Source organism: Sphingomonas floccifaciens (genome assembly GCF_042681125.1).
GTDB lineage: Bacteria > Pseudomonadota > Alphaproteobacteria > Sphingomonadales > Sphingomonadaceae > Sphingomonas > Sphingomonas floccifaciens.
Window position 1 is genome coordinate 111,857 of record NZ_JBHUFC010000002.1, and the last position, 112,116, is coordinate 223,972.

A 112,116-nucleotide genomic window follows, 5' to 3' on the forward strand; every position below is an offset into this window, starting at 1 on the left:
CGATGATCGGCCGTGCGCTCAGCCGGTCGGCGGCGTCGACCGGGGCATAGACCGCGCGATCGAAGCGGGTCGCCAGATCGGCGCACAAATGCCCGCCCGCGGAAAAGCCCATCGCCCCGACCCGTGCCGGATCGACGCCGAACCGCGCCGCCTGAGCCCGGATCAGCCGCACGCTGCGCTGGGCATCGGCGAGCGGCGTGTTCGCCGGATCGCGCCACCCTTCGGCCGGCAGGCGATAGGTCAGCACGAACGCGGTCACGCCGCGCGCGCGCAGCCATTCGGCCAGCTCGCGGCCTTCCTTGTCGACGGCAAGGCGCGTGTAGCCGCCGCCCGGCATCACCAGCATCGCCGCGCCGTTGGGGGTCGCGGGCCGATACGCCTCGATCCGCGGCTGGCGCACGCCCGAGACGGCACGGTCGCGCTTGGCCGGGTCGGTGCTGCGATCCTCGACCACCTCCGCCAACGTGGCGTTGGTCAGCCCCGGCCCGTCGCGGCCCGGCCACAGGTAGATCAGCTCCGGCGCAAGTAGAGCGGCGGCGGTCTGCGCGACCGCCCCCGCAGGTACGGCGGCAAGGGAGGCGGCGAGCAAAGTGCGGCGGTCGATCGTCATCGCGCGCCAGCCTGCCACGGATCAGGCGCCCGCGCGAGCCTCCACCGGTGTCGCCAGCCGCCGTGCGAGCAGCGCCCGGCCTTCGCTCGGCGAATGTGCCAGCCCGATGTCGTCGATCAGCTCGGCAAGCAACGCCTGTCCCTCCGCCCAATCGCCGATCCCGCTCGCGGCATTGATGTGCCCCGCACTGCCGGCATCGACCAGATGGCTGCCCCAGCCGCTCGCCAGCGCCTGCGCGCGTTCGAAGCGGATCCAGGGATCGTCGCGGCTGGCGACGACGATCGAGGGGAAGGGCAGCGGCGTCGTCGGCGCCGGAGCGAAACCCGCAAGCTCCGGCGGCCCGTCGTGCCGATCGACATCGGCCGGCGCCACCAGCAGCGCCCCCGCGACCGGCCAGCCATAGGGCTGCGGCGACAGCGTCGCCCACCACGCGATCGCGAGGCAGCCGAGCGAATGCCCGACCAGCACCACCGGCGCCTGCGCGGTGCGGATCGCCTGGTCCAGCTTCGTCACCCAGCTGTTGCGATGCGGCTTGTCCCACAGGCCCAGGTCGGCGCGCACGGTGTCGTCGCGGGCCGCTTCCCACAGGCTCTGCCAATGCGTCGGGCCGGAGCCGCCGAGGCCCGGCACGGTCAGGATCGTCGGAGATTGGTCGCGAAACTGTGCCATGATGTCTTCTCCTCATCGGGCGGGACGATCGCACGGCGCCGGGAGCTATTGGCGCCGCACGACCGACTCCCCCCGAACGCGAAGATATTCCTATCGATCCAGTGGACAATAGCTTCTGCGCCGGAATGAGGGGCGCGTGAGGCGATCGGAGGTCGTTATGCTTCCGTCCCGTCATTCTCGCGAAAGCCGGAATCCATGGTTTCTCTGCCTAAGCCCTTGCCTAGCTTGACCCTGGATCCTGACTTTCGTCAGGGTGACGACTACCGGAGAGCGAGAGGCAATCGGGCCAACGTCTTGCCATCTCGGAAGCATGGAAGGGCATCGAACCACCTTTCCCCCCGCGCCAAGCCGTGGCAAAGGGCGGAACATATGCTGACCGCGCTCTCCATCCGCGACGTCGTGCTGATCGAGGCGCTCGACCTCGATTTCGCGCCCGGTCTGGGCGTGCTGACCGGTGAGACGGGGGCGGGCAAGTCGATTCTGCTCGATTCGCTGGGGCTGGCGCTGGGCGCGCGGGCGGACAGCGGGCTCGTCCGCCACGGTGCGACGCAGGCGAGCGTCGCGGCCAGCTTCGACCTCCCGGCCGACCATCACCTGACCTCCGTCCTCGCGCAAAACGGCCTCGACATGGAGCCCGGCGAGCCGCTGGTCATCCGCCGCGTCGTGAAGGCGGACGGCGGTAGCCGCGCGTTCGTCGGCGGCCAGCCGGTGTCGGCCGCGCTGCTGCGCGAACTCGGCGCGTATCTCGTCGAGATCCACGGCCAGCACGACGACCGTGGCCTGCTCGCGCCCGCCGGCCACCGCACATTGCTCGACGCGTTCGGTCGGATCGATGCCGGCGCCTGCGCCGTCGCCCATCGTGCGTGGAGGGAAGCCGAAGCCGTGCTCGCCGCCGCCCGCGCCGAGATCGAAACCGCGGCGCGCGACCGCGAATGGCTCGAACACACGGTCGCCGAACTCGAAGCGCTCGCCCCCGAACCCGGCGAGGAGGAGATGTTGGCCGATCGCCGCCGTGGCATGCAGCGCGCGGAAAAGATCGCCGACGACCTTCGCGCGGTCGAGGGCTATCTGACCGACGGCGACGGCGGCCTTTCCCAGTTGCGCCAGGCGGCGCGCATCCTCGAACGCATCGCGCCCGATCATCCCGCGCTCGCCGAAGCACTGGCGGCGGTCGACCGCGCGGTGATCGAGGGATCGGTCGCGGAGGACAAGCTGATCGAGGCCGCCCGCGAACTGTCGTTCGACCCGCGTGCGCAGGAGGAGGACGAGGCCCGCCTGTTCGACCTGCGCGGCATGGCCCGAAAGCACCGCGTCCAGCCCGATGACCTTGCCGCGCTTGCGGCCGACCTGCGTGGCCGGCTCGACCGGCTCGACAGCGGGGAGGCGGGGCTCGGCGCGCTGGAGGCTGACGTCGCCGCGAAGGAGGCTGCCTACACCGCCGCGGCGCAAGCGCTGTCGACCGCCCGCGCCGCCGCCGCCGCCCGCCTCGACGCCGCGGTCGCGACCGAATTCGCGCCGCTGAAACTCGACGCCGCGCGCTTCCGCACTCTGGTCGAACCGCTGCCGCGTGAGAATTGGGGCGCGCATGGCCGCGACCGCGTCGAATTCCTGGTCGCGACCAATCCCGGCGCACCGTTCGGGGCGCTGATGAAGATCGCCAGCGGCGGCGAACTGTCGCGCTTCATCCTCGCGCTGAAGGTCGCGCTGGCCGAGGAAGGCGGCGCGGAGACGCTGATCTTCGACGAGATCGATCGCGGTGTCGGCGGTGCAGTCGCCAGCGCGATCGGCGATCGCCTGTCGCGCCTCGCCCGCGGCGCGCAGCTGCTGGTCGTCACCCACAGCCCCCAGGTCGCGGCGCGCGGCGACCAGCATCTGCTGATCGCCAAGAGCCACGACGGCACCGTCACCCGCACCGGCGTCCGCGTCCTCAACACCGACGACCGCCGCGAGGAAATCGCGCGAATGCTCTCCGGCGCGGAGATCACGGCGGAGGCGCGAGCTCAGGCCGAGCGGCTGATCGCGGCGTAGAATGCATGCCCCCGTCATCCCCGCGAAGGCGGGGATAAATAGTCGCTGAATACAGTGAGGCTCACGACGCTCAGCCGGAACCGATTCCCGCCTCCGCGGGAATGACGGTGGGGGGCGGCTCCCGCAACCAACTGTCACCTTGAGGTAAAAGGGGCGCCCCTCGCCAAACCTGTCATGCCGGACTTGATCCGGCATCCAGAGTAACAGGCGACCCATCCCGCGGCCCTGGATGCCGGATCAAGTCCGGCATGACGATGGAAAGTGGGGCGTACGCGCGCGAGCCGAGCGGCTGATCGTGGCGTCGTGCATCCAGACACAACCGTCATCCCCGCGGAGGCGGGGATCAATAGTCGCTGAATTCGGTGAGGCTCACGACGCTCGGCCGGAATCAACTCCCGCTTCCGCGGGAATGACTGTGGGAGGGGGGCAACTTCCGCCACTAACGGTCGCCCGCAGGTAAAAGGGGCGCCGTCACCAAACCCGTCATGCCGGACTTGATCCGGCACCCAGAGTCACAAACGACCCGGTCCGCGGCCCTGGATGCCGGATCAGCTCCGGCGTGCCGGGTGCGAGTGGACGCCCGCCCCGCATCCCCCCAATATCTTGCCAAGCTCCATCACCCATGCTCCACCCCACGCCATGACCGACAGCTACCGCTTCGACGCTTGGCACCTCGACGCGACCGATCGGCGGCTGACGCGCGAGGGCACGGTAGTGGAGGTCAACGCGCGTTACCTCGACGCGCTGGTCCTGCTGGTGCGGGAGAACGGCCGGCTGGTGACCAAGGACCGGTTCCACGACGAGGTCTGGCGCGGCGTGCCGGTGACCGATGAGGCGCTGACGCAGTGCATCAGGACGCTGCGCCGGACGCTGGGCGACGATGCCAGCCGTCCGCGCTTTATCGAAACGGTGCCCAAGCACGGCTATCGCTTCGTCGCCGCGACCGCTGCGGCGGATGCCCCCGCGCCCGAGGCGGCCGCCGTCGCCGCGCCCGTCACTGTCGCCGCGATCGGCGAGCGCCATCGCGACACGCTGTTGCTCGGTGGCGCAGGGACGGTGGGGGCGGGGACGGCCGGGCTGATCGGCGGCCTGCTCTATGGCTTTGCCGGTGCCGCGCAGCCGGTCGGGGCGGGGCCGGGCGCGGCCTCGGTCCTGATCGTCATGCTGTGCCTGACCATCCTGGTCGCGGTGCTGGGCGGGGTGGGCGTCGCGTTCGGTATCGCACTGGCGAGCCGAGCCGGCGATCCGAGCTGGCGCATCCTGGGCGGCGCGCTCGGCGGGATGGTTGTCGGCGCAATCGTCAAGCTGCTGGGGATCGACGCCATCACCCTGTTGTTCGGCCGCCCGCCGGGCAACGTCACCGGCGCGCTGGAAGGTCTCGCCCTGGGCGCCGCGGTCGGCCTCGCGGCATGGCTCGCGACCCGCATGCCACTGCGCCGCGCGATCGTCGCTGCCGGCGTCATCGGCGGTGTGGCGGGTGCCGTCATCGTGCTGGCGGGCGGACGGATGTTCGCCGGCAGCCTGCTGCTGTTGTCCGACGCCTTTCCCGCCTCGCGGATGCGTTTCGACGCACTGCTGGCGCTGACCGGCGATCGCCTGGGGCTCGCGTTGACCGGCGCGTTGGAAGGCGGGCTGTTCGCCGCCTGCCTGGTCGCCGCGGTGACGCTCGCCGAACGCACGCTGGCGGCGACGCGGCGGGAGCGCGGTGCTCGCATCTGAAGCGATCGGCCCTAATCACTCCCGTTCGCCCTGAGCGAAGTCGAAGGGCAGCTCTCCACAAGGTGCTTCGACTTCGCTCAGCACGAACGGTCGATAAAAGCTGATCGACGTACCCCCTAACTATAATGCCGGGCTTGATCCGGCATGACGACCATTGGGGGCAGTCGCCGTATTTAACCGCATTGCAATGTTAGATTTTTCCTGCGCACCTTCGGCCCAGGGCCGTCGCAGCGGCCGAACGATGGGACAGGAACGCGCAACGAATGACTCGCAGCGGCTCGGCTCGGCAAAAACCCGCTCTTGGTGTGAACTTCGTGAACTTCGCCGCGCTCGCGCTGGCGGTCGCGACCCCCGCTGCTGCGGCACCGGCGGATGATCTGAAGGCGTTGCTTGCCGATCATTATGCCTGGACGCTGCGGGAGAGCCCGACCTTCGCCTCCTCGGTCGGCGTGCGCAATTACGACACAGAACTCGGTGATCCGTCGCTCGCGGCAGAGGATCGCCGTGCCGCCCAGGCTACCATCTTCCTCAAGCGGCTCGATGCCATCCCCGATGCGGGTCTGACGACCGCCGATCGCACCAACAAGGCGATCCTGCGCCGGATGCTGGCGGAGACGGTCGAGGGCAATCGCTTCGGTCAGCGGATGATCCTGTTCACCAGCTATTCCTCGCCGTGGCAGGGCATGGCCGGGATGGGCGAGCGGCTTAATTTTCGTGGGAAGCAGGACTATGCCAATTACCTGACCCGCCTCGAAAAGCTGCCAGGGCTCAACGACACGTGGCTCGCCATCACCGAGCGCGCCGTGAAGGAAGGCTATGCCCAGCCTTGCGTGTCGATGGGCGGGGTCGAGGGCGCGATCCGCGGCGTGGTGACGGTGGATGTGACCGCCTCGCGCTTCTACGCGCCCTTCGCCAAGACGAGGCCGCGCGATGCGACCGACACCGAATGGGTCGCGCTCCAGCGCCGGGCGAAGACCGTGATCGGTGATCGCGTGAGCCCTGCCTATACCAAGGCCGCTGACTATATCCGCACCCGCTACATGCCCGCCTGTGCGAAGGTCGCCAGCGTGTCGGCACAGCCCGGCGGCAAGGACTATTACCGTTTCGCCGTTCGCCAGCAGACGACGACCGACCTCGATCCGGACGCGATCCACCAGATCGGCCTCAAGGAAGTCGCGCGCATCCGCGACGAGATGGAGCGGGTCGCTAGGACCGCCGGCTTTGCCACGCGCGAGGCGTTCGTCGCCGAACTGCGCACCAACCAGAAATACTATGCGAAGACACCTGACGAATTGCTCGCCGCGGCGTCGCATGTCGCCAAGGTCATCGATGGCAAGATGCCGACGCTATTCAACCGCTTGCCGCGCCTGCCCTACGGCGTGCGCGCGATCCCGGCGGAGACGGCGGAGGGGACGACGACCGCCTATTATAGCCAGGGCAGCCCGCAGAACCGGATCGCCGGTACCTATTACGTCAACACGTCGAAGCTCGACCAGCGGCCCTTGTGGGAGTTGCCGTCGCTGACCGCGCACGAGGCGGTGCCGGGGCATCACATGCAGATCGCTTTGCAGCAGGAACTCGACCTGCCGCCGCTGCGCACTGGGCTCGCCCATTTCACGGCGTTCACCGAAGGATGGGCGCTGTATGCCGAAACGCTCGGCAACGAGATGGGGCTCTATGATACGCCCGAGCGGAAGATGGGCCGGCTGAGCTACGACATGTGGCGCGCGTGTCGGCTGGTCGTCGACACCGGCATCCATGCCGAGGGCTGGACGAAGGAGCAGGCGGTCCAATTCATGCTCGACAACACCGCGCTGTCGGCGGCGAATATCGATGCGGAAGTCAACCGATACATCGCCTGGCCGGGTCAGGCGCTGGGGTACAAGCTGGGCGAGCTCAAGATCCTGGAGCTGCGGCGCAAGGCGGAAGCGGCGCTGGGCGCAAAGTTCGATCTCGCCGCCTTCAACGACGCGGTGCTGGAGCAGGGGTCGGTCCCACTCGATGTGCTGGACGCCCATGTGACTGCCTGGATCGCAGGGAAAATGAACGCAAGCTAACTGAATGAAGTCGTCGGGCTGCGACAAAACCGCGACAGTTTTCCGACATTTGCGGCACGCTATTGCGACAGCTGCGTTCCATCTTCCTCTCATCCCCGAACGGGGTTGGTTACAGAGGAGTGCGTATCATGAAGAAGCTCACGCTGATGCTCGCCGGTCTCGGCATCGCCACCGCCACCGTCCCGACGGTCGCGAGCGCACAGGGCTATGGCAACTGGCAGCCGATCAACGGCCGCGTCGCCAATATCGATCGCCGTATCGAGATGGGCTTGCGCAACGGCTCGCTGACCCGTCCGGAGGCGGCCCGCCTGCGCAGCGAGTTCCGCCAGGTCGTCCGCCTCGAACAGCGCTATCGCCAGGGCGGCCTGTCGCAATGGGAACGTCGCGATCTGGACCGTCGCTTCGACGTCTTGTCGCAGCGGGTGCGCTATGAGCGGAACGACCGTCAGGACCGTCGCTACCGCTAAATGATGGGGGGAGGGCCTCGCCGGAGACGGCGGGGCCTTGCCTCAATCGTCGCCGCGCCGGTCGCGGTTGGAATAGAGCATCGCGGCGGCGACCGCGGCCGAACCGATGCCGACCCCCAGGCCGATCGCCTTCAGCGGCCAGTGACCCTTGTCGTCCTTGCGCCGCGCCTTGTTCGTCCGGGCCTTGGCGTCCTGCGCCGCCGCGACAATCTCGTTAGTCGGGTTCTCTTCGCCCACGCTTACTCTCCTATTTTCCCTGGTGGTATGCCGCGCGGAAGCCGTTGGCAAACGTCGTGAGACTGCCACTGGCGATCGCCCCGCGCAGGTCGGCCATCAACGCCTGATAGAAGCAGAGGTTGTGCTCGGTCATCAGCATCGCGCCGAGGATCTCCTGGGCGCGGACGAGGTGGTGGAGGTAGGCGCGGCTCCACGTCCCGCAGACCGGACAGGCGCAGGCCGGATCGAGTGGGCTGGTGTCCTCGGCGAACTTCGCATTGCGGATGTTGATCGGGCCTGTGCGGGTGAAGGCCTGGCCCGTGCGCCCCGAGCGGGTGGGCAGCACGCAGTCGAACATGTCGATCCCGCGTTCGACCGCGCCGACGATGTCGTCGGGCTTGCCGACGCCCATCAGATAGCGGGGCTTGTCGGCGGGCAACTGACCGGGGGCGAAGTCGAGGCAGCCGAACATCGCCTCCTGCCCCTCGCCGACCGCGAGGCCGCCGACCGCATAGCCGTCGAAGCCGATGTCGATCAGCGCGTCGGCCGACGCCTTGCGCAGTCCCTCGTCGAGCGCGCCCTGCTGGATGCCGAAGATGGCGTTGTGCGCGGCGTGCTCTTCCGCGGCGAAGAAGGCATCGCAGCTGCGGCGCGCCCAGCGCATCGACCGCTCCATCGCCGCGGCCTGCACTTCGCGGCTGCTGGTCGTCGGCACCAATTCGTCGAACGCCATGGTGATGTTCGAGCCGAGCAGGCGCTGGATTTCGATCGAGCGCTCGGGCGACAGCATGTGGCGCGTGCCGTCGAGGTGCGACTTGAACGAAACGCCGTCCTCGCTGCGCTTGGTCAGGTCGGCGAGGCTCATCACCTGATAGCCACCGCTGTCGGTCAGGATCGGTCGGTCCCAGCCCATGAAGCCATGCAGCCCGCCCAACCGGTGCACGCGCTCGGCACCGGGGCGCAACATCAGGTGATAGGTGTTGCCGAGGATGATGTCGGCTCCAGCCGCGCGGACGTCGGCCGGCTTGACCGCCTTGACCGTGGCGGCGGTGCCGACCGGCATGAAGGCGGGGGTGCGGATCTCGCCGCGCTCCATCCGGATGGCGCCGGTCCGCGCGCGCCCGTCGGTCGCGGCGATGGTGAAGGTGAAACGGGACATGCGGGCCTCATAAGGACGCGTACCGGATAGGCAAATCCTCCCCTGCAAGGGGAGGTGGCAGGCCGAAGGCCTGACGGAGGGGTGTCCAGCTATCCGGATCAGGGTGACACCCCTCCGACCGGCTTCGCCGGCCACCTCCCCTTACAGGGGAGGATCGGCGATCAGTGCGCATGCACCGCGCAGCCGTCTTGGCCGATTTCGATCTGGATGGTCGCGTGGCCGATGTCGAAGTCGTGATCGAGGCGATGCTGCAGGTCGGTCAGGAACGCGTCGCCGGGATGGCCGCCGGGCATGACGAGGTGGGCGGTCAGCGCGCTTTCCGTCGTCGACATCGGCCAGATATGGAGGTCGTGGACGCGGGAGACGCCGGGGAGGGCGGTCAGGAACGCGGAGACCTTGGCCGGGTCGATCCCCGGGGGCACCGCGAGCAGCGCCATGCCGAGCGAGTCGCGGAACAGGCCCCAGCTGCTCCACAGGATCACCGCGACGATCGCCAGGCTGACGAGCGGGTCGACCCACGCCCAGCCGGTCGCGAGGATGATAAGCCCGGCGACGACGACGCCGGCCGACACCGCCGCATCGGCCGCCATGTGGAGATAGGCGCCGCGGATGTTGATGTCGCCGTGGCGGCCGCGGGCGAAGAGCAGCGCGGTGCCGAGATTGATGACGATCCCGGCCGCGGCGACCCAGACCATCGTCATGCCCTGGACCGGGGGCGGCGAGCCGAGGCGCTGGACCGTCTCCAGCAGGATCGCGCCGACCGCGATCATCAACAGCACGGCGTTGGCGAGTGCCGCCAGGATCGATGAGCTTTTCAGCCCATAGGTATAGCGCTGCGACGCCGGGCGCTTGGCGAATGTAGCTGCGCCCCAGGCGATCAGCAGGCCGAGGACGTCGGACAGATTGTGTCCGGCGTCGGCCAGCAGTGCGACCGAGTCTGCCCAGAGGCCGAACGCCGTTTCGACGACGACGAAGCCGAGGTTGAGCGCGGTGCCGATGGCGAAGGCGCGGCCGAAATCGGCGGGTGCGTGCGAATGGCCGGGGCCGTGGTGATGCCCGTGGCCATGCGCATGGCCGTGATCGTGGTGGTGCCCGCCCATATCCGTCCCGCTTAGCCGTTCGAGCGCAGCGTCTCAACGCTCCTGCGGGCGTCCACCGCCGCGCCGGCCGCGGCGGTCGCCGTCGGGGCGGTTGTAGGGCGTTGTGCGGACGGTCAGCAGTTCGGCGCGGGAGACGGCGCCGTCCTTGTTGGCGTCGAACCGGGCGAACAGCGTATCGAAGCGGTCGGCGAGTTCGTCGAACGTCACCTTCTGGTCGCCGTTGCGGTCGAGGTCGAACGGCGTCGGCACGGCATTGCGGTCACCGAGGTAGCGTTCCGCCCAGTCCGAATAGGCGATGTAGCCGATTCCGGTCGCGAAGCCGGGCGTGCCGCGCGTCACTTCGGTCAGGCCCTCGCGCAGTTCGGCGGCAGTCGTGCGGCCGTCGCGGTCGTGGTCCATGCCGGCGATGAACAGCGCGACGGGTTCGGCGACGATCGTCGCGGGAGCGGGACGATAGGGATCGACCGGCACGCCCGCCTGCGGCGGCACGGCGGCTTGCGCGGCGGTCAGCATCAGAAGGACGGCGATCATCGGACGGGACCTCTCAAACATACACGGCGCCGTAGCGACCCTCCCATCGTCTAGACCGGAAGCGACCCGAGGCAAAGCCGGCGAGCGGTTGCACATCGGCGCCGGCACGTTACCGTCGCGTCCAGGCGTCCCCGGCAGCGGGCCGAAGAGGACGCCATCTGAGGATGTTAGCGATGAAGCCTGCCCTGTTCCTGCTGTCTGCTGCCTGCCTGACGATGCCGCTCGCGGCGCAGGACCATGCGAATCATGCGGCGCCGGCCGCCCCTGCCGCGGCACCCGCAACGGCGGCGAAGTTCTCGCTCGACACGCCGGTCGAGACGCTGATGGCGGATGCCAAGGGCAAGGCGGCGGTCGACGCTGTGCTGCCGGGGATCGAGGCGCATCCGAGCTACGAGATGGCGAAGGCGATGAGCTTCAACCAGCTCGCGGCGATGGCACCGACGCTGCTGACGCCGGAAGTGCTCGGCAAGCTCAAGACCAATCTCGACGCGATCAAGTGACCGACATGCAATCGGGTATCGATCGCCGTGCGCTGCTGGCGGGTGGCGGTGCGGCGGCGGCGGTCGCGCTGGCGCCCAATGTCGCGACGGCGCAGGCCGGGTCAGGGGATGCGGCGTTGCGTGCGCTGCTCGACCGCTTTTTCTACGACCGGTTGGCCGAGCGGCCGGAGCAGGCGACGTCGCTGGGGCTGGATACCCAGGCTCGGGCCGGCTTGCGCTCGCAGCTGGGCGACGAGAGCCGCAGCGGCTCGGCACGGTCGCTGGCGCGCAGCCGCGCCGAGCAGGCGGCGCTCCGACGCATCGACCGTGCCACCCTCTCCGACACCGCGAAGATCGACTATGACGTGGTCGACTATCAGCTGAAGCTGGCGATCCAGCGCGGCGCGTTCGACTATGGATCGGGCAATTCGCCTTATGTGCTGTCGCAGCTGTCGGGACCGTATCGCTCGATTCCCGAATTCCTCGACGGCCAGCACCGGGTCGCGACCGCGGCGGATGCCGATGCCTATCTTGCGCGGCTGTCGGCGTTTGCGCGGGCGATCGACCAGAGCGTCGCCCGCACCCGCGAGGATGCTGCCAAGGGCGTCGCGCCGCCCGATTTCGTCCTCGACCGGATGGCGGTGCTGCTGGCCGAACTGCGCGACAAGCCGGCCGCCGAGACGACGCCCGTCAAGGGCTTCGTTGCCAAGCTGAGCGCCGCGGGTCTGTCTCCGGACCGGGGCGCGAAGGCCGAAGCGATCATGGCCAGCGCCGTCTTCCCGGCGCTCGATCGCCAGCGGGCGCTGGTGACCGAGTTGCGTGCCAAGGCGACGCATGATGCCGGCTGTTGGCGACTGCCGCAGGGGCAGGCGCTCTATGCGCATCTGGCCGAGGCGGCGAGTACGGTGCCGTTGACGGGGGACGAGATCCACCGGCTGGGGCTGGCGCAGGTCGCGGAGATCGGCGCGCGGATCGATGCGATCCTGAAGCGGCAGGGAATGACCAAGGGGACGGTCGGCGAGCGGCTGGTCGCGCTCAACCAGCGGCCCGACCAGCTGTTCCCCAATACCGACGCGGGCAAGGCCGCACTGGTCGCACTGCTCGACACGCAGATCGCGGCGATGGCGAAGCGGCTGCCCGAGCAGTTCAGCTATGTGCCGAAAGCCCAGGTCGTCGCGCGCCGCGTGCCGCCGGCGATCGAGGCGGGCGCGCCGGGCGGCTATTATCAGGCGGCGACCGTCGACGGGTCGCGGCCCGGCGTCTATTTCATCAACCTGAAGGACACGTTCGACCGGCCGAAGTTCGGGCTGGCGACGCTCAGCCATCACGAAGCGGTGCCGGGGCATCATTTGCAGGTGATGACCGCGCTGGAGAGCGACAGCATCCCGCTGATCCGCCGCCGCAGCTATTTCAGCGGCTATGGCGAGGGCTGGGCGCTCTATTCGGAGCAGCTGGCCGACGAGATGGGCATGTTCGACGGCGATCCGCTGGGGCAGGTCGGCTACCTCCAGTCGCTGCTGTTCCGCGCGACGCGGCTGGTGGTCGATTCCGGGCTGCATGCCAAGCGCTGGAGCCGGGAGAAGGCAACCGACTATCTGATGGCGACGACCGGTATTGCGCAGAACCGCAGCCAGAACGAGATCGACCGCTATGTCGTCTGGCCGGGGCAGGCGACCAGCTACAAGATCGGCCACACCAAATGGGTCGAGCTGCGCGATGCGGCCAAGGCCAGTGCGGGCGCACGGTGGGACCCGCGGCAGTTCCATGCGGTGCTGTCGCTGGGCGGCATGCCCTTGGCAGTGCTGGAGCGGGTGGTGAGGGCGCGGATGGGGTGAGTTGAGGGCTGGCGGCGGCGCGGCAAAAGTTGCGATACCGCGGTCAATTCGTCAGCCTTCGTCACTTTTGTCACCTTTGCCACTTTCAGAGCCCAGAGCGATCAGCTTTGTTCACCCTCGTTCGCCCTGAGCGAAGTCGAAGGGCAGCTCTCCGCAATGTGCTTCGACTTCGCTCAGCACGAACGGTTGGAGAAGGCTGATCGGAACCGACCCTAAGTGCGAGCATAGGTTCGACAGGGGCTTCACGGCGTCAAAGAGCAAGGGTCGTTGGACCTGTCAGGAGCCAAGCAAATGGCTTCCAACATTGCAATCGCCGGTCGGGTGGACTGTCTGGTCGGAGGAGGTGCCACCCTTGGTTCCGGGGACGGCGTGCTTCCGCGCAGGCGGAGTCCAGAGTGGGCGAGCGGTTTGTCTGCGGCTCTGGGCTCCCGCCTGCGCGGGAGCACTGGTTTGCCTGGAGCAGCCCTAGACGGTCGAGCCTCCGCGTTTCGTTTGGCGAGGTGGCCGACAGGCGTTTCACCGCGAACGTTGGGCCGGCAAACCTAAATACGGTGCTTCGACTTCGCTCAGCACGAACGGTGTTGAGCGTGCCTGTCCCGCCCCCCAATCCGTTCGCCCTGAGCTTGTCGAAGGGCTGTCCTTCTTCGAGCCTCAGACTTTACGGCACGAAGAAAGGCAGTGCTTCGACAAGCTCAGCACGAACGGAGAGGGGCCGGGGCGGGGGGCGGCGCCCCCCTCAAACGTCCAGATTCGCCACCGTCAGCGCGTTTTCCTGGATGAATTCGCGGCGCGGTTCGACCACGTCGCCCATCAGGCGGGTGAAGATTTCGTCCGCCACGTCAGCCTGGTCGATCTCGACCTGGAGCATCGAGCGGTTGGCAGGGTCGAGCGTGGTTTCCCACAGCTGTTCGGCGTTCATTTCGCCCAGACCCTTGTAGCGCTGGATGCTGAGGCCCTTGCGACCGGTCGACAGTACGGCGTCGAGCAGTTGCGAGGGGCGGGCGATCAGGCGCTCGCCCTTGCCGGCGGCGACGGGCGTGTCGTCCTCGCCCGTGTCTTCGTCGGCCTGAGTCGCCGACTTGAGCGGGACCAGCTTACCGAGCGTGACGTAGTTTTCCGCCGCTTCCGCCGCCAGCGCGTGGAGCTTGCGCCCTTCCGCCGAGCCGAGGAACGCCGCCTCGATGATGTGATGGTCGGTCACGCCGCGCCAGATGCGCTGGAAGTGATAGCCGCCTTCTTCCGACATCTGGGCGCTCCACCGCGCGTCGCTGTCGGTCTGGTCGAGACGCTGGGTGACGGCCGACAGCCGCTCCAGACGGGCTTCGCGCGACGCTTCGGGATCGAGCGCGCCGGCCAGCGCCAGCGCCTCGACGATGTTGGCGTCGTAGCGGCGCGGGACGAAGCGCATCAGCGTGCGCATCCGGCGGGCATGGTCGACCAGAGTGCGCAGGTCGTCGCCCGAGCGTGCGCCGCCTGCCGTCTCCAGCACCATCGTGCCCACGCCCGCATCGACCAGATACTGGTCGAGCGCGGCGTCGTCCTTGAGGTACACCTCGGACCGGCCCTTCGCGGCTTTGTAGAGCGGCGGCTGGGCGATGTAGAGGTGGCCGGCCTGAATGATCTCCGGCATCTGGCGGTAGAAGAAGGTCAGCAGCAGCGTGCGGATGTGCGCGCCGTCGACGTCTGCGTCGGTCATGATGACGACCTTGTGATAGCGCAGCTTCTCCAGGTTGAAGTCGTCGCGGCCGATGCCGGTGCCCATCGCCTGGATCAGCGTGCCGATCTCGCGGCTGGACAGCATCCGGTCGAAGCGCGCGCGCTCGACGTTCAGGATCTTGCCGCGCAGGGGCAGGATCGCCTGATAATGGCGATCACGGCCCTGCTTGGCCGAGCCGCCGGCCGAATCGCCCTCGACCAGGAACAGTTCGGACTTGGCGGGGTCGCGTTCCTGGCAGTCGGCGAGCTTGCCGGGCAGCGAGGCGATGTCCATCACGCCCTTGCGCCGGGTCAGCTCGCGCGCCTTCTTCGCGGCTTCACGCGCGGCGGCGGCGTCGATCACCTTCTGGATGATCGCCTTGGCGGTCGCGGGATTTTCCTCCAGCCATTCGGCCATCTTGTCGGCCATCAGGCTTTCAAGCGGCTGGCGGACTTCGGAGGAGACCAGCTTGTCCTTGGTCTGCGACGAAAATTTCGGATCGGGCAGCTTGACGCTGACGATCGCGGTCAGGCCCTCGCGCATGTCGTCGCCGGTCAGCGTGACCTTTTCCTTCTTCAACAGTCCCGACTTGTCGGCGTAGTTGTTGATCGTCCGCGTCAGCGCGGCGCGGAAGGCGGCGATATGGGTGCCGCCGTCGCGCTGGGGGATGTTGTTGGTGAAGGCGAGGACGTTCTCATAATAGGAGTCGTTCCACTCCAACGCGACGTCGATCGTCACGTCGTCGCGCGTTCCCGCGATCGCCACCGGATCGGGCATCAGCGGGGTCTTGTTGCGGTCCAGCCACTTCACGAACGCGGCGATCCCGCCTTCGTAGAACAGCTCGACCTCCTTCGCCTCTTCATGCCGCGCGTCGCGCAGGAACAGGCGGACGCCCGAATTGAGGAAGGCGAGCTCGCGGTAGCGATGCTCCAGCTTCTCGAAGTCGTATTCCGTGATCTTGAACGTCTGCGGGCTGGCGAGGAAGGTGACCTTCGTGCCCTTCTTGCCCTCCGGCGCCGGCCCCACGACCTTCAGCGGGGCGACGGCGTCGCCATGGGCGAAGCGCATATAATGCTCCTGCCCGTCGCGCCAGATGGTCAGGTCGAGGAACTCGCTGAGCGCGTTGACCACCGACACACCGACGCCGTGCAGACCGCCCGACACCTTGTACGCATTGTCGTCCGACGTATTCTCGAACTTTCCGCCGGCGTGGAGCTGGGTCATGATGACCTCGGCCGCCGACACGCCTTCCTCCGGATGGATGCCGGTCGGGATGCCGCGGCCATTGTCCTCGACGCTGACGGAGCCGTCGGCGTTCAGCTGGATGACGATGCGGTCGCAGTGACCCGCCAGCGCCTCGTCTATGGCGTTGTCGCTGACTTCGAACACCATGTGGTGCAGGCCCGACCCGTCGTCGGTATCACCGATATACATGCCCGGCCGCTTGCGGACGGCGTCGAGGCCTTTCAGCACCTTGATCGAGGAGGCGCCATAATCGTTCGTATTCGGGGTCGTTTCGGGAGTGTCAGCCATGCCGAGCATATAGGCATCGGGCGGTAAGAACGGAAGCGAAATGGGGCATCCCCGTACCGCAATCGATTCGCAACAAGGGCAAGACGCCTTGCATCGCGGTTTCGCCCGCGCCAATGGGTTCGGCGATCCGTATTGCGACGAGTAAGGACCCAGCCTCTTGGCCACCGCATCCAATCCCGCCCGCCCACGGGCCCCGCATCTCCAGGTCTATACCTGGGGTCCGCATATGCTCGTCTCGATCCTGCACCGGGCGACCGGCAGCGGCCTCGCGACGGTGGGGACGATCCTGTTCGTCTGGTGGCTTGCCGCCGCCGCGGCGGGGGAGGAGGCCTATGCGACGTTCCTCGACGTGTTCACTTTGGCCAACGGCCGCCTGAACGTCGTCGGCTGGGTGCTGGGCGTCGGGCTGACCTGGGCGTTCTTCCAGCATATGGCGAACGGCATCCGCCACCTGTTCATGGACCTGGGCGCGAATTTCGAGCTCAGGGCCAACAAGCAGTCGGCACTCGCCACGCTGATCTTCTCGGTCGTCGCGACCGCGGCCTTCTGGGCCTATATCGTGCTGGGGCGCTGAAACATGGGTAACGGAACCTCGATCGGCCGCGTCCGCGGTCTGGGCAGTGCCAAGGAAGGCACGCATCACTGGTGGCACCAGCGGCTGACGGCGGGCACCAACCTGCTGCTGATGCTGTGGTTCTTTATCAGCATCGCCCGCCTGCCGGGTTACGGCCTGGACGACGTCGCCAAGTGGCTGTCGACGCCCTGGACCGCGCTGCCGCTGGTCCTGCTGGTCGTGTCGGTCTTCTATCACTTCCGCCTGGGGTTGCAGGTGGTGATCGAGGATTATCAGCATGACGCCAGCCGTATCGCCGCGCTGATCCTGCTCAACATCTTCACGGTGGGCGCCGCGGCGACCGCCATCTTCTCGATCCTCAAGATCGCCTTCACCGGAAGCCTGAAGTAATGGCCGAGAGCTACAAGATCATCGACCACACCTACGACGCGGTCGTCGTCGGCGCGGGTGGGTCGGGCCTGCGCGCCACCATGGGCGCGGCCGAAGCGGGCCTCAAGACCGCCTGCATCACCAAGGTGTTCCCGACGCGCAGCCACACGGTCGCGGCGCAGGGCGGCATCGCGGCCTCGCTCGGTAACAATTCGCCCGACCATTGGTCGTGGCACATGTACGACACCGTCAAGGGCTCCGACTGGCTCGGCGACCAGGACGCGATCGAATATATGGTGCGCAACGCGCCGCAGGCGGTGTACGAGCTGGAGCACGCCGGCGTGCCGTTCAGCCGTAACGAGGACGGCACCATCTACCAGCGCCCGTTCGGCGGGCACATGCAGAACATGGGCGCCGGCCCGCCCGTGCAGCGCACCTGCGCCGCGGCCGACCGCACCGGCCACGCCATGCTCCACGCGCTCTACCAGCAGAGCCTGAAGTATGACGCCGACTTCTACATCGAATATTTCGCGCTCGACCTGATCATGGAGAACGGCGCCTGCCGCGGTGTCATCGCTCTGTGCATGGAGGATGGCAGCATCCACCGTTTCCGCAGCCATGCCGTGGTGCTGGCGACCGGCGGCGGCGGTCGCGTGTACCAGTCGGCGACGTCGGCGCACACCTGCACCGGCGACGGCAATGCGATGGTGCTGCGCGCCGGCCTGCCGCTGCAGGACATGGAGTTCGTCCAGTTCCACCCGACCGGTATCTACGGTGCCGGCGTGCTCATCACCGAGGGTGCGCGCGGCGAGGGCGGATACCTGACCAACTCCGAGGGCGAGCGCTTCATGGAGCGCTATGCCCCCTCGGCCAAGGACCTCGCCAGCCGCGACGTCGTTTCGCGCTCGATGGCCATGGAGATCCGCGAGGGCCGCGGCGTCGGCAAGGAGAAGGATCATATCTTCCTCCACCTCGACCATATCGACCCCAAGGTCCTGGCCGAGCGCCTGCCCGGCATCACCGAGACCGGCAAGGTCTTCGCCGGCGTCGACCTGACCCGCAAGCCGCTGCCGGTGGTGCCGACCGTCCACTACAACATGGGCGGCATCCCCTGTAACTATCACGGCGAAGTCGTCCGCAACCAGAATGGCGACCCGGACAGCGTCGTGCCCGGCCTGTTCGCGGTCGGCGAGGCGGCCTGCGTTTCGGTCCACGGCGCCAACCGCCTGGGCTCCAATTCGCTGATCGACCTCGTGGTCTTCGGCCGTGCGACCGGTCTGCGCCTCAAGGAGATCATCAAGCCCAACACGGCGCACGACGCCCTGCCCAAGGGGGCGGAGGACATGGCGCTGGCCCGCCTCGACCATTTCCGGCAGGCCAAGGGCGGGACGCCGACCGCGACGATCCGCGCCGACATGCAGAAGACGATGCAGCGCCACGCCGCGGTGTTCCGCGACAGCAAGCTGCTCGCCGAGGGTGTCGCGCACATGGACCAGGTCTATCAGGGTATGGGCGACATCGGCATCACCGACCGCTCGCTGATCTGGAACACCGATCTGATCGAGACGCTGGAGCTCGACAATCTGATCGGCCAGGCCGTCGTGACGATCCGCTGCGCCGAAAACCGCAAGGAAAGCCGCGGCGCACACATGCACGAGGACTATCCGGAGCGCGACGACGCCAACTGGATGAAGCATACGATTGCGACCTTCGACGGCTGGGGCGGCAAGGGCGGATCGGTGGCGATCGATTACCGGCCGGTGCATGATTACACGCTGACCGACGACGTGGCGTATATCGAGCCGAAGAAGCGGGTGTACTAACCGGCACGCTAGTCCGTAGCGAAGCTACGGACGCGCACCACCGTGCCGGCTCCGGCCGGCGGCGCCGCAGCGCCGTCCGACGACGCGGGATTTACTCCCGCGGCGGGGCCGGTGGGACGTGCCGGCCAGGGCGTAGCGTCCGCTGCGCCTGCGCTTGCGGCACGGCCGGCCGGCGGCGCTACAGCGCCGTCCGACGATGCGGGATTTACTCCCGCGTCGGGGCCGGTGGGGCGGTCTGAACCCGCCCCACACCCGTTCGCCCTGACCCCGTCGAAGGGCTGCCTTTCTTCCTTGCCCATCGCTCGCGGCCCGAAGAGCGGTGCTTCGACAAGCTCAGCACGAACGGTGGGGGATGAGGGGTTCGCGCCTACGCCCGCTTCGCCCTGGTCGCCCGAAGAGCAGGGCAATGCTTCGACAGGCTCAGCACAAACGGTTTGGGGCGGGGGCTCAGCGCCTTCGCTCCTGTCGCGCTTTCGGCCTGAAGAGCAGGGCCGTGCTTCGACAGGCTCAGCGCGAACGGTTCGGGGGCGGGGCGCGGCGCCTCCACCTGCGTTGCGCTTGCGGCCCGAAGAACTGGGCAGTGCTCCGACAAGCTCAGCACGAACGGGGTGGGGTGATGACTCCGCGCCTTCGACACGCTCAGCACGAACGGGGAGGGGGACGTCCCCGCCGATCTCCGCCCGTGCCCCGACACCGGCCGAAGCCGCCGCCACCGCAGCCTCCCGCTCGCCAGTACTCCGCCCGTCGCCGGAGCCCGCGTCCACACTCTCCCCCGCCAACTCGGCAAAGAACCGCACCCGCGCCGTTTCCTCGGGCACGCGCTGTGCCTCGATCTCGCGCGCTTCCCAAGCCTCGACCACGGCCAGTTCGTCGTCGCTCAGTGCCCGCTGATAGTGCGCGCCGCCGTACTGCCCCTCTTCCGCGCCGTCGAAACCGGGCGGCGGGGGGAAGGCGGTGCGCCAGTCGTCGTGGAAGTCGGACCACCAGACGCCGCGCGACTCCGCGTCCGAATGTTGAGGAAGTTGAGAGCTGCCCGCACTCTCGGGCGTCGGCGCCGGGGCGGCGAGCGATACCAGCCCGCCGGCCTCCGCGCGCGCCCAGTCATCGGCCGACCATGCATGCCGCCGCGCGGGGTCGAGGTCGTGGACCTGCACCTCGCCGACATGGCTGGCCCCCGTGCGGCGGTAGAGGTCGGCGCGGGCGAGCGCGACGATCGGGGCGATCGCGGCCGACTCGCCCTCGGTCGAACGCAGCGACAGGAACAGCCCGGCCTGCGCCGGCGACGCATCGGCACCGATCAGGTCGAGATAGCGGTCCCAGTCCTGCGCCGCGAGCCGGGCCGCACGCGCGTCGTCGGTGCGGTCCGGCAGCTCGGCCGCGGCGATCTTGTCGAGCCGGGTCAGCAGCGCGAGCGCCAGGCGATTGTCGTGGCGGTGACGCTCCACCGTCTCGCCCTTATGGTTGGTCACGGTATCGGTGTTGCCGCGAAAGGCGCGCGACGTCAGCTCGTCGACGAGCCGGTTGCGCTGGAGCAGCAACGCCGCCTGCCACCCGACCGCAAACGCCGCGCCCGCCGCACGCTGGCGAAAGGCATAGGCGGAGGTCGCCGACAGCCCGACGAGCGTCGCCCCGTCCGATACGGTCAACCCTTGCGCGATATAGTCGAGGAAGGCGCGCTGCCGATCGGGCGTCCAGCCATCCGCCCGCCGCGACCGTGTGAACTGCGGCCCTTCGCGCGCGGCAGCGAGCGCGAAATCCTCCGCCACCTCGTCGAGGTCGATCTCCGGCGAGCCATAGGGCCAGGGGGCGTCGTCATCGTCGTCGCGGGGGTGCGCGGTGCGGGTGGCGGAGAGAGGGCGGGTGCCGACCGTGGCGGCATCGGCGCGCGGACGGCCGGGGAGCGGCGGGGCGGTGATGCCGGGCATCGCGGACATGATCGTCATGCGCGCCCTCCCTCGGCTGGGCGGAGCGCGGGGCCGGTCGGCCGGGGGCGAGATGGGTGTCGCATGGGTCCCTCCTGTTCAAGAGGGGAGACCAGTTATACGAGGATTTCCAACTAGGAAAGTTCCTATTTGTTCGGCGCCGCGAGAGCGCAGCGAAGCTGCGCGCGAACGGGGAGGCGCCGAACCAGCCAGATGCTGAGCGGCTTAGCTGCGATGGTAATTGTACGTCTTCGAGGATTTCTAAGTAACGATTTTAACCTGGCTTCCTTTCTGCCGGTCAACTGTTGCCAATTATCCAGGATGCACGCATCATCCTCGAATGGCAGAGAACACGCATAACCGCTTACGTCAATTGCAGGGGTTAATTAGCATTGATGCTTGGCATGGTGAATCGACCGTCACGGGGCATGTCGATCTCAGAGCTTACGTTAATTTTGACGAAGCTCGATTAGGTGGCCAATCAGACGACGAGGTTGCATTTCGATTGTCCTTAAGAAAGGCCGAATTAATCCTCCGTCAATCGGAACCTAAATCCTTCAAGTTTGACCCAGCGCACCTATGGCGCGGCGACAAAAGCATCTCAGTTGAGCGTAAAACCTTAAAAAATGCAGGTCGTAAAAATATTAGGTCGCGTAGCTCTGACCTGGAAGCTTCTAAAAGTCCGAAGCTTTCGTTTAGTTCAGAAAGATCGAGCGAAGATTCTATATCCGGGTCGGTAGAATCGAAAGCTGAAGAATCAAGTAAAACAATAAATGTATCATTTTCGCGGAATGATCCTACCCGACCAGGATGGATACTAAAACCTCGAGAGGATGCTCCCCGCGTCAAGGACGCGGAGGTACTTTACGGGCAACCGTGGGACGAGGATGAAATATCGCTTGCCAAACTAATAATGAATAAAAATCACGCCTCTGCTGAGATGCTATCGATGCTCAGTATTTACGTGATATGTAGGCAGGAAGATCTAGTGTTTCATGACATCAAAATCAAAGGTCAAAACGGCACTTGGATAACTATGCCAGAAGCATCGCCGAAGAGGTTTGTGATCCAGGAGTATCTTCGAAAATCTCTGATGAGTGAGGGGCTTCCTGGCAGCGATTTGCACAACCCGTTCGCTATTGTGCATCTGGGAGAGGCTATATCCGAGTTTAGAAAATCATGATTACTTCTGCTTCAAAATTTTGGGATGAGCAAAAAATCTGCCGTATCATTAGGGCTGATAGCAATCAGATAAGGGATCTTGCCGCAGTAGCTGGCATACCATTGTCTGATATATTTAAATTCTCTAGTATATCAGGGCTCGACCTGCGTAATCAAGATTTATCAGGGATTGATATATCCAAGATAAACTTTGAGGGGGCAATTCTTGACGGGAGTACAAAGTTTAGTTCTGAGATGAGGCCTATAACAAACCGAACAAAGCTGCGCGCACAGATAGAGGATTCAATTGTCGATGCCAAGCCTGGACTAGATATAAAAGCTGTCACAAAACAATTTCTTGATGCGATTTATGCTTCAGTACGCGTGATAAATATTATAGGAAACTATAATCAATTCAATAATATTATTGAAAGCAGCGACATTGAATTATTCAAAACCAATGTGGTATCGAGCCGGCGTGGTTATCTCAAGCGAGATGCTGCTATCCTAAAGCCATCAGGCGATGATATAATTAGTTCGGCTATAGCGGAAATAATTAACTCGTTTCCTGGAGCCTATGAAAAAGATTTTTCAAGCGATTATACAGTCAATCAAATGGAGTTACCGTTTCGAGATGTCCCGAGAAGGATCCGGGATCGTCAAGAAGTGTCTCGCCAGATGTCCAGGATTCTAACAAATATTAGAAAGTATCATAGAATTGTAAATGTCTATGCGGCAATAGAGTATTATGCTGAATGTCACAATCTAAAATCGATGCGTGATCAGATATCTCAGATATCGCGCATGAAACAGGCGTTGAAGTTTATCATGTTTACAGCAGATAGAGATCTAATAACCAGCGAATGGCGGAAAAGTTACTTCAGTGATGCTGACATAAGAGTCATCGATCTAAAGTTGTTAAGCAAGGACGATGTGCCATCCTTGTTGAAAACCGTCGAGTTGAGTTCCGGAGGAATTGTAAGATTTTCTTCAGCATTTGTTCGAGAAGTGGCAAAGTTTAGAATGCCATGGCACCATGTGAGGCCGGATATTATGCGTTGCGTGATGTACGCTCTCGACCATGCACGCACGACGCCGTTAAAAATCGGAATATCTACTCTGCGCAAAGCGATATAAAGATATGCATATTGTGCGACTGACTCATTATATCCATGATTTTGCGCCACTGTGTCTCGTTCAGTGCTTACCCCACACTTAAACAACTTTGCCAGATACCGTTCTGTAAACTCCCGCGACGTCTGCACCACATTCTCCCGCGCATCGTCTACGCCGCCTTTTACGCGGCGGCTTCGCTCAGGGCAGCCTCAGCCCCGCCCGGCTTCCCCAACAACGGCGCCAGATACCGCCCGGTAAAACTCCGCGGCTCCTTCACCACCACCTCAGGTGTCCCCTCCGCCACAATCTCCCCGCCCTTCACGCCGCCTTCCGGCCCCAAGTCGAGGATCCAGTCCGCGGTCTTGATGACGTCCAGGTTGTGCTCGATCACGACCACCGTGTTGCCCTGTTCGACCAGCGCGTGGAGCACTTCCAGCAGCTTGCGGACGTCCTCGAAGTGCAGGCCGGTGGTCGGCTCGTCGAGGATGTAGAGCGTGTTGCCGGTCGCGCGGCGGGAGAGTTCCTTGGCGAGCTTCACGCGTTGGGCTTCGCCGCCGGACAGGGTCGTCGCCTGCTGGCCGACCTTGACGTAGCCGAGGCCGACTTCGGCGAGCATCGCCATCTTGTCGCGGATGGGGGGTACGGCCTTGAAGAACTCGACCGCGTCCTCGACGGTCATGTCGAGCACTTCGGCGATGCTCTTGCCCTTGTGCTTCACCTCCAGCGTCTCGCGGTTGTAGCGGGCGCCGTGGCAGACGTCGCAGGTGACGTAGACGTCGGGGAGGAAGTGCATCTCGATCTTGAGCACGCCGTCGCCTTGGCACGCTTCGCAGCGGCCGCCCTTGACGTTGAAGCTGAAGCGGCCGGGCTTGTAGCCGCGGGCCTGTGCCTCGGGGAGCCCCGCGAACCAGTCGCGGATCTGGGTGAAGGCGCCGGTGTAGGTCGCCGGGTTCGATCGCGGAGTGCGGCCGATCGGCGACTGGTCGATGTCGATGACCTTGTCGAGGTGCTGGAGCCCGTTGATCTTGTCGTGCTTGCCGCTGAGGATGCGCGCGCCGTTCAGCTCGCGCGCGGCGGCGGCGTAGAGGGTGTCAATGGTGAAGCTCGACTTGCCCGAGCCGCTGACGCCGGTGATGCAGGTGAAGGTGCCGAGCGGGATCGACGCGGTCACGCCCTTCAGATTGTTGGCGGTCGCGTTCTGGACGGTCAGTTTCTTGCCGTTGCCCTTGCGGCGCTTGGCCGGCACGGGGACTTCGCGGGTGCCGTTCAGATAGTCGGCGGTGACGCTGCCCTTCGCCTTCAGGATCTGCTTCAGCGTGCCCTTGGCGACGATCTCACCGCCGTGGACGCCCGCGCCCGGCCCCATGTCGATGACGTAATCGGCCATGCGGATCGCGTCTTCGTCATGTTCGACGACGATGACGGTGTTGCCGAGGTCGCGGAGGCGCCGGAGCGTCGCGAGCAGCATGTCGTTGTCGCGCTGGTGCAGGCCGATCGACGGTTCGTCGAGCACGTAGAGCACGCCCGACAGGCCCGAGCCGATCTGCGACGCCAGGCGGATGCGCTGGCTCTCGCCGCCCGACAGCGTGCCGGACGTGCGGTCGAGGTTGAGGTAGTCGAGCCCGACGTTGTTGAGGAAGCCCAGCCGCTCGAGGATTTCCTTCAGGATGCGCTCGGCGATGGCGCGCTGCTGGGGATTGAGCGTCTCCGGCATCGCGGTGAACCAGGCGAGCGCGTCGACGACCGACATGCGGGTGGCGTGGCTGATGTCCTCGCCGGCGATCTTCACCGCGCGCGCCTCGGGCTTCAGGCGGGCGCCGTGGCAGGTCTCGCACGGGCGGCTCGACTGGTATTTCGCCAGTTCCTCGCGCATCCATGCGCTTTCCGTGGAGAGCATGCGGCGCTGGAGGTTGCCGATGACGCCCTCGAACGGCTTCTTGACGTCATAGGACTTCTTGCCGTCGATGAAGGTCAGCGTGACCGGCTTGCCGCGGGTGCCGTGGAGGATGATGTCCTGCTGCTCGGGCGTAAGGTCGCCCCAGGCGGTGTCGAGGCTGAAGGTGAAGGCCTTCGCCAGGCTGCCCAGCACCTGCATGTAATAGGGGGAGGGCGGGTTGGACTTCGCCCAGGGGACGACGGCGCCCTTCTTGATGCTGAGGCTATGGTTGGGGACGACGAGGTCTTCGTCGAACACCAGCTTCTCGCCCAGGCCGTCGCAGGCCGGGCAGGCGCCCTGCGGCGCGTTGAACGAGAAGAGGCGGGGCTCGATCTCGGGAATGGTGAAGCCGCTGACCGGGCAGGCGAACTTCTCGGAGAAGACGATGCGGTTGGCGGGAACGCCGGCGTTCTTCATCGCGCCGGCATTGGCGGCCTCGTTCTCGCGGCCGGGCACGACGCCGTCGACGAGGTCGGCATAGGCGAGGCCGTCCGCCAGCTTCAGCGCCGTCTCGAAGCTTTCCGCCAGGCGCGTGGCCTGGTCGGGGTTCACGACGATGCGGTCGACGACCACCTCGATGTCGTGCTTGAACTTCTTGTCGAGCGCGGGGGCTTCGTCGATGTTGTGGAGTTCGCCGTCGATGCGGACGCGGCTGAATCCCGCCTTCTGCCACTCGGCGAGTTCCTTGCGATACTCGCCCTTGCGGCCGCGCACGACGGGGGCGAGCAGGTAGAGCCGCGTGCCCTCGGGCAGCGCCATAACGCGGTCGACCATCTGGCTGACCGTCTGCGCGCTGATCGGCAGGCCGGTGGCGGGCGAATAGGGGACGCCGACGCGCGCCCACAGCAGGCGCATATAGTCGTAGATCTCGGTGACCGTCGCGACCGTCGAGCGCGGGTTGCGCGAGGTCGTCTTCTGTTCGATCGAGATGGCGGGCGACAGGCCCTCGATATGGTCGACGTCGGGCTTCTGCATCAGTTCGAGGAACTGGCGGGCATAGGCCGACAGCGATTCGACGTAGCGGCGCTGCCCCTCGGCATAGATGGTGTCGAACGCGAGGCTGGACTTGCCCGACCCCGACAGGCCGGTGATGACGGTCAGCGTATCGCGCGGGATGTCGATGCTGACGTCCTTGAGGTTATGCTCGCGGGCGCCGCGGACGGAAATGTGCGTGAGGCTCATGGACCGTTTCTGTTCCAGATTTGTTCGGATGAGGCAAGCCGGGTCAGCCGGGCCAACGCGTGACATGGGGATCGGTCGCATGTCCGGCAAGTAAAGCGCATTCACCACGAGTCGGGGTTGCGCGCGGTGCAGAACCCGGCTTCAACAGGGGCTTAGGGTCGGACATTCAGTCGATACGGCCAGTGTATCTCCGGGAGCGCGTACCATGCCCACGACCATCAACACCACGGAGGACGCGGGCGGCCGGCCCACCACCGTCACCGGCACCGTCGCACGCGGGGACCGGCTGGTCGGCGTGGCGATCGCCGGACAATCCGCGAGCGGCGTCGGCGCGGCGGTTACCGGCACCTATGGTCGGCTGACGATCAATGCGGACGGCAGTTTCAGCTATCTGCTGGATGGCGCGGACCCCGACACGCGGCTGATCGGGGCGAACGAGACGGCGTTCGACCGCTTCACCTACACCTATGAGTCGGGCGGCGTGCTGCGGACCGAGACGGTGGTGGTGCAGATCGCCGGCCTCGATGTGGCGGGCGTGTCGGTCGACCAGAGCGATGCCGCCTTCGCCTTTTTGACGAGCGCGACGATCGATGCGTCGACGCGCCTGATCCGCACCGGGTCGAGCGCGCCGCCGACAGCGGTGGCGGTGGGGGATATCGTCAATGGATCGACGCCCTCGCTCGTCACCGTGACGAACCGCGGCGAGATTTCGGCGTCGTCGAGTACAGGCGACTATATGGTCGGCGTGACGACCGCGATATTTCGCGCGGGCTTCGTCAACGAAGGGCGGGTCGCGGTGACGTCGGGCTTCGGACCCGGCGGCAGCACCGGCATCGTCGGATCGCCGCTGGGGGGAAATCTGACGCAGCCGGTGATCAATCGCGGCGTGGTTCAGGTCACGTCGAACGGCAGCGGTGCCAACCCGCCGCTTGTCATCGGGATCGAAGGGCGGACGGTCGTCAACGACGGCACGGTCTATGTCGTCGCGCAGCAGGGCCTGGCGTACGGCATCGGATCGCGTCCGGCGCCGGTGACGGTGCTGACCAATTCAGGCACGATCTTCGCATCGAGCGCCAGCACCGCCGAGGCGAACGGCCTGTCGGCGACGGCGGTCTATGGGGCCTCGTTCGACCTGTCGATCGTCAACAGCGGGACGATCGCGGCAGAGGCGACCGCGAACGGCATGCGGTCGGTCGCGTTCCGCATCTTCACCAATTCGAGCAATGTGCTGGCCGGCGGGACGATCACCAACAGCGGGCGGGTCGTCGCCGACTATGCGGTCTGGTCGGTCGACGGCTATTCGGGTTCGATCGGCTTCTGGAACACCGCCTATGTCCAGGGCGATTGGCTGACCGACAAGAATATCATGAGCGTGCTGAATGCCGCGTCGGCGACATGGGTCGGCGGATTCAGCATGGGCAGGGATTCCGATCTGATCCGCAACGACGGCACGATCACCGGGGCGATCGACCTGGGCGCGGGTGTCGACCTGTATGACGGCAGCCGCGGGACGATCGGCACGCGCGTCTCGGGTGGGGCCGGCAACGACGTGCTGCGCGGCGGTGCGGGCATCGATACGCTGAGCGGCGGCGACGGCGACGACGTGCTGTTCGGCGGCAATGGCGACCAACTGACCGGCGGCGCGGGCGCGGATCGCTTTGTCGTGGCTGGCACGGCGACGATCACCGACTTCGAAGCCGGGCGCGACGTGCTGGACCTGTCGGCGCTGGCACCCACGGGCTTTGCGCTGACGGCGAGCGGCAGCGACACGATCGTCACCGCGCGTACCGCGGGCGGTGACGTTGCGATCACCGTGAGAGGCGGCATCGGTTCGGGCGACGTGACGAGCGTGCTGCCCGGCACGACGCAGACCGGGACCGCGAATGCCGATACGCTGATCGCGCTGTCGGCGGCGGCGCACAGCCTGTCGGGCGGCGCGGGTGACGATGTGCTGGTCGGTGGCGATGGCGCGGACACGCTGGACGGCGGCACGGGCGCGGACATCATGTTCGGCGGTGACGGTGATGACATCTACGTCATTGATTCGCTTGGCGACCGGGCGATCGAAACCGCGAACGGCGGGATCGATGAAGTGCGCACGTCCGTCGGCTACCTGCTGCAACCCTATATCGAAAACGGACGCATCACCGGCAGCGATGCGGTCGGCCTGACCGGCAATGCGCTGAACAACAGCCTGTGGGGCAATGCGGCGGACAATGCGCTGAACGGCGGGGCCGGCGACGACATGCTGTACGGCGGTCAGGGTGCCGACCTGCTGACCGGCGGGATAGGGGCGGATCGCTTCGTCTATCTGGCGGCCAATGAATCAGTCGCGGGCGGCTTCGACCGGTTGATCGGGTTCGAGACCGGCATCGACACGATCGACATGACCGCGATCGGCATCCGCAGCGTCGCGTTCGAGGCGGGGCCGATCCCGTCGGGCGGCAGCGAGCCAAGCTACACGACCGCGACGATCACGACGATCGGCGGCGCGACGATGGTGATCCGCGCCGACGGGCGGATGGACCGCAGCGACTTCCAGGGCTTCGTCCAGATCCTGCCGAACGACGTGACCCAGGCGTTTCCCGGCGATTCGACGACCGGCGTGTCGGCCAACGCCAACCTGCGCTTCCTCTACGCCGGTGCGATCACGCGCGGCAGCGGGACAGTGACGCTGGCAAAGACAGACGGGACGGTGGTCGAGACCTTCGCCGCCAACAGCAGCCGCCTGTCGCTCGACGGCCGGGTGCTGTCGGTCGACCCGACGCGGCCGCTCGATCCCGGCACAACCTATACGCTGACGGTCGGTGCCGGCGTCGTCCAGATCGGCGGCACGCCGGCGTCGGCGATCAACGGCTATGCCTTCACCACTCGCCCGATCGATACCGCGACGCAGTTCCAGACGCTGGTCGCGAGCGGCGGCGCGGCGAGCGCATCGGGCACGGGCACCGTGTTCGGGACGCGCGGGTCGTTGCAGGATGTGACGGTGCTCGACGCGCCGGGGCGGATCACCTTCGATCCGTCGTTCAACGACGGCGGCGACCGGGTGCGGCTGAGCGGGGCAGCGTCGAGCTACACCGCCGTGCGCAATGGATCGAGCATCGTGCTGTCGGACGGTGACAGCGAGATCGTCGTGCCCGTCGGTACGGCGGGGATCGACATTCACTTCGCCGACGGGATCCGCAGCCTTGTCTTCGACACGTCCGCGAACGCGATGAAGCTGGGGTCGCAGACGATCGCCCCGGTGACCGCCGCGCAGGTGACCGCACCCGTGACGGCGGCGCTGGTGACGGCGACGGCGGACCCGGCGGCGGGGGCGACGATGGTCGTGGCCGAGCGCGGCACGGCGACGGCGTACGGCGTGCAGACGGTCATCGCCCTGCGTGCGAGCGCGGAGACGATCACGGTCGCGCGTGGCGGCAATGTGACGTTCGACCCGTCGTTCAACGCCGGCGGCGACGTGATCACGCTGACCGGCGACGCGTCGAGCTATACCGCGAGGCGCCTGTCGAGCTCGATCGAGCTGGTGTTGGGCAGCGAGCGGATCGTCATCCCGGTCGGCACGACGGGTGCGACGATCCGGTTCGACGATGCGGAGCGCACCTTGGTCTTCGACATCGCGAGCCAGACGATGAAGCTGGGCGCGCAGGCGGTCGGCTTCACCGGCGCGGCCGTCACGGCGGCGGGCGCGCAGACGGCGGTGGCGATCGGCGGGCAGCAGGTCGCCAGCGGCGGCGATTTCCTGTTCACCCATGGCGGCGACGCGGCGCAGAGCGGCACCATCACGGGCTTCGGGCGTGGCGACACGCTGGCGCTGTCGGGGCAGGCGAGCAGCTACATCTTCTCGGGCCAGAACGGCGACGTGGTGCTGACCTATGTCGGTAGCGACGGCGTCGCGCGGACGACGACCCTGGCCGGCGTGGCCGACCCGGCGGCCTATATCTTCGACCGGGCGAGCGCGGAGGCGGCGGTCGGGTTCGGGTTCGTCGGTCCGTAGCGGCGGACCGGCCGAAAAGACCCAAGCTATTCAATCGGTTCATCTTTTGCTAATTCAAAGCAAGCGATGAACGCGGTTCGCGCGGGGTAAGGTGGGTCGGTATGTCGCAGGTAACTCTTAGTAATTCGGAGATCATCGCGGCGCTGACCCGGACCGGGCGGCGGCTCGGATCGGGGCAGTTCGCCTTCTCCGTCCCGACCGACACCAGCACCTGGCCGACCTACGCCGCAGGAACCGAGCCGTTCAGCACCTACAGCATCGTCACCGCCGAACAGGCGGCGGCGTTCCGCAAGGCGATCGCGACCTGGGACGAGCTGATTGCGCCCAATTTCACCGAGGTCGCCGACAATGCCAGCGGGCGCGGCGAGATCCGCGTCGCCTTCACCAGCTACGACATGGACGCCAACACCGGCGCCTATGCCTATCAGAGCGTGCCGACGACGCCGGGCGGCAAGAGCGGCGACATCTGGATTAACGCCAATTCGCGCACCGAAAGCTTCGCGAGCGGGTTCAACTTCGAGCTGCTAGTCCACGAGATCGGCCATTCGCTGGGCCTAGCGCATAGTTTCGAATCACCGGCAGTTCCCGCGCCCTATGAGAATACGCGCTATACGGTGATGTCGTACACGCCGGGGTCGTCGACCGATGTCGTCACCTTCTATGGATCGGGCAATTCGATCCGGTCGTCGACGAAGACGGCGGCGACGGTGACGCCGATGGTGCTTGATATCGTCGCAGTGCAATCGCTCTACGGTGCCGACCCGACGACGCGGGCGGGGGACAACAGCTACACCTTCGACCAGAGCGATACGTCGCTGCGCACGATCTACGACGCGGGTGGCACCGACACGATCGACCTGTCGAACTTCACGCGGCCGAACACCATCGACCTGCGACCGGGCGCCTATTCGTCGATCGGCATCTTCTCGCGCGAAGATCAGATCGCCTATTGGACCGCGCAATTCCCCAATTTCGCGAGCTTCATCCGCAGCTCGTTGAGCACGGGCACCCTCTACACCGGCGTCGAAAATCTCGGCATCGCCATGTCGACGGTCATCGAGAACGCGACCGGCGGGTCGGCGGGCGACACCATCATCGGCAATGCGGCGGCGAATATATTGCTGGGGCTCGGCGGCGACGACACGCTGCTGGGCGGTGACGGCAACGACCGGCTCGACGGCGGCAGCGGCAACGATACGCTGAGCGGCGAGAATGGCGACGACACGCTGCTGGGCGGGACCGGCAACGATACGCTGAACGGTAACGCCGGCGACGATACGCTGGACGGCGGCGACGGCGACGACACGCTCTATGGGTGGGAGGGCAACGACCGGCTGATCGGCGGCGCCGGTAACGACATGATGACCGGTGGCGCCGGCAGCGACACCTATGTCCTGCGCGACGCCGTGGGCGGGACCGACCGGATAAGCTTCATCGCGGCCGAGGACTGGTTCGACCTGGGCGGCAAGCTGTTCACCAGCGCCGCCACCAACGCCGGGCAGACCACGCTGACCTATGACGGCGGGCAGGTCATTCTGTATGATACGATAACGCTGGAAACGGCGAACGCCCGTGTCCTTGGATTTAGCGGCGTTCGCGCTGTGCCGTTTCCCGGCAACGGCACGACGGGCCTTTCGCCATTCGAAGACATTCGTTTCGTGTTCTCGAATGCCGTCGCGCGGGGCAACGGGACGATCACGCTGACCGGTCCCAATGGCTTCGTCGAGACCTATGGCGCGGGCGATGCGCGGGTGCGGGTGTCTGGCAATGTGCTGACGATCGACCCGGCGGCGGTGCTGCAGGCGGGGCAGACCTATCAGCTGTCGATCGCGGCGGGCGCGGTGACGGTGGGCGGCGCGGCCTATGACGGGCTGAGCGGCTACAGCTTCACGACGCGGGCCATCGACACGGCGACCAGGTTCCAGCTGCTGGTGCCGGACGGCGCCGGGGCGACCGTGTCGGGTACGGGCACGGTATTCGGGTCGCGCGGCGGGATGCAGGACGTCGTCGTGCTCGACACGCCGGGGCAGGTCCTGTTCGATCCTTCGTTCAACGGCGGCGGCGACCGGATCCGGGTCAGCGGAGCGGCGAGCGCCTATAGCGTGACGCGCAGCGGATCGACGCTGTTCCTGAACGACGGCGACAGCGTGATCGGCGTGCCGGTCGGATCGAGCGCGACCGATATCGTTTTCGCCGACGGCATCCGCACGCTGACGTTCAACCTGACGGACCAGACGATGCGGCTGGGCGGGCAGGTCGTGACGATCACGACGAGCGCACTGACCGCGGCGGCGACAAATGCGGGTGTGTTCGGGACCGCGGATTTTGCCCTCGGGTCGCAGATGGTCATGGCGTCGAAGGCGTCGGCGACGGTGAACGGCACGGTGACCGTCTTCGGGCTGCGCGAGCCGACGGGGGACATCTACGCTGGCGCCGCCGTGCCATCGCGGGTCAGTAGCGAGGTCGTGCGCATCGGAAGCGGGGCCAAGGTCACACTCGACCCGTCGTTCAATGCGGGCGGCGACGTGGTGGTGTTCTCGGGCGATGCGGCGACCTACACAGCGGTCCGGACGGGCAGTTCGATCGTCCTGTCGAGCGCGACCGAGCAGGTGACGATCCCGGTCGGTACGGTCGGCGCGACGATCCGCTTCGACGATGCCGAACGGACGTTGGTGTTCGACACCAGCGCCAACGCGATGAAGCTGGGCGCGCAGACGGTCGACTTCTCCGCAGTGACGGTCGCAGCGCCGGGCGCGCAGACGACGGTGGCGCTGACGGGATCGCAATCGGCCGCCGGCGGCGATTTCCGCTTCGTCCATTCCGGTGACGCGACGCCCGTTGTGACGCTTGCCGGCTTCGGGCGCGGCGACACGCTGGTGCTGCAAGGGTCGGCGGACCGCTATGTCTTCGGCGGGACGGACGGCGACGTGACGCTCAGCTATGTCGGGTCGGACGGCATGCTGCGGACGACGACACTGACCGGCATCGCCGACCCCGCGATCGGCATCCACGACCGGGCGAGCGCGGAAGCCGCGGCGGGATTCGCGATCTTCGGCGTCTGATCCTCCCCCTCTTGGCAGGAGGGTTCAGTGTATTATATTGGCGACACACTTTGAGGTGACGCGCATGGCGAAGAAGGACAAGAAGGCAGGGAAGGCCAAGATCCCGAAGTCGATCGGGGGCGTGAAGCTGTCGAAGGGGCTACGCAAGCCGGCCGAGAAGCTGATTGCCAAGGCGCAGTCGCCGGAGGGACGGCGGATGCTGGCCGCCGGTCTGGCGATCGCGGCGAGTGCGCTGGCGACCCGCTCCACGCCCAGGACAGACGATACGCCGCCACCGAAGCCGCCGGTTCCACCCGTGCCGCCCGTCCCCCCGGTCGCGCCCGTCCCGCCGATCCCACCTGAGGCTCCCGAAGCGCCCGTCCCGCCGACGGCGCCGAACGGCATGGGAGCCGGCGCGGTCGATCCCGCGGCGCTGGCCGACGCCTTCGGCAAGGCGACGAGTGCGTTCATCGACGGGTTCCTCAACCGGCGGCGCTGACGGCTTTTGACGCTTTTCACTCGAAATTCCGTCGCTTAACATAGGTGCGGGTTTCGGGGGGATGATGATGCGGTGGATGGCGATCGTCGGGTTGACGGCAGCGGGCGGGGCCGGGGCGCAGGTCAAGGTGCCGCCGCCCGTCTACATCCCGCCGCCCACGCCGCAGCTGTCGCAGGAGAATATCCGGCTGCTGACGATGAACGCTGCGCGGACGGGCGGGGAGACGGCGGTCACGCCGCTCCAGGTCCAGGCGGCCGATCCGGCCTTTGCCGGCAAGCTGTTGCTGACGCGCAACCCGATCAACCCGCCGACCATCGCGGCGCAGGCGCTGCTGCCGCTGGGCGCGGCGCGCGCGATGCTCGACGGCAAGGACCGGGCGATGCCGCTGACGATCATCGGCCGTGTCGCACCGGGCGAGCCGATCCCGACCGATCCCAAGCGCCGCGCCTATTGCAACGCCAAGGAGGAACGCGGCAACGGCATCCGCTGCTATGTGGACAGCGACGGCGACGGGCGGTTCGACCAGACGCGCTGGGGTGAAACCTATTCGGACGACAGCCCGTACACGATCTTCATGGTGTCGAAGGCGGAAGCGCTGGCGACGCCGGTCGCCTATAGTGTGATTCCGCCCATCGAACTGCCGGCGCTGGAACTGATCTACCAGGGCTGTCGCGTCGTCGATCGTATCCAATATTCGACGCGGATCGGGGTGAAGGGCGACGGCGACGTCAAGACCTTCGGCTGTCCTGCGCAGGCGCAGCCGCTGGGCAAGGCGGAACTGACCGGGCCGGGCCGCTACCGCGTCGACCGGGTCACGATCGACGTCGCCTATGCGACTCCGGAGGAAGCGACGACGCGGATCGTCGAGCCGATCGCGGCGGGCACGCTGCTCGACCGGATCGATGTCGGCAAGCCGGTGAAGCTGCTGGGCGAGCGCAAGGGCTGGCCGATCGAGCAGGCGGAGATGGGGCTGCGCTATGCCAGGCCGCCGTACCGCTTCGTCGGCGTGCCGCAGGTGACGGCGAGCGGCGGCGCGGGTGCGACGATCGTCGCCGGGCCGTATCGCTATGGCTATACCGCGAAGATTCTCGCTGACGCGCTGAAGTCGACGATGTTTTCGGGCAAGAAACCGGCCTTTACCGCGGGCGATGCGCTGTACGGCATCCCGATGCGCAATCCGCTGGCGCCGCAATTGTTCGGCGAGCCGATGATGATGTGGTGCGCGCCCAAGGAGCGCAAGCCCGGCGACTGGCGCGCCAACTGCCTGCAACAGGCGGAGGTAACGCGGGGCGTCTATGACGGCGTGTTCGGGGCGCTGTGGATCGAACAGATTCCGGCGATTGCGTCGAACAGCGATCCGATCGAGATCGCGGAAGGGCCGGTCGACCTGCCGCAGCCGACCGTGCGCTACGCCTTTTGGAAATGGACGCCGAACCGGCTGATTTTGCGTGCCTATGTCTCGCTGAACGGCTTCGATATGAGCGGATGGCGGCAGGTCGACGTGCCGCGGCTGAAGGACGGATCGGCGCTGCTCGCGCTCGGCGGCGGGGTGGTTCGGGTGACGCCCGACGCGGCGGCGACCGGGTGGCAGGCGAGCGTGCTCCGCCCGTTCGTGGCGGACGCCAGCGCGCAGACGAAACCGGCTTATCTGGTCCAGATGCTGGAGGACGCGAAGGTCGAGGGGCAGCCGCTGACGACTGACATGATCGCGACCCTGTTGGCGAAGGAGGACAACGCGGGCGGGATGTAGGCGGCGCGACGCAACCGCCGGCCTGTCCGCATCGTTGATGGCGGGACAGGAGAGACGAGCATGACCGACACGCAACCGATGCAGGCCGATGGCGCCGGTACCGAGGCGAACGCGCCCGACGACAATGGCGAGCTCGCCTCGCGGCGCGGCGCGGACCAGAAGGGCGAGTCGCAGGGCGGCGCCTATTCCAACCCGCACAGCGGCAAGAACGGCAGTCCCGATGGACCGGACAAGTTCATGGGCCACGGCGGACAGACCGACATCGACTATCACGGCAGCGGGCAGCTGGGTGAGGAAAAGACCGGCGACAATCCCAATGCGCCGACGCGGGGGGAATGAGCATGGCCAAGGACGATCAGACGCCCGAGCCGCTGCACAAGCCCTTGCCGGATGACATTCCGATGACCGGCGAGGAAGACCCGCTGGTCGAGGTCGAAGACCCCGACTTCGCACCGATCGCGGCGGAGTTCATGCGCAGCGAGCGGGCGAAGAAGGCGGATGGGTAGCGGCTGTCGTCGACGCTGACGGTAGGATAGTCGACCTAAGGGGCGTTCATGTCTTCGGCATCCCGGACTTGATCCGGGATCCAGAGTCACGAGCGACGTGGCTTTTGGCTCTGGATCCCGGATCAGGTCCGGGGTGACGGTTTTGGGCAAATGTCGGACGCCCTGAGAGCGTGCTGACATGGTTTTGACCCGTCGAGATTGCCCTGAGCCAAAATCGGCTCCGTCACGATGCCGCCACGCAGCCTAAACTCGCTCTAAGGGAGTTCATGTCTTCGTCATCCCGGATCAGGTCCGGGATGACGATTTTTCGACAAATGTCGGACGCCCTGAGAGCGTGATGACATGGTTTTGACTGGTCGAGATTGCCCTGAACCGTTCGTCAGCGAGGAGCGACGGGCAGTGCGGGCTGGTCCGGTTTGGCCAGAGCGGCACCGAGAGTATCAAGGCCTGATAGGGCCAACAATCCTCCGTTCGTGCTGAGCGAAGTCGAAGCACCTGAGTCCCATGCCCTTCGACTTCGCTCAGGGCGAACGGAGGATGGTTGAAGGCATGCTACTCTAACCGTGCGCCGGAACGACGGGGGCATCGGCGGGCGGAAGCGCTTTGACCGCCGAAACTCTCGGAAATCGCCCCTTCAGCGAAAGACGCTCAGGATGCTCTCGTACTGCTGGAGCGACGGCGCCCCAGGCACGACATAGCCCTGTCGCAGCAGGAATGCGTGGCGCACGATTTCCGCCTGCTGCTCGATCCCGTAGCGCGAGAGCGTCCAGCCGGGCTTGATCGCATAGCTGTATCGGCAGAACGGGTGCCGGACGAGCGGCAGGTAGAGGCCGCGCTGGGTCTGCCAGACGTGGCAGAGTTCGTGGATGAACAAGCCCGACAACGCCAGGCTTTCGCGGCTGTAATCCTCGCTCCAGTTGGTGCTGTCCGGGTGAAAGTGGATGTGGCCGGTCGGTGCCATCGCCACCTGTTTGGGCTGGAAGAAGGCCCATTTCCGGCGGCGGATCTCGACGCCCGACAGGTCGATGGCGCCGCGGTAGACCGACGTCGCCAGCTTGATCTCGCCCGGCGTCAGGCTGCGGCCCTGTCCCTTGGGGGTGAAAAGGGTGGTGTCGTTCATGTGGCCGCCCAACGTTCGAAAGCCGGTATGTCGTTCCGTCCCGCATTTGTGCAAGCTAGAGCGGTTTCCGACCGATCTGCGCCATCGTGATTGTGTCAGGAAGGTTGCTGGCGAGGAGTGGCGCGAAGCAGGGGCTGGTCTGCCCCTGCAAGCGTCGCGACGACGTCCAGCGGCTTCCTGACACAACCCCTTCGGGGCGGGCCGATTTTGCCCCGTGGCCGCGTCCCTCGTCAGTCACGGGGGCAAAGCCCCGCTCCTTTCTTGCTCCTCGCCACGAACCAAAATCGGCTCCGTCACGATGGTGCAGATCGGTCGGAAACCGCTCTCAGCGACAAAAAGCCGCCGGCCTTTCGACCGGCGGCTTCCCTTGCCCGATCCGGGGTGTGCCGATCAGGCGAAGCGGACGCGCGCGACCTGCTTGCGGCGGCGCATCGAGGCGCCGATGCCGCCGAAGCCGATCAGCATCATCGCCCAGGTGGCGGGTTCGGGAACCGCGCTGGTCACCGCATCGGCCGTCAGCGAAGTGAGCAGCAGCTGCTTGTTCTGGGCTCCCGCATAGGCGAACGAGTCGGCCCAGTCCGCGCCGTTGACGACGACGAAGCCCTTGCCCGACGCGCCGGCGATGATGCTGGCGGAACCGTCGGGACGCGTGCCCCAGACTTCGACACCCGAACCGATGTTCGAGAAGGTGCGGAAGAATTCGCTGGCGCCGCCGGCCGAGTAGGACGAACCGATGCCCGTTCCGAGACCGGCGGCCGTGCCGGCCTGCGTGAAGCTGATCTCGGTATTGGTGGCGAGATATCCGTAATAGCTGTCATCGGCATTCAGCAGATTGCCGGCGCCCAGCGCCCAGGACGCAGCGTCCCATTCCGTGATCAGGCGGCCGCCGTTCTTCACGAACGACGCGGTCGCCGCATCGCCCGAGGTGCGGAGCAGGATGACGGTGTCGAGGCCGGTGTAGTTGGCGCCCGAGACGCTGTACTGGTTCTGCTTCACGGTGTGGCCGTTGGCGGTCAGGAAGGATGCGATATCCGAGTTGCTGTTGCCGCCGTAGATACCGATGACCGCTGCATTCGCTCCGGTCGCTGCAGTGAATGAAAGTGCCAGTGCCGAGGCCGCCAAGATCTTCTTCATGTTCGTTCCCCTTGACGACCTCTCGTCGTCTCGAGGCGTTGCTCTAGATATTGATGAACAACCCATAAATAACTGAAATCAGGTTAATATAGCGCGTCCCTATTTGGTGCGTTAACTGGTTTTTGCACGAGATGCCGGCGCGGACGCGTGCCTTCATCTTTTGGACGGGCGCCATCGTACGCCGCGCCGCGCAGGGTGGCGCGGATGGGGGTGGGCGATATAGGCTGGTCGCATCATGTCCCATGTCTTCCGCCTCGCGTTGCTCGCCCTGATCGCCGTCACCGGAGTGGGCGCCGCGCCGGCGCCGGGGCAGGGGCCGATGGTGCTTGCCGCGGCCAGTCTGCAGGAATCAATGACGGCGGCGGCCGATCGCTGGGTGCGGATGGGGCACCCGCGGCCGGTGATCTCGTTCGCGGCGTCGTCCGCCCTGGCCCGACAGGCGATGGCGGGCGCCCCGGCCGATCTGTTCGTGTCGGCCGATGAGGCGTGGATGGATACACTGGCCGCGCGCCGGCTGGTGCGCGCGGGCACGCGGGCGGATTTCCTCGGCAACCGGCTGGTGCTGGTCGCGCGGGCGCCGGTCGCGGTGCGGCTCGGGCGGGGTGGGAACCTGATGGCGGTGCTTGGGCGCGGACGGCTGGCGATGGCCGATCCGGCGTCGGTGCCGGCAGGGAAGTATGGCCAGGCGGCGCTGACCCGGCTGGGCGACTGGGCGGCGGTCAAGGACCGGATCGCGCGCGCCGAGAATGTCCGCGCCGCGCTGGCGCTGGTCGAGCGGGGGGCGGCGCCGCTGGGCGTCGTCTATGCGACCGACGCGCGCGCAGCGAAGGGCGTGCGGGTGGTCGCGGTGTTCCCGGCCGCGAGCCATCCGCCGATCCGCTATCCGCTGGCGGTCTTGCAACGCTCGCGTCATCCCGATGCGATGGGCTTTCGGGCGTACCTGTTGTCGACGGCGGGGCGCGCGGTGTTTGCGGGTTACGGGTTTTCGGTGCGGTGAGTCCGTCCAAATCCTCCCCAGAATGGGGAGGGGGACCAGCCGCAGGCTGGTGGAGGGGGGGCGCCGCGCGTGCCTCGCTCGCGGATAGCCCCCTCCACCACCGCCGTCGGCGGCGGTCCCCCTCCCCGTGGCGGGGAGGATGTTGATGACCCCCATCATCCTCCTGTCCCTGAAAGTCGCCGTCGTCGCGGTCGGCGTGTCTTTGCCGGTCGCCTTCGCGCTCGCCTGGGTGCTGGCGCGGTCGCGTTTTCCGGGCAAGCTGCTGCTCGACGGGCTGGTCCATCTGCCTTTGGTCGTGCCGCCGGTGGTGACCGGCTGGCTGTTGCTGCTGGCGTTCGCCGCCGACGGGCCGCTGGGGATGCTGAGCGAGCATGTCCTGTTCCGTTGGACGGGCGCGGCGATCGCGAGCGGAGTGATGGCGCTGCCGCTGATGGTGCGGGCGATGCGGCTGTCGATCGAAGGGGTCGACCGGCGGCTGGAGAATGCCGCGCGGACGCTGGGGGCGGGGCGCGTGCGGGTGTTCGCGACCATCACGTTGCCGCTCAGCCTGCCGGGCATTCTCGCCGCCGCGATCCTGGGCTTCGCGCGGGCGCTGGGCGAGTTCGGGGCGACGATCACCTTCGTCTCCAACGTGCCGGGCGAGACCGAGACGCTGCCGCTCGCCATCTATGCCGCCTTGCAGGTGCCAGGCAGCGAGGGGGCGGTGTGGCGGCTGGCCGGCATTTCGGTCGCGCTGTCGCTGGCCGCGCTGATCGCGTCGGAACTGCTGGTGCGACGCAGCGCACGGGGGCAGCATGCGGTTTGACGTCGACGTCGCGGGCCGCGTCGGCGAGACGGAAGTGGCCTGCGCCTTTAGCGCAGACGCCGGGCTGACGGTGCTGTTCGGGGCGAGCGGCGTCGGCAAGACGAGCGTACTGAACATGATCGCCGGGCTGATGCGGCCGGCGCGCGGATCGGTGCGGCTGGGCGAGCGGACGCTGTTCGACGCCGCGGCGGGCATCGACCTGCCGCCCGAGCGGCGCGGGATCGGCTATGTGTTCCAGGACGCCCGGCTGTTTCCGCACCGGCGGGTGCGCGCGAACTTGCTCTACGGGGCGACAGACGAGACGGGGCTGGGCGAGACCTGCGATTTCCTGGGCATCGCACATCTGCTCGATCGCTGGCCGAAGACCCTGTCGGGCGGCGAGGCGCGGCGGGTGGCGATCGGCCGGGCGCTGCTCAGCCGGCCGCAGGCGTTGCTGCTCGACGAGCCCTTATCGTTCCTCGATGCCGCGCGGCGGAGCGAGATCGAGCGCGTGATCCTGGGCCTGCGCGACCGCGGCGAGCTGCCGATCGTGATGGTGACGCATGACGCCGGCGAGGCGGAGCGACTGGCGACGCAGATGGTGCATATGGGCGCGGAGCAGGGGTAGAGCCGGTTTGGATCGGCTTTGCTCGACCGTTCGTGTGGGCAAAGTCGAAGCCCCCGGGTTTCATGCCCCCGTCGATCGCCCGCCTGCGGCAGTCGCTTACGGCAGCAGCAGCGAGGCGTCGCCGTAGGAATAGAAGCGGTAGCCGCCGGCGATGGCGTGCGCATAGGCCGCCTGCATCCGCTCCAGCCCCATCAGTCCCGATACCAGCATGAACAATGTCGATCGGGGCAGGTGGAAGTTGGTGACAAGGCCGTCGATGCCCTTGAAGCGGTAGCCGGGCGTGATGAAGATCGCGGTGTCGCCGTCGAACGGGCGGATGATATTGTCGTCGCCGCACGCGCTTTCGATCAGGCGCAGGCTGGTGGTGCCGACCGCGATCACGCGGCCGCCGGCGGCGCGGACGGTGTTCAGGCGGTCGGCGGTGGCGGCGTCGATGCGGCCCCATTCGGCGTGCATCTTGTGGTCCGCGGTGTCGTCGGCCTTGACCGGCAGGAAGGTGCCTGCGCCGACGTGCAGCGTCAGCGTCGCATCCCCGATGCCGGCGGCGTCGAGCGCGGCCATCAGTGCGGGCGTGAAATGCAGCGCCGCGGTGGGTGCGGCGACGGCGCCGGGTTCCTGCGCGAACATCGTCTGGTAATCGTCGGCGTCCCGCGCGTCGGTCGGGCGCTTGGCGGCGATATAGGGCGGCAGCGGCATGCGGCCGGCGCGCTCCAGCAGCAGCTCGACCGGTTCGTCACCGGCGAAGTCGAGCGCGAAGCTGCCGTCGTCGCCGCGATCGCCCGCGGTCGCGGTGACGCCGTGGCCGAAGTCGATCGTGTCGCCGTCGCGCAGCCGCTTGGCGTTGCGGATGAAGGCACGCCAGCGGCGGGGGCCTTCGCGCTTGTGCAGGGTCGCACCGACCTTCGCCGCGCCGCGGATGCCCTCCAGCTGGGCGGGAATGACGCGGGTGTCGTTGAAGACGAGCAGGTCGCCGGGGCGAAGCGACGCCGGCAGGTCGGTGACGATGCGGTCGTGCATGCCCGCCGCATCCAGCACCAGCATCCGCGCCGAGTCGCGCGGGGACGCCGGGCGCAGCGCGATATTGTCCTGCGGCAGGTCGAAATCGAACAGGTCGACGTTCATGGCTGATCCCGCACCGTCATCCCCGCTGTCGCCGGGATGACGGGCAAAGGCTTACTTGACCGGCGACGGCTTGGCCGGCGGTGCCTTGCGGCCCGGACCCGGCGGCAGCGTTTCGGGCGCGACCATCACCGGCTCGGGTGCGGGCGCGGTATAGGCCGGGGGATTGTCGGCGGCGATATAGGCGTGGACGATCTTCGTCGGGTTCGCCGGCGGCTCGCCGCGTTCGATCGCGTCGACATATTGCATGCCGTCGATCACGCGGCCGAAGACGGTGTATTTCTGGTCGAGCGACAGGCGCGGCTGGAAGACGATGAAGAACTGCGAATTGGCGCTGTTCTCCGCCTTGTCCTTCTGTTCCTGCGTCGCCTGCTCGGGCGCACCTTCGCGCGCCGCCGAGACCGCGCCGCGGACGTGGGGGAGGTAGTTGAACTCCTTCGGCAGGTCCGGCAGGTCCGAGCCGCCGGTGCCGTCGCCCTTCGGGTCGCCGCCCTGCGCCATGAAGCCGTCGATCACGCGGTGGAACAGCGTGTTGTCGTAGAATTTCTTGCGGGTCAGGGTCTTCACCCGCTCTACCATCTTGGGCGCGACATCGGGGCGCAGCCAGATAGTGACGCGGCCGCCGTTCGACAGGTCGAGCAGCCAGAGATTTTCCTTGTCGGTCGTCGCCGGCGGGGCGGCGCGTCCGGGAATCGTGATCAGCTGCGCCGAGGCGGGCGCGGAGAACAGCGTCGCGGCAGCGACGATCAGAGCGGAAAGCACGCGCATGTCTATTCGATGATCCTACAGATATCGCGGCCCCTTAGACGAGCGCGCGGCTGACGGCAAAATGAACGAGCGTCGCGGCGAATTTATGGCCGGGCGTCGCCCTTCAACCCGATCTCGCGAACGCGAGCATCGACCTGCGCCTTGACCGGTGCGGAGACGAAGCGGCCGATGTCGCCGCCGTACATCGCGATCTCCTTGACCAGCCGGCTGGCGATCGGTTGCAGCGAGACGTCGGCCATCAGGAAGACCGTCTCGATCCGCGCGTTGAGCTGCTGGTTCATGCCGGCCATCTGATATTCGTACTCGAAGTCGGCGACGGCGCGCAGCCCGCGCACGATGATGCTGGCGCGCTCCCGTTCGGCGAAGTCCATCAGCAGCGAATCGAAGCTGACGACGGTCACGTCGCCCGCGACGCCGGCGACTTCGCGGCGGACCATCTCCATCCGTTCCTCGACCGAGAACATCGGCGACTTGGACGGATTGGTGGTGACGCCGACGACCAGCCGGTCGACCAGCTTCGCCCCGCGCCGGATGATGTCCATATGCCCGAGCGTGATCGGATCGAAGGTGCCGGGATAGACGCCGATGCGGGTCATCGATCGCGCTCCGTGATGTAGCGGGCGATCTCGCGGAGCAGGTCGGCTTCGGGGCCGTAGCCGCGCAGATGGTCGATCGCCTGGTCGACCAGCATCGCCGTCTGCTCGCGCGCGCGGTCGAGGCCGAGGAGAGTGAGGAAGGTTTCCTTGCCCGCCGCCTCGTCCTTGCGCAGCGCCTTGCCGGCGAGCGCTTCGTCGCCCTCGACGTCGAGGATGTCGTCGGCGATCTGGAAGGCGAGGCCGATGTCGCGGGCATAGCCGCGCAACGGGCGGCGACCCTCCGGCGGTACGCGGCCGAGGATCGCGCCGGCCTCGACGGCGCAGGCGATCAGCGCGCCAGTCTTCATCGCCTGGAGCCGCGTGACGGTCGCGAGGTCGAAGCTGGTCTTCTCCGCCTCCAGGTCCATCATCTGGCCGCCGGCCATGCCGCTAGGGCCGGACGAGGCGGCGAGGCAGCCGATCAGTTCGACGCGGACGAACGGGTCGGGATGCGCCTCCGGCTCCGCCAGCCATTCGAAGGCGAGCGCATGGAGGCAGTCGCCCGCGAGGATCGCGGTCGATTCGCCGTAAACCTTGTGCACCGTCGGCTTACCACGGCGCATGTCGTCGTCGTCCATCGCCGGCAGGTCGTCGTGGATCAGCGAATAGACGTGGATCGCCTCGATCGCGGTGGCGACGCGGGCGGTGACCGTGCGGTCGACACCGAACAGGTCGGCGGTGGCGAAGGTGAGCAGCGGGCGGAGCCGCTTGCCGCCGCCGATCGCGGCGTGACGCATCGCATGATACAAGTCGGCGCGCGGGTCCTGCGGGACGGCGAGCAGCAGGTCGAACTGGCGGTCGACCGCGGCGGCGACCTCGCCCAGTGCGTCCTTGAGCGTCGCGGTCATCAGTTCGCCGCGAACGGCGTAGTGCCGGCGGCGCGGCCATCGGCATCGGTGCGGATCGCCTCGATCCGGGCCTGCGCCGCGTCCAGCCGGGCGGCGCACTGGCGACGCAGCGCATCGCCGCGTTCGTAGAGCGTGATCGCTTCGTCCAGCGACGCATCGCCGCTTTCCAAGCGCCCGACGATGCGTTCGAGCTCCTTCAGCGCGTCCTCGAACGACAGCGCGGCGATTGCGGTATCTTCAGCCATGTCACACGCTATGCGGCAGGGGCGGGCGGTTATGCAACCGTGTGTGCGGGCACGACGTTGGGCAGGCGACGAAAGGCGGCCGAATTCCATGTTCAAGAGCATCAATCCCGCGACCGGTGAAGCATTTGCCGAGCATTCCGAACATTCCGCGCACGAGGTCGAGGCGCGGATCGCCAAGGCCGCGGAGACCTATCGTCACTGGCGGACGACATCCTATGACGAGCGGACCGCGCTGCTCGCGAAGATCGCCGATGCGTTCGAGGGCGACACGCAGCGGCTGGCCGAAATGGCGACGCGCGAGATGGGCAAGACGCTGAAGTCGGCGGTCGCCGAGGTCGAGAAATGCGTCAGCGGATTCCGTTATTACGCCGAGCATGGTCCGGCGCTGCTGGCCGACACCGAGATCGAGATGGCGTCGGGCCGGGCGGTCGCGCGGTGGCTGCCGATGGGCGTGGTGCTGGCGATCATGCCGTGGAATTTCCCCTACTGGCAGGTCGTGCGCTTCCTGGCGCCGGCGATCATGGCGGGGAACGTCGGGCTGCTGAAGCACGCCTCGCTGACGCAAGGCTGCGCGCAGCTGATCGAGGAGATGGTCGCGAAGGCGGGCGCGCCCGAGGGGCTGTTCCAGAACCTTGCCATCCCGTCGTCGAAGGTCGAGCCGGTGCTCGCCGATCCGCGCATCGTCGCGGTGACGCTGACGGGCAGCGAGGGCGCCGGGATCAAGGTCGCGGAGGCCGCCGGGCGCGAATTGAAGAAGGTGGTGCTGGAGCTGGGCGGGTCGGACCCGTTCATCGTGATGCCCTCCGCCGACGTTGCCAAGGCGGCCGAGGTCGCGGTGACCGCACGGACGCAGAATGCCGGTCAGTCGTGCATCTGCGCCAAGCGGATGATCGTCCACGCCGACGTCTATGACGACTTCGTGGCCGGGTTCGAGAAGGGCATGCGCGAACTGGCGATCGGCGACCCCATGGCAGAGGGGACCGCGATGGGGCCGTTGTCGAGCGAAGAGGCGCGCGGCACGGTGCTGGAGCAGGTCGAGGAGGCGACGCGCGAAGGCGCGCGGCTGCTCGTGGGTGCCGAGAAGATCGACCAACCGGGTGCGTGGATGAGCGCGGGCGTGTTGGTCGACGTGCCGCCGGAGGGCAAGTTCGCGAAGGAGGAGATCTTCGGTCCCGTCGCGATGGTGTTCAAGGCCGAGGATATCGATGCGGCGATCCGCCTCGCCAACGACGTGCCGTTCGGGCTGGGGTCGAGCGTGTGGACCAACGACCCACAGGAGCAGGAGCGCTTCGCGAGGGATATAGAGGCCGGCATGACCGCAGTGAACGCGATGCTGGCGTCGGTGCCGGAGGCGCCCTTCGGCGGCGTGAAGCGGTCGGGCCACGGGCGCGAATTGGGGCCGTGGGGCCTGCACGAATTCATGAACTTGAAGGCGGTGATGCTGCCGAAATCGGACAAGAGCGGCCCGGCGGGGGATTAGGCGAGGCGATGGGATCGTGGTAAAGACAGGCATGGCCGACCGTGATCCCGCTATCAATCTCGGGCAATTTACCGAACGTGCGGAAGCGTTTCTGGGGGACGGTTTTCACGAATCGGTCGAGGATGTGCTCGACGATGCGTTGCGCTTGCTCGAGAAGCGGCGCGAGGCATTCGAGATCATGGTTAGAGAAAAGGTCGCCGAAGCGCTGGCCGATCCGCGGCCAGCCGTACCGATCGACGAGGCATTCGCTCGCGTCCGGGCGCACCTGGAGGCTCGCCGCTAGGGATGAGTCATCGTCTCGTCCTGCTTCCGACAGCAGAGGCCGACATTCAGCAGATCGCGGATTGGATCAGTGACCACGCCGATCTTCCAACAGCCCTGCGGTACATCGAACGACTACGCGCTTTCATCGGCAAGTTGCAGGACTTTCCACGGCGGGGAGCCGTGCGGTCGATCATGTCGATCGATGTTCGAACGGTAACATTCGAGCGCCGGATCGTCATCGCCTACCATGTCGATGGCGGCGACGTGATCGTCATCCGAGTGTTCTCGGGCAAGCGCGACCTATCCGACCTGACCCTCTGACATCACCTCCGCCAGCAAATCCTTGCGGCTGAGTTTGCCGATCATCGTCTTGGGCAGCGTCAGGCGGGTGACGACCTGATCCACGCGTTCGTGCTTGCCGAGCTGGGAGTTGAGCCAGGCGGCCAGGACCGCGCCGTCGATCGGCTCCGCGTCGTCGAGCAGGGTCACATAGGCGCGCGGGACCTCGCCGCGATAGGGGTCGGGCAGGCCGATCACCAGCGCTTCCTTGACGGCGGGATGGTGGTGGAGAACCGCCTCGATCTGGCTGGGAAAGACCTTGAAGCCGCCCACCGCGATCATGTCCTTCAGCCGGTCGACGATGCGGATGAAGCCGTCGGCGTCGATCCGGCCGACGTCCCCGGTGCGCAGCCAGCGCGTGCCGGCGGCGTCGGTCACGAACACTTCGGCATCGGCCTCCGGGCGCTGCCAATAGCCCTTCATGATCTGTGGGCCGGACACGACGATCTCGCCCGGTTCGCCGGGCGGGGGCGGGCGGGTCGGGTCTTCCTTGTCGACCAGCGAGACACGAGTGCCTGCGATCGGCTGGCCGATGGTGCCCGGCTTCTGCGGGCCGGCGTAGGGGTTGCACGAGACGACGCCGGAGGTTTCCGACAGGCCATAGCCCTCGATCACGCTGGCGCCGGTATCGTCCTCGAATCGCGCCTTCAGTTCGGCCGACAGCGGCGCGCCGCCCGAGATGCAGAAGCGCAGGCAGGAGAAGTCCGTGCTCGCGTGCTTGGGATGGTCGAGCAGCGCCTGATACATCGTCGGCACGCCGGGCATTGCGGTCGGGCGCGTGCGGTCGATCGCGTCGAGGACCTGGCCCGCCTCGAACCGCGGAAGCATCACGATCTCGCCGCCGGTGATGACGGTGCGGTTGAGCACGCAGGTGTTGGCGAAGACGTGGAAGAAGGGCAGCACGCCCATCACCCGATCGCATTCGTCCGGTTCCGGATTGAGATCGGCGACCTGGCGCGCGTTCGCCGACAGATTGGCATGCGTCAGCATCGCACCCTTGGGCACGCCCGTGGTGCCGCCGGTATATTGGATCAGGGCGACATCGCTCTCCGGATCGAGGGTCGCGTTAGCGCAGGTTCCGTCGTTGGCGATCAGGTCCGAGAAGGCAGAGATACGCGGATCGGCGGGGCGGGCGGCGACTTCGGCGCGGCGGAACAGGCGGTAGAGCACCGACTTGGTCGGCGGGAGCGCGCCGGCGATCGAGCCGACGACCAGCCGTTCCAGACCGCTCTTGTCGAGCACCTTCAGCGCGGTCGGCAGCAGCGCGGTCGCCGACAGAGTGAAGAGCAGCCGCGTGCCCGAATCGGCGACCTGATGCGCCAGTTCGTCGACCGTGTAGAGCGGGGAGAAATTGACGACCGTCGCGCCCAGCGTGAGGATGCCATAATAGGCGGCGACATAGTGCGGCACGTTGGGCAGGAAGAGGCCGATGCGGTCGCCCGGGCCGTAGCCGAGTTTGGCGAGGCCGCAGGCGACGCGGTTGGCGCCGTCCAGCGTCTCGGCATAGCTGTACTTCCGCCCGAGGAAGTCGAGCAGTGGCGCTTCCGGATGCCGCTCGGTGCTGGCGACCAACAGGTCGATCATCGTCTCGGGTGGATAGGTGCGATCCCAGTTGCCCGGGTGGTGATAGGCGGTGCGCCAGAGGCTCTCAGGATCGCTCATTGACACGAGTGTAAGTTACGCCCGCGCCCGGCGCAACTCAGTCGAGCAGGAGAATGGCGGCGCTGAGCGTGACGCGGCCGACGTCGGCGATCGACGTGATCTCCGCCGGGGCGATGCCCGCCAGATCGATCGTCGGTGCGGCGGCATGGACATGCGGCCGACGCGGTGCGCCGCCGGCGATGATGACCAGCAGGGCGAGAATGGCGATTTCGGCGCGGCGCTTCCACATGAACGCGACGATACGCCGGACCTCCTGTCACATCAAGCCGCGGCAGCGAGAGGCGGTGCGGTGCGGGCGCGATCGCGGCCGGCGCGCTTGGCGTCGAACAGCGCGCGGTCGGCGTTGCGGTAGAGCAGCTTCCAGTCGGCTTCGGTCGCGACGATGCCGGTGCAGCTGCCGACACTGGCGGTGACGCGCAGGTCGAAGGGCATGCGCGCCTCGCGGAACTGGTCGAGCAGGGTTTCGGCATCGAGCTTGGTGCCGGCGCGGGAGACGATCGCGAATTCCTCGCCGCCCAGGCGGGACACCATCGCGCCGGCGGGCGCGGCGCGCAGCAGGGTGCGGGCGAAGACGCGCAGCACCTCGTCCCCGCCGTCATGACCCAGCGTCTCGTTGACCGACTTGAAATAATCGATGTCGACCAGGTGGAGCGTCCAGTGACCGTCCGCACCGATGAACCGGTCGAGGAAGGCGCGGCGGTTGAGCAGGCCGGTCAGCGGATCGGCATCGGCCAGCGTCCGCGCGCGCATCTCGGCGGCGATCGCCTCGTCGCGCTCCTGGCTGAGCGTCTGGACGCGATAGGCGATGGCGAGGCTGGAGATGAGCGCTTCGAAGGTCAGCGCCAGGATCGTCGAATTGTCGAGCCAGAAGCTGGTCGGGATCAGGTGCAGCGCATTCATCAGCCGCGCGGCGGCGGATGCGATCGGCAACGACCAGGCAAGCGCGAACAGCCAGAGATAGCGGCTGCTGCGCCGCCACGCCCGCAGCAGGATCGGCGCGGTGACCGACAGGCCGGTCAGGATCAGGACCGACGTCGCCCGGTCTGCGATGCGCATGTCGATCCGCGATCCGATGGCGAACACCGGGCCGCTGATCGCGAGGATGAGGATCGCGGTGCGGGTCGCATGGCGGAGCCAGCCGGTGAAGATCCGCTCTTCGAAGAAACAGCGCGCGAAAGCGACCGCCGCCGCCGCGGCCGAGCCGAGCAGGATATAGTTCAGCCGCATCCGGTCGTTGTTGTCGATCGCCGGCGCCAGCCAGGCGAGCAGCCCGGACGAGGTCACCGCATAGCCGACCAGCATTGCCACCATCCCGCAATAGGCGAGCTGGAACCGGTAGCGCAGCGCCCACCAGAGCGAGAGATTATAGACAAGTAGCGCAAAGGCGAGCCCGCCGAACGCGGCATAGATCGCGGCCATCGCCAGATTGGCGCGCGTGCTGTCGCTCGCATCGGCAAGGCGCTGGCCGATCAGGATGCCACGGATGTTAACCGATCCGTCGACCCGCCACAGCAGCCGGACGGGCTTCGCCTTCCCGCGATAGGGAAGCGCGAATTCGACGATCGCACCGAGTTCGAGATTGCGGGAGATCGTGTGGCTCGACCGCCGGATCGTGACGATCTTGCCGTCGCTGTACAGGATGTTGAGCGTGAGCGCGTCCTGCCACAAGCTGCCGACACGCGCGCGCAGGTGCGGCGTCTGCATGTCCGCCGGGAGCAGCGATGAGCGGACCCAATAGTCGCCGGGACCGAAGGTGATTTGCGATGTCGTGCAGTCGAAAGCGCGGGGCGTCGTGAACATCGCGTCGGCGGTCTGACCGCGCAGGGCGCGGGCGATGCAGGCATCGATCGGCGTTCCCGCGAGACCGGCCTGCGCCCGCGTATCCTGGACGAGGACGGCGCAGGCGAACGCCAGCACAAGTCCCAGAATCCGCAGCGATTTTATCCCCCACATCCCGTGAAACTACGGGGAAGACGCCTAAAATTAGGTTAAGCCTGTCCCGGTTTCGACAGGGGGCGCACACGCAATCGCCGCCATTCCGGACGAATCCGGAATGGCGGCGCGACGGTCGGAATTCGGCCGGGACTGCGCCCGGCCGAGCCCGTCAGATGAACTGTGCGAAGGTGAAGCCCGCGGCCTGCTGCGCGCTCGCCAGATCGTGGACATAGACCGACGAGGCGCCGAGGCCGGCGATCGTCGTCGTCTGTGTCGTGCCATGCGAGTCGACGTAGCTGAGCACCAGATTCGTACCGTCCGAGGCAAAGGCGTAGCGTGTCGGGTCGCCATCCAGCATCAGCTTGTCGCCGCGACCGAAGCCGGTAATCAGCGCATCGACCGTGCCGTCGCCGGCGTGGACATAGCTGTGGTCGCCGTTCGACGCATCCTGACGCGTGCCGAGCGTCTCGCTCGCCACCGAACCCGGCGCGGTGACGCCGGCCGCCTGGAGGCCGACGACCTGGCTGCCGAGCTTCATCGTCTGGTCGGTCGTGTCGAATTGCAGCGTGCGCTTCGCATCGTCGAACTGGACGGTGATGCCGATCAGGCCAACCGGCACGGTCAGCTTCTCGGTCGCCGAGACGAACGAGACCGAGCTGCCGGTTCGCACGACCGTATAGTCCGATGTCGCGCCCGGCAGCGTGACCGTGTCACCGCCGGCGTTGAACGACGGGTCGAGCGTGACGGTCGAACCACGGGCGACCGTCACGGTTTCGCTCTGTCCGCGGGTGCCGAGGACGGAGGCGATGCCGCTCGCGGTCGCGATGCCGCCGTCGCGCATGACCATCATCACCGGCAGGGTCGGGTCGACCGTGCCGGTCGCGCTCGCCGCGGTGACCGGCGTATCGACGACCGTCGCCGTGGTCGACAGGGCGAGCGCGCCGATCATGATCTTGCTCGTCGCGGTGTCGTAATGCAGACCCCGTACGCCGTTGCCGAACACGATATCCAGCATGCGCACGCCGACCGGCACTGCGATGCTGGTGTCGCCGTCGCTCAGTATGACGGTCGAGCCGGTCACGGTCGCGGTATAATCCTTGGCGTTGCCCGACAGGACCAGGCGATCGCCGCCGTCGTTGAACGACGGGTCGAGCACGATGTGCCCCGGCGTGTCGCGGACGACCACTTCCTGCGTACCGCCGCGGGTGCCGAAGACGATGCCGGAACCCGATGCGGTCGCTTGGGTACCCGCGGCCATCATCAGGCCGAACTGGGTGGCGGTTTCGATGCGTCCGGTCGTGAAGCCATAGTCGGCCACGCCGGTCAGGCCGACGCCGCCGACCGACAGCGCGCCGTTCGCAACGACCAGCCTGTACGACGTCGCCATGTCAAAGGCGCGGGTCGGGTCGATGGTCAGGGTCGATCCGCTGAACGACAGGCGCGTACTGGTCGCGGTATCGAAGGTCTCGACCGCGGTGCCGTCGGCCTTCGTCAGCGTGATCGTCCCGCTGCCGCGCGTGACCGTGCCGGTGAAGGTGAGCTTAAGGTCGGCGACGGGCGATACGGCGGCTGCGCTGGCGGACGGCTGGGCGCTGACGAGCTGCGGCGGTGCGCCGGACCCGCGAACGGTGTTCGCCTGGCTGGCCGTCAGGCCGGATTGGTCGGTCGCGATCAAGTTAAAGCTGTAGCTGGGCGTGTTCGCCATGTTGAGCGCGCCACGGGTGGTGACGACGCCGGTTACCGCGTCGACCGCGAACAGCGCCGCGTCGGTGCCGCTCAGCGAATAGCGGACGACCGCACCCGCATCGAGATCGATCGCCCCACCCGATGCGACCACGGTCGAGCCGGCGGCGAGCGTATTGGCGACGGTCGACACGCGGCTGGCGGTGCCGAACACCGGGGCCTCGTTGACGTCGGTCACGGTGACGGTGTGGGTGCGCGTGGCGCTCAACCCATTCTGGTCGGTCGCGAGCAGGTCGAAGGTGTAGCTCGACTTGCGTTCGAAATCCGGGCTGGCGAGCAGTCGGACCTGGCCGGTCGCGGCGTCGACGCTGAACGCGGCCGCATCGGCGCCGGTCAGGCTATAGCTGAGCACCGCGCCGCTGTCGGGATCGGTCGCGCCGCCCGCCTGAAGGACGATGGTGCCGGCCGCGATATTTTCCGCGACCGTCGCACTCTGGCTGGCAGTCGCGAAGCTGGGCGATTCGTTGACGTCGCTCACCGATAGCTGGACGGCCTGCTGCGTCGAGAGGGCGGGGGAGGCGGAATCGGTCGCGATAACGGTGAAGCTGTAGCTCGCCTTCGCCTCGAAATTCGCCGATGCGTTGAGCGTGACGGCCCCGCTCGACGCGTCGATCGACAACAGCGCGGCATCGGTGCCGGTCAGCGAATAGGTGATGCGATCGCCCTGCGCGTCCGTTGCGGTCGCCTGATAGACGACGGTCGATGCCACGCTGTTTTCCGCGACGGTCGCCGTGGTGCCCGACGTGAACTGCGGCGCGGTGTTGGTCGGCGTGGGCGTGGGCGTCGGCGTCGGCGTGGGCGTCGGTGTGGGCGTCGGGGTCGGGCTGGGTGTCGGGGTCGGCGCGATCTGGAGGATGTTCGAGCCCGTCGAGGTTTCGCGCAGCACGAACGCGCCGTTCTCGATCGTCAGCGTCTGGTCGGCGGCGCCGCCGCCGGTATAGTCGACCTCCAGCAACGTCCTCGCGCCGTCGACGCGCGTGCGATACTGGCCGGCGACCCCGGTGAACACGCCGTCCGCGCGGAAGCTGGGGGCGGGTTTCCCGTCGATATTGAATCGCAGGTCGATCACGTCGTCCGCGTCGAAGTCGTAGATATGATTGTCGTCTACAGCGTCGAGCGCATAGGTGAAGTCGTAGGTATCGGCCCCGCCGCCGCCGAAGAACGAATCCGTTCCGCCCGATTTCCCGCTGAACGAGGAAAAGGTGTCGTTACCGGTCGATCCCCTGATCGTCTGGCTGGACGGATCGTCGACGAACACGGCCCCGACGCTCGATCCCGACGCATCGACCGTGGTGCCCCAGATGGTATGATATTCCACCGATGTCAGCGTCGTCGTGACCGACTGGCCATTGGCGGACGAGACCACGGTCGCCCGCGCGCTGTCGCCGGTGACGACGACCGAGCGGCCGGGCAGGTTCATCTGGACGCGATCGTTGCCGGCGCCGCCGTTCAGCGTGTTGGTGTATGCACCCGCCACGATCATGTCGTCATAGGCGCTCATCGTGACCGTCAGCGGCCCGGATTCATAGCCGATGGCGACGCCGTTGCTCGCCTGGCTGGCGTTGACGGTCAGCGCACCGAGCGCCGCGGTCGACCCGCCGTCGTCGTCGATCTGGATATGCTCGACGTTCGAGAAGCTGGTGTTGATTCTGCCGAGATTGTCATAGACCCGGCTCGCGTCGACCGTGATCGTGCGCGACGCCGTCGACATGGTGAACAGCGTGTCGTTGCGCAGCGAGAAGATGAGCGTGTCGTCGCCGGTGCCGCCGTCCACGGTGTCGGTGCCTTCGCTGCCGAGGATCTTGTCGTCGCCCGCCAGCGCCGAGATGGCGTCGTTGCCGATCGTTCCGATCAGGGAATCGGCTCCGGTGGTGCCGTTGATGACTGCCATGAGAATGCGATCCGTTGCGTGAAGGAAGGGAAGGGCGCGGCGGCCCTCAGATCAGGGCGATGAGCGCGTAGATCGCGGCCCAGCCGAGCGAGGACAGACCGACGATGGTCGCGACGCGTACCGGCATCGGCAGGCGGTCGTCGCCGACGGCAACCGTGGCCGGTGCTGGCGTGCGATAAGCGGGCGTCTGTACGGGAACGACCACCTGGGAGGCGGCACCGGCGATGCGGGCGTCGAAGTCGCCCGGCAGGCGCGCGAAGAACTGGCAGCCGACGCTGCGCCCGTCGGACCGGACGACGCGCGCCGGGCGCGTGCCTAGACCTGCGATGCCGATCGAGATGACTTCACCCACATCGAGCGCGACCGGCACGCGGGCGCGGAAGCCGGAGGACGAGATATCCTCGACCTCGACATCCAGCGGATCGCCGACGTCGCCGCGAAGCGTACCGTCCACGGTGACCGGGATACGCGATTCGGCGCGGCCGCTGACGAAGATTTGCGCTGCTATCGACATGGGTGTTCCTCCACGTCGGTCGTTTAGCGTCAGGGTGTTGAGTGTTCGTAAACCGGGGCGACGATCTGTGCCGACGCGGTCGGGAACTGTTCCAAAATGGTATCTAGCCGCGTTAAATCATGCCGTGCTCGGGCGCGGGCCGGAGCCTTGACAGCCGGAGCCTGACGCCCGCCAACGTTCCGGCTTGCGCCGGAGCACGGGTGTGCATCGCTTCAATGGGATCGGACAGCTGAGGGGCATTCGTTCCACCGTTCGTGCTGAGCGAAGTCGAAGCACCTGGCGGAGGGCTGCCCTTCGACTTCGCTCAGGGCGAACGGGGTGAACAAAGCTGATCGCTTCAGGCTCTCGGTCCGAACCTGGACGCGAGGGGCGCGGTGCGGCGGCGCCCAAGCCGCACCGCGCGGGTGGCGCTTACGCCGCGAGCTTCTTTCGGAAATAGGCGATGGTCCGCTCCAGGCCTTCCTTCAGCTGGACCTGGGGTTCCCAGTCGTTCAGCTGCTGCTTGGCAAGCGTGATGTCCGGCTTGCGCTGCATCGGGTCGTCCTGCGGCAGCGGCTGGGTGACGATCTTCGAGCCCGTACCGGTCAGCGCGATCACCTGTTCCGCCAGCTCGCGGATGGTGAATTCGTTCGGGTTGCCGATGTTGATCGGGCCGTGGACGTCGGGTCCGGCGTCCATCATGCGCAGGAAGCCCTCGATCAGATCGTCGACATAGCAGAACGACCGCGTCTGGCCGCCGTCGCCATAGATGGTGATGTCGTTGCCCTGCAGCGCCTGGACAATGAAGTTCGACACCACGCGCCCGTCGGCGACGTGCATGCGCGGGCCATAGGTGTTGAAGATGCGCACGACCTTCACGTCCAGCCCGTGCTGGCGGTGATAGTCGAAGAACAGCGTCTCGGCGCAGCGCTTGCCCTCGTCGTAGCAGGAGCGGATGCCGATCGGGTTGACGTTGCCCCAATAGCTTTCGACCTGCGGATGGACCGCCGGGTCGCCATAGACCTCGCTGGTCGACGCCTGGAAGATCGGGCATTTCAGCCGCTTGGCCAGGCCCAGCATGTTGATCGCGCCGTGGACGCTGGTCTTCGTCGTCTGGACCGGATCATGCTGGTAATGGATCGGCGAGGCCGGGCAGGCGAGGTTGAAGATCGCATCGACTTCGACATGCAGCGGCAGGCAGACGTCGTGCCGCATGAATTCGAAGCGCGGGTTGCCGGTCAGGTGATCGATGTTGCTCTTGTCGCCGGTGAACAGATTGTCGACGCACAGCACCTCGTCGCCGCGTTCGAGCAGGCGATCGATCAGATGCGACCCGAGAAATCCCGCGCCCCCGGTGACCAGTACACGACGTCGATTGGCAGATAGTCTCGGCAAAGCGCTCACTCCTTGTGATTTCGGCGCGTGTTATGGGCATCGGCCCTAGTCTATGGTTATTGGCCGCTCAACGGCGGATCGGTTCGATCCGGGTCGCGCCGTCGGGTGCCACCGCCACTCGGAAGCGGCGCGGGCCGCAGGTGACGAGATATTCGCCGCCGCCGGCCGGGGTGTCGCGATAGTCGACCTTCGTCGTCTCCGGGCAGCGCGGTCCGATGCGGACGGCGAGTTCCTGCTGGCTCAGCCGGGTCGGCGCCGACGGACGCCGGACGGGGGCGGCCATGCGCTCGGACATATTATCCTCCGACGGCGCATCGCCGCCCGGCGCACAGGCAGCGACAAGCGCGGCGAGGCCGAGCGACGTCCAGACGCGGCAAGCGATCATTGTTGATTCCCCGGAGCGTGATCTTCGAAAGCCGGCCTTAGTCGATGAATGTTGAGGCTTCCTATATAAGCGGGCGCGGACCGAAGTTATTTGCGGCAGCGCGTACCGTCCGTCCCGGTTCTGGACTGGGCGCGGGCCTGCGCACACCGCGATTGCCGCAGCGTGCGGTCGGTCGCGATCTGTGCCATGACGATTGACGCGGCGGATCGCATCGCCCAACGCTGCCGGATGTATGTTTCGCGTCGGGGCGTCGATCCCGATGGCGCGCGGCCGACAGATGGCCGGGGGGAGCGAGCGACGATGAGTACCGTTTGGGATTGGGTCACACTGTTCTGCTTCGCGGGCCTGGTGACGCTGCTGCTGCACCGATCCAGCAAGGAAAATCCGCCCGACAAGCTGTGGCATTACGGCCCGCCGGCACTGGCCTGTGCGGTCGCCAACTATCTGGGTAACGAGGGGCAGCCGCTGGCCGCCGTGCTGGTGCTCGCGATCGGCGCTGGCCTTGCCTATAAATTCCTCGTCTTCCCGACACCGCAATAACTTGACGGCTGCTCTTGCGACCGATTGCAAAAGGTTGCGGTACGGCACGGAACGGTAAGGGACATGTTTACGTTTTGCAGCTAACTCCCGGGTCGATACATGCCCCCGACCGGGGATTGCGCCATATCGGTGCATGGAAATCGTAATTTAGACTGCCGGACCGGTACTGCGTGCGAAAGGGGCCACGGGACATGACTGGATTGCGCTCCGACGCGCGGACGTTGCAGGTACCAGCGCAGCGGTTCGCACCGCCGCGCTGGACGGCGCAGACGACGCGGCTGGTCCTCTACGGTGTGTCGCTGCTGCTCGATACGGTCGCCGTCGCAGGCGCGTTCCTGCTGACCGATTCGCTGCTCGACCAGATCTGGCTGCCGATCCCCAAATTCGCCTTCCTGATGATCACGCTGTCGCTGTTCGTGATGTTTTCGATCAGCAAGGAAAGCCAGTCGATCGAGACGTTGAAGAGCCCGCCGCTGGGCGTGCAGCGGTCGGTCGCGTCGCTGATCGCGGCGTTCCTGGTGGCGATGATCCTTATCTTCCTGACGCAGCTGGGCGAGCAAATCTCACGCTTCGGCTTCGTGCTGTTCTTCGCCTTCGCCTTCGGGTTGCTGCTGGTGTCGCGCGGCATCGTCACGCTGGCGACGAAGATGCTGCTGGGTCACGGCATCGAATCGACCGTGCTGCTCCTCGACGGACCCAAGATCGACGGCGAGCGCGGCATGGTCGTCATCGACGCCGCGGCCGCCGGCCTGCGTCCCGACCTGTCGCAGCCCGCCTCCATCGCGCGGGTCGCGGAAGTGACCGAAGGGTTCGATCGCATCATCGTCGCCTGCGACGACGCGCAGCGCGCGACTTGGTCGGTCTTCCTTCAGGGCGCGCGGGCCGGCGGCGAGATTCTGGTCGGCACGCAACAGTCGATCGGCGCGGTCGGAATCGGCCGCTGCGCGATGCGCGATACGCTGATCGTGTCGCGCGGGCCGCTCAGCTTCTCCAGCCAGTTGCTGAAGCGCGCGCTGGACCTCGCGATCACCGTGCCGCTGGTGATCTTCATCGCGCCGCTGCTGATCGGCGTCGCCATCGCGATCAAGCTCGAGTCGCGCGGGCCGGTCTTCTTCCGTCAGGAACGCGTCGGGCAGGACAACCGCAATTTCCGCATCTACAAGTTCCGCTCGATGCGGCTCGAGGTGCTGGACGCCACGGGCGCGCGGTCCGCATCGCGCGACGACGACCGTATCAGCCGCGTCGGTCGCTTTATCCGCCGGACCAGCATCGACGAACTGCCGCAGCTGTTCAACGTGATCCTGGGCGACATGAGCCTGGTCGGTCCACGCCCGCACGCGCTTGGCTCGCTGGCCGGCAGCCGCCTGTTCTGGGAAGTCGACCCGCGCTACTGGCAGCGCCACTCGCTGAAGCCCGGCATGACGGGCTTGGCGCAGATCCGCGGCTTCCGCGGTGCGACCGACAATGCGGTCGATCTGGAAAACCGGTTGCAGTGCGACCTGGAATATCTGGGCAGCTGGAGCATCTGGCTCGACCTTCAGATCATGATGTCGACGTTCAAGGTCCTGGTCCACCACAAGGCGTATTGAGCGGCGGCTATGCGGCGCGTTGCGGAGTGCGCCGCGCGTGATGACATCCCTTCAATAGTCTGAAACGATCGCTGATGCCCCTGTCCGTCGCGAGCACTGTCGATGTGGGGCGGCGGCGCGGCATCAACAGCTCAGACTTCGCTAGCACGGACGTTTGAGCGAGATCGGTCGAACCGACTTGAGCGCCCGCCGAAGTCCCGTGTCCCGTCGCAGGCCGTAGCGTCGGCAATCGCAAAGACTTAAATGGAGACGGGGCGGGGCTTTATCCCATGAAGCGGGCGAGCCGGCCCCAAGCGTTGGGGCCAGGATCGGTCGACCGGCATGAGCCGAAACCGCAAGGATCACGATCGTTAGCACTGATTGCAGTGTGGCATCGCGCGGATCAGATTACAGCGTCGTCAGGTCTTTCGCCGGCTGCCACTTCGGCGGCAGTGCGCCGCGACGGGTGAGGCGCTTGCCCAGCTCGATGAAGTGCCGCTCGAAATGGAAAGTCGACAGGTGCGCTAGCGCTGCGGTCGCCAGCATCAGGAGCGGACGGCGCAGGTAGCGGTCTGCCTTCGAGGCATCATGCCCGCCCAGCCATGTTGCGGACAATATGCCGTGGATGACGTACAGCGCGTAACTGATCTCGGCGATGTAGCGCATCGGCCGCAGGCACAGCAGTGCCCGGAACCAGGCGGGCGTGCCCAGCATCGACGTGCCCACCGCCGCCGCGGCGATATAGGGCCGCAGATAGGCGAGCGGGCCGAAGGCGGGATGGGCGCTTGCCAGCAACAGGGCGGCGAGGGCGATCGGCGCCCATGTCAGCGCGCGCGGCAGGCTCCAGCCAGCCTGGCGTCGCGCGAACACGAGCGCCAGAATCGCGCCGGCGAGGATCTCGTCGACCCGTTCCCAGGTGATGATGCTGATCGGTACGCCCGCGGTGATGCGATAACCCGTGATCGCCAGCGCGAGCAACGGTAGCAGATAAAGGCCGCGCCGGCCGAAAACCGTGACGATCGCCGCTATGCTCAGGTAGAACTGTACCTCGATGCACAGACTCCAGAGCGGTTCGCCACCAGACATGAGATGAGCTGGTGGCAGGTTCGCATAGAATAGCAGATTGGCTGCGATCGTCGCGGAATCCGCCCGGTTCGCGACCGCGAGGACGATCATCGCCGCCCACGCGAGCGGTAAGATACGAAGCAAGCGGCGGATGAGGAAGGGCAGGGGGCGGCTGTCGCGGAGCAGCAGCGACGTGATGAGATAGCCCGACAGAGTGAAGAAGATCGCCATGCCCGAGGCGGCGACCGCCCCGTTCAGCTCCAGCGACTTCGGTCCGATCGGCAGCCAGTGGCCGGCCAGAACCGCCAGGATGCTGATGGCGCGCCACCCGTCGAGGACACCGACGCGTCCATCCTGCGACGGGTGTGGGGTAACAGTGGCCGTCCGCTCAATCGACATAAGGCTATCTCGCGCCGCCCCTGGAACCTGGTCTCCGCCGGGCATAGCCCAAGGACGGACGCGTTACGATAGTCTCACTCGGGTCGCATCATTGCGGGATGGGCACGATCCGCGGGTTGGCGTTCCAGGTGAAGCTGGCGAATTGCTTCATCTGCTTGCCGTTGCCGAGGTCGCCGCCCGAGCAATTGAGCAGCTTGTCGATGCAATTGGCGGTCCAGGCGTCCATCGTGGCGTCGTCCCATGCCCCGAACCAGTCGGAGTGGAAGGTCGAGCCCGGACGGGCCGGCGCCATGCCCTCCATCTTGTCCGATGACAGATACCAGGTGCGCGTCTGGGGCGTCCACGTACCCGACCGGTCGAGCGTGTCGTCAACCGTGTACCAGACCCCCATCGTGAAGCCGGGAATAACATAAGGGTGGGTCCGCGGGCACTTCAGCTGGCCATCATTGGGGTCGTAGTGCGGATAGGCCATGTGGCTGCGGTGATCGGGGCTATCGAGATCCTTGCCGTTCCAGCAGTCGGGTGCGTTGATCGTCGCGCCGAGGCGGTTGCCCGTCGGACAGCCGACCGCGGCCTCGACGATGTCCTTGAAGTGGCCAGACGTGCCGGTCGGGCCGTCGCAGTTGAACCACAGCAGATAGTTCGGAGCCTCGTTCGCACCGGTCATGTCGTGGCCGAACACGTAGCGCAGGCCGCGTGGGATCGGCACGCAGGCGATACCCTGAACCTTGCAATAGGGATCGTTCGCCGGTCGGCGCTTGTAATAGATGCTCACATAGTCAGGGATGACCACGCCGCCGCGACCATTCATCATCGCCGGCATCCAATAGGCCGAGCGGTTGAGGATGTTGCCGCAGGTGCTCTCACCCGTCGTGCGCAGGCTGGCATAGGTCGAGTTCGCGTTCGCCGCCGTATTGCCGAAGAACTGGTGCAGGTGCGACGCGCCGGGCTGTCCCGGATAGACGATCGGATCGTCGCGCGACAAATGGCTGGCGTTGCAGATGAAGCGGAAGGCACCGACGACGTCCGGCGCACCGGTCGGCGGAATCTCGCCGCTGCCCCACGCCGGCACGAGCAGAGGCGTCGTGTCGAAGTTGCTGATGATCTTCGCGAGCTGTCCATTGAACAGGTCGACGACACCGCCGGTCGTCGTGCCGGGCGACGTCGTCGGTGTGGTCGTGCCGGTGGTGGCCGTGAGCCGTGCCGAGCCGACCACCACGGAGCCCGGCTTCACCATCTTGCCGTTGAGCAGGCCGACCGCGCCGGCCGCAAACGCCGCCGTCGCCGTCAGCGCCATTACCATGATGACGAGGGTTCTGACCGAAATCCGCCAGCGCGATATCGCAGCTTTGATCACTCCACGTGCCCCTTGAGTCCTGTGTCCACGACGGACTTTTACGGGCAAGGGCGTGAAGGCGGTCTTTGGTAAAATGGTTATCGCGGCGGTAGCTATGGATGTGATTTCATTGAGTTACTCGTGGTAGTTTCACAGTTGATCAACGGATCGCCGCTATGGCTCCGTTGGCAGGACGGGGGGTATCTGGTGCATGCCGGACCCATCCGCTAACGGGGCGGGTTCAGGGGCGAGGCGCTCCGGGCATAGCAGGCGATTGGACAGGACGGGCATGACATCCGGGCATTTCGCCGCGATTTCAGAGGCGCCGCGGCGCGCATGATCGGCGCGGTCACGATCGGCCGGAACGAGGGCAAGCGCCTGCGCCACTGTCTCGCGTCGCTGTCGGCGCATGGCTTGCCGAACGTCCACGTCGACAGCAAATGGATCGGCGGCAGTGTCGACACTGCGCAGCCGCGGCGGGCGACCGCGGGCGCATTGATGCGACTGTACGCGCGCGGACTGCGGCCGGCGATCCGTTCGGCCGGCGTCCTGTCGCTGCTGTCGTTCCTGCTTTCGGTCGCCCGGCTCTCGCGCTTGCGGGGCTGGCGCAAGGCGGCTCAATCCAACGGCGCCGTCGACCGGCTGCGCCAATCCCTATCCGGCGATGCTCGCCACGCGGTGACCTGCACATGACTCGTATCGCCTATATCGTCAGCGAATATCCCGCGCCGTCGCATACCTTCATCCGGCGCGAGATTGCTGAGTTGCGTCGCCGTGGAATAGCGATCGACGCGCTGTCGATCCGGGGCACCGATGCACGTGGCGACAGCCCGCTCGATGCGTCGGAGCGCGCAGCCACCCGGGTGATCCAGCGCGGGGCGGCGTCGATGCTGGCCATCGCAGCGGCGGAGATCCTGCGCCGCCCGATGCGCTTCGCGCGCACGCTGAAGCTCGCGCTGACCCACCGCGCGCCGGGGGCGAAGGCGGGGCTGTGGTCGCTGTTCCACCTGTGCGAGGCGCTGGTCGCGGCGAAACTCTTGCGCGAGGGCGGGGCGACGCATGTGCATAGCCATTTCGCCAACAGCGGGTCGACGATCGCCCTGCTTGCGGCGCGCTTTGCCGGGCTGCCGTGGAGCTTCACGGTCCACGGGATTTCGGAGACGGATTATCCGGCCGGCGTGATGCTGGGCGAGAAGGTGCGTCACGCCGATTTCGTCGCCTGCGCATCCTGGTTCATCCGCGCGCAGGCGTTGCGCGTCGTCGATCCCGTCTATTGGGATCGGACGACGATCGTGCGGTGCGGCATCGACCTGACCGCGCTGCCGCCCGTGCCGGAGCGTGAGGCCGGACAGCCGGTCGCGATCGTGTGTGTCGGGCGGCTTTCGAGCGAAAAGGGGCATGCCGGTCTGTTGGCAGCCTTCGGAGAGGTGGTCGCCAGCGGCCAGCGCGCGACGCTCGAACTGGTCGGTGACGGTCCGTGCGGCGACGCGCTCAGGGCGCAGGTCGCGGAAGCGGGGCTGACCGACCATGTCCATTTCGCCGGACGACTGGACGAGCGCCGCACGTTGGAGCGGATCGCGGCATCGGACATCCTTGTCCTGCCGAGCTTGATGGAAGGCCTGCCCGTCGTGCTGATCGAGGCGCTGGCGCTGGGCAAGCCGGTGGTATCGAGCTGGGTCGCTGGCGTGCCCGAGCTGGTCGAGCCAGACGTCAACGGCCTGCTCTTCGCGCCGGGCGACTGGGCGCGGCTGGCGGAGCGATTGCGCACGATCTGTGCCGACGACGCTCTGCGCACGCGGCTGGCCGAGAATGCGCGGGCGCGGGTAGCGGCGGAGTTCGCGATCGACGTCGCGGTTCGGCCGTTGATTGCGCGCTTCGGTGGTGCCGACGCCTGACGTTTGCACGCTGGACACATGAAAACGCCGCCACGAACCGGAGTTCATGGCGGCGTTTTCCATTTGAGCCCCTGCCTTCGACAGGCAGGGGCTCAAGCCATTACGCGATCGCGACGCGACGGCTGCCTGCACGGCGGCGCATCGAGGCGCCGATGCCGCCGAAGCCGATCAGCATCATCGCCCAGGTGGCGGGTTCCGGCACTGCGGTGACCGAGACGGCGTCGAGCGCCGGGCCCTGTGCCGAGTCGTTGCCCGAGGTGAACGACAGCGTCGTGGTGGTCGAGGCAGCGGTGAAGCTGTAGCTCAGGTCCTGCCACATCATGTTCTGGTGGCTGTTCGGCAAGTCGAACGTGTACACGTTCGGCAGCGAGCCGCTGGCGACGCTCGACACGACCTTCTGGTTGCGCGCGTCCGGGTTGCCGGCCAGCGAGAACTTCACATTGTAGGTGGTGCCCACGATGGTGTCGAAGGTCTGCATGATGCCGCCCGGGCCGTTGCCGTTCAGGTCGATGCTGCGGTTGCCTTCACGAGCCTGCCAGTAGTTGCCCTTCAGGTCGATGCTGTCGCCGGTGACGACCCAGCCGGTCAGAGCGGTCGAACCGTTGCCCAGCGTGATCCACGGATCGACGTTTGCCGGACCCTGCTCGAAACCGCCGTTGATGAAGCCCGCAGCGTTCGCCGAAGCCGGAACAAGCGCCAAAGCCAGCGCACCAAGGATCATCTTCTTCATAACACACCCCTTTTTCGTTACGAACCTGACGTTGACCGCCAACACCAAGCGTTTCGTGAAATCGGGTTAGGGAGATTCGTGGCGCCGGTAAATCCTCTTTTAACGATTGGTTCCCGCTGTTGGCCCAAACTAGGTCATTTTGTTCAAAATCGGGACATTTGTTAATTAGACGCTGGAATCTTAACTACGATAGCACTGCAATTACCCTCGAGAATGTAAGATGTCGGACGGAAAAGTCTGAAAAGACATGGTTAATTTTATCCACGGTGCGACCGTAGCTATCGCAAGTCGCCGGCGATTCGCGATTTAGAGCCAGAATTCGCCAGCCTGGAGCGAATCGTCTTCACGGTTTTCGTGTACGGTTCCGTCCAGAGCGAGATGACACCGCGGTCGCTCTGCGCCGTCCGGCGCACATCGTCGCAACGAGAGTGCTGGTCCGGGGCGACCGATCAGGCTTCGAAGGCGGGGGCTGTCGGTCAAAGTGCAACACGACCGTCGGGGGTTAGCCCGAATGCACGTCAAGTGGGCGCGTTCGGTGCCCCATGCTTCGCCGGCGCGACGCTCAGCGAGGGCCGGCGTCGGGTTCGGGAGCAACGGGCAGGCCGGTCGCGGCCTGCCCGAAATTGGTCAGTAATATGCGCCGTAGCCGTTGCGATAACCGCCGTAGCCATAGGGATCGGCCAGGCCGCCCTGATAGCGGTTGAGCACCGCACCCAGCCGCGGGGCGGGTTCGAGCATCTTGCAGCTCTCTTCGATCTGGCGGCGCGTCGTGCTGCCGCTGTCGACGACCAGCATATAGGCGTCGAGCTGCTGCACGGCGATCATCGCATCGTCGTTGGCGAAGGTCGGCGGCAGGTCGCAGATGACCAGATGCGGACCCTGGGTCGCGCGGAACGATTCGACCAGCTGGGTGAACTGCGGGCTGGCGAGCAGCTCGGCGGTGTTCTCAACCGGCTCCATCGTCGGAAAGACCGCCAGGTTGGTGCCGTCGATGCGCACGCCGGTCGCGGCGAGGTCGGCGGTCTGGCCGCTCAGGAATCCCTCGATGCCGTGTTCGGCCTCGATGCCCAGATATTCGCCGATCGACGCGCGCGTCATGTCGAAGTCGAACAGATAGATCGGCATGTCGCCGACCCGCGCGAGCGAGGCGGCAAGGTTCAGCGAGATGACCGACTTGCCCGCCGCCGGTGCGGCGGACGTGATGCCGAAGCAGGTCCAGCCGTTCGCCGCGCACTTCTTCGCAACCTGGGTCCGCAACAGGTTGAAGGGCCGTGCGTCGATGCTGCGCGACTCGAATCCGACGACCCGCGCCTCGCGCACGTCGCGCATGTTGGGCGTGAAAATGGGCAGCGCCTCGATCGGGGGCAGGGTCAGCGGCGGCGTGCCCGCGCGCGTCATGCTATCACTCACGAACAGTCTCCGGACGGCGGCGCAACAGGCGGCTGAAGAAGCCGCGGCGCGATTTGGACTTGCTGCCGGGCTTGACCGACTTGGTGGGTTTGGCGGGGATGACGGGGATCGCAGCCATCGGCGGTTCGCCTAGGATCGCGGTCAGGCCCTTCAACCCGCGGACCGGGCGGCGGATCAGTTCGATCGCGAGCGCAAGCACCAGGCCGAGCAACAGCCCGCCGCCGGGACCTGCACCTGCCAGCAGATAGCGGTTGGGCGAATGGGGCTTGTCCGGCACGACCGGCGGTTCGACGATCGACAGGCGCTGGCCCATCTGTTCGTCGTCCGCGCGTGCACCGGCACGGGCGGCGAGCAGCCGTCCGTCGACCAGCTTCTTCTGGTCGTTCAGGCCGGTCAGCCGCTGTTGCAGCTGCGCGATCTGCTGTTCGGCCAGCGGACCCTGCGCCTGGGCGCTGATCGAGCTGGCGACCTGCGCCATGTCCCGGCTCTTGGCCGCGCGCATCTCGCCGATCTGCGCGTTGTTGAGCGCGATCTGCTGGTCGATCGCCTGGGTCGTATCGGTCTTCGGCTTGGCCTGCGCCGCGGCGCGCGCCTCACGCACGCGCTGCCGTGCGAAGATCACGTCCGGGTGCGTATCCGAATAGACCGCGCGGGCGGCGGCCAGTTGCGCCTCGGCCGCGACGACGAGCGGATCGCGGTCATCGGAGCTGGCGAGCGAGCGGCGCTGTGCCTGCAACAGGGCATTTTCGCGTTGCAGCTGAGCGATCTGGACGTCCATCCCGCCCGATCCGCCAAGGATCGGCGTGGCGTTGGACAGCGCACGGCCGTTGCGCGCGCTGATCGCGGAAATCTGGCCCTCGAGCTGGCTGATCTTGCTCTGCAGTTCGTTCGACTGGTCGGCCAGGAACTGCACGGTGCCGGTCGCCTGCGCCGTATTCTGGCTGGCGTCCAGCTCCAGAATGCGGGTCATCAGGTCCTGCGTCACCGCCTGCGCCTCGGCCGGACGATCATAGTCGAACGACAGCGTGAAGGAGATGGTCTTCTCCGCATTCGGATCGGATGCGGTGTTGCCGGTGACGGGCGTCAGCGCGATATTGGAGCGCATCTTCTCGACGATTTCCGACAGCGGCTTGCGCGCGCGTTCGCTCGCATAGAGGCTGTGCTGCTCGATCAGTTCGAGCAGGGCCGGGCGGCTGGTGACCTGTTCCTCGATCCGCAGGATGCGACGGTCGACATTGTCGCCCGGTGTCGCGCCGACGACATCGCCGGGCAGCTTCGGCGACTGGACGAGGATGACCGCGGTCGAGCGATAGGTGCGCGGCAGGAAGTAGATCGCCGCGAGCGCCGCGACGATCCCCAGTACCAGCGGGACGATGATCCACCATTTCCGCGCACGCAGGATTGCAGGCAGCTGGGAGAAGAAGTCGGAACCGCCGCCTTCCTCTTCCGCAGCAACAGTAACTTCATTCATTCGAGAGACCCCACGCGAAACCGGATGCCGACACGCCCCTGGATGCTGGGGCGCCGGGTGATCCCGGCCTGTAAGATGTCCGCGTATGCGGCCGAGCCGAATACGTCGAGACGCCTGGAAATGCGATGTGACAATTCGGCCCGCGCGCCGATGAAGGACGATGTGGGAATACCGACCGATTCGGCCGATTCCTCGCTCACATTATAGCTGGCCGACAGCGACAGCCGGTCGTTTTCGTTCAGCCGGTTGTCATAGCTGGCAAAGACCCCGGTCAGCGTCCTGAGCGAGCCGAGCGCAGTCGGCTGGACGCTGCGATCGGCGTTCAGGCAATAGCGGCCCTGCGAGTGCGTCTTGCATATCTGTGCCTGCAGAGCGAAGGCGGTGATCGTGCCCGTGTCGCCCTGGAGACGCCGGAAACGGGCGTAGGAGACGCCGCCGCCCACCGATGCCTTGATGGTCGGCGACAGCTGCGTATTGATTCCCAGGATCGGGCTGATGGTATAACCGTCGCCTAGCTGCGTGCCGAGGTAGTTGCTCTGGCCAAAGGTCACGCCCGCGGTCAGCGTCGTACGATCCGACCGGCGGCTGCCATATTGGATGCGCTGGGTCGCGAAATTATACTCGCCCAGCGTTGCGTCGTCGAAGCGCTGGGCCTGCGCGCTCAGATCGACGTCGAGCGATCCGCGCGGACCCGTTATATAGCTGACGCCGGCATTGATCGAGGCGCTGGTCGTCCGCTGCGGACGGCCAAGATAGCTGGGATCGATCGACACCGGCAGGGTTGTCGGATCGATACCGACCGTCCCGCCCGTCGTGCCTCCGATCGGCCCGCCAAAGGCGCCACCGTTCGGCCCGAGGAACAGCGCGTTCAGGGCGCTGGCCCGGCTGGTCACGAAATTGATGCCGGAACGATATACGAAGCGGTCCGACACACGGGAGGTGCGGTCGAAATTGACGGCCGCGAGCGTGTCGGTCGAATAGCGGCGCAGGAACGGCTCGACCCGCAGCTGTCCGCTAAGGCGCGACACCGTGGTCGGCCCCTGGATCACATAGACCGGAGCGACCTCCACGAAGACCGATTCGGACGATCCACCCTGACCGTCCTGGAGATAGGGGTTGGTCGCCACCGACGCGCCGGTGCTGACGTCGGCGGAGAATCTGTTCTGCGCCCCCGCTTCGCCGCACCCGGCGACGATGGCGGCGGTCGCCAGGACGCTTCGGCCGAGCCGAATCGCATATGTCATGTCGGGTCTCCCGCTGCGCGTCGTGATCAGGGGACGATGACCGTGTCACCGGGCTGAAGCGCGATGACGTTCGATGGCGACAGGTCGCTGGCGCTGGCGTTCGCCTTGAAGATGGGGGCGAGGCGCGTGCGCATCGTCACCACCTGGCCGCCCTGCTTGCGCAGGACGACGACATTGTCGAGGTTCGCGAATTCGGCCGGACCGCCGGCGATGCCGAGCGCTTCCAGAACGTTCACGTAGCGGCCCGGCGAGAAGGTGCCCGGCGAACGGACGCGGCCGATGACCGTGAACGCCAGACCGTTCGGCGCGCGCACCGACACCGTCACCTTGGGCACCTGGCCGCGATACTGCTCGCGCAGGCGTTCGGTCAGCGTCGCCTCGATCTCCGGCAGCAGCTTGCCCTGCGCGTTGATCTGGCCGGCGAGCGGGAAGGCGAAGCTGCCGTCCGGGAGGACGCGGACGTCGCGCTGCAGGCGTTCCTCACCCCAGACGTTGATGTTCAGCTCGTCCCCGGCATTGACGCGGTACGGCTGAGCGGCGGGCGCCGTCACCGGCGCGCCCGCCTGGGCATTGGCGGCACCGACCGGTGCTGCGGCGGCGACGCCGAGCAAAACCAGAGCTGCCTTGATACGCGGCACATTCCCCATGATGATCCCTTTCGAACCCATCGACTTGTCTTTGCGCCTTGTTATACGCGCGGAATGGAAATCCGCCAGCGACTTACGAATCTCTCTTATGTCCGGCGTGTTTCGCAATGGTTCACGCCGGCGATCCTTTTGCCGATCGCACTCGCCGGATGCTCCGGCAGCCAGACCAAGGCGCAACAGCTGGGCGAGCAGGCCGATGCGCTGCTGCAGGCCGGCAATATCGGGTATGCGCGCTACACCATCGACGCCGCGATCCGCGAGCGCGACGATATTGCGGCGCTCCAAATCCTGAAAGGCCGTATCGCGGTCGCGCAGGGCGACCGGGAATCGGCCTTCAACGCCTATAGCAACGCCATGTCGCTCGACGCGACCAATATGGAGGCGATGCAGGGCGTCACCCAGCTGGGCCTGGCCATCGGGCGATGGGACCAGGCCGATGCCGCCGCCGATAAGATCCTGATCATCATCCCCGGCGAGCCGAGCGCGGTGTTCGCCAAGGGCCTGATCGCGCTGTCGCAGCGGCGGATCGACGATGCGCTGAAGTTCGCCGATACGATCCTGACCACAAATCCGCGCGATGCCCGCGGCCTCATCCTGAAGGCGCGGGCGCTCTATGCGCGCGAGCGGATCGACGATGCGCTCGCGACGCTCGACAAGGGGACCGCGGGCGGGACGCTCGAAGACCCGATCATCGCGACTTATCTGGAGCTGCATCGGCGCAAGCGTGATGCGGCGGCGATGCTCAAGGACATGGTGGCCCTGGAGCGGATGCGCCCCAGGGAAGCGCGCATCCGTCTCGATCTGGCCAACCTGCGCTACAAGACCGGGGACACTGCCGGCGCGCGCGACGGGCTGCTGCGGCTGATCGAGCGGCGCGACCTGACCGCGGCGTCGATGATGCGGATCGTCGCGATCTGGCAGCAATATGATCGCGACCCGATCGCCAAGGATGCGCTGGCATCGGCAGCCTTCGGCACCGACCGCGCGCGGGTCGAGACGGCGCGATATTATCTCGATACCGGTCGTCCGGCCGAGGCGATGACGATCCTCGGCCCGGTCGCGTCGGAGGATGCGAAGGCGCTGGCGGCGCGCATCCAGCTGCTGTCCGGCACGGCGACGCCCGAGACGACGGCGACGATCGACGCGATCCTGGCGAAGGACGAGACCCAGTGCGACGCGCTGGCGGCGCGCGCGACGATGAAGCTGCAACGCGGCGCGGCTAGAGATGCGGTGGTCGATGCGCAACACGCCGCCGCCGAATGCCCCGCCAATTCGGCGGGGCACCGCACGTTGATCGCGGTGCGCCGGGCGATGGGCGACCGGATGGCCGAATTCCGGGCCTATGACGCGGCGCTGTCGGCAATGCCTTGGGATGTGCTGATCGCGCAGGACTATTACGACCGGGCAAAGGCCTTGGGTGATTCGACAAAGGCGCTGTCGGTCGCGCGGCAGGTGACGCGCGCGCTGCCATCGTGGCCGGGCGGCTGGATGATGCAGGCTCGTGCCTGCGCGGCAGTCGGCGATACTGCGTGCCGCCAGGATGCAGAGCGTCGCGCGGATGAGGCGAAGACCGTCTATCGTCTCGATCCCTTGCCGGGCGAGGCGCCTGCGCGCGGGCTGGACGGAAGCATGCAGAAGTGAGCGGTGCGTCGGCGCCGGCAAGCGTCTCCTTCCTCGGCTTCGTCTTCGCATGTCGTCCGGCCGATGCGCTGATCGACCAGATCTGCGACATGGCTCGCGCGTCGCGCTTCACCTATGTCGTGACACCCAACGTCGACCACGTCATCACGCTGGACAAGACGCGTGATGATCCTGCGGGCCAGGCGGTGCGCAGCGCCTATGCCGCGGCCGACCTGACCATTTGCGACAGCCGCATCCTGCTGAAGCTGGCGAAGCTGTCGGGGCATGAGCTGACCTTGCTCGCCGGCAGCGACCTGACCTGCATCCTGCTCGACGAGCGGATACCGGCCGGGAGCAGCGTCGCGGTGATCGGTGGCACGACCGACCAACTGACCTTTCTGCAGGGCCGCCGCCCGGACCTGATGTTCCGTCAGCATATTCCGCCGATGGGTGTGCGGCGTAACGTCGCTGCACAGGATGCGATCGCCGACTTCGTTGAGCAGGCGGCGTGCGACTACGTGTTCTTCACGATCGGCGCGCCCCAGAGCGAGATCGTCGCGCACCGCATCGCGGCGCGCGGGCGGGCGCGGGGCGTCGCCCTGTGCGTCGGTGCCTCCATCGAGTTCATAACCGGCGCCAAGCGCCGCGCGCCCCTCTGGATGCAGCGCGCCTCGCTCGAATGGGCATATCGACTGGGCAGCGAGCCGCGCCGGTTGTGGCGGCGCTACCTGGTCGAGGGGCCGCGCATCTTTGCGATTTGGCGGCGCCAGCGTTAAGCCGCCGCCGGCCGTGCCCGGCTTGTTAACCGATCCGCTCTAATCCGCACCCGGCCAGACCGGCAGACTACGGAGTTTCCCCGCGATGATCACGTTGCCGCGAGCGAGGGTGTCGCGCGCGAACCTGTCGCGGGTCGGATGGACGACCGGATCATATGCCGTGGTTCAGGTGCTGCGGCTGGCGAACAACGTCATCCTCGCCCGGCTGCTGGCGCCTGAATTGTTCGGCATCATGCTGATCGTGAATACGGTACGCACCGGCATCGAGCTGCTGTCCGACATCGGCATCGGCCAGAACGTCGTGCGAGCGCCCGATGCGGAAGAGCCGCGCTTCTACAACACCGCCTGGACGTTGCAGGTGATCCGCGGGCTGCTGCTGGGCGGGCTGTGTCTCGCCGCATCGATCCCGCTGTCCAACTTCTACGATAGTCCGGTGCTCGCCAAGATCCTGCCGGTCGCATCCTTGTTCTTCATCTTCACCGGCTTCGAATCGATCGGGCGCGCGCTGTTGCAGAAGCGGATCGACGTGGTCCGACTGGGCATCTTCGAGATCGGGACGACGATCTTTTCCGTGATCGCCTATATCGTGCTGGCCCTGATCACGCCGACCATCTGGGCGCTGATGCTGGGCGGCGTGTTGTCGAGCGCCGCGCTGATGCTGGGCAGCTACCTGCTGATCCCCGGGCTGCGACCAAAATTCGCGTTCGACCGCGACGTCGCCATTCGCATGTTCAGCTTCGGCCGATGGGTATTCCTATCGACCGTCGTTTACTTCCTCGCGATGAATTTCGATCGGCTCTACATGGCGAAGGCGCTGCCGCTCGCCGTGCTGGGCGTGTACGGCATCGCACGGTCATTGGCCGATATCCTGACATTGCTCGCCAACCGGCTGTCGAACATGGTGATCTTTCCGATGGTCGCCCGGGCGTCCGATGATCGCGAGGGGCTGCGGCAGGCGCTGACGCGCAGCCGTCCGCTACTGCTGGCGGCGGCCGCGGTCGCGACCTCGCTATTCGCGGCACTGTCCGACCTGATCGTCGGCCTGCTGTACGATTCACGCTATCACGAAGCGGCGCAGATGCTGCCGATCCTGGCGTTCGGCGTGTGGTTCGCGGTGCTCGCGACGATCAACGAAGCGGTGGTGATGGGGATCGGGCGGCCGGTCTATAGCGCGATCGCCAATGTCTCCAAGCTGATCTGCCTATGCATCGGCCTGCCGGTCGCGGTTGTGTATCACGGCATTACCGGGGCGGTCTGGGTCATCGCCGGCAGCGAGGCGGTGCGTTACCTGCCGCTTTGGTGGTCGCAGCGACGCGAGGGCCTGCCGTTCGGCGTGCAGGACATCGCGCTGACCGCGGCCGCCGTCGGCATGTTCGTGCTGTGGCGCGCCGCCCTTTGGGCCGTCGGGTTGGCGAGCGGAATTTTCGCGTTCACGGCGCCAAGCGTTTTCTGATCCTATCATCCTCCCCTCGCAGGAGAGGTCTAAGTAGAGCGATCGATCGGCGTTGGACTATCGCCTCGGCGCGCGTCCGGCGAAGGTGACCAGGCTTTCCGACCCGTCCGCCGCGACCGCCGATACGCCGACGAAGTGATCGTCGACCGGTACGTCCTTCAGCATTGTCGTCGTCGCGCCCGTCACCGTGCGGCTGTCCGCCCAGGCCTGGTTGTCGTTGCGCCGCCACACGACCTTGTACGCGGTCGCCCCCGGCACCGGTGCCCAGGTGACCGTCGTATCGCGCGACAGGGCGCCGGCGATGGTCACGCCCGCCGGCGCGGGCGGTGCGGCGGCGAGCTGGCCCAGCGCGGCGATGTTGATCGCGGCGACCTTCGCCAGATAGCTAAAGTCCATCGCCTCGGGCAGGTCGCCATAGTCGCGACCATTCTCGGTGCGGACATTCTGGTGTTGGCGATCCCAATTCTCGCCGCCCGAGGTGAAGCGCACCGCGGGATAGCCGAGCGCCAGGAACGGCTCGTGATCGCCGCCGCGGCCGAAGCGGTCGGGGCGGCGGTCGACGAACACGTCGAATTTGCCGGGCAGCGCATCGGCGACCTTGACGATATATTTGGCCAGCGCGCGGCTGGGGCCGTCGTCTTCGCTGCCGTCCATGCGGCGGGTCATCTGGTCGGTCAGGCTGTCGACGGCGCGCACGCCTTCGGAAAACACACGGACGCGGTCGCCGGTCTTCACGCCGCCCTGGCTGATCGCATTGCCGACGATGTCGTTGTTCAGCATCGCGCTGACCTGCCACCCGCGCGCCTTGACCGTGTCGGCGAGCAGGGTCGCGCCCCACAGCCCCTGCTCCTCGCCGGAAAAGACCGCATAGATGATCGTCGCGGCGAACTTCTTCTTCGACAGCAGCCGCGCCGCCTCCAGCACCACGGCCACGCCCGACGCGTCGTCGTTGGCGCCCGGCGCATCGGACGTGAAGTCCATCACGTCGCTGGGCATCGAATCGATATGGCCGCCGATGATGATGACGCGGTTGGGGTCGGTGCCTGGCTGAATGCCCAACACGTCCTCGATCACGACGCCATTGGGTGCACGCGGGCCGGTGAAGCGGCGCGACAGACGCTCGACGGTCAGGCAGCCGTTGCAGTCGACGGCGATCTTGCGGAACTCCGACGCCGCCCAGTCGCGCGCGGCCCCGATGCCGCGCTTCGGATCGGTCGTGCTGGACAGCGAATGCCGCGTCCCGAACCCGGCGAGCGTGCGCACCGTCGCTTCGAGCCGGGCGGGGGAGGGGCGCTCCTGCGCCGTGGCGGCGAGGGGAGCGAGCGTGGCGGCGAGCGCGAGCGTGGTGCGGATCATGGCATAGGTGTTGCCGAGATTGGTTTACGGCTCAAGGGGTTGTCCGGCCTTTCGTCATTCCAAGTTAGGTACGCGACGGCGAGACTGGGCCAAAGCCCGCCCTGCGCGTTACATGCCGCACATGTCCCTGCTCGACCCCTTCGCCAAAGCCCTCAAGACCCGCATCGTCGGTGAAGTCCGCGGCGCGATCAACGGCACGACCGCGCCACCCAGGCCGATCAATCCGGACGGTCGCCCCGGCTACTTCCCCGAAGGCAGCGTCATCCGGCGGGTCCATGGCGATCCGACGGCGATGCTGATCGGCGGCGTTACCGCGCTGTTGCTTCAGATGCTGCATCCGAAGGTGCTTGCAGGTGTCTGGGATCATTCGAACTTTCGCGCCGACATGCAGGGGCGGCTGCATCGGACGGCGCGGTTCATCGCCGTCACCACCTATGGCGCGCGCGAGGATGCCGATGCGATCGTCGCGCGGGTCAACCAGATCCACCGTGCGGTCGGTGGTACGCTGCCGGACGGCACACCCTATCGCGCCGACGATCCGCATCTGCTGGCCTGGGTGCATGTCAGCGAGGCAGTCGCCTTTCTCGCAGCCTGGCAGCGCTATGGCCGCGCGCCGCTGACCCCGGCGGAGCAGGACGTCTATTTCGCCGAATTTGCCGTACTCGCCGCGGCTCTGGGGACCGATCCGGTCCCGCGCACGCGCGCCGAAGCCGACGCGTTGATGGCAGCGATGCGTGCCGAACTGCGCGTCGATCATCGCACCCGCGAAGTTGCCCGCTTCGTGCTCGAGCAGCGCGCGCCGAGCCGGGCGGCGGCGCCGGTGCAGACGCTGACCTTTCAGGCCGCGGTCGACCTGCTGCCGCCCTGGGCGCGGGCGATGCACGGGTTGGAAGTCGGCGCGACCGCCCCGCTGATCCGCACCGGCGCGCGCACGATCGCGGGCGCGGTGCGGTGGGCGTTTGGTTGACGCATCGTAGTGTCGTAGGCGTCTACTTTCGCACGGTCTGTGCGCGCGCCTGCTTGGCATAATGGTGGTGGATCGCCGCGCAGCCGGCCATCGCGCCGAGCATGGCGTGCCCCTTGCCGACCATATGCCCGGCGACCGCCCCGGCCGCCGCACCACGGATGCAGCCCTTTGCGGACGCGGGCGACGTCGCCAGCATCGTCAGCGGAAGAACAGCCAGAGCAACAAAGCGCATGATAGCCTCCTGTCGTCACGATCGATGCGGCATGAACGGACGGCGGGGCGGGGCTGTTGCGTTAAACTTTGGTCATGATGGGCCTGCGAGGCGGCTTTGCGATTGTCGGCCTCGCGATGATGTGATGTGTGTTGCCGGGATTTTCGGGGAAGGGCATCATGAACGCATCACATATCGCGGCCGGCGCACCGGCCTGGGTCTATGCGCTGCTGGTTGCGCTCGTCATCCTCGGCGTCCGGCGCCTGCGGACGCGCGAACTGCCGGTTGCCGTCGCGCTGATTCCATCGGCAGCCTTTCTGCTCTGGTCGCTCCTCGGCGTCGCGGCCTTCGCGCGGGTCGTGGGGGTCGTGCCGGCGGTCGGCGCTTGGGTGATCGGCGCGGGCCTCGGCGGGCTGAGCGGCCTGCTGCTGCCCGAGCCGCGCGGCCGCCGAGTGGCCGGCGGGCGCGTCGTCCAGCCGGGTTCGGTGATGCCGCTGGTCCTCTACCTCGGCGTGTTCGTCGTGCGCTTCGCCTGCGGAGCATGGGCGGCGATCGTGCCGGCCGCCGCGCCGACCGCAACCGCGATCGGCATCGCGGTCGGCGCAGCGGTGACCGCGCGGCTGATCGTCGGCATCACGCGCTGGACCCCTGTGCCGCAGGTTACCGCCGCCTGATCGTCACTCCCTCGGCGCGGCGACGCTGGCGCGGCGGATCAGGGTCGACAGGAACAGCGAGGGTTCCTCGACCTCGTCGTCCTCGCCCTCGATCGTGCCGGCGAGCAGTTTGGAGGCGGCGGCGCGGGCCATCGGGATGATCGGCCAGCGCACGGTCGTCAGCGGCGGCCACATGTGCGTCGCGGTCGCGGTGTCGTCGAAGCCGACGATCGACAGATCCTCCGGCACCGACAGCCCGCGCTGGCGGGCGGCCTGGACGACGCCGGCGGCCATTTCGTCGTTCGAGCTGACGATCGCGGTGGGGCGGGGGCTGGCGTCGAGCAGCCGGTCGCCTGCCGCGACGCCGCTTTCGAAGCGATAGGTCCCCTCGACGATCAGGCTGCGCGGCACCTTCAGTCCGGCCTCCTCCATCGCCATCTCGAAACCGGCGCGGCGTTCGACGGCGGAGCGGAAGCCGTGCGGCCCCTGGACCAGCCCGATGCGGCGGTGCCCGGCCTCGATCAGGTGGCGGGTCGCCGCGGCCACGGCCTCGCGGTCGTTGGAGGCGACGGCGTGATCATCATCGTCGAGCTTGGCCGACCCCATGCGGACATAGCGCGCGCCCGCCTCGCGACAGACGCGGGCCAGCGCGTCGTTCTCGCTGATCGGCGGCAAAAGCATGACGCCGAACAGCCGCTGCCGCTCCAGAAAGCCGCGGATGTCGTCGAGCATCGTCGGCGATCCGCGGTCGACGGGCCGCACGACCAGTGCGAAATCGGTGTCGCGGATCGCCTCCAATATCCCCTGCTGCACGCCCAGCACCATCTGGGCGTTGGGATTGTCGTGGATCAGGCCGATCAGGAAATTGCGACGCAGAGCCAGCGCGCGGGCCTGCGGATTCGGGACATAGCCGAGTTCGCCGATGACCTTTTCCACCCGCGCGCGGGTCTCGTCGTTGAGCAGCGGGGACCGGTTGATCACCCGGCTGACCGTCTTCTTGGAAACGCCCGCGATCCGCGCGACGTCGTTGATCGTGGACTTGCCCTCGCTCTTCATGACCGATGTGTAGCGAGGCATGTGGCGAAGCGGAAGCGTTTCGACCCCTTGTCGCTGACACCGGTTTCCCCTAAGCCGGTCGAAAGATGATGTGTGAGGGGGCAGGCTTGGAAGATACCGGTTTCAGCGCGGCCGAGGATATCGCGCGCGCCTTCGTGAGCGCGCGGCGCGACCGCCGGGCGATGGCGACCTATCCGGGCACGGCGCCCGAGACGATGGACCAGGCCTATCGCGTGCAGGACGCCGCGCTGCGTCAGGACGGCCGCACGGTCGGCGGGTGGAAGCTGGGCAAGATCAACCCGCCGCATTCCGACGCGCTGGGCGCCAACCGGCTCGCGGGGCCGATTTTCACCGACCAGATCGTGACGGCCAGCGATGGCGTCGACATGCCCGTGTTCCGCGACGGTTTCGCCGCGGCGGAGGCGGAATATCTGCTGCGCATCGGCACCGCGCCCGATCCCGCCAAGTCCGACTATACGATCGAGACGGCGACCCCGCTGATCGACGCGGTCCATGCGGGGATCGAGGTCGCATCGTCGCCCTATCCGGGGATCAACGCCGACGGCCCGCTGGTGACAGTGTCGGATTACGGCAACAACAACGGGCTGGTCATCGGTGATGCGATCGACGGCTGGCAGGACGGCGACGTCAACGGCTGGCGCGTCGAGCTGCTGATCAACGGGGAAAGGATCGGCGACGCGCGCGCGGCCGACATGCTCGACGGGCCGTTCGGCGCAGCGGCGTTCCTGTTCAATCTGGCGGCGCGACGCGGGATCGCCCTCCAGGCCGGCCAGTGGATCTCGAGCGGCGCGGTGACCGGTGTCCATCCGGTTGAGATCGGCGATACGGTGGAAGCGCGCTTCGATGGCCGCTATCCCGTGCGCTGCACGATCACCGACTGACAGACGACGTAACCGGCAACGACCGGGCAGGAGAGCGACCGACATGGCAACCGACGCAACCATCCCCCAAGCCGCGGCGCAGCGCGTCGGTCGCTATCGCTGGGTCATCGTCGCGATGCTGTTCGCCGCGACCGCGATCAACTACATCGACCGTCAGATGATCGGCGTGCTGAAGCCGACACTGAAGGGCGAGTTCGGCTGGAGCGAGAGCGACTTCGCCAACATCGTCTTCTGGTTCCAGCTGGCTTATGCCATCGGCTATATCGGTTTCGGCCGGGTGGTCGACGCGATCGGTGCGCGCACCGGCTACACCATCGCGATCATCATCTGGACGATCAGCCACATGGCGCACGGCCTGGCGACGTCGATCACGACCTTCGCGATGGCGCGCTTCGGCCTGGGCATCGGCGAATCGGGCAATTTCCCTGCCGGCATCAAGGCGGTGACCGACTGGTTCCCGCAGAAGGAACGCGCCTATGCCATCGGCCTGTTCAACGCCGGCGCGAACGTCGGCGCGATCATCACGCCGCTGCTGGTGCCGTGGCTGGTCCTGACGTTCGACTGGCGCGTCGCTTTCTACGTCACGGGTATCTTCGGCATCATCTGGCTGGTCGCGTGGTGGGCGATCTACCGCCACCCGAGCGAGCATGCGAAAGTGTCGGCGGCCGAGCTTGCCTATATCCAGCAGGACGCCGCCGATCCGGTCACGCCGCTCAGCTGGGGCAAGGTGCTGACGGTCAAGGAGACCTGGGCCTATGCGCTCGGCAAGTTCTTCATCGACCCGATCTGGTGGTTCTTCCTCTTCTGGCTGCCGGGCTATCTGTTCGACCGCTACGACATGGACCTGAAGACGTTCGGCCTCCCGCTGGCCGCGATCTACCTGATCTCCGACGTCGGCTCGATCGCCGGCGGGTGGCTCTCGTCGAAGCTAATTGCAAGCGGACGCACGCCGAACTTCGCGCGCAAGCTGACAATGTTCATCTGCGCCTGCTGCGTGCTGCCGATCTTCTTCGCGCAGGAAATCTCCAGCGTCTGGGGAGCGGTGCTGGTCATCGGCCTGGCGACCGCGGCGCACCAGGCGTTCTCGGCGAACCTCTACACCCTGCCGTCCGACGTCTTCCCGCGCGCCGCGGTGGGCTCGGTCGTGGGCATTGGCGGCACCGTCGGCGCGATCGGCGGCATGGGGATGGCGCTGTTCACCGGCTACATCCTCGATTCGACCGGCAACAACTACAGCGTGCTGTTCGCGATCGCGGGCAGCGCCTATTTCGTCGCGCTGGCCGCGGTCCATCTACTGAGCCCACGGCTGGCGCGGATCGAGGTGGCCTGACGCGCATCGGTGCTCCTGCCTGCGCGGGAGCACGCGGTAGGCGGAGATTTGCAAACAGCCTTCGGTAGGGCGGTGACCTGACACCGCCCACCGCCGCGAATCCAGCGCAAGCGGCTTTGCCCGGATGCTCAAACCGCGTATCGGCGCGGTAGCAGCGCTGCAATCCGTGTCATGTGGTCGGGGTGTTGCGAACGGACCGCAGAGTGGGATGTCGGGCGTGGTGAAATGGGTGGCGGCGGAATATCACCGTTTCATCGACTGGATCGGTGACGGGACGGGCTTGCCCGACACCGTGCTGCACATCCATGCGGGGCTGGCGGTGTTCGTCGCCGCGCGGTTACTGACGGGACGGTCGTTCGGCACGTACATCCCGTTCCTTGCGGTCGTGCTGGCCGAGGGCGGGAACGAGGTGCTGGACCGGTTGAACTATGGGTCGTGGCGCTGGGCCGATACGATCAGCGACATCATTCATACGCTGGCGTGGCCGCTGATCATAACGCTGGGGGTGCGCATCCGGCCGCTCCTGTCACACCGCGTAGAAGCCGCGGTACCAGTCGACGAAGCGGCCGATCCCTTCGGCCAGCATGACGCGCGGGTGGTAGCCGGTGAGCGCCTGGAGCGCTGAGACGTCGGCATAGGTGGCGGTGACGTCGCCCGGCTGCATCGGCCGCATCTCCCTGATCGCGGATCGCCCGAGCGCGGCCTCCAGCGTCTCGATCATCGTCATCAGCCCGACAGGCCGACTGTCGCCGATGTTTAGGATGCGTGGCGACTCGGGCGGCGGCGCGCGGTCGAGCGCCCCGACCACGCCATCGACGATATCGTCGATATAGGTGAAGTCGCGCGCCATCCGCCCCTCGCCGAACACCTCAATCGGCTCGCCGGCCAGGATTTTTCGGGTGAAGGTGAAATAGGCCATGTCGGGCCGGCCCCATGGGCCATAGACGGTGAAGAACCTGAGGCCCGTCTGCGGGATCGCGTAGAGATGCGCGTAGGATGCGCTCATCAGCTCGCACGACCGCTTGGTCGCGGCGTAGAGCGAGACGGGGGCATCGGCGCTGTCGCTCTCACGGAACCCTGCGCCGTCCATCGGTCGTTCGCCATAGACCGAACTGGACGAGGCATAGACGAGATGTTCGAAGCCCGGCGCATGGCGCGCCGCCTCCAGCACCGACAGATGGCCGTTCAGGTTGGCGTGGCTGTAGGCGAAGGGATTGCCGATGCTGTAGCGGACCCCCGCCTGGGCGGCGAGGTGGACGATGCGGGTTACGCCCTCTGCGCGCACCAGCGCGGCGAGGGCGGGCGCGTTCGCGACGTCGAGGCGATGCAGCGCGAAGCCGGCCCGCGCGGTCAGCGTGGCGGCACGGGCTTCCTTCAGCGCGGGGTCGTAATAGGGAACGAACGAATCGATGCCGATCACCCGCTCGTCGCGGTCGAGTAGGCGGTGGGCGACCGCATGGCCGACGAAGCCGGCGGCGCCGGTGACGAGGATGGGGGCGGGGGACGTGGTCATGGCGTTCCCGTTCGTTTCGAGTAGGGATCGAGCGAAGTCGAGAGCCCGTATCGAGAAATCTTTCTCGATCCATCGTCTCGGCTTCGCTCGACGATTACTCGAGACGAACGGTGGACGGTTTAACTGTGTCCCCGCTGTCCATCCCGCTTGAAAAAGCGGGAAACGCCTGCTACTGGCCCGCCACTTGCCGGCGCGGACGCTGTTCGCGGCGCCGCCTTTCTATCGATACCGGAGCTTTTGAGTTTTATGCAGATCATCGTTCGCGATAACAACGTCGACCAGGCCCTCCGCGCGCTCAAGAAGAAGCTGCAGCGCGAGGGTGTCTATCGCGAGATGAAGCTGCGCCGTCACTATGAGAAGCCGTCGGAAAAGCGCGCGCGTGAGCGTGCCGCCGCCGTGCGCCGCGCCCGCAAGCTGGAGCGCAAGCGGATGGAACGCGACGGCGCGAAGTAAGCCGTTGGCGTTGCGTTGAGGGGCGGGTCGCGAATCCGCTCCACAACTCTCAACTTTCTCAACATTCGCGGGTCCGGCCGGTCGCCGTCCGCATAGCAGCACTGGTCCCGTCATGTCGGTCACCGCCGTTCCGATCCCGCCGGTCAAGCGCCGCTATGTCACCTATCTGGTGCTCGGTCTGCTGCTGGCGGTCGTCGGCGCGGCGGCGCTTGCCTGGCAGGCGCCGACCGATTTCCTGACCGCGAATGCGCGCAAATCGGGTGTCGTGACGACGGCGTCGGGCCTGCAATATCAGGTGCTGAAGCCGGGTTCGGGACCGAAACCGACCGAAACCGACGTCGCTTTGGTCAACTATGTCGGCAAGCTGACCGACGGTGCGGTCTTCGACCAGAGCCGCCAGCCGACGCCGCTGCCGGTCGCCGGTGTCGTGCCGGGCTTCTCCGAAGCGATGAAGCTGATGCCGAAGGGCGCGAAGTATCGCGTCTGGATCAAGCCGGAACTCGGCTATGGCGATAAGCAGGCTGGAGACATCCCGCCGAACTCGGTTCTGGATTTCGAGATCGAGATGCTCGACTTCCTGCCGGAGCAGGTCGTCCGCCAGATGCAAATGCAGCAGCAGATGCAGGGCATGGGCGGCGCTATGCCGGGCGGTGTCCCCGGTGGCGCGCCGGGCGCCCCGCCGGCCCAGCCTGTCCGCTGATCGCCCGGTGGCCTCGCCGCCGGTCGCGCCGAAGCCGCGCGGCAGGAAAGTCTTCATGACGGGCGTCCTCGTCGGACTGATGATCGCCGCCTTTCTGGTGGTCGCCATCTCCGTCTGGCGCAAGCCGGGCAAGCCCGCCGCCGATCCTGCGGCCGCCAGCGCCTTCCTCGATACCAACCGCAGCGCGGCCGGCGTGACCCAGATCGCGTCGGGCGTCCAGTATCGGGTGATCGAACCAGGCAACGGCCCGCGTCCGACCGACAGCGACACCGTCCGCGTCACCTATGTCGGCTTGCTGACCGACGGCACCGTCTTCGATCGCAGCGATGCGCCGATGTCCTTCCCGGTCTCGGGCGTCGTGCCGGGCTTTTCGGAAGCGCTGAAGCTGATGCCGGTCGGCGCGAAGTACCGCGTCTGGATCCCGCCTGCGGTCGGCTATGGCGAGCGCGGGGCAGGGCCGATCCCGGGCAATGCCGTGCTAGTGTTCGATATCGCCCTGGTCGGCATCGACGGAGCCGGCCGGGCGCGGTGAGCCGGGCGGTGGTTACGAGGGCGAGCGCGTAACCCAATCCCGTTCGTGCTGAGCTTGTCGAAGCACCGTTCTGCGATACGAGCACACGTCGCTCGCGGCACGAAGTACGGTGCTTCGACTTCACTCAGCACAAACGAGGGAAGAGCCTACAGCAGGAACGTCCCCTCGATCACCGTCAGGCACCCGCCGCGCAGGATCACGCGGTCGCCGGCCAGTTCGCAGCCGACATGCCCGCCGCGTGCGCTGGCCTGATAGGCGCTGAAGCGGGTCAGGCCGAGCTTGTCCGCCCAATAGGGCACCATCACCGCATGGGCGGAGCCGGTCACCGGGTCCTCGGGAATGTCGAAGTAATCGGTGAACACGCGGCTGACGATGTCGGCACTTTCGCCCCGTGCGGCGACGATCAGCACATAGGGGCCGAGCGCCTTGACCGCTCGCCCGTCCGGCGCGGCCGCGCGCACCGCCGCTTCGTCCTTCACGACCACCAGCGCATAGCCCTTGTCGTGCCACAGCGTCTCCACCGCCTCCACGTCCAGCGCCGCAACGATCTCCGGCATCTCCTTCGGCGCGGGCGCCCAGGCGGGGAGGGCCATCGCATAGCCATCACCGTCGCGCGCCACCTCCAGCACGCCCGCCTGCCGCGTGGCGAAGCGGACGCGGTCGCGGGACGGATCGCCGGACAGAATGAAGTGCCCGCTCGCCAGTGTGGCGTGACCGCACAGCGCGACTTCGGCCGCGGGCGTGAACCAGCGCAGTTCGAAATCCGGCCCAACGCCGCCATCGTCCTCGCTGTTGGCGATCGGGACCAGGAAGGCGGTTTCCGACAGGTTGTTCTCGGCCGCGATCCGCTGAAGCACATCGTCGTCCAGCCAATGCGTCAGCGGCATCACCGCTGCCGGATTGCCCTCGAAAGGGCGGCCCGCGAACGCGTCGATCTGAGCGAACGGAATTCTCATATGCGCTTCCCGAACCAGTGGGGGGTTACGTCCGCCTCGACCAGCGGGTTGTCGGTGTCGACATGGCCTTCGGGATCGAGGTGGATGAGGACTTCGACCTTGGGATAGGCGCGGCGCAGCGCGTGTTCGACCGATTCGACGATGTCATGCGCCGCCGCTACGGTCAGGTGCGCGGGCACTTCCATATGGAATTGCGCGAAGTCGTGGCTGCCCGAGCGGCGGGTGCGGAAGTCGTGGATGCCCTTCAGCCCCGGCTGGCGTGCGGCCACCTCGATGAAGGCGCGGCGCTCGTCCTCGGGCCACTCCTTGTCCATCAGCTGGTCGATCGCGTTGGACGACGCTTGGAGCGCGCCCCAACCCAGCCACAGCGCGATGGCGATGCCGAAGACGGGGTCCGCGCCGGTCAGCCCGGCAAACTGTTCGAGGACCAGCGCGGCGATGACCGCGACGTTCAGCAGCACGTCCGACTGGTAATGGACGTTGTCGGCCATGATCGCGACCGACCCGGTCTGGCGAATGATACGGCGTTGATACCAGAGCAGCACGGCTGTCGCGCCGATCGCGATGACGGAGACGAGAATGCCGAATTCCGCATCCTCGCCGCGGGTCGGGTTGCCGAACCGCTCGACCGCGCGCCACGCGATGCCGATTGCGGACGCGGTGATCAGGCCGACCTGAAACAGCGCCGCCAGCGCCTCTGCCTTACCGTGGCCGAAACGGTGGTCATGGTCGGCGGGTTCGGCGGCGAGCTTCACGCCGTAAAGGGTGACGAGGCTGGCGAGCAGATCTAGCCCGGTGTCCGCGAGGCTGCCGAGCATCGCGACGGAGCCGGTGTGCCAGGCGGCAAATCCCTTCAGCGCGAGCAGGAACGTCGCCATGCCGACGCTGAACAGCGCGGCGCGGATGGCGAGTGGAATGACGCGGCGGCGTTCGCTTTCGGTCATGGGTAGAGCAGGCCTTCGGTCCAGCCGGTGTCGGTGCGGGTGAAGAGTCGGCGGTGGTGCAGGCGGCCCGGACGGTCCTCCCACAGCTCGATCACCTCAGGCGTGACGCGATAGCCGCCCCAGTGTGGCGGGCGGGGGACGTCGGCGCCGGCGAAGCGCGTGTCCGCCTGTGCATAGCGGTCTTCGAACGTCGCGCGGTCGTCGAGCGGGCGGGATTGCTCGCTGGCCCAGGCGCCGAGCTGCGACGCGCGGCTGCGGCTGGCGAAATACGCGTCCGACTCGGCGTCGGTGACGTGGCTCACCGGGCCTTCGACGCGGACCTGACGGCGCAGCGATTTCCAGTGGAAGAGCAAGGCGGCGTGGGCGTTCTCCGCCAGTTCGCCCGCCTTGCGGCTTTCGCGGTTGGTGTAGAAGACGAAACCCCGGTCGTCATGGCCTTTCAGCAGCACCATGCGGACGGACGGACGGCCATTCGCATCCGCCGTGGCGAGCGCCATTGCGTTCGGGTCGTTGGGTTCGCCCGCCTCGGCTTCGCGGAGCCAAGCGTCGAAGATCGAGATGGGATCGTCGGCCATGGGGGGCATGTAGCGTGTGGCGGCGGGATTCGCGACCCTCCACCATCACCGTTCGTGTCGAGTAGGGATCGAGCGAAGTCGAGAGCCCGTATCGAGACAGTTTTCTCGATACGCCGTCTCGACTTCGCTCGACGGCTACTCGAAACGAACGATGGTGTGGTTCGAGACTACTCGACCCAATCGAGCCCGATATCCCGGTACAGCCCGCGATCCTCTTCCCACCTCGGGTTGACCTTGACGTGCAGGTACAGGTGCACCGGCACGCCGAGCAGCGTCTTCAGTTCCGCCCGCGCCCGCGCGCCAATCTCCTTGATCCGCGCGCCGCCCTTGCCCAGCACGATCGCGCGCTGGGTGTCGCGGGCAACGAGGATTTGCTGGTGGATCTCGACCGATCCGTCGTCGCGTTCGGAGTAGCGCTCGGTCTCGACCGCGCTGTCGTAGGGGAGTTCGGCGTGCAGCTGGAGGTAGAGCTGTTCGCGAGTCACTTCGGCCGCCAGCATGCGGTCGGTGACGTCGGCGACCTGATCGTCGGGGAAGTGCCACGGCCCCTCCGGCATCCGCTTCGCAAGTTCGGTCTTCAGATGCGGCACGCCATCGCCGGTCGCGGCGCTGACGAAGAAGGTTTCGGCGAAGTCGGCGAGGCCGTTCAGCCGCTCGGCATGGATCAGCAGCTTGCCCTTGTCGGCCAGATCGACCTTGTTGAGGATCAGCAGCTTGGGTTCCTTCCGGTCGTTCAGCGATTCGACGATGTCGGTGACCTTGCTGCCAAGCCCACCCTTGGCATCGACGACCAATGCGATGACGTCCGACCCTTCGGCCCCGCCCCACGCCGCCTGCACCATCGCGCGGTCGAGTCGGCGCTTGGGTTCGAAGATGCCGGGCGTGTCGACCAGCAGCAGCTGCGTGTCGGCCTCGATCGCGATGCCCATCAGGCGCGCGCGGGTGGTCTGCGCCTTCGGACTGACGATCGCGACCTTCTGCCCGACCAGCGCGTTGACGAGAGTGGACTTGCCGGCGTTCGGCGCGCCGACGACGGCGATCAGGCCGCAGGATTGATTGACTGAGTTTTCCACTATTCCGTTCGTCCTGAGCTTGTCGAAGGACCACTCTTGCGCGCCGCAAGCTGCGACAGGGCGGTCCAATCCCCGCGGATCAATGCGAGCTTCTTCGGGCGACCCCAACCCTTGATCCGACGTTCCATTTCGAGTGCCTCGATACGCGAAGGAAATTCCTGCGACCAGACAAGTTCGAGGGGGCGATAATCGCGGGTGTATTCGGACCGACCCGCGTGATGGGCGGCGATGCGGGTTTCGAGATTATCGGTTTGGCCGGTGTAGAATACGCCGCCGCGGCAGTGGAGGATGTAGACCCAGAACGTCATTGCCCGTGGCGCGTAAAGAGCGGTGCTTCGACAAGCTCAGCACGAACGGGGGAGGGGGCTGACCTCTCCGCACCACCCGTTCGTCCTGAACTTGTCGAAGCACTGTCCTTACTTCTTCAATTCCGCCAGCAAAGCTTTAGCCGCCGCCGTCTCGGCGGCATGCTTCGACGCCCCTTCCCCGGTCGCCTCCGCCAGCTTGCCCACCGACACCTTGATCGTAAACCGCGGCGCATGGTGCGGCCCGGAGCGGTCGACGATCGTATATTCCGGCGGGCGGCGGTTGTGGGCAGCCGCCCACTCCTGCAGCGCGGATTTGGGATGCTGGGGCGCCTTGCCCTGGCCGTCGATACGACCTGCCCATAGGCGCCGAACGAACGCGCGCGCGGCTTCCGGTCCGAAGTCGAGGAACGCCGCGCCGATCAGCGCCTCCATGACATCGCCCAGGATGTTGTCGCTGGCCGCGGCACCATCGTCGCGGGCCTGCTTGCCCAGGCGCAGATGCTGGGGCACGCCCAGTTCGCGGGCGATGTCGGCGCAGACGGGGCCGGTGACCAGCGCGTTCAGCCGCTTCGACAGCTGGCCCTCCGGCTCCTTCGAAAAGCGCTCGAACAGCCATTCGGCGATCGTCAGGCCGAGGACGCGATCGCCGAGAAATTCCAGCCGCTCGTAATTTTCCGCCGACTGGCTGCCGTGGGTCAGCGCGCGGACGAAGCGGGCGCGGTCCCTGGGCGCCTGGCCGAAGACGCGTGCCAGCCAGCCGTCGAGGTCCTCGCTCAGAAGCCCTCTCCGATCCGGTTCCAGCGGGCCGCCGAGACCCAGGTCCACGGCTTCACCCACGACGCACTGCCATCGGTCGACCAGAAAGTGACGAGCGCTTTCCCTTCCACATTCTCCAGCGGGACCATGCCGATCGCGCCGCCTTCGCTGGCCGGGAAGCGGCTGTCGGCGGACGCATCGCGGTTGTCGCCCATCAGGAAGATATGGCCGGCCGGCACGGTGTAAACGGCGGTGTTATCGGCCTCGGGGAAGTTGCCGCGGTCGAGAACGGTGTAGGTCTTTCCGTTCGGCAGCGTCTCGCGATACTGCATGTAGCGACAGACCGGCTGGCCGGCGGCGCTCGCCTGAAACTCCGCCGGACATTCGGTGTCGGCCGGATAGTTGGGGCTGAGTGGTACGACGAAGTCGGCGACCCGCTGCTTGGGCACGGCCTTGCCGTTCAGGATCAGTTGGCCGCCGACCATCTGCACCGTGTCACCGGGCAGGCCGATGACGCGCTTGATATAATCCTCACGGTTGCCCGGCGGCGCTTTGAACACCACCACATCCCCGCGCGCAGGCGTGGAGGCGAAAACGCGGCCCGGGATCAGCGGCAGCGACCAAGGGAAGCTGTGGCGCGAATAGCCATAGTTCCACTTGGTAATGAACAGATAGTCGCCGATCAGCAGTCGCGGCAGCATCGACTGGCTGGGGATGCTGAACGGCGAAAAGAAGAAGCTGCGGAAGATGAAGACGACGATCGCGAGCTTCACGAGGAAACCCACGGTATCGCGCAGTTCGGACTTCGGCTTGGGCGCCGGGGGCGTGCCTGCAGGGGCGGTGGTCGGTTCGGCCATATCTGCGCGCATGTGACCGAGCGCCTTGCGCGTCAAGCGCCGAACGCTAGAGGAGAGCGCGTCCCTCCCATTTCCGTTCTAGTCTGGAGCATCATCGTGGTCGATTGGTCCAAGGTCGAGGCGCTGAACCCGCCCAAGCTGACGCAGTTGTTCGAACGGGACGCCGACCGCGTCGCGAAATTCTCCGTCGATGTCGGCGGGCTGCACTTCGATTTCTCGAAGACGCATCTCGATGCGGACGCGGTTGCGGCGTTCGAGGGGCTGGCGAAGTCGGCCAATTTTGCGGCGAAGCGCGATGCGCTGTTCGCGGGCGAGAAGGTCAATTCGTCGGAAGGCCGCGCGGTCACCCATACCGCCGAGCGTGGCGAGGGATCGCCGGACGACGTCGCACAGGCGGCCGCGCTCCATGCCCGGATGCGCGGGCTGATCGATGCGATCGAGGGCGAGGCGCTGGGGTCGATCCGGCACATCCTGCACATCGGTATCGGCGGGTCGGCGCTGGGGCCGGACCTGCTGATTGACGCGCTGGGCCGTCAGGCCGACCGGTACGACGTCGCGGTCGTGTCGAACATCGACGGCGTCGCGCTGGAGGAGGTGTTCGACGCGTTCGACCCGCATGCGACGCTGCTGGTGCTGGCATCCAAGACCTTCACCACCATCGAGACGCTGACCAACGCCGAGAGCGCGCTCGACTGGATGCGCGACGACGGCGTCGAGGATCCCTATGGCCGCGTCATTGCGCTGACCGCGGCGCCGGACAAGGCGATCGAATGGGGCGTCGACGAGACGCGCGTGCTGCCCTTCGCCGAGTCGGTCGGCGGGCGCTATTCGCTGTGGTCGTCGATCGGCTTCCCCGCCGCGATGGCGCTGGGCTGGGACGCGTTCCAGGAACTGCTCGAAGGCGCGGCCGAGATGGACCGCCACTTCCGCCTGACCGCAGCGCACGAGAATGCGCCGATGCTCGCGGCGTTCGCCGACCTTTATTACGCGCAGGTCCGCAAGTGTCAGACGCGTGCCACCTTCGCTTATGACGAGCGGCTGCGGCTGTTGCCGAGCTACCTCCAGCAGCTGGAGATGGAGTCGAACGGCAAGGGCGTGACGGCGGACGGTGTGCCGCTCGACCGGCCGTCCTCGCCGATCGTCTGGGGCGGCGTCGGCACCGACGCGCAGCACGCGGTGTTCCAGCTGCTGCATCAGGGCACGAACCTGGTCCCGGTCGAGTTCGTCGCGGTGATCGAGGCAGGCGATTCGCTGGCCGCCGAGCATCACGAGGCGTTGCTGCTCAATGCGTTCGCGCAGGGTGCGGCGCTGATGAAGGGCCGCGAGAACGCCGCCGATCCGCAGCGGGCCTATCCGGGCGACCGGCCGTCGTCGACGATCCTGATCGACCAGCTCGACGCGCGCGCTCTGGGCGCGCTGCTGTCGTTCTACGAACACCGCACGTTCGTGTCCGGCGCGCTGCTGGGGATCAATCCCTATGACCAGTTCGGGGTCGAGCTGGGCAAGGAAATGGCCAAGGCTGCAGGCGAGGGCGGGGCGGGGTTCGATGCTTCGACGCAGGATCTCATCAAGCGGGCGTTCGGGGAGTAAGGCGTCTCAATCCTCTCCTGCAAGGGGAGGGGGACCGCGCGCACAGCGCGTGGTGGAGGGGTGTCCCGCTATCCGGATAGCTTGACACCCCTCCGTCAGGCCTTCGGCCTGCCACCTCCCCTTGCAGGGGAGGATTGGACTTTGCATCGGCACCACCCCGCCCTAAGCCGGCATCCATGACCAACATCCTCGTCACCGGATCGTCGCGCGGGATCGGCGCGGCGACCCTTCAAGCGCTGCGAGACTCCGGCGCGACCGTCGTCGGCCAGTCGACCGCGGGCGACTTCGCTGCCGATTTCGCCGTGCCCTCGGCACCCCGCGACCTGTGGGACCGCGCGTTGAAGGCGCTGGGCGGACGCATCGACGTGCTCGTTAACAACGCCGGCGTGTTCGAGGCGAACCCGATCGATCGCTCCGACGAGGACTGGGTATTGGGCTGGGACCGCACCATGCGCATCAACCTGACCGCGTCGGCGGAACTGTGCCGTTTCGCCGTCTGTCATTGGCAGGAGAGCGGACAAGGCGGGCGGATCGTCAACGTCGCCAGCCGTGCGGCCTATCGCGGCGACAGCCCGGCGCACTGGCACTATGCCGCGTCGAAGGCGGGAATGGTCGCGATGACCAAGTCGATCGCGCGTGGCTATGCGGCCGAGGGCATCCTGGCCTTTGCAATCTGTCCCGGCTTCACGATGACCGGGATGGCGGAGGATTATCTGGAAAGCCGCGGCGGCGACAAATTGCTCGCCGACATTCCGCTCGGCCGGGTGGCGATGCCCGACGAGGTCGCCGAGATGGCGCGCTGGCTGGCGCTGGAGGCACCGGCGTCGATGACCGGCGCGGTGCTCGACGTGAACGGAGCATCCTATGTCCGCTGACGCTATCGACAGCTGGAAGACCAGCCTGCCCTGCACACGGGCGGAGGCCGAGGCGATCGACGCGGCGGACGATCTGGCGATCGATGCCGTGCTGATGACGACCGAAGAGGTCGAGGACGATCGCGAGCGCTGGCGACTGGACGCGTATAGCGAGCACCGCCCCGACGACGCGATGATCGCGCAGTTGCGGGCGCTGGTGCCGAGTGCGGCGGGGATCGATCCGGTGATCGAGCCGCTAACCGCGCAGGACTGGGTCGCGATGAGCCAGGAGGGGCTGGAGCCGATCGTCGAGGGGCGCTTCGTCGTCCACACCGCCGCGCATGACGTGCCGCCGTCGGCGGGTGGTCGCGCCTTCCGGATCGACGCGGGGCGCGCGTTCGGAACCGGGCATCACGCGACCACCAGCGGCTGTCTGGCGATGCTCGACCGGCTGGAGGGGCAGCGGTTCACGCGCATCATCGATATCGGGACGGGCACGGGCCTGCTCGCCTTCGCCGCGGCGCATTTGTGGCCGGACGCCGATATCACGGCGACCGATATCGACCCGGCGGCGATCGACGTGACGCGCGAGAATGCGGCGTTGAACGGCGTCGTCGGGCTGGAGTTGATCGTGGCCGATGGCGCGCTGAGCGACGCGATCACGGCGCGGGCGCCCTTTGACCTGCTGATCGCCAACATCCTGGCCGGGCCGCTCGTGTCGATGGCGCCGGAAGTGGTCGCGATCGCTGCGCCGGACGCGACGATCGTGCTGGCAGGGCTGCTGGAAACCCAGCGCGAGGCGGTGGTGGCGGCATTCGGGGCTTGCGGTTGCGCACTGGCGGAGGTCGACCGGCGCGGCGACTGGACGATCCTGCGGCTGACCGCGGGTGCGACGCGCTATGTGCCGACCACGCCGCCCGATCCCAAGGGGCGCGACGGGTGGGCGCTGGATATTTGAGCATCGCGCGATCGACCTGATCCGTTCGCCCCAGGCGACGTCGAAGGGCAGGAGACTCGGGTGCTTCGACTTCGCTCAGCACGAACGGGAGAGGGAGGCTAGTTCCCCGTCAATCGATCCGCGCAGCCGCCATCTCATAGGCGATCGCCTCGCTGCGTGAGACCTCGCGCCCGGCCTTGAGCACCGTCACCGATGCGCCCGGCTCCGCCGCGCGGGCGGAGGCGGTTACGCGATAGGTCCAGGGCGCGGCGGCGAACTGGTAGCTTTCGGCGCCCGCAGGCGCGCTGACATGGCGGCCGCCGCGGACTTCGACGGTGGGTGTGCTCGATGTGCCGCGCTCGCCGCCGTCGCTGATCGTGCCGGGTTTGTCGAAATCGAAGCTGCGATAGGTCAGGCTGCCGTCCGCCTCTTGCGTCACGATAGCGGATCGCTTCGGCATGACGATCAGCAGTCGTGCGCGGGGCAGCCAGCGGCAGCGGGAGTCGCGCTCGCCGATCCGGACGCTCGACAGTGTCGGCAGGGTCGTCGCGGGTGCGGGGCCGAGCATCGCCGGGTTGATCGACCGCACGCCGCCGACCGCAACGCCGTCGCGCAACAGGTCGCGCGCGATCGAGCCCGCGCCCGGATCCTCGCGGCCGATCGTGATCGTCTGCCTGGTGACGTCCAGGCCGGGCTTGGCGAAGACCCACAGCTCAGAGCGCGACACCGCAATGACCCGCGAGGCGTCGACGGCGTCGCAGAGATACAGGATCGGCGTCCATCCGCCGCTGTCCGAAACGAAGGCGGCGGCGCCGTCGGCGCGCACGGACGGGGTGGCGAGCGTCAGGCCGACGTCGGGTTTCGTCGGGGTCGGAGCGGGCGTCTGTGCAGGCGCGATCCGCCGGGACGCGGCCGGCTCCGTGCCGTTCTTCGGCGCGTCGGTGTCGTTGCACGCCGATAGCAAGGTGACGCAGAGGCCGGTCAGGGCGGCGATCGTCGATCGATGGGGCATGGCCGGCTCCATTCTCGTTCTCAGAGCGAAACGGTTGCTATCTGTCCACGGTTCCCCGCGTCGGTATCTCGGCGACGACGGCGAGGGGCTCTGCGCCGGTTGCGGGTACACTGCGGTCTCGCGGCGTTCGAGTGTGCTCCAAGCATGCCGGTTGCGCGGCGATTGTCCGTTGCGTCACGCTCGCCTATCCGGGGCGCCGATATGACGCCGCGCGATGCCCCGATCCTGTTCCTCGACTCCGGTGTCGGCGGGCTGTCCGTGCTGGCACCGACACGCGCGCTGCTGTCCCGTGCGCCGATCGTCTATGTCGCCGACAATGCGGGCTTTCCCTATGGCACGAAGACCGAGGCGGAGATCGCCGCACGGGTGCCCGCGCTGCTCGGGCGGCTGGTCGAGCGCTTTCGGCCGCGGCTGATCGTGATCGCGTGCAACACCGCCTCGACGATCGCGCTCGGGTCGGTGCGCGCGGCGCTCGACGTGCCTGTCGTCGGCACCGTCCCAGCGATCAAGCCGGCGGCGGAGGCGAGCATGACGCGCGTGATCGGCGTGCTCGGCACCGCCGCCACCGTGCGCCAGCCCTATGTCACCGACCTTGCCGCGCGCTTCGCATCGGACTGCACGGTGCTGCGCCACGGTTCGGCCGAGCTGGTCGCCTTGGCGGAAGCAAAGCTGGCGGGGACGACGCCGGACGCCGATGCCTGCCTCGCGGTGATGGCGGGGCTGTTCGACCAGCCCGGCGGCGACCGGATCGACATCGTCGTCAACGCCTGCACCCATTTCCCGCTGGTCGCGGAGGATCTCGCCGCCGTCTCGCCGAAGGGGACGCGGTTCATCGACGGTGGCCCGGGCATCGCCCGGCGCGTGGCATGGCTGACAAAGGAGCAGGATTGGCCCGCGGACGCTACGGGGCGGGCCGTCTTCACGCGGGCGGATGCCGCCGCGCTGGGTCTGGCCCCGGCGCTCGCGCGCTACGGGCTGACCACGATCGAATCGTTATAGCGCGGCGGGCATCGGGGCGATGAGGGCGTCGTAGCGTTCGGCGAGTTCCAGATGAACGCGGCGAACCATCGAGTCGGCGCTACGGTCGGCCGCGGCACGTTCCTGTGCGGCGCGGCGAGTATAATAATCGGTTGTCTGACGCGGCTCGGCCATGTCCTGACCTTTCTGCACGCAAGCGCGAGCTTTCCCGTTGCTCTCGGTCGCCGACGTGCTTGAGGCTGGGTGTCGGCGATGCGGGATTATTAGCACATCTCCGGAACATACGGATTGATCTCGCTCAATTTTTCCGTCGACGCGGTCGATCACGTTGATCGTCGATCCGCACTGGCGGGGCCTCGCGCTTTTCGCTAGGGGGCGAAGCATGACCGGTGAGGGTACCCCTGCGCGCGCTGTCGATTACTCGCGCGTCTTCAGCCAGGCGATCGATCGCCTTCATGCCGAGGGGCGCTACCGCGTCTTCATCGACATCCTGCGCAACAAGGGGCATTTCCCTAACGCGCGATGTTTCGCCGGGCATAACGGCCCGAAGCCGATCACCGTCTGGTGCTCGAACGATTACCTCGCGATGGGTCAGCATCCGAAGGTGATCGCGGCGATGGAAGAGGCGCTGCACGACGTCGGCGCAGGGTCGGGCGGCACGCGCAACATCGGCGGCAATACGCATTACCATGTCGATCTGGAAGGCGAGCTCGCCGACCTGCACGGCAAGGAAGGCGCGCTGCTGTTCACCAGCGGATACGTCTCGAACGAGGCGACGCTGGCGACGCTGGCCAAGGTGCTGCCGGGCTGCATCATCTATTCGGACGAGCTGAACCACGCATCGATGATCGCGGGCATCCGCAATTCGGGCTGCGAGAAGCGCGTGTGGCGCCACAACGACCTGGCGCATCTCGAGGAACTGCTGGCCGCCGACGATCCATCGGTGCCGAAGCTGATCGCGTTCGAGAGCGTCTATTCGATGGACGGCGACGTCGCGCCGCTGCATGCGATCTGTGACCTGGCGGACAAGTACAACGCGCTGACCTATCTCGACGAGGTTCATGCGGTCGGCATGTACGGGCCGCGCGGCGGTGGCATTTCAGAGCGCGACGGTGCGGCCAGCCGCATCACCGTGATCGAGGGCACGCTGGGCAAGGCGTTCGGCGTGATGGGCGGGTACATCGCCGCGGATCGCACGATCATCGACGTGATCCGCAGCTACGCACCGGGCTTCATTTTCACGACGTCATTGTCGCCGGTACTCGTCGCCGGCGTGCTGGCGAGCGTGCGGCATCTTAAAAGCTCCAGCGTCGAGCGCGACGGGCAGCAGGCCGCGGCGGCGAAGCTGAAGTCGCTGTTCGAGGAAGCAGGCCTGCCGGTCCTGCCGACGACGACGCATATCGTGCCGTTGATGGTCGGCGACCCAGTCAAGGCCAAGCGGATCAGCGACATCCTGCTCGCCGAATATGGCGTCTACGTCCAGCCGATCAATTATCCGACCGTGCCGCGCGGGACCGAGCGCCTGCGCTTCACGCCGGGGCCGGCGCATGACGAGGCGATGATGGTCGAGTTGACGCAGGCCTTGGTCGAGATCTGGGGCCGGCTGGAGATGCGCCGGGCGGCCTGCGGTCACTCGCGATCCCCGCCGAGATGACGGCGCTGGATTGTAATCAATCCTTGCTCCTAAATCCGTGATGCATCCCGATCGGATGTCGCTAGTTTCCGCAGCGGAACGACCGATAGGAAAGACGAATGGAGCTGTTGACCGACCTGTTTCTGGGCAAGCCGATCTGGATGTGGCTGGGCTTTCTGGGTGTGGTCATCGCCTTGCTGGTCTTCGACCTGGGCGTGCTCAACCGCAAGGATCATGAGATCGGGGTCAAGGAGAGCCTGAAGCTCTCCGCCTTCTACATCATCTTCGGCGTCGCATTCGGCGGGCTCGTCTGGTGGCAGATGGGGCAGGAATCAGGCATCGCCTATCTGACCGGTTTCGTGGTCGAAAAGACGCTGGCGCTCGACAACATCTTCGTCATCGCGATGATCTTCACCTATCTCGGCGTGCCGCGCCAGTATCAGCACCGGGTGCTGTTCTGGGGCATCCTGGGCGTGATCGTGCTGCGCGCGATCATGATCGCGGCCGGCGCGGCGCTGGTTGAGCGGTTCGAGTGGGTGCTCTATATCTTCGCGGCGTTCCTGGTCATCACCGGCATTCGCCTGCTGTTCACGGTCGGCAAGGAAACATCGGTCGGCGACAATCTGGTCCTCAAATTCGTCCGCAAGCATCTGCCGGTGACCGACCGGATCGAGGGCGACCATTTCCTCGTGCGCGAGCCCGATCCTGCGACGGGCGTCATGAAGACCTGGCTGACGCCGCTAGCCGTCGCGCTGATCCTGATCGAGGCGGCGGACATCGTGTTCGCGGTCGACTCCGTCCCGGCGATCTTCACGATCACGACCGATCCGTACATCGTCTATACGTCGAACATCTTCGCGATCCTCGGCCTGCGCGCGCTCTACTTCGCACTGGCGGCGGCGATCCACCGGTTCCACTATCTCAAATATGCGATGGCCGCGGTGCTGATCTTCATCGGCTCCAAGATCTTTGCCGCCGACGCGTTGGGTATCGCGAAGATCCCGCCGGTGCTGTCGTTGACGGTGACGCTGGGTATCCTGGCGGCCGGAATTCTATGGTCGCTGTGGTCGACGCGCGGGCAGGACAAGGCGGTGTAGCGCATCCAAATTCGCCTTTCGTGCTGCGCTTGTCGAAGCACTGCCTTCCTTCGTTGCGCATGATCCGCGGCCAGAGGAGGGGCAGTCCTTCGACAAGCTCAGGCCGAACTAAGTCTAGGCTATTGCCGCGATCGCGCGTGCAACATCGGCGTGAACGGCATGGGCCGCCGCCTGCGGGACGGTCGCGCCCGTCAGGTAGCAGGTGACGAGGATCGGCCGGCGTGATGCGCCCGGCCAGATGACGGCGACGTCGTTGTAGGTGCCATTCTCGCCGCTGCCGGTCTTGTCGCCAACCCGCCAGCCGCGCGGCAAGCCGGCGCGGAGACGGGTGGCACCGGTCGTGTTGGCGATCAGCCAGCCGCTCAGCTTTGCCCGTGACGCTTCCGATAGCGCCGGACCGAACAGCATCGCGCGCATTGTGTCGAGCATCGCGTCGGGCGTCGTGGTGTCGCGCGCGTCGCCGTGGATTGCTGTGTTCAGTTCGGGCTCGTGCCGGTCGAGCCGGGTCGTCCGGTCGCCGAGGCGCGCGACGAAGGCGTTGAACCCGCCGACCCCGCCGATCAGCGACAGCAACAGGTTGGCAGCAGCGTTGTCGCTGCGTGTCATCGTCGCCGCGCACAGTTCTGCCACAGTCATAGATTCGCCCTTATGCTCCTCGGTCACCGGCGAATTGCCGGGCAGGGGGCCGCGCGGCACCGCGACCGGTCGGTCCAGTCGCAGCTTGCCGGCGTCGACCGCGGCCAGCGCGGCGCCGCTCAAAGGAAATTTGAACGTACTGCACATCGCGAACCGCTCGCCACCCCGGTGCGCGAAGCGGCGGCCCGTAGCGAGGTCGAGCACGCCCACGCCAAGCCGTCCGCCCGACCGCCCCTCGGCCGCCATCACCGCCGCGGCGAAGCGCGCGCCGCCGAAGTCACCGGGTGCCGCAAATGCCAGCTTTGGAGCGATCATCGCCATCGCCGCGCCGCCGCCGATCGCCGTCAGGAAAGTCCGTCGTTCCATTGTCGCCTCCTCGTTCGTCGAGCGTATGGTGCGGGCTGGCATGGCAAGCGACAATCGATCATATCTGGGCCGAGCCATTAGAAATTTCGGGGTTTAAAGCCGTGGATCGTGCGCAATTGCCGCTCAATGCCCTGCGCGCATTCGAATCCTCGGCGCGGCATCTGAGCTTCACGCGCGCCGGGCTGGAACTGTGCGTGGGGCAAGCGGCGGTCAGTCACCAGGTCAACCGGCTGGAGGCGCTGCTGGGTGTCCGGCTGTTCCGGCGTCTGCCGCGCGGGCTGGCGCTGACGGACGAGGGGGCGGCGCTGGTGCCGGTGCTGGCCGACGGATTCGACCGGATCGCGGGCGTGCTCGACCTCTATCAGGGCGGGCGGATGCGTGCGCCGCTGGCGCTCGGCGTCGTCGGCACCTTCGCGACCGGCTGGCTGCTACCGCGCCTCACCGATTTCGAGACGGCGCATCCGTCGATCGACGTGCGGTTGCGGACGAATAACAATCGCGTCGATCTGGCGGGCGAGGGGCTCGACTACGCCATCCGCTTCGGTGACGGCGCGTGGCACGGGGCGGAGGCGGATGCGCTGATGGCGGCGCCCCTGCTGGCGATGGCGACCCCGGCGATCGCGGCGCGGCTGGCGGTGCCGGCGGACCTGCGCCGCGAGACGCTGTTGCGATCCTATCGGGCCGATGAATGGCCACGCTGGTTCGATGCAGCGGGTGAGGCGCCGCCGCCGCTGACCGGGCCGATGTTCGATTCCTCCGTGACCATGGCGGCGGCGGCGATGGGAGGGGCCGGGGTGGCGCTGCTGCCGGCGGCGATGTTCGGCGATGCGTTGGCGTCCGGAGCGCTGGTCGTGCCTTTCGATATCGGGATCGACACCGGCCGATACTGGTTGACCCGGCTCAAGACCCGCGCACCGACCGCGGCGATGGAGGCGTTCCGCGAGTGGCTTTTGCGGTCGATCTGAATTCCGCTTCGTACAGCTCAGAGCCTGAAGCGATCAGCTTTGATCACTCCCGTTCGCCCTGAGTGAAGTCGAAGGGCAGCTGTCCACCAGGTGCTTCGACTTCGCTCAGCACGAATGGTGGAACAGACCCGATCGAAACCGACCCTAGGAAGTCGCTCGTGCTAAGCGACATCGGATCCGCTGGTCGAAAGTTGCTCTTCGCCTTCGCTGAGGGCGCGCTAATATTCCACGACCGGATGGCCGAACAAAGCGCCCGCGAGGATCGTCAGCGCGCCGAGGCCGAGCGACAGGGGGATGCGCAGCCTCATCCAGTCGACCGGGGCGATGCCGCTGGTCACCAACCACCGGTCGACCGGCAAGGTCAGCATCAGCGCGACGCCGGTCGCGACGAGCGTCCAGCCCGACCCGTTCGTCAGCAGAAAGGCGGCGCCCAAGGCGAGCGCGACGAGGCTGGGTACGACAGCGATGGTGGCAAGCAACGCCTGGTTCCGCTGCGTCTGCATCGCGAAGCCCCACCACATCCCGCCGAGGAAGCTGAGGATCAGCAGCGGGTAGGCCAGGCTGACGATCGCTGCGAGCCTTTCGCCCAGCGCCAGCAGGATCACTGCGGCGAAGGCGGGTGCCAAGCCGGCAAAGCCGAGCAGGCGGGCGGTCCCGCCTACTCGTGCGTCAGTCACGGCAGTAGCCTTCCCCAGGCTTGACCGTCAGGCACGGCGCCTTGCCCGCCAGCCATTTCAGGCCCGTTTCGTCTCCATTGGTCATCACCGCGGTTTCGGCGACGCCGTTGCGCATGAAGCGCAGCCCCTCGGCGGTAACCGATCCATCGAACTTGCCGGCCATTTCGTTATCCAGGCCCCAGCGCATATCCAGCGTCACGCCGCCGCCGGGCTTGGCCGCGACGCTCAGGATCATGCCCTCGACCCCGACCCACCGGCCCAGATAGTCTCTCTCCGTCGCTTCGGAGAGATTGTCGTCCATGACACTGTTGTCGGTCGCCATGTTGGCGACACCTGCGCGAGCCTCTTCCTCGCTCGCAGCGCCTTCGGATGGCATCACTTCTTCGACCGTGTCCTGCGTAGCGGCGACATTTGCCTGCATCTCGTTCGCCGGCTGCGACGAGCAGGCGGCCAGCAGGCCGGCAAGGGCGACAGCGATCGCGGTGGTGGGCTTCATTACGCAGGCTCCATTGATTTGGAGCAAGAACCCGGGCGATGGACGGAGGGTTCCGCCGCCCGGGTTCCGACGCCCTTAGGGCATCAGCACGCTGTCGATGACGTGGACGACGCCGTTCGACTGCATGACGTTGGCGGTCGTGATCGCGGCGTGGCCGCCCTTGGCGTCCATCACATGCCAGCCGTTGCCGCGCTTCATGAAGCGCAGTTCGCCGCCCGCGACGGTCGTGTAGGTCGCGGTGCCGCCATTGGCCGCCGCCTTCTTCGCGATATCTTGCGCGGTGATGCGGCCGGGAACGACGTGATAGGTCAGGATGCCGGTCAGCTGCGCCTTGTTCTCCGGCTTCACCAGCGTGTCGACCGTGCCGGCGGGCAGCTTGGCGAAGGCGGCGTTGGTCGGCGCGAAGACGGTGAAGGGGCCGGGGCCGGACAGCGTCTCGACCAGGCCGGCGGCCTTCACCGCGGCGACCAATGTCGTCAGATTGGGGGCGGCGGAGGCGTTGGCGACGATCGTCTTGTTGGCGGACATCGCCACGCCACCGACCATCGGGTTTTTCTGCGCCGCGGCCAGCGGGCTCGCCGCCATCGCCAGCGCGGCGCCGGCCATCAGGCCGCGCATAAGGGTCTTGGTCATCCTGTTCTCCTGAAAAACGTTGATCTGCCCCAATGCTCGACATCAGATACGTGGCGGATGCGGGAAAGGATGCATCGCTGCTGGCTTTCGTACGCTGGCGGCGTTAGGGGCCTGCGCGAGCCCACCGAACCACCTTTCAGGGATTCGAAGTCGCTACCATGCGCATCGCCATCGCCGCGGATCATGCCGCGTTCGCCCTCAAGCAGACGCTGGCCGCCTGGCTGCGCGAGACGGGACACGACGTTCTCGACCTCGGCCCCGACAGCGACGCGCGCGTCGACTATCCAGACTTCGGCTACAAACTGGCCCGTGCCGTCCGCGACGGCGATGCCGAGCGCGGAGTCGCTTTGTGCGGATCGGGCATCGGCATCTCGATCGCCGTCAATCGCGAGCCGGCCTGCCGCTGTGCGCTGGTGAGCGAGCCCTATTCCGCAGCACTCGCTCGCGAGCATAACGATGCCAATGTCATTGCGCTTGGTGCGCGGCTTGTTGGCGAGGACATGGCGAAAGCCTGCATCATGTCATTTCTGGTCGGCGATTTCGCCGGTGGCCGTCACGCTGGCCGCGTCGCCAAACTCACCCAACCCACTCTCGATGGAGATGCCGCATGAGCACCAACCCCGCCGCTGCCAATGACGTGCAGCCCGACGGCTTCTTCACCCGCGGTCTGGCCGAAGCCGACCCGGCGATCTTCGCCGGCGTCCAGCACGAACTGACCCGTGAGCAGACGCAGATCGAACTGATCGCATCCGAGAACATCGTGTCGAAGGCGGTGCTGGAGGCGCAAGGGTCGGTCTTCACCAACAAGTACGCCGAAGGTTATCCGGGCAAGCGCTATTACCAGGGCTGCCACCCGTCGGACGAGGTTGAGCAGCTGGCGATCGATCGCGCCAAGCAGCTGTTCGACTGCGGTTACGTCAACGTCCAGCCGCATTCGGGCGCGCAGGCGAACGGCGCGGTCATGCTGGCGCTGACCAAGCCGGGCGATACCATCCTCGGCCTCAGCCTCGATGCCGGCGGCCACCTGACCCATGGTGCGCGCGCGGCGATGAGCGGCAAGTGGTTCAACGCGGTCCAATATGGCGTGACGCCCGACACGCACCTGATCGACTATGACGATGTCGAGCGGCTGGCGGTCGAGCATAAGCCGACGCTGATCATCACCGGCGGCTCGGCCTATCCGCGCCAGATCGACTTCGAACGCTTCCGCGCGATCGCCGACAAGGTGGGTGCCAAGCTGATGGTCGACATGGCGCACTTCGCGGGCATCGTCGCGGGCGGACTGCACCCGTCGCCGCTGCCGTTCGCCGACGTCGTGACGACGACCACCCACAAGACGCTGCGCGGACCCCGCGGCGGCATGGTGCTGACCAACGACGAAGCCATCGCAAAGAAGATCAATTCGGCGGTCTTCCCGGGGCTCCAGGGCGGCCCGCTGATGCACGTCATCGCGGCCAAGGCGGTCGCGTTCGGCGAAGCGCTGCGTCCGGAGTACAAGGGCTATATCGCCGCGGTGGTCGAGAACGCCAAGGTGCTCGCGGCGACGCTGAACGAGCGCGGCTGCAACCTCGTCTCGGGCGGGACCGACACGCATCTGGCGCTGGTCGACCTGACCCCGCTTGGCATCACCGGCAAGGATGCCGACGAGGCGCTGGAGCGTGCGGGCATCACCTGCAACAAGAACGGCATCCCCAACGATCCGCTGCCGCCGATGAAGACCAGCGGCATCCGCGTCGGATCGCCCGCCGGCACCACCCGTGGCTTCGGCACGGCCGAGTTCCGCGAGATCGGCAACATGGTCGCCGATGTGCTCGATGGCCTGAAGTCGGCGGGTGAGGGCGGGGACCTGAAGGTCGAGGCGGACGTTCAGGCCCGTGTGCGTAGCCTGTGCGCACGCTTCCCGATCTACCAAGGATAAGCCAGACCATGTCGCAGCTCGACGAAGTCCAGACCAACATCAAGAATACGCCGGGCCTCGGCAAGAGCATGGCGAAATGGGGTGCATTGGGCGCGGTCGTCGCGATTCCGGTGCCGTTCGTCGGCCCGGTGATCGGCGCTATCGCCGGGGCGGCCTACGCCTACACCAAGCGCAACAAGTAAGGATTTGAATGCGCTGCCCCTTCTGCGCCCATGAAAACAGCCAGGTAAAGGATAGCCGCCCCAGTGAAGACGGGGCGGCAATCCGCCGGAGGCGTCAGTGCGAGGCGTGCGGGGCGCGCTTCACGACGTTCGAGCGCATCCAGCTGCGCGAACTGACAGTGGTGAAGAGCGAGAACCGCCGCGAGTCTTTCGAACGCGACAAGCTGATCCGCTCGGTCTCCATCGCCTGCCGCAAGCGCCCGATCGACAGCGGCCGGATCGAACAGCTCGTGTCCGGCATCCAGCGCCAGTTGGAGACGAGCGGGGAGGCCGAAGTGACCTCCACCCGGATCGGCGAACTGGTGATGGAGGGGCTGAAGGGGCTCGACTCGGTCGCGTACATCCGGTTTGCGAGCGTCTATAAGGACTTCGCCGAGGCGAAGGATTTCGAGGCGTTTGCCGGGAGTGTGGAGGAGGTTGGGCGGGGGTAAATACGCCTCTTTCTCTTCCAACGTTCGTCTCGAGTAGCCTTCGAGCTTGTCGAGAAGGCGTATCGAGAGATAGGCCGCAACCATGACCTTCTCGACCTACATCTTGAAGTGCGCCGACGGTAAATATTACACCGGCCACACCGATGATCTCGAAGCCCGCCTTGCTCAACATCAGAACGGCGAGGTGCCCGGCTGGACGAGTATGCGTCGTCCGGTCGAACTCATGTGGTCAGAAGCGTTTGAGACCCGCGAGGAAGCCATCGCGGCCGAGGTGCAGGTCGGCAATTGGTCGCGCGCCAAGAAAGAAGCGCTGTTCCGCGGCGACTGGTCCGGTGTTTCGGCGGCGGCTCGCAAGATTTCTCGATCCGCCGTCTCGACAAGCTCGACGGCTACTCGAAACGAACGGATGGGGGAGACCGTCCCACCCCCCGCCATCGTCCTCGTCCGCCCGCAACTCGGCGAGAACATCGGCAAGGCCGCCCGCGCCATGCTGAATTTCGGCCTGACCGACATGCGCCTGGTCGCTCCGCGCGATGGCTGGCCCAACCCACAGGCTGGCCCGGCGGCGTCGGGCGCGGACGTGGTACTCGCCAACGCGCGGGTCTATGATACGGTCGCCGAGGCCGTCGCGGATTGCGCGCACGTCTATGCGACGACGGTGCGCAAGCGTGGGGTGACCAAACCGGTCGTCACGCCGGAAATCGCCGCCCGCGACATCCACGCCGGTCCCGGCACTTCGGCAATCCTGTTCGGGCCGGAGCGCTCCGGCCTCGAAACCGAAGATGTCGCGCTCGCCCGCACGATCGTGACCGTGCCGATCAACCCGGAGTTCGGCAGTCTGAACCTTGCCCAGGCGGTCATTCTGGTGGCGTATGAATGGTCGAAAGGCGTTGCGCTCAAGAGCCCCCCGGCGGTCGACCTCGATCCGCCGGCCACGCAGGAGGAGTGGGAGGGGATGTTCGCACAACTCGACACCATGCTTAAGGCATCCGGCTTCTACTTCCCGCCCGACCGGGTTCCGTCGACGCGCCTCTCGCTGCGCAGCCTCCTGACGAAGCCGGGCTGGTCGAGCCAGGAATTGCGCACCATGCGTGGCGTGCTGTCGGCGCTGGAGGGCAAGAAGCGCCCGCGCGGTTGACTCGATGAGCGTCCGCGGCTAGGCCCGCCGCTTCGCAATGGCCCCACACCCCGGTGAAGTGGTGGCCCGGTCCTGTCTCGACAGGATCGGCGGAGACCGGGATCAACGTCAGACGATTGCAAGGAATTCACTATGTCGAAGCGCGCCAGCGCCAAGTACAAGCTCGACCGCCGGATGGGCGAGAACATCTGGGGTCGCCCGAAGAGCCCGGTCAACAAGCGTGAGTATGGCCCCGGCCAGCATGGTCAGCGCCGCAAGGGCAAGATGTCGGACTTCGGCATTCAGCTGCGCGCCAAGCAGAAGCTGAAGGGCTATTACGGCGACGTCACCGAGAAGCAGTTCCGCGCGTGCTATCACGAGGCGGCCCGCATGAAGGGTGACACCGGCCAGAACCTGATCGGTCTGCTCGAACAGCGCCTGGATATGATCGTCTATCGCGCCAAGTTCGCGCCGACGATCTTCGCTGCGCGCCAGCTGGTCAGCCACGGTCACGTCCGCGTCAACGGCGTGAAGTGCAACGTCGCCTCGCGCCGCGTCTTCCCGGGCCAGGAAATCACGCTGGGTTCGAAGGCGCAGGAAATGGCGCTGGTGCTCGAAGCCCAGGGCCTCGCCGAGCGCGAAGTGCCGGAATATGTCGCTCAGGACGGCAACGCGAAGGTGACCTTCACCCGCGTTCCGACGCTGGACGAAGTGCCGTATCCGGTGAAGATGGAACCGAACCTCGTCGTCGAATTCTATTCGCGTTAACGCGAATAGAAGGAGCAGAGGTTCGGTTCGGCCGGCCTCGCTCAGGCGAGGACCGACGGCGCGGCTTTGCCGCGACGCTGGTGAGACAGAAGAGGGCGGCCCGCAACGGCCGCCCTTTTTGCGTCCGCTGACGCGCAGCCGTAGCGCAAGCTACGGCAAGCACATGGTCAGCGGGCTAGGCCAGCGCCGCCACAAGCGGCGACCGACGGCGCGGAATTCACTTCCGCGCCAGCCCGACGAAACAGCAAGAGGGCGGCCCGCAACGGCCGCCCTTTTTGCGTTCTGCACCTTCACATCGTCATTCCCGCGAAGGCGGGAATCAATAGTCGCTGAACGCAGTGAGACTTACCGCATTCAGCCAGAATTGATCCCCGCCTCCGCGGGGATGACGGTGGCGGGGTAGGGAGTGACGAGTGAGAGTGCGGCCTTCCACCCCCGCCGCACCGCCGCTAGTATCGATCGATACCAGGCTCAGGACTCCCAACGCATGCGCATCCTCTCCCTCATTCCCCTCTTGCTACTCGCGACCGGCGCGGTCGCGCAGACGCCGGCGGTGCAACCGCCGATCGACACGATGAAGCGCGTCGTTGAACGCCTCTCCTCGGATGAATTCGAAGGCCGCGCGCCCGGTACCGAAGGCGAGAAGAAGACCCTCGACCTGCTCGTCGCCGAATTCTCGAAGCTCGGCCTCAAGCCCGGGAACAACGGAAGCTGGTTCCAGGACGTGCCGATGGTCGAGATCACGGCAAAGGACGTGACGCCGCTGACCTTCACCGGCGGAAAGGCGCCGGTCAGCGCGACCTATGGTCCGCAGATGGTCGTCGGCACCTATCGCACCGATGGCGCGCGGTCGGTGATCAAGGATTCGCCCGTCGTCTTCGTCGGCTACGGCATCAATGCGCCGGAGAAGGGGTGGAACGACTATGCGGGCCTCGACGTCCGCGGCAAGACGGTCGTGATCCTCGTCAACGACCCGGATTACGAGACGCCGGGGCTGACTGGCACCTTCAACGGCCGCGCGATGACCTATTACGGCCGCTGGACCTACAAGTTCGAAGAGGCTGCGCGGCAGGGCGCCGCGGCTGCGCTGATCGTCCACGACACGGTGCCCGCTGCCTATGGCTGGAACGTCGTCCAGTCGAGCTGGACCGGCGCGCAGCAGGTGGCGGAGGGTTCCCCCGGCAACCGCGACCAGTCGACTGCCATCGGCTGGATTTCGAACGAAACGGCCAAGGCGCTGATGGCGTCGGCCGGGCAGGACCTCACGGCGCTCAGCGCTGCGGCGAAGCGGCCGGGGTTCAAGGCTATCGACCTGAGGCTGAAGGCGTCGGTCGCGTTCGACAACCAGACGCGCAAGCATATGTCGAAGAACGTCGTGGCGCTGCTGCCCGGCACGAGCCAGAAGGACGAGTACGTCCTCTATACCGCGCACTGGGACCACTTGGGCCGCTGTGAGAAGGCTGCGGACGGCGACGATATCTGCAACGGCGCGGTCGACAATGCGACCGGCACCGCGGCGCTGGTCGCGCTGGCCCAGGCGAATGTGAAGGCCGGACCGACCCCGCGCAGCCAGCTGTTCATCGCGCTGACCGCGGAGGAATCGGGGCTGCTCGGCGCGCAATATTACGCCTCGCACCCGGTCGTTCCGCTCAAGCAGACCGTCGGCGGCGTCAACATGGACGCGCTGTCCATGGCGGGGCCGGCGAAGAATGTCGTGGTGATCGGCAAGGGCAAGTCGGACCTCGACGCCTATCTCGATCGCGCGCTGGCGGCGGAAGGTCGCGTCGCGACGACCGAGCCGACGCCGGAGAAGGGCTTCTACTATCGCTCCGACCATTTCGCCTTCGCGCGCAAGGGCGTGCCGATGCTGTACTTCGAGGGCGGGGACGATCTGGTCACCGGCGGCCGCGCGGCCGGGGCTGCGGCGGCGAAGGATTATGAGGAGCATCGCTATCACGGGCCGAAGGACGAATATGATCCCAACTGGAACTGGGACGGCGTCGCCGGTGATCTGCGCCTCTATTATCGTGTCGGGCGCGAACTGGCGGCGGGCAAGGATTGGCCGAACTGGGTGAAGGGCGACGAATTCCGCGCGATCCGCGATCGGTCGCGGGCTGGGCGATGACAAGCCCGCGGGTCGACGATAAGGCGCGGGCATGACGCTGACACCTCCCCCCGAATGGGCGCCGCACGATGCGGTCTGGATCGGTTTTCCCTCGCATCCCGAACTGTGGGTCGAGGATCTGGAGCCTGCGCGCGAGGAGGTCGTCGCCTTCGCGCGTGCCGTGCATGCCGATGGCCGGGGCGAACGCGTGCTGCTGGTCGCGGCGGACGGCGAAGCGGCGGAGGCGGCGCGGCGGATGGCGCCGTTCGCCGACGTCGTGGTACAGCCGTTCGGCGACATCTGGCTGCGCGATACCGGTCCGATCGTCACAGGCGACGGCACCGCGCGCGACTTCGGCTTCAACGGCTGGGGCGGCAAATATGATCTGGAGGGCGACGACACCATCGGTCTGCGCCTGGCCGAGGATCGCGGGATCGCCGCGCAGACGTGCGACTGGATCCTGGAGGGCGGCGCGATCGACGGCGACGGCACCGGGCTGGTCGTGACGACCGAGCAATGCCTGCTCAACCCCAACCGCAACGCGCGGATGACGCAAGGCGAGATCGAGGCGCGGCTGGCGAGCGACTTGGGGCTGTCGCGCGTGCTGTGGCTTGGCAACGGCCTGCTCAACGACCACACCGACGGCCATGTCGACAACCTCGCCCGTTTTGTCGGCGAGAACCGGCTGGCGTTGCCGGAAGCGGCGGACAACGATCCCAACTGGCGGGTCTATCAAGATGCGGGCGCCCGCGCGGAAGCCTTCGGTGTCGAGGTGGTCCGCATCCCGTCGCCCGGACGCGTGCTGAACCATGACGAAGAGATCATTCCGGCGAGCTACATGAACTTCTACATCGGCAATGCCGCAGTGGTGGTGCCGATGTACGGGCAGCCGAACGACGCGGCGGCGGTCGCGGCGATCCAGGCGCTGTTCCCCGATCGCGACGTCGTCGGCCTGCGAGCTGATGCGATCCTGACGGGGGGCGGCAGCTTCCACTGCATCAGCCAACAGATCCCGCGCGTCTGAGGAGCCGGGCATGGCAAAGGCGGATCGGCTGGAGCGTCTGGACGCGCGGCGTGTCGAACTGGAGGGCGAGTATCGCGACGCCCTTGTCGAAGCGCTACGTCGTACGGCCGCGGGGCAGTGGGGACTGTTCGCGCACCAGCGGGACAAGCATCAGCAGGCGGCGATAGCGCCGGTACTGGCGACGCTGACGGAGCTTGCGGACGAGATCGATACCATTCGGGAGCGGTTCGGGATGGAGCGGTTCGCCCTGCATTCGGAATTCCTCGCCGCCCGCGGGCCGGTCGGGCCTAATGCGGTCGGCGAGCCCAAGCAGGCTGCGCTCTGGCTGCAGAAACTCGGCGCCTGAAAGGGAAAACCCCGAAGCGGCGCACCGCTCCGGGGTCTGGTAGTTAGCGGCAGCGAACCTTGCCGCGGTCGATCTCGCGGCCGAGCAGCGCACCACCGCCGCCGCCGACCAGCGTACCGAGCAGTCCGCCGCCGATGAGGTTGCCGAGCACCGCGCCACCGACGCCGCCGATGACCAGGCCCGTCGTACCATCACCGCGACGGCAATAGGCGCGACCGTCACGCCCGCGATAGATGCGGTCGTTGCGGGTCAGGCGGCGCTCGCGGTAGCGACCCTCACGATACGACCGCGACGCGTCCCAATCCTGTCGGTCGCCCTGCCAGCGATAGTCGCGGTTCTGCGCCTGCGCCGGGGAGGGTGCGGCGAGTGGGACGGTGGCGATCGTCGCCGCCAATGCAGCCAGCATGATTTTCATCGAATTACTCCAGGAACGACATGGGGGAGCCGGGCAAACGCTTAGCTGCGCATGGAAGTTCACATGGCTTTGCAGCGGGCAGGCGATCCCCTACATGGCGCGGCATGACAGACATTACCGTCGCCGCGCTGCAGCTCGCCTTTTCGAACGATATCGATGCGAACATCGCCAACGTTACGCGTCTGGTCCGCGAGGCCGCGGCGCGCGGCGCGCAGGTGATTCTGCCGCCCGAACTGTTCGAAGGCGAATATTTCTGCCGCGTCGAGGACGAAGGCCTGTTCGCCAACGCGAAGCCGACCGCCGAGCATAAGGCGGTTCGCGCGATGCAGGCGCTTGCCGCCGAACTCAAGGTTCATATCCCGACCAGCTTTTTCGAAGCCGATGGGCCGCATCACTATAATTCGCTGGCGATGATCGATCCCGACGGGCGCATCCAGGGCGTCTATCGCAAGAGCCATATCCCGGACGGCCCGGGCTATGAGGAAAAATTCTATTTCCGCCCCGGCAACACCGGGTTCAAGGTATGGGACGGCCCGGCAAAGCTGGGTGTCGGGATCTGCTGGGACCAATGGTATCCGGAAACCGCCCGCGCGCTGATGCTGATGGGGGCGGAGGTGCTGTTCTACCCGACTGCGATCGGGAGCGAGCCGCATGACACTTCGCTCGATACCGCGCGGCTGTGGCGGCGGGCGATGGTCGGTCACGCGGTATCGAATGTCGTGCCGATCGTCGCCGCCAACCGCGTCGGCGTAGAGCACGGACAGACCTTCTACGGCACTAGCTTCATCGCCGACGAGCGCGGCGACATTCTGGCCAAACTGGACCGCGAGGAAGAAGGCGTGATCACCGCGACGCTCGACCTAGATCGCGTCAAGCGCCACCGCGCCGCCTTCGGCTTCTTCCGCGACCGCCGTCCCGAGCTGTACGGGCGGCTGGTGCAGGATATCTAGCTGATCAGATAGGCGTAGGTCTGAAGTCCAAGAGTTGCGACGCCGAGCAAGGCGGCAACGATCAGGTCCGATTCGATGACGGCAGATTTCCGCATTTCAGATCCCCTGTTCTGTTTTCGGAGGCCTAAACGCCGATCTCCCGGTCGGCGTTCCGTCAGCCGATCTGGCGCAGCGCGTTCGCCCTCGCGAAGACGGCGGCGAACATCTCCGGGGTCAGGCGGCCGGTGTTCTGGTTGTAGCGCGAGCAGTGGTAGCTATCGATGAGGACGCGGCCGTCGGGCATGCGGTGTTCGGCGAGATGGCCGAAGCGGCATTTGGGAAGCTTGCCGCCCATCGCCTTCACCGCCGACTGGTGCGCGATCTGGCCCAGCGCGACGACGATGCGGGCGTTGGGCAAGGCATCGAGCTGCGCGTCGAGGAACGGGCGGCAGGTGCGGACTTCCTCCGGCGTCGGCTTGTTCTCGGGCGGCAGGCATTTGACGGCGTTGAGGATGATCGCCCCGGTCAGGTGCAGGCTGTCGTCTGGGCGTGCCTCGTAAGTGCCGTCGGCCAAGCCATGCGCCTTGAGCGTATCGAACAGCAGCGGTCCGGCGCCGTCGCCGGTGAAGGGGCGACCGGTGCGGTGGGCGCCGTGCTTCCCCGGCGCCAGGCCGACGATCGCCAGCCAGGCCTGTGGGTCGCCAAAGGCCGGGACGGGCGCGTTCCACCAGTCGGGGTGTTCCGCGCGGACCGCCTCGCGCAGCTCGACGAGGCGAGGGCAGCGGGGGCAGTCGTGGGGTGGTTCGGTGGCGCTCAGCATGATGCTCGGGTAGGCGGGGGCGGTGGTGACGACAAGCTATGCGATCGCGGTGGGGTCGAACCGGGCCGGGCGGCATGGGCGCCCCGAGGCGGAAGTGCGTGCCGCGCTGGCATTGCTCGGCGGGCGAGCCGCGCCAGTGATGCAGAGCGCGCCGGTCGGGCCGTCCCTGCGGCGCTATGCCAACACCGTCGTATTGGTCGAGAGCGCGCTGTCGCCGGGCGAGATGCTGGCCTGGCTGAAAGGCATCGAGCGGGCGTTCGGGCGGCGGCAGGGGCGGCGCTGGGGCGCGCGGGTGATCGACCTCGATATTGTGCTGTGGTCGGGCGGGGTCTGGGCCGACCGCCGGCTGACTGTTCCGCACCTGCGGTTTCGGGAGCGGGACTTCGTGCTCCGCCCGCTGGCTACGCTTGCGCCCGGCTGGCGTGATCCGGTGAGCGGTTTGACGGTTCGGCAACTGCTTGCCCGGTTGACCGTTCGCCGTCCGGCCCCTAGTCGGGCCGCTCGCCTTGGTTGGGGTCCGTAGCTCAGTCGGTAGAGCAAGCGACTTTTAATCGAGAGGTCCCGGGTTCGAGCCCCGGCGGACCCACCAGGCGACTTCCCCCGATCACCATTCGTGCTGAGCTTGTCGAAGGGCTGTGCTTCGAAAGGCTCAGCACGAACGGGGAAGATTTACTTCCCCGCCGCCATCGGCTTGCGATAGTCGAGCGCCGGCTTGCGGTTGCCGAGCATCGCTTCATATTTGAAGTTCGGACCACGGGCCTTCAGCAATTCCGCCTTCGCCGCCGCCAGAGTCTCGGGTGAGCGGAACAAGTCGGCGGCGGTCAGGGCGAGCGTCTTGGCGGCGACCACGCCGCCCTTGGCGCCGATCGACATGCCCGAGGCGGCGACCGCCTGCCAGCTATGCGCGGGGGTGCCCGGCACCCAGGTGGCGGTCGAAAGGCCGATCGTGGGCGAGACCCAGCTGATGTCCGACACGTCGGTCGACCCGCCGCCGTCCCCGTCGCGGCCGAGCGGCAGTACCTGACCGGCGATGGCGAGCGGGCGCTTCACCTCGAGCGATTTCTGAAGCTCGGTCGCCCAGGCGGTTTCCTGCGGCGTGTAGGCGACACCGCCGACCGCATTGAGGTTGCGATCCATGACCTTGGCCAAAGTCTCGCTCGCCAGCATCGAATAGACGCCGCCGGTGATTTCGTTCGAGACGGTGGTTTCGGTCGCCAGCGCAGCGCCCTCCGACGCCTTCACCACGCGCGCCCAGACCGACTTGACCAGCGCGGGATCGACGTCGCGGACGTAATAATAGCTCTCGGCGAAGTCGGGCACGACGTTGGGCGCTTCGCCGCCGTTTGTGATGACATAGTGGATGCGGATCGACGAAGGCACATGCTCGCGCATCATGTTGACCGCGACGTTCATCACCTCGATCCCATCAAGCGCAGACCGCCCGCGCTCAGGAGAGGCGGAGGCGTGTGCGGACAGGCCCTTGAAGCGGAACTTGCCCGAAATGTTGGCGCGGCTCGGGCCGACCGACACGATGTTCGCGCTGCCCGGATGCCAGTGCAGCGTCGCCGACACGTCGTCGAACAATCCGGCGCGGACCATATAGACTTTGCCCGATCCACCTTCCTCCGCCGGGGTGCCGTACACGCGCAGTTCGCCCTGGACCTTGTTGGCGATCATCCAGTCCCGGATCGCCAGCGCGGCGGTGACGCTGGCCGCGCCGAAGAGATTGTGGCCGCACGCGTGCCCCGCGGCCTTGCCCGCGATCTGGTTGCGGGTCGGGTCGGTCGTCTGCGCGGTCCCGGGCAGCGCGTCATATTCGGCAAGTATGGCGATGACCGGACCGGCGCCGTTCCTGAAGCTGGCGACGAAGGCGGTCGGAATGTCGGCGACGCCCGCCTTCACGTCGAAGCCGCCCTTCTTCAGTTCGGATTGCAAAAGCGCGGAGCTTTTCGCCTCCTGATAGCCGACTTCAGAGAAATCCCAGATCGTCTTGGCGGTGCTGGCCAGCGTCGCGGCGCGGCCGTCGACGTCGGAAAGGATCGCGGTGCGCTGCGCATCCGGAATCGCCTGGGCCTGCGCGGCGGCGGGGAGGATCAGGGCGGTGGCGAGCAGCAGGGATTTCATGGTCGATCCTCGGGACTGGCAGCGGGCAAAAGTTGCGACAACGCGGTCAATTCGTCCTCAGTTGTCACTTTTGGTCTTGGCTTCGATTTGAGAGGTGTTGAAGCAGTGAATGTCCAACTTTTCTAGCCCTCTCCCCTCCGGGGAGAGGGTTGGGAGAGGGGCGGTGCCGCGAGCTTTTGGTCTCGGTGAGACACCTACCCCTCTCCCCCTCCCTCTCCCCTGAAGGGGAGAGGGCGTGTACCTATCGCACCCCAACCGCCGCGGCATCCGGCCGCCGGGTATCCGCAGCGCCCAGGAACTTGTCTCCGTCGACCATGATCGACTGGGTGCTGCCCATCGTGTTCGACGGGCGGACGACGTGCCCCTTCGCCTCCAGCAGCGGTACGATGTCGGGCGAAAAGCCTTCCTCCAGCTCCAGTGGAGCGTCGCCGCCGCCCTGATTGATGCGCGGGCGTTCCGCCGCCTCCGCGACGTTCAGGCCGTGGTCGAGGACGTTCGACAGCATCTGCACCATCGTCGCGATGATATAGCCGCCGCCGGGCGTGCCGGTGACCAGCCAGGGCTTGGCGTCCTTGAACACGATGATCGGCGTGATCGTCGATCCCACGCGCTTGCCCGGCACCGGCTTGGTCGCCAAATTGGTCGAGCGACCCCAGGCGAGGTTGCCGAGCGAGTTGTTGAGCAGCACGCCCGTGCCCGGCGCAACGACATGCGCGCCGTAGCTGGCCGACAGCGTGTAGGTGTTGCTGACCGCGTTTCCAGCCGCATCCGCGACCGAGAAATGCGTCGTGTCCTTGCTTTCGAACGGATAGGGATTTCCGTCCGCGACGTCCTTCGCACCGAGCGAACGGTCAGGGCGGATCAGCTTCGCGCGTTCCTCGGCATAGGC

The 112,116-nt window shown here is 66.7% G+C and carries 107 protein-coding genes and 1 tRNA gene (2 of these 108 only partly in view); 57 read left to right on the forward strand and 51 right to left on the reverse strand.

All coding sequences use genetic code 11. The annotated features are described in order from the left end of the window. On the reverse strand, positions 1-628 hold the 5' portion of the coding sequence (locus tag ACFSC3_RS03415) for an alpha/beta hydrolase (RefSeq protein ID WP_380938760.1). Its footprint begins 362 nt before the window's first position; only the first 628 of its 990 coding nucleotides appear in the window; it begins with the start codon at positions 626-628; the stop codon falls past the left edge of the window. A 3-nt stretch (positions 629-631) separates the two neighbouring features. Beyond that, positions 632-1,279: an RBBP9/YdeN family alpha/beta hydrolase gene (locus tag ACFSC3_RS03420; RefSeq protein WP_380938762.1), complete on the reverse strand. Its 648-nt coding sequence runs from the start codon at positions 1,277-1,279 to the stop codon at positions 632-634. Between the two features lie 369 nt (positions 1,280-1,648). Here ACFSC3_RS03420 and recN point away from each other — a divergent pair, with 369 nt between their 5' ends. The 4 genes from recN (at position 1,649) to ACFSC3_RS03440 (ending at position 7,550) form a co-directional block, all read left to right on the forward strand. Further along, entirely contained in the window at positions 1,649-3,307 is a 1,659-nt protein-coding gene (recN, locus tag ACFSC3_RS03425; RefSeq protein ID WP_380938764.1) for a DNA repair protein RecN, read from the forward strand. Between the two features lie 639 nt (positions 3,308-3,946). Beyond that, positions 3,947-5,026 (forward strand): winged helix-turn-helix domain-containing protein, encoded by a 1,080-nt coding sequence (locus ACFSC3_RS03430; protein ID WP_380938766.1) that lies wholly within the window; start codon positions 3,947-3,949, stop codon positions 5,024-5,026. Between the two features lie 314 nt (positions 5,027-5,340). Further along, a complete protein-coding gene (locus ACFSC3_RS03435) occupies positions 5,341-7,083 on the forward strand; it encodes a DUF885 domain-containing protein (RefSeq protein ID WP_380938768.1) in 1,743 nt (580 codons plus the stop codon). Positions 7,084-7,211: 128 nt separating this feature from the next. Further along, a complete protein-coding gene (locus ACFSC3_RS03440; protein ID WP_380938770.1) occupies positions 7,212-7,550 on the forward strand; it encodes a hypothetical protein in 339 nt (112 codons plus the stop codon). Positions 7,551-7,592: 42 nt separating this feature from the next. Here ACFSC3_RS03440 and ACFSC3_RS03445 read toward each other — a convergent pair whose 3' ends face one another. The 4 genes from ACFSC3_RS03445 to ACFSC3_RS03460 all read right to left on the reverse strand — a co-directional run bounded on the left by ACFSC3_RS03445 (position 7,593) and on the right by ACFSC3_RS03460 (position 10,556). After that, a complete protein-coding gene (locus ACFSC3_RS03445) occupies positions 7,593-7,787 on the reverse strand; it encodes a hypothetical protein (protein WP_380938772.1) in 195 nt (64 codons plus the stop codon). A 10-nt stretch (positions 7,788-7,797) separates the two neighbouring features. Further along, entirely contained in the window at positions 7,798-8,925 is a 1,128-nt protein-coding gene (gene tgt, locus ACFSC3_RS03450) for a tRNA guanosine(34) transglycosylase Tgt (RefSeq protein WP_380938774.1), read from the reverse strand. A 161-nt stretch (positions 8,926-9,086) separates the two neighbouring features. After that, positions 9,087-10,025: a cation diffusion facilitator family transporter gene (locus ACFSC3_RS03455; RefSeq protein WP_380938776.1), complete on the reverse strand. Its 939-nt coding sequence runs from the start codon at positions 10,023-10,025 to the stop codon at positions 9,087-9,089. A gap of 33 nt (positions 10,026-10,058) precedes the next feature. Next, the gene (locus ACFSC3_RS03460) at positions 10,059-10,556 is read right to left on the reverse strand and encodes an EF-hand domain-containing protein (protein WP_380938778.1); all 498 of its coding nucleotides are present in this window, start codon (positions 10,554-10,556) and stop codon (positions 10,059-10,061) included. A gap of 173 nt (positions 10,557-10,729) precedes the next feature. Here ACFSC3_RS03460 and ACFSC3_RS03465 point away from each other — a divergent pair, with 173 nt between their 5' ends. Then, on the forward strand, positions 10,730-11,056 hold the full coding sequence (locus tag ACFSC3_RS03465) for a hypothetical protein (protein ID WP_380938780.1): 327 nt from the start codon (positions 10,730-10,732) through the stop codon (positions 11,054-11,056). Between the two features lie 17 nt (positions 11,057-11,073). Then, positions 11,074-12,870 (forward strand): DUF885 domain-containing protein, encoded by a 1,797-nt coding sequence (locus ACFSC3_RS03470; protein ID WP_380939659.1) that lies wholly within the window; start codon positions 11,074-11,076, stop codon positions 12,868-12,870. Positions 12,871-13,606: 736 nt separating this feature from the next. On the opposite strand, the gene gyrB is transcribed toward ACFSC3_RS03470, so the two are convergent. Further along, entirely contained in the window at positions 13,607-16,099 is a 2,493-nt protein-coding gene (gene gyrB / locus ACFSC3_RS03475) for a DNA topoisomerase (ATP-hydrolyzing) subunit B (protein WP_380938782.1), read from the reverse strand. Positions 16,100-16,256: 157 nt separating this feature from the next. Here gyrB and sdhC point away from each other — a divergent pair, with 157 nt between their 5' ends. The 3 genes from sdhC to sdhA are packed head-to-tail and all read left to right on the forward strand — an operon-like array spanning position 16,257 to position 18,865. Then, entirely contained in the window at positions 16,257-16,673 is a 417-nt protein-coding gene (gene sdhC / locus ACFSC3_RS03480) for a succinate dehydrogenase, cytochrome b556 subunit (RefSeq protein ID WP_380938784.1), read from the forward strand. A gap of 3 nt (positions 16,674-16,676) precedes the next feature. Beyond that, positions 16,677-17,063 carry a succinate dehydrogenase, hydrophobic membrane anchor protein gene (gene sdhD, locus ACFSC3_RS03485; RefSeq protein WP_380938786.1) on the forward strand — a complete coding sequence of 129 codons (387 nt, stop codon included), beginning with the start codon at positions 16,677-16,679 and terminating at the stop codon, positions 17,061-17,063. Beyond that, positions 17,063-18,865: a succinate dehydrogenase flavoprotein subunit gene (sdhA, locus tag ACFSC3_RS03490; RefSeq protein WP_380938788.1), complete on the forward strand. Its 1,803-nt coding sequence runs from the start codon at positions 17,063-17,065 to the stop codon at positions 18,863-18,865. The genes sdhD and sdhA overlap by 1 nt, the downstream gene beginning before the upstream one ends. An 8-nt stretch (positions 18,866-18,873) precedes the next feature. Here the strand turns inward: sdhA and ACFSC3_RS03495 are convergent, their stop codons facing one another. Next, on the reverse strand, positions 18,874-20,808 hold the full coding sequence (locus ACFSC3_RS03495) for a hypothetical protein (protein ID WP_380938790.1): 1,935 nt from the start codon (positions 20,806-20,808) through the stop codon (positions 18,874-18,876). 319 nt (positions 20,809-21,127) lie between these two features. Here ACFSC3_RS03495 and ACFSC3_RS03500 point away from each other — a divergent pair, with 319 nt between their 5' ends. Together ACFSC3_RS03500 and ACFSC3_RS03505 are read left to right on the forward strand one after the other, a co-directional pair. After that, positions 21,128-21,970, forward strand: coding sequence for a hypothetical protein (locus ACFSC3_RS03500; protein ID WP_380938792.1), 843 nt, complete (start codon positions 21,128-21,130; stop codon positions 21,968-21,970). Then, positions 21,967-23,085, forward strand: a complete 1,119-nt coding sequence (locus ACFSC3_RS03505) for a hypothetical protein (protein ID WP_380938794.1) — start codon at positions 21,967-21,969, stop codon at positions 23,083-23,085. Before ACFSC3_RS03500 ends, ACFSC3_RS03505 begins: the two co-directional genes overlap by 4 nt. Positions 23,086-23,245: 160 nt before the next feature. Here ACFSC3_RS03505 and uvrA read toward each other — a convergent pair whose 3' ends face one another. Continuing rightward, the gene (gene uvrA, locus ACFSC3_RS03510) at positions 23,246-26,182 is read right to left on the reverse strand and encodes an excinuclease ABC subunit UvrA (protein WP_380938796.1); all 2,937 of its coding nucleotides are present in this window, start codon (positions 26,180-26,182) and stop codon (positions 23,246-23,248) included. 205 nt (positions 26,183-26,387) lie between these two features. Between uvrA and ACFSC3_RS03515 the strand changes: the two genes are divergently transcribed. The 6 genes from ACFSC3_RS03515 (at position 26,388) to ACFSC3_RS03540 (ending at position 35,975) form a co-directional block, all read left to right on the forward strand. After that, complete coding sequence (locus ACFSC3_RS03515; RefSeq protein ID WP_380938798.1) at positions 26,388-30,179, forward strand: beta strand repeat-containing protein; 3,792 nt, start codon at positions 26,388-26,390, stop codon at positions 30,177-30,179. A 101-nt stretch (positions 30,180-30,280) separates the two neighbouring features. After that, positions 30,281-33,241, forward strand: coding sequence for a M10 family metallopeptidase C-terminal domain-containing protein (locus tag ACFSC3_RS03520; RefSeq protein ID WP_380938800.1), 2,961 nt, complete (start codon positions 30,281-30,283; stop codon positions 33,239-33,241). 64 nt (positions 33,242-33,305) lie between these two features. Further along, positions 33,306-33,719, forward strand: a complete 414-nt coding sequence (locus ACFSC3_RS03525; protein WP_380938802.1) for a hypothetical protein — start codon at positions 33,306-33,308, stop codon at positions 33,717-33,719. Positions 33,720-33,780: 61 nt separating this feature from the next. Further along, positions 33,781-35,469 carry a hypothetical protein gene (locus ACFSC3_RS03530; protein ID WP_380938804.1) on the forward strand — a complete coding sequence of 563 codons (1,689 nt, stop codon included), beginning with the start codon at positions 33,781-33,783 and terminating at the stop codon, positions 35,467-35,469. Between the two features lie 60 nt (positions 35,470-35,529). Further along, positions 35,530-35,808: a hypothetical protein gene (locus ACFSC3_RS03535; RefSeq protein WP_380938806.1), complete on the forward strand. Its 279-nt coding sequence runs from the start codon at positions 35,530-35,532 to the stop codon at positions 35,806-35,808. A 2-nt stretch (positions 35,809-35,810) separates the two neighbouring features. After that, positions 35,811-35,975 (forward strand): hypothetical protein, encoded by a 165-nt coding sequence (locus ACFSC3_RS03540; RefSeq protein ID WP_380938808.1) that lies wholly within the window; start codon positions 35,811-35,813, stop codon positions 35,973-35,975. A gap of 634 nt (positions 35,976-36,609) precedes the next feature. Here the strand turns inward: ACFSC3_RS03540 and ACFSC3_RS03545 are convergent. After that, entirely contained in the window at positions 36,610-37,095 is a 486-nt protein-coding gene (locus tag ACFSC3_RS03545; RefSeq protein ID WP_380938810.1) for a vgr related protein, read from the reverse strand. 390 nt (positions 37,096-37,485) lie between these two features. Continuing rightward, positions 37,486-38,229 carry a PEPxxWA-CTERM sorting domain-containing protein gene (locus tag ACFSC3_RS03550; protein ID WP_380938812.1) on the reverse strand — a complete coding sequence of 248 codons (744 nt, stop codon included), beginning with the start codon at positions 38,227-38,229 and terminating at the stop codon, positions 37,486-37,488. Positions 38,230-38,464: 235 nt separating this feature from the next. On the opposite strand from ACFSC3_RS03550, the gene modA reads away from it, so the two are divergent. From modA to ACFSC3_RS03565, 3 genes are all read left to right on the forward strand, one after another. Then, on the forward strand, positions 38,465-39,226 hold the full coding sequence (gene modA / locus ACFSC3_RS03555; protein WP_380938814.1) for a molybdate ABC transporter substrate-binding protein: 762 nt from the start codon (positions 38,465-38,467) through the stop codon (positions 39,224-39,226). 139 nt (positions 39,227-39,365) lie between these two features. Then, a complete protein-coding gene (modB, locus tag ACFSC3_RS03560) occupies positions 39,366-40,031 on the forward strand; it encodes a molybdate ABC transporter permease subunit (RefSeq protein ID WP_380938816.1) in 666 nt (221 codons plus the stop codon). After that, positions 40,021-40,638, forward strand: a complete 618-nt coding sequence (locus tag ACFSC3_RS03565; RefSeq protein WP_380938818.1) for an ATP-binding cassette domain-containing protein — start codon at positions 40,021-40,023, stop codon at positions 40,636-40,638. Before modB ends, ACFSC3_RS03565 begins: the two co-directional genes overlap by 11 nt. A gap of 96 nt (positions 40,639-40,734) precedes the next feature. Here the strand turns inward: ACFSC3_RS03565 and queA are convergent, their stop codons facing one another. From queA to ACFSC3_RS03590, 5 genes are all read right to left on the reverse strand, one after another. Beyond that, entirely contained in the window at positions 40,735-41,760 is a 1,026-nt protein-coding gene (gene queA / locus ACFSC3_RS03570) for a tRNA preQ1(34) S-adenosylmethionine ribosyltransferase-isomerase QueA (RefSeq protein WP_380938820.1), read from the reverse strand. A gap of 51 nt (positions 41,761-41,811) precedes the next feature. Beyond that, complete coding sequence (locus tag ACFSC3_RS03575) at positions 41,812-42,525, reverse strand: peptidylprolyl isomerase (protein WP_380938822.1); 714 nt, start codon at positions 42,523-42,525, stop codon at positions 41,812-41,814. Positions 42,526-42,608: 83 nt separating this feature from the next. Then, positions 42,609-43,121: a pantetheine-phosphate adenylyltransferase gene (gene coaD, locus ACFSC3_RS03580; protein WP_380938824.1), complete on the reverse strand. Its 513-nt coding sequence runs from the start codon at positions 43,119-43,121 to the stop codon at positions 42,609-42,611. Beyond that, on the reverse strand, positions 43,118-44,008 hold the full coding sequence (locus ACFSC3_RS03585; RefSeq protein WP_380938826.1) for a polyprenyl synthetase family protein: 891 nt from the start codon (positions 44,006-44,008) through the stop codon (positions 43,118-43,120). The genes coaD and ACFSC3_RS03585 overlap by 4 nt, the downstream gene beginning before the upstream one ends. Then, positions 44,008-44,253 (reverse strand): exodeoxyribonuclease VII small subunit, encoded by a 246-nt coding sequence (locus ACFSC3_RS03590; protein WP_380938828.1) that lies wholly within the window; start codon positions 44,251-44,253, stop codon positions 44,008-44,010. The genes ACFSC3_RS03585 and ACFSC3_RS03590 overlap by 1 nt, the downstream gene beginning before the upstream one ends. Positions 44,254-44,341: 88 nt before the next feature. Here ACFSC3_RS03590 and ACFSC3_RS03595 point away from each other — a divergent pair, with 88 nt between their 5' ends. Genes ACFSC3_RS03595 through ACFSC3_RS03605 form a run of 3 tightly spaced genes read left to right on the forward strand, consistent with a single transcriptional unit; the run spans position 44,342 to position 46,318 of the window. Then, positions 44,342-45,733 carry an NAD-dependent succinate-semialdehyde dehydrogenase gene (locus ACFSC3_RS03595; protein ID WP_380938830.1) on the forward strand — a complete coding sequence of 464 codons (1,392 nt, stop codon included), beginning with the start codon at positions 44,342-44,344 and terminating at the stop codon, positions 45,731-45,733. 31 nt (positions 45,734-45,764) lie between these two features. Beyond that, a complete protein-coding gene (locus ACFSC3_RS03600; RefSeq protein ID WP_380938832.1) occupies positions 45,765-46,016 on the forward strand; it encodes a type II toxin-antitoxin system ParD family antitoxin in 252 nt (83 codons plus the stop codon). Between the two features lie 2 nt (positions 46,017-46,018). Further along, the gene (locus tag ACFSC3_RS03605; protein WP_380938834.1) at positions 46,019-46,318 is read left to right on the forward strand and encodes a type II toxin-antitoxin system RelE/ParE family toxin; all 300 of its coding nucleotides are present in this window, start codon (positions 46,019-46,021) and stop codon (positions 46,316-46,318) included. Here ACFSC3_RS03605 and ACFSC3_RS03610 read toward each other — a convergent pair. The 7 genes from ACFSC3_RS03610 to ACFSC3_RS03640 all read right to left on the reverse strand — a co-directional run bounded on the left by ACFSC3_RS03610 (position 46,298) and on the right by ACFSC3_RS03640 (position 55,840). Further along, the gene (locus tag ACFSC3_RS03610; RefSeq protein WP_380938836.1) at positions 46,298-47,998 is read right to left on the reverse strand and encodes an AMP-binding protein; all 1,701 of its coding nucleotides are present in this window, start codon (positions 47,996-47,998) and stop codon (positions 46,298-46,300) included. The two genes, ACFSC3_RS03605 and ACFSC3_RS03610, sit on opposite strands and share 21 nt — an antisense overlap. A 37-nt stretch (positions 47,999-48,035) precedes the next feature. After that, on the reverse strand, positions 48,036-48,227 hold the full coding sequence (locus ACFSC3_RS03615) for a hypothetical protein (protein WP_380938838.1): 192 nt from the start codon (positions 48,225-48,227) through the stop codon (positions 48,036-48,038). A gap of 32 nt (positions 48,228-48,259) precedes the next feature. Further along, positions 48,260-49,915, reverse strand: a complete 1,656-nt coding sequence (locus tag ACFSC3_RS03620) for a GGDEF domain-containing protein (protein ID WP_380938840.1) — start codon at positions 49,913-49,915, stop codon at positions 48,260-48,262. A 187-nt stretch (positions 49,916-50,102) separates the two neighbouring features. Further along, positions 50,103-53,567: a cadherin domain-containing protein gene (locus ACFSC3_RS03625; protein ID WP_380938842.1), complete on the reverse strand. Its 3,465-nt coding sequence runs from the start codon at positions 53,565-53,567 to the stop codon at positions 50,103-50,105. A 46-nt stretch (positions 53,568-53,613) separates the two neighbouring features. Next, positions 53,614-54,081 (reverse strand): PilZ domain-containing protein, encoded by a 468-nt coding sequence (locus ACFSC3_RS03630; RefSeq protein WP_380938844.1) that lies wholly within the window; start codon positions 54,079-54,081, stop codon positions 53,614-53,616. 411 nt (positions 54,082-54,492) lie between these two features. After that, the gene (locus ACFSC3_RS03635; RefSeq protein ID WP_380938846.1) at positions 54,493-55,455 is read right to left on the reverse strand and encodes a UDP-glucuronic acid decarboxylase family protein; all 963 of its coding nucleotides are present in this window, start codon (positions 55,453-55,455) and stop codon (positions 54,493-54,495) included. Positions 55,456-55,522: 67 nt separating this feature from the next. Next, complete coding sequence (locus ACFSC3_RS03640; protein ID WP_380938848.1) at positions 55,523-55,840, reverse strand: hypothetical protein; 318 nt, start codon at positions 55,838-55,840, stop codon at positions 55,523-55,525. A 300-nt stretch (positions 55,841-56,140) separates the two neighbouring features. Here ACFSC3_RS03640 and ACFSC3_RS03645 point away from each other — a divergent pair, with 300 nt between their 5' ends. Beyond that, the gene (locus ACFSC3_RS03645; protein WP_380938850.1) at positions 56,141-56,380 is read left to right on the forward strand and encodes an XrtV sorting system accessory protein; all 240 of its coding nucleotides are present in this window, start codon (positions 56,141-56,143) and stop codon (positions 56,378-56,380) included. 191 nt (positions 56,381-56,571) lie between these two features. Then, the gene (locus tag ACFSC3_RS03650) at positions 56,572-57,969 is read left to right on the forward strand and encodes an exopolysaccharide biosynthesis polyprenyl glycosylphosphotransferase (RefSeq protein WP_380938852.1); all 1,398 of its coding nucleotides are present in this window, start codon (positions 56,572-56,574) and stop codon (positions 57,967-57,969) included. A 387-nt stretch (positions 57,970-58,356) separates the two neighbouring features. Here the strand turns inward: ACFSC3_RS03650 and ACFSC3_RS03655 are convergent, their stop codons facing one another. Beyond that, the gene (locus ACFSC3_RS03655) at positions 58,357-59,412 is read right to left on the reverse strand and encodes an acyltransferase family protein (RefSeq protein WP_380938854.1); all 1,056 of its coding nucleotides are present in this window, start codon (positions 59,410-59,412) and stop codon (positions 58,357-58,359) included. A gap of 88 nt (positions 59,413-59,500) precedes the next feature. Next, on the reverse strand, positions 59,501-60,769 hold the full coding sequence (locus ACFSC3_RS03660; RefSeq protein WP_380938856.1) for a DUF1996 domain-containing protein: 1,269 nt from the start codon (positions 60,767-60,769) through the stop codon (positions 59,501-59,503). 315 nt (positions 60,770-61,084) lie between these two features. Here ACFSC3_RS03660 and ACFSC3_RS03665 point away from each other — a divergent pair, with 315 nt between their 5' ends. After that, complete coding sequence (locus tag ACFSC3_RS03665; protein WP_380938858.1) at positions 61,085-61,441, forward strand: hypothetical protein; 357 nt, start codon at positions 61,085-61,087, stop codon at positions 61,439-61,441. After that, positions 61,438-62,643 (forward strand): glycosyltransferase, encoded by a 1,206-nt coding sequence (locus tag ACFSC3_RS03670; RefSeq protein WP_380938860.1) that lies wholly within the window; start codon positions 61,438-61,440, stop codon positions 62,641-62,643. The genes ACFSC3_RS03665 and ACFSC3_RS03670 overlap by 4 nt, the downstream gene beginning before the upstream one ends. A 100-nt stretch (positions 62,644-62,743) precedes the next feature. On the opposite strand, the gene ACFSC3_RS03675 is transcribed toward ACFSC3_RS03670, so the two are convergent. From ACFSC3_RS03675 to ACFSC3_RS03695, 5 genes are all read right to left on the reverse strand, one after another. Next, positions 62,744-63,373: a choice-of-anchor C family protein gene (locus ACFSC3_RS03675; RefSeq protein ID WP_380938862.1), complete on the reverse strand. Its 630-nt coding sequence runs from the start codon at positions 63,371-63,373 to the stop codon at positions 62,744-62,746. A 627-nt stretch (positions 63,374-64,000) separates the two neighbouring features. Further along, entirely contained in the window at positions 64,001-64,783 is a 783-nt protein-coding gene (locus ACFSC3_RS03680; protein ID WP_380938864.1) for a CpsD/CapB family tyrosine-protein kinase, read from the reverse strand. Further along, positions 64,776-66,254, reverse strand: a complete 1,479-nt coding sequence (locus ACFSC3_RS03685; protein WP_380938866.1) for a GumC family protein — start codon at positions 66,252-66,254, stop codon at positions 64,776-64,778. Before ACFSC3_RS03685 ends, ACFSC3_RS03680 begins: the two co-directional genes overlap by 8 nt. Further along, a complete protein-coding gene (locus tag ACFSC3_RS03690) occupies positions 66,251-67,498 on the reverse strand; it encodes a hypothetical protein (protein WP_380938868.1) in 1,248 nt (415 codons plus the stop codon). Before ACFSC3_RS03690 ends, ACFSC3_RS03685 begins: the two co-directional genes overlap by 4 nt. Positions 67,499-67,524: 26 nt before the next feature. Then, positions 67,525-68,166 (reverse strand): polysaccharide biosynthesis/export family protein, encoded by a 642-nt coding sequence (locus ACFSC3_RS03695; protein ID WP_380938870.1) that lies wholly within the window; start codon positions 68,164-68,166, stop codon positions 67,525-67,527. Positions 68,167-68,199: 33 nt separating this feature from the next. Between ACFSC3_RS03695 and ACFSC3_RS03700 the strand changes: the two genes are divergently transcribed. From ACFSC3_RS03700 to ACFSC3_RS03710, 3 genes are all read left to right on the forward strand, one after another. Then, positions 68,200-69,786, forward strand: a complete 1,587-nt coding sequence (locus ACFSC3_RS03700) for a tetratricopeptide repeat protein (RefSeq protein WP_380938871.1) — start codon at positions 68,200-68,202, stop codon at positions 69,784-69,786. Beyond that, entirely contained in the window at positions 69,783-70,541 is a 759-nt protein-coding gene (locus ACFSC3_RS03705; RefSeq protein ID WP_380938873.1) for a WecB/TagA/CpsF family glycosyltransferase, read from the forward strand. The genes ACFSC3_RS03700 and ACFSC3_RS03705 overlap by 4 nt, the downstream gene beginning before the upstream one ends. 85 nt (positions 70,542-70,626) lie before the next feature. Then, on the forward strand, positions 70,627-71,994 hold the full coding sequence (locus ACFSC3_RS03710) for an oligosaccharide flippase family protein (protein ID WP_380938875.1): 1,368 nt from the start codon (positions 70,627-70,629) through the stop codon (positions 71,992-71,994). A gap of 57 nt (positions 71,995-72,051) precedes the next feature. Here ACFSC3_RS03710 and ACFSC3_RS03715 read toward each other — a convergent pair whose 3' ends face one another. Beyond that, positions 72,052-73,350: a M20/M25/M40 family metallo-hydrolase gene (locus ACFSC3_RS03715; protein WP_380938877.1), complete on the reverse strand. Its 1,299-nt coding sequence runs from the start codon at positions 73,348-73,350 to the stop codon at positions 72,052-72,054. A gap of 121 nt (positions 73,351-73,471) precedes the next feature. Here ACFSC3_RS03715 and ACFSC3_RS03720 point away from each other — a divergent pair, with 121 nt between their 5' ends. Then, on the forward strand, positions 73,472-74,317 hold the full coding sequence (locus tag ACFSC3_RS03720) for an oxygenase MpaB family protein (protein ID WP_380938879.1): 846 nt from the start codon (positions 73,472-73,474) through the stop codon (positions 74,315-74,317). A 22-nt stretch (positions 74,318-74,339) separates the two neighbouring features. Here the strand turns inward: ACFSC3_RS03720 and ACFSC3_RS03725 are convergent, their stop codons facing one another. After that, positions 74,340-74,549, reverse strand: a complete 210-nt coding sequence (locus ACFSC3_RS03725; protein WP_380938881.1) for a hypothetical protein — start codon at positions 74,547-74,549, stop codon at positions 74,340-74,342. A gap of 158 nt (positions 74,550-74,707) precedes the next feature. Here ACFSC3_RS03725 and ACFSC3_RS03730 point away from each other — a divergent pair, with 158 nt between their 5' ends. Further along, positions 74,708-75,202 carry a DUF6622 family protein gene (locus tag ACFSC3_RS03730; protein WP_380938883.1) on the forward strand — a complete coding sequence of 165 codons (495 nt, stop codon included), beginning with the start codon at positions 74,708-74,710 and terminating at the stop codon, positions 75,200-75,202. A 3-nt stretch (positions 75,203-75,205) separates the two neighbouring features. Here the strand turns inward: ACFSC3_RS03730 and ACFSC3_RS03735 are convergent, their stop codons facing one another. Continuing rightward, complete coding sequence (locus ACFSC3_RS03735) at positions 75,206-76,237, reverse strand: LacI family DNA-binding transcriptional regulator (RefSeq protein WP_380938885.1); 1,032 nt, start codon at positions 76,235-76,237, stop codon at positions 75,206-75,208. Positions 76,238-76,326: 89 nt separating this feature from the next. On the opposite strand from ACFSC3_RS03735, the gene ACFSC3_RS03740 reads away from it, so the two are divergent. The 3 genes from ACFSC3_RS03740 to ACFSC3_RS03750 all read left to right on the forward strand — a co-directional run bounded on the left by ACFSC3_RS03740 (position 76,327) and on the right by ACFSC3_RS03750 (position 79,094). Beyond that, positions 76,327-77,139, forward strand: coding sequence for a 2-keto-4-pentenoate hydratase (locus ACFSC3_RS03740; protein WP_380939660.1), 813 nt, complete (start codon positions 76,327-76,329; stop codon positions 77,137-77,139). Positions 77,140-77,182: 43 nt separating this feature from the next. Then, positions 77,183-78,469, forward strand: a complete 1,287-nt coding sequence (locus ACFSC3_RS03745; protein ID WP_380938887.1) for an MFS transporter — start codon at positions 77,183-77,185, stop codon at positions 78,467-78,469. A gap of 217 nt (positions 78,470-78,686) precedes the next feature. Further along, entirely contained in the window at positions 78,687-79,094 is a 408-nt protein-coding gene (locus ACFSC3_RS03750; RefSeq protein WP_380938889.1) for a hypothetical protein, read from the forward strand. Here ACFSC3_RS03750 and ACFSC3_RS03755 read toward each other — a convergent pair. Then, positions 78,996-79,982: an NAD-dependent epimerase/dehydratase family protein gene (locus tag ACFSC3_RS03755; protein ID WP_380938891.1), complete on the reverse strand. Its 987-nt coding sequence runs from the start codon at positions 79,980-79,982 to the stop codon at positions 78,996-78,998. The two genes, ACFSC3_RS03750 and ACFSC3_RS03755, sit on opposite strands and share 99 nt — an antisense overlap. Positions 79,983-80,228: 246 nt before the next feature. Here ACFSC3_RS03755 and rpsU point away from each other — a divergent pair, with 246 nt between their 5' ends. The 3 genes from rpsU (at position 80,229) to ACFSC3_RS03770 (ending at position 81,667) form a co-directional block, all read left to right on the forward strand. After that, a complete protein-coding gene (gene rpsU, locus ACFSC3_RS03760; RefSeq protein ID WP_056428702.1) occupies positions 80,229-80,435 on the forward strand; it encodes a 30S ribosomal protein S21 in 207 nt (68 codons plus the stop codon). Positions 80,436-80,547: 112 nt separating this feature from the next. Further along, positions 80,548-81,135, forward strand: coding sequence for an FKBP-type peptidyl-prolyl cis-trans isomerase (locus ACFSC3_RS03765; RefSeq protein WP_380938893.1), 588 nt, complete (start codon positions 80,548-80,550; stop codon positions 81,133-81,135). A 55-nt stretch (positions 81,136-81,190) separates the two neighbouring features. Then, positions 81,191-81,667, forward strand: coding sequence for an FKBP-type peptidyl-prolyl cis-trans isomerase (locus tag ACFSC3_RS03770; protein WP_380938895.1), 477 nt, complete (start codon positions 81,191-81,193; stop codon positions 81,665-81,667). 146 nt (positions 81,668-81,813) lie between these two features. Here ACFSC3_RS03770 and ACFSC3_RS03775 read toward each other — a convergent pair whose 3' ends face one another. The 7 genes from ACFSC3_RS03775 to lepB form a co-directional block, all read right to left on the reverse strand. Beyond that, positions 81,814-82,623 carry a PhzF family phenazine biosynthesis protein gene (locus ACFSC3_RS03775; RefSeq protein ID WP_380938897.1) on the reverse strand — a complete coding sequence of 270 codons (810 nt, stop codon included), beginning with the start codon at positions 82,621-82,623 and terminating at the stop codon, positions 81,814-81,816. Then, positions 82,620-83,567 (reverse strand): cation diffusion facilitator family transporter, encoded by a 948-nt coding sequence (locus ACFSC3_RS03780; RefSeq protein ID WP_380938899.1) that lies wholly within the window; start codon positions 83,565-83,567, stop codon positions 82,620-82,622. Before ACFSC3_RS03780 ends, ACFSC3_RS03775 begins: the two co-directional genes overlap by 4 nt. Further along, entirely contained in the window at positions 83,564-84,142 is a 579-nt protein-coding gene (gene pdxH / locus ACFSC3_RS03785; protein WP_380938901.1) for a pyridoxamine 5'-phosphate oxidase, read from the reverse strand. Before pdxH ends, ACFSC3_RS03780 begins: the two co-directional genes overlap by 4 nt. Positions 84,143-84,309: 167 nt before the next feature. Continuing rightward, positions 84,310-85,215 (reverse strand): GTPase Era, encoded by a 906-nt coding sequence (gene era / locus ACFSC3_RS03790; RefSeq protein WP_380938903.1) that lies wholly within the window; start codon positions 85,213-85,215, stop codon positions 84,310-84,312. Next, positions 85,215-85,523 carry a GIY-YIG nuclease family protein gene (locus tag ACFSC3_RS03795; RefSeq protein ID WP_380938905.1) on the reverse strand — a complete coding sequence of 103 codons (309 nt, stop codon included), beginning with the start codon at positions 85,521-85,523 and terminating at the stop codon, positions 85,215-85,217. Before ACFSC3_RS03795 ends, era begins: the two co-directional genes overlap by 1 nt. 108 nt (positions 85,524-85,631) lie before the next feature. Beyond that, positions 85,632-86,342, reverse strand: coding sequence for a ribonuclease III (gene rnc / locus ACFSC3_RS03800; RefSeq protein WP_380939661.1), 711 nt, complete (start codon positions 86,340-86,342; stop codon positions 85,632-85,634). Then, positions 86,297-87,148 (reverse strand): signal peptidase I, encoded by an 852-nt coding sequence (gene lepB, locus ACFSC3_RS03805; protein ID WP_380938907.1) that lies wholly within the window; start codon positions 87,146-87,148, stop codon positions 86,297-86,299. The genes rnc and lepB overlap by 46 nt, the downstream gene beginning before the upstream one ends. 84 nt (positions 87,149-87,232) lie before the next feature. On the opposite strand from lepB, the gene pgi reads away from it, so the two are divergent. From pgi to ACFSC3_RS03820, 3 genes are all read left to right on the forward strand, one after another. Beyond that, on the forward strand, positions 87,233-88,726 hold the full coding sequence (pgi, locus tag ACFSC3_RS03810) for a glucose-6-phosphate isomerase (protein ID WP_380938909.1): 1,494 nt from the start codon (positions 87,233-87,235) through the stop codon (positions 88,724-88,726). A 176-nt stretch (positions 88,727-88,902) separates the two neighbouring features. After that, on the forward strand, positions 88,903-89,601 hold the full coding sequence (locus tag ACFSC3_RS03815; protein WP_380938911.1) for an SDR family NAD(P)-dependent oxidoreductase: 699 nt from the start codon (positions 88,903-88,905) through the stop codon (positions 89,599-89,601). Then, positions 89,591-90,538: a 50S ribosomal protein L11 methyltransferase gene (locus tag ACFSC3_RS03820; RefSeq protein ID WP_380938913.1), complete on the forward strand. Its 948-nt coding sequence runs from the start codon at positions 89,591-89,593 to the stop codon at positions 90,536-90,538. The genes ACFSC3_RS03815 and ACFSC3_RS03820 overlap by 11 nt, the downstream gene beginning before the upstream one ends. Before the next feature lie 109 nt (positions 90,539-90,647). Here ACFSC3_RS03820 and ACFSC3_RS03825 read toward each other — a convergent pair whose 3' ends face one another. Then, positions 90,648-91,529: a hypothetical protein gene (locus ACFSC3_RS03825; RefSeq protein ID WP_380938915.1), complete on the reverse strand. Its 882-nt coding sequence runs from the start codon at positions 91,527-91,529 to the stop codon at positions 90,648-90,650. A gap of 201 nt (positions 91,530-91,730) precedes the next feature. On the opposite strand from ACFSC3_RS03825, the gene murI reads away from it, so the two are divergent. Beyond that, a complete protein-coding gene (gene murI / locus ACFSC3_RS03830) occupies positions 91,731-92,528 on the forward strand; it encodes a glutamate racemase (protein WP_380938917.1) in 798 nt (265 codons plus the stop codon). Here the strand turns inward: murI and ACFSC3_RS03835 are convergent. Next, entirely contained in the window at positions 92,523-92,681 is a 159-nt protein-coding gene (locus tag ACFSC3_RS03835; protein WP_380938919.1) for a hypothetical protein, read from the reverse strand. The two genes, murI and ACFSC3_RS03835, sit on opposite strands and share 6 nt — an antisense overlap. 208 nt (positions 92,682-92,889) lie before the next feature. Here ACFSC3_RS03835 and hemA point away from each other — a divergent pair, with 208 nt between their 5' ends. Continuing rightward, a complete protein-coding gene (gene hemA, locus ACFSC3_RS03840) occupies positions 92,890-94,161 on the forward strand; it encodes a 5-aminolevulinate synthase (RefSeq protein WP_380938921.1) in 1,272 nt (423 codons plus the stop codon). Positions 94,162-94,259: 98 nt separating this feature from the next. Continuing rightward, positions 94,260-95,237, forward strand: coding sequence for a TerC family protein (locus tag ACFSC3_RS03845; RefSeq protein WP_380938923.1), 978 nt, complete (start codon positions 94,260-94,262; stop codon positions 95,235-95,237). Between the two features lie 114 nt (positions 95,238-95,351). Here ACFSC3_RS03845 and bla read toward each other — a convergent pair whose 3' ends face one another. Further along, positions 95,352-96,239, reverse strand: a complete 888-nt coding sequence (gene bla, locus ACFSC3_RS03850; protein WP_380938925.1) for a class A beta-lactamase — start codon at positions 96,237-96,239, stop codon at positions 95,352-95,354. Between the two features lie 101 nt (positions 96,240-96,340). Here bla and ACFSC3_RS03855 point away from each other — a divergent pair, with 101 nt between their 5' ends. Continuing rightward, positions 96,341-97,204, forward strand: a complete 864-nt coding sequence (locus ACFSC3_RS03855; protein WP_380938927.1) for a LysR substrate-binding domain-containing protein — start codon at positions 96,341-96,343, stop codon at positions 97,202-97,204. Between the two features lie 218 nt (positions 97,205-97,422). Here the strand turns inward: ACFSC3_RS03855 and ACFSC3_RS03860 are convergent, their stop codons facing one another. From ACFSC3_RS03860 to ACFSC3_RS03870, 3 genes are all read right to left on the reverse strand, one after another. After that, entirely contained in the window at positions 97,423-97,881 is a 459-nt protein-coding gene (locus tag ACFSC3_RS03860) for a DUF3429 domain-containing protein (RefSeq protein ID WP_380938929.1), read from the reverse strand. Then, a complete protein-coding gene (locus ACFSC3_RS03865; protein WP_380938931.1) occupies positions 97,874-98,377 on the reverse strand; it encodes a hypothetical protein in 504 nt (167 codons plus the stop codon). The genes ACFSC3_RS03860 and ACFSC3_RS03865 overlap by 8 nt, the downstream gene beginning before the upstream one ends. Positions 98,378-98,452: 75 nt before the next feature. Further along, on the reverse strand, positions 98,453-99,010 hold the full coding sequence (locus tag ACFSC3_RS03870; protein ID WP_380938933.1) for a fasciclin domain-containing protein: 558 nt from the start codon (positions 99,008-99,010) through the stop codon (positions 98,453-98,455). A 158-nt stretch (positions 99,011-99,168) separates the two neighbouring features. On the opposite strand from ACFSC3_RS03870, the gene rpiB reads away from it, so the two are divergent. From rpiB to ACFSC3_RS03915, 9 genes are all read left to right on the forward strand, one after another. After that, positions 99,169-99,621: a ribose 5-phosphate isomerase B gene (gene rpiB / locus ACFSC3_RS03875; RefSeq protein ID WP_380938935.1), complete on the forward strand. Its 453-nt coding sequence runs from the start codon at positions 99,169-99,171 to the stop codon at positions 99,619-99,621. After that, the gene (glyA, locus tag ACFSC3_RS03880; protein WP_380938937.1) at positions 99,618-100,928 is read left to right on the forward strand and encodes a serine hydroxymethyltransferase; all 1,311 of its coding nucleotides are present in this window, start codon (positions 99,618-99,620) and stop codon (positions 100,926-100,928) included. The genes rpiB and glyA overlap by 4 nt, the downstream gene beginning before the upstream one ends. A gap of 8 nt (positions 100,929-100,936) precedes the next feature. Beyond that, positions 100,937-101,110, forward strand: coding sequence for a hypothetical protein (locus tag ACFSC3_RS03885; RefSeq protein WP_380938939.1), 174 nt, complete (start codon positions 100,937-100,939; stop codon positions 101,108-101,110). Between the two features lie 8 nt (positions 101,111-101,118). Continuing rightward, positions 101,119-101,580 (forward strand): transcriptional regulator NrdR, encoded by a 462-nt coding sequence (gene nrdR / locus ACFSC3_RS03890; protein ID WP_380938941.1) that lies wholly within the window; start codon positions 101,119-101,121, stop codon positions 101,578-101,580. 82 nt (positions 101,581-101,662) lie between these two features. Continuing rightward, entirely contained in the window at positions 101,663-102,718 is a 1,056-nt protein-coding gene (locus ACFSC3_RS03895) for a TrmH family RNA methyltransferase (RefSeq protein WP_380938943.1), read from the forward strand. A 132-nt stretch (positions 102,719-102,850) separates the two neighbouring features. After that, the gene (gene rpsD / locus ACFSC3_RS03900; protein WP_380938945.1) at positions 102,851-103,465 is read left to right on the forward strand and encodes a 30S ribosomal protein S4; all 615 of its coding nucleotides are present in this window, start codon (positions 102,851-102,853) and stop codon (positions 103,463-103,465) included. A 487-nt stretch (positions 103,466-103,952) separates the two neighbouring features. Next, positions 103,953-105,590 carry a M28 family metallopeptidase gene (locus ACFSC3_RS03905; RefSeq protein WP_380938947.1) on the forward strand — a complete coding sequence of 546 codons (1,638 nt, stop codon included), beginning with the start codon at positions 103,953-103,955 and terminating at the stop codon, positions 105,588-105,590. A 31-nt stretch (positions 105,591-105,621) separates the two neighbouring features. Then, positions 105,622-106,593: an agmatine deiminase family protein gene (locus ACFSC3_RS03910; protein ID WP_380938949.1), complete on the forward strand. Its 972-nt coding sequence runs from the start codon at positions 105,622-105,624 to the stop codon at positions 106,591-106,593. Positions 106,594-106,603: 10 nt separating this feature from the next. Next, a complete protein-coding gene (locus ACFSC3_RS03915; RefSeq protein WP_380938951.1) occupies positions 106,604-106,939 on the forward strand; it encodes a hypothetical protein in 336 nt (111 codons plus the stop codon). 43 nt (positions 106,940-106,982) lie between these two features. On the opposite strand, the gene ACFSC3_RS03920 is transcribed toward ACFSC3_RS03915, so the two are convergent. After that, on the reverse strand, positions 106,983-107,345 hold the full coding sequence (locus tag ACFSC3_RS03920; protein WP_380939662.1) for a glycine zipper 2TM domain-containing protein: 363 nt from the start codon (positions 107,343-107,345) through the stop codon (positions 106,983-106,985). Between the two features lie 113 nt (positions 107,346-107,458). Here ACFSC3_RS03920 and aguB point away from each other — a divergent pair, with 113 nt between their 5' ends. Further along, positions 107,459-108,304 (forward strand): N-carbamoylputrescine amidase, encoded by an 846-nt coding sequence (aguB, locus tag ACFSC3_RS03925; RefSeq protein ID WP_380938953.1) that lies wholly within the window; start codon positions 107,459-107,461, stop codon positions 108,302-108,304. Between the two features lie 154 nt (positions 108,305-108,458). Here the strand turns inward: aguB and ACFSC3_RS03930 are convergent, their stop codons facing one another. After that, on the reverse strand, positions 108,459-109,103 hold the full coding sequence (locus tag ACFSC3_RS03930) for a uracil-DNA glycosylase (protein ID WP_380938955.1): 645 nt from the start codon (positions 109,101-109,103) through the stop codon (positions 108,459-108,461). Between the two features lie 22 nt (positions 109,104-109,125). Here ACFSC3_RS03930 and folK point away from each other — a divergent pair, with 22 nt between their 5' ends. Then, positions 109,126-109,626 carry a 2-amino-4-hydroxy-6-hydroxymethyldihydropteridine diphosphokinase gene (gene folK, locus ACFSC3_RS03935; RefSeq protein WP_380938957.1) on the forward strand — a complete coding sequence of 167 codons (501 nt, stop codon included), beginning with the start codon at positions 109,126-109,128 and terminating at the stop codon, positions 109,624-109,626. Then, positions 109,617-109,692: transfer RNA gene (locus tag ACFSC3_RS03940), tRNA-Lys, on the forward strand. Before folK ends, ACFSC3_RS03940 begins: the two co-directional genes overlap by 10 nt. An 80-nt stretch (positions 109,693-109,772) precedes the next feature. Here the strand turns inward: ACFSC3_RS03940 and ACFSC3_RS03945 are convergent. Both ACFSC3_RS03945 and ggt read right to left on the reverse strand, forming a co-directional pair. After that, positions 109,773-111,227 carry an amidohydrolase gene (locus tag ACFSC3_RS03945; RefSeq protein WP_380938959.1) on the reverse strand — a complete coding sequence of 485 codons (1,455 nt, stop codon included), beginning with the start codon at positions 111,225-111,227 and terminating at the stop codon, positions 109,773-109,775. A 241-nt stretch (positions 111,228-111,468) separates the two neighbouring features. Then, on the reverse strand, positions 111,469-112,116 hold the 3' end of the coding sequence (gene ggt / locus ACFSC3_RS03950) for a gamma-glutamyltransferase (protein WP_380938961.1). It continues 1,074 nt past the right edge of the window; 648 of the gene's 1,722 nt are visible here — the last part of the coding sequence; its start codon lies beyond the right edge, outside the window; it ends in the stop codon at positions 111,469-111,471.

Excerpts from the sequence above, each read along its gene's own strand:
- ACFSC3_RS03905 (WP_380938947.1), top strand. The coding sequence starts at position 103,953 with ATGCGCATCCTCTCCCTCATTCCCCTCTTGCTACTCGCGACCGGCGCG.
- ACFSC3_RS03600 (WP_380938832.1), top strand. The coding sequence starts at position 45,765 with ATGGCCGACCGTGATCCCGCTATCAATCTCGGGCAATTTACCGAACGT.
- ACFSC3_RS03665 (WP_380938858.1), top strand. The coding sequence starts at position 61,085 with ATGATCGGCGCGGTCACGATCGGCCGGAACGAGGGCAAGCGCCTGCGC.
- ACFSC3_RS03515 (WP_380938798.1), top strand. The coding sequence starts at position 26,388 with ATGCCCACGACCATCAACACCACGGAGGACGCGGGCGGCCGGCCCACC.
- ACFSC3_RS03460 (WP_380938778.1), bottom strand. The coding sequence starts at position 10,556 with ATGATCGCCGTCCTTCTGATGCTGACCGCCGCGCAAGCCGCCGTGCCG.
- ACFSC3_RS03780 (WP_380938899.1), bottom strand. The coding sequence starts at position 83,567 with ATGACCGAAAGCGAACGCCGCCGCGTCATTCCACTCGCCATCCGCGCC.
- ACFSC3_RS03670 (WP_380938860.1), top strand. The coding sequence starts at position 61,438 with ATGACTCGTATCGCCTATATCGTCAGCGAATATCCCGCGCCGTCGCAT.
- ACFSC3_RS03585 (WP_380938826.1), bottom strand. The coding sequence starts at position 44,008 with ATGACCGCGACGCTCAAGGACGCACTGGGCGAGGTCGCCGCCGCGGTC.
- ACFSC3_RS03420 (WP_380938762.1), bottom strand. The coding sequence starts at position 1,279 with ATGGCACAGTTTCGCGACCAATCTCCGACGATCCTGACCGTGCCGGGC.
- ACFSC3_RS03695 (WP_380938870.1), bottom strand. The coding sequence starts at position 68,166 with ATGGGTTCGAAAGGGATCATCATGGGGAATGTGCCGCGTATCAAGGCA.
- ACFSC3_RS03505 (WP_380938794.1), top strand. The coding sequence starts at position 21,967 with ATGATTACTTCTGCTTCAAAATTTTGGGATGAGCAAAAAATCTGCCGT.
- ACFSC3_RS03540 (WP_380938808.1), top strand. The coding sequence starts at position 35,811 with ATGGCCAAGGACGATCAGACGCCCGAGCCGCTGCACAAGCCCTTGCCG.
- gyrB (WP_380938782.1), bottom strand. The coding sequence starts at position 16,099 with ATGGCTGACACTCCCGAAACGACCCCGAATACGAACGATTATGGCGCC.
- ACFSC3_RS03845 (WP_380938923.1), top strand. The coding sequence starts at position 94,260 with ATGGAGCTGTTGACCGACCTGTTTCTGGGCAAGCCGATCTGGATGTGG.
- ACFSC3_RS03655 (WP_380938854.1), bottom strand. The coding sequence starts at position 59,412 with ATGTCGATTGAGCGGACGGCCACTGTTACCCCACACCCGTCGCAGGAT.
- modA (WP_380938814.1), top strand. The coding sequence starts at position 38,465 with ATGTCCCATGTCTTCCGCCTCGCGTTGCTCGCCCTGATCGCCGTCACC.
- rpiB (WP_380938935.1), top strand. The coding sequence starts at position 99,169 with ATGCGCATCGCCATCGCCGCGGATCATGCCGCGTTCGCCCTCAAGCAG.
- ACFSC3_RS03525 (WP_380938802.1), top strand. The coding sequence starts at position 33,306 with ATGGCGAAGAAGGACAAGAAGGCAGGGAAGGCCAAGATCCCGAAGTCG.
- ACFSC3_RS03520 (WP_380938800.1), top strand. The coding sequence starts at position 30,281 with ATGTCGCAGGTAACTCTTAGTAATTCGGAGATCATCGCGGCGCTGACC.
- ACFSC3_RS03930 (WP_380938955.1), bottom strand. The coding sequence starts at position 109,103 with ATGCTGAGCGCCACCGAACCACCCCACGACTGCCCCCGCTGCCCTCGC.
- ACFSC3_RS03915 (WP_380938951.1), top strand. The coding sequence starts at position 106,604 with ATGGCAAAGGCGGATCGGCTGGAGCGTCTGGACGCGCGGCGTGTCGAA.
- ACFSC3_RS03590 (WP_380938828.1), bottom strand. The coding sequence starts at position 44,253 with ATGGCTGAAGATACCGCAATCGCCGCGCTGTCGTTCGAGGACGCGCTG.
- bla (WP_380938925.1), bottom strand. The coding sequence starts at position 96,239 with ATGGAACGACGGACTTTCCTGACGGCGATCGGCGGCGGCGCGGCGATG.
- ACFSC3_RS03465 (WP_380938780.1), top strand. The coding sequence starts at position 10,730 with ATGAAGCCTGCCCTGTTCCTGCTGTCTGCTGCCTGCCTGACGATGCCG.
- sdhA (WP_380938788.1), top strand. The coding sequence starts at position 17,063 with ATGGCCGAGAGCTACAAGATCATCGACCACACCTACGACGCGGTCGTC.
- ACFSC3_RS03640 (WP_380938848.1), bottom strand. The coding sequence starts at position 55,840 with ATGATCGCTTGCCGCGTCTGGACGTCGCTCGGCCTCGCCGCGCTTGTC.
- ACFSC3_RS03565 (WP_380938818.1), top strand. The coding sequence starts at position 40,021 with ATGCGGTTTGACGTCGACGTCGCGGGCCGCGTCGGCGAGACGGAAGTG.
- ACFSC3_RS03730 (WP_380938883.1), top strand. The coding sequence starts at position 74,708 with ATGAACGCATCACATATCGCGGCCGGCGCACCGGCCTGGGTCTATGCG.
- ACFSC3_RS03495 (WP_380938790.1), bottom strand. The coding sequence starts at position 20,808 with ATGACGATCATGTCCGCGATGCCCGGCATCACCGCCCCGCCGCTCCCC.
- modB (WP_380938816.1), top strand. The coding sequence starts at position 39,366 with ATGTTGATGACCCCCATCATCCTCCTGTCCCTGAAAGTCGCCGTCGTC.
- ACFSC3_RS03685 (WP_380938866.1), bottom strand. The coding sequence starts at position 66,254 with ATGAATGAAGTTACTGTTGCTGCGGAAGAGGAAGGCGGCGGTTCCGAC.
- ACFSC3_RS03700 (WP_380938871.1), top strand. The coding sequence starts at position 68,200 with ATGGAAATCCGCCAGCGACTTACGAATCTCTCTTATGTCCGGCGTGTT.
- ACFSC3_RS03820 (WP_380938913.1), top strand. The coding sequence starts at position 89,591 with ATGTCCGCTGACGCTATCGACAGCTGGAAGACCAGCCTGCCCTGCACA.
- ACFSC3_RS03885 (WP_380938939.1), top strand. The coding sequence starts at position 100,937 with ATGTCGCAGCTCGACGAAGTCCAGACCAACATCAAGAATACGCCGGGC.
- ACFSC3_RS03945 (WP_380938959.1), bottom strand. The coding sequence starts at position 111,227 with ATGAAATCCCTGCTGCTCGCCACCGCCCTGATCCTCCCCGCCGCCGCG.
- ACFSC3_RS03765 (WP_380938893.1), top strand. The coding sequence starts at position 80,548 with ATGTCGGTCACCGCCGTTCCGATCCCGCCGGTCAAGCGCCGCTATGTC.
- ACFSC3_RS03910 (WP_380938949.1), top strand. The coding sequence starts at position 105,622 with ATGACGCTGACACCTCCCCCCGAATGGGCGCCGCACGATGCGGTCTGG.
- glyA (WP_380938937.1), top strand. The coding sequence starts at position 99,618 with ATGAGCACCAACCCCGCCGCTGCCAATGACGTGCAGCCCGACGGCTTC.
- uvrA (WP_380938796.1), bottom strand. The coding sequence starts at position 26,182 with ATGAGCCTCACGCACATTTCCGTCCGCGGCGCCCGCGAGCATAACCTC.
- murI (WP_380938917.1), top strand. The coding sequence starts at position 91,731 with ATGACGCCGCGCGATGCCCCGATCCTGTTCCTCGACTCCGGTGTCGGC.
- ACFSC3_RS03870 (WP_380938933.1), bottom strand. The coding sequence starts at position 99,010 with ATGACCAAGACCCTTATGCGCGGCCTGATGGCCGGCGCCGCGCTGGCG.
- ACFSC3_RS03530 (WP_380938804.1), top strand. The coding sequence starts at position 33,781 with ATGATGATGCGGTGGATGGCGATCGTCGGGTTGACGGCAGCGGGCGGG.
- ACFSC3_RS03755 (WP_380938891.1), bottom strand. The coding sequence starts at position 79,982 with ATGACCACGTCCCCCGCCCCCATCCTCGTCACCGGCGCCGCCGGCTTC.
- queA (WP_380938820.1), bottom strand. The coding sequence starts at position 41,760 with ATGAACGTCGACCTGTTCGATTTCGACCTGCCGCAGGACAATATCGCG.
- sdhD (WP_380938786.1), top strand. The coding sequence starts at position 16,677 with ATGGGTAACGGAACCTCGATCGGCCGCGTCCGCGGTCTGGGCAGTGCC.
- ACFSC3_RS03710 (WP_380938875.1), top strand. The coding sequence starts at position 70,627 with ATGATCACGTTGCCGCGAGCGAGGGTGTCGCGCGCGAACCTGTCGCGG.
- ACFSC3_RS03575 (WP_380938822.1), bottom strand. The coding sequence starts at position 42,525 with ATGCGCGTGCTTTCCGCTCTGATCGTCGCTGCCGCGACGCTGTTCTCC.
- ACFSC3_RS03715 (WP_380938877.1), bottom strand. The coding sequence starts at position 73,350 with ATGATCCGCACCACGCTCGCGCTCGCCGCCACGCTCGCTCCCCTCGCC.
- ACFSC3_RS03690 (WP_380938868.1), bottom strand. The coding sequence starts at position 67,498 with ATGACATATGCGATTCGGCTCGGCCGAAGCGTCCTGGCGACCGCCGCC.
- ACFSC3_RS03895 (WP_380938943.1), top strand. The coding sequence starts at position 101,663 with ATGACCTTCTCGACCTACATCTTGAAGTGCGCCGACGGTAAATATTAC.
- ACFSC3_RS03615 (WP_380938838.1), bottom strand. The coding sequence starts at position 48,227 with ATGTGGAAGCGCCGCGCCGAAATCGCCATTCTCGCCCTGCTGGTCATC.
- ACFSC3_RS03545 (WP_380938810.1), bottom strand. The coding sequence starts at position 37,095 with ATGAACGACACCACCCTTTTCACCCCCAAGGGACAGGGCCGCAGCCTG.
- ACFSC3_RS03610 (WP_380938836.1), bottom strand. The coding sequence starts at position 47,998 with ATGAGCGATCCTGAGAGCCTCTGGCGCACCGCCTATCACCACCCGGGC.
- ACFSC3_RS03770 (WP_380938895.1), top strand. The coding sequence starts at position 81,191 with ATGACGGGCGTCCTCGTCGGACTGATGATCGCCGCCTTTCTGGTGGTC.
- ACFSC3_RS03645 (WP_380938850.1), top strand. The coding sequence starts at position 56,141 with ATGAGTACCGTTTGGGATTGGGTCACACTGTTCTGCTTCGCGGGCCTG.
- pdxH (WP_380938901.1), bottom strand. The coding sequence starts at position 84,142 with ATGGCCGACGATCCCATCTCGATCTTCGACGCTTGGCTCCGCGAAGCC.
- ACFSC3_RS03920 (WP_380939662.1), bottom strand. The coding sequence starts at position 107,345 with ATGCTGGCTGCATTGGCGGCGACGATCGCCACCGTCCCACTCGCCGCA.
- ACFSC3_RS03815 (WP_380938911.1), top strand. The coding sequence starts at position 88,903 with ATGACCAACATCCTCGTCACCGGATCGTCGCGCGGGATCGGCGCGGCG.
- ACFSC3_RS03595 (WP_380938830.1), top strand. The coding sequence starts at position 44,342 with ATGTTCAAGAGCATCAATCCCGCGACCGGTGAAGCATTTGCCGAGCAT.
- ACFSC3_RS03630 (WP_380938844.1), bottom strand. The coding sequence starts at position 54,081 with ATGTCGATAGCAGCGCAAATCTTCGTCAGCGGCCGCGCCGAATCGCGT.
- ACFSC3_RS03740 (WP_380939660.1), top strand. The coding sequence starts at position 76,327 with ATGTGTGAGGGGGCAGGCTTGGAAGATACCGGTTTCAGCGCGGCCGAG.
- ACFSC3_RS03650 (WP_380938852.1), top strand. The coding sequence starts at position 56,572 with ATGACTGGATTGCGCTCCGACGCGCGGACGTTGCAGGTACCAGCGCAG.
- tgt (WP_380938774.1), bottom strand. The coding sequence starts at position 8,925 with ATGTCCCGTTTCACCTTCACCATCGCCGCGACCGACGGGCGCGCGCGG.
- nrdR (WP_380938941.1), top strand. The coding sequence starts at position 101,119 with ATGCGCTGCCCCTTCTGCGCCCATGAAAACAGCCAGGTAAAGGATAGC.
- ACFSC3_RS03440 (WP_380938770.1), top strand. The coding sequence starts at position 7,212 with ATGAAGAAGCTCACGCTGATGCTCGCCGGTCTCGGCATCGCCACCGCC.
- ACFSC3_RS03745 (WP_380938887.1), top strand. The coding sequence starts at position 77,183 with ATGGCAACCGACGCAACCATCCCCCAAGCCGCGGCGCAGCGCGTCGGT.
- coaD (WP_380938824.1), bottom strand. The coding sequence starts at position 43,121 with ATGACCCGCATCGGCGTCTATCCCGGCACCTTCGATCCGATCACGCTC.
- aguB (WP_380938953.1), top strand. The coding sequence starts at position 107,459 with ATGACAGACATTACCGTCGCCGCGCTGCAGCTCGCCTTTTCGAACGAT.
- ACFSC3_RS03825 (WP_380938915.1), bottom strand. The coding sequence starts at position 91,529 with ATGCCCCATCGATCGACGATCGCCGCCCTGACCGGCCTCTGCGTCACC.
- ACFSC3_RS03720 (WP_380938879.1), top strand. The coding sequence starts at position 73,472 with ATGTCCCTGCTCGACCCCTTCGCCAAAGCCCTCAAGACCCGCATCGTC.
- ACFSC3_RS03735 (WP_380938885.1), bottom strand. The coding sequence starts at position 76,237 with ATGAAGAGCGAGGGCAAGTCCACGATCAACGACGTCGCGCGGATCGCG.
- hemA (WP_380938921.1), top strand. The coding sequence starts at position 92,890 with ATGACCGGTGAGGGTACCCCTGCGCGCGCTGTCGATTACTCGCGCGTC.
- ACFSC3_RS03535 (WP_380938806.1), top strand. The coding sequence starts at position 35,530 with ATGACCGACACGCAACCGATGCAGGCCGATGGCGCCGGTACCGAGGCG.
- recN (WP_380938764.1), top strand. The coding sequence starts at position 1,649 with ATGCTGACCGCGCTCTCCATCCGCGACGTCGTGCTGATCGAGGCGCTC.
- rpsU (WP_056428702.1), top strand. The coding sequence starts at position 80,229 with ATGCAGATCATCGTTCGCGATAACAACGTCGACCAGGCCCTCCGCGCG.
- ACFSC3_RS03625 (WP_380938842.1), bottom strand. The coding sequence starts at position 53,567 with ATGGCAGTCATCAACGGCACCACCGGAGCCGATTCCCTGATCGGAACG.
- ACFSC3_RS03430 (WP_380938766.1), top strand. The coding sequence starts at position 3,947 with ATGACCGACAGCTACCGCTTCGACGCTTGGCACCTCGACGCGACCGAT.
- ACFSC3_RS03550 (WP_380938812.1), bottom strand. The coding sequence starts at position 38,229 with ATGAAGAAGATCTTGGCGGCCTCGGCACTGGCACTTTCATTCACTGCA.
- ACFSC3_RS03835 (WP_380938919.1), bottom strand. The coding sequence starts at position 92,681 with ATGGCCGAGCCGCGTCAGACAACCGATTATTATACTCGCCGCGCCGCA.
- ACFSC3_RS03675 (WP_380938862.1), bottom strand. The coding sequence starts at position 63,373 with ATGAAGAAGATGATCCTTGGTGCGCTGGCTTTGGCGCTTGTTCCGGCT.
- ACFSC3_RS03725 (WP_380938881.1), bottom strand. The coding sequence starts at position 74,549 with ATGCGCTTTGTTGCTCTGGCTGTTCTTCCGCTGACGATGCTGGCGACG.
- rpsD (WP_380938945.1), top strand. The coding sequence starts at position 102,851 with ATGTCGAAGCGCGCCAGCGCCAAGTACAAGCTCGACCGCCGGATGGGC.
- ACFSC3_RS03775 (WP_380938897.1), bottom strand. The coding sequence starts at position 82,623 with ATGAGAATTCCGTTCGCTCAGATCGACGCGTTCGCGGGCCGCCCTTTC.
- ACFSC3_RS03605 (WP_380938834.1), top strand. The coding sequence starts at position 46,019 with ATGAGTCATCGTCTCGTCCTGCTTCCGACAGCAGAGGCCGACATTCAG.
- ACFSC3_RS03795 (WP_380938905.1), bottom strand. The coding sequence starts at position 85,523 with ATGACGTTCTGGGTCTACATCCTCCACTGCCGCGGCGGCGTATTCTAC.
- ACFSC3_RS03865 (WP_380938931.1), bottom strand. The coding sequence starts at position 98,377 with ATGAAGCCCACCACCGCGATCGCTGTCGCCCTTGCCGGCCTGCTGGCC.
- ACFSC3_RS03455 (WP_380938776.1), bottom strand. The coding sequence starts at position 10,025 with ATGGGCGGGCACCACCACGATCACGGCCATGCGCATGGCCACGGGCAT.
- ACFSC3_RS03500 (WP_380938792.1), top strand. The coding sequence starts at position 21,128 with ATGGCAGAGAACACGCATAACCGCTTACGTCAATTGCAGGGGTTAATT.
- lepB (WP_380938907.1), bottom strand. The coding sequence starts at position 87,148 with ATGCGCGCAGATATGGCCGAACCGACCACCGCCCCTGCAGGCACGCCC.